Origin of the sequence: Streptomyces cyaneus (assembly GCF_004028635.1) — a bacterium.
Lineage (GTDB): Bacteria > Actinomycetota > Actinomycetes > Streptomycetales > Streptomycetaceae > Streptomyces > Streptomyces cyaneus.
Genome location: NZ_ML138679.1, coordinates 1 through 114,404 on the forward strand (window position 1 = coordinate 1; position 114,404 = coordinate 114,404).

At 70.6% G+C, this 114,404-nt stretch carries 99 protein-coding genes and 2 pseudogenes (1 of these 101 running past the window's edge); 43 read left to right on the plus strand and 58 right to left on the minus strand.

Going from position 1 to position 114,404, the window contains the following annotated elements:
- Positions 1 to 179 precede the first annotated feature (179 nt).
- The 5 genes from EHO50_RS07125 to EHO50_RS07145 form a co-directional block, all read right to left on the minus strand.
- The gene (locus tag EHO50_RS07125) at positions 180 to 1,019 is read right to left on the minus strand and encodes a carbohydrate ABC transporter permease (protein ID WP_128429018.1); all 840 of its coding nucleotides are present in this window, start codon (positions 1,017 to 1,019) and stop codon (positions 180 to 182) included.
- Entirely contained in the window at positions 1,016 to 2,380 is a 1,365-nt protein-coding gene (locus EHO50_RS07130; RefSeq protein WP_128429019.1) for an ABC transporter permease, read from the minus strand. Before EHO50_RS07130 ends, EHO50_RS07125 begins: the two co-directional genes overlap by 4 nt.
- Before the next feature lie 6 nt (positions 2,381 to 2,386).
- Entirely contained in the window at positions 2,387 to 3,718 is a 1,332-nt protein-coding gene (locus tag EHO50_RS07135) for an ABC transporter substrate-binding protein (RefSeq protein WP_128429020.1), read from the minus strand.
- Positions 3,719 to 3,777: 59 nt separating this feature from the next.
- Positions 3,778 to 5,436: a glycoside hydrolase family 13 protein gene (locus EHO50_RS07140; RefSeq protein WP_246101057.1), complete on the minus strand. Its 1,659-nt coding sequence runs from the start codon at positions 5,434 to 5,436 to the stop codon at positions 3,778 to 3,780.
- Between the two features lie 148 nt (positions 5,437 to 5,584).
- Positions 5,585 to 6,856, minus strand: a complete 1,272-nt coding sequence (locus EHO50_RS07145; RefSeq protein WP_128429021.1) for an ABC transporter substrate-binding protein — start codon at positions 6,854 to 6,856, stop codon at positions 5,585 to 5,587.
- 125 nt (positions 6,857 to 6,981) lie between these two features.
- Between EHO50_RS07145 and EHO50_RS07150 the strand changes: the two genes are divergently transcribed.
- The 3 genes from EHO50_RS07150 (at position 6,982) to EHO50_RS07160 (ending at position 11,479) form a co-directional block, all read left to right on the plus strand.
- Entirely contained in the window at positions 6,982 to 7,497 is a 516-nt protein-coding gene (locus tag EHO50_RS07150) for a PadR family transcriptional regulator (protein WP_128429022.1), read from the plus strand.
- Positions 7,494 to 8,288, plus strand: a complete 795-nt coding sequence (locus tag EHO50_RS07155; RefSeq protein WP_425472136.1) for an ABC transporter ATP-binding protein — start codon at positions 7,494 to 7,496, stop codon at positions 8,286 to 8,288. Before EHO50_RS07150 ends, EHO50_RS07155 begins: the two co-directional genes overlap by 4 nt.
- Before the next feature lie 908 nt (positions 8,289 to 9,196).
- Positions 9,197 to 11,479 (plus strand): ABC transporter permease, encoded by a 2,283-nt coding sequence (locus EHO50_RS07160; RefSeq protein WP_128429255.1) that lies wholly within the window; start codon positions 9,197 to 9,199, stop codon positions 11,477 to 11,479.
- Positions 11,480 to 11,509: 30 nt separating this feature from the next.
- On the opposite strand, the gene EHO50_RS07165 is transcribed toward EHO50_RS07160, so the two are convergent.
- The 14 genes from EHO50_RS07165 to EHO50_RS07235 form a co-directional block, all read right to left on the minus strand.
- Positions 11,510 to 12,454, minus strand: coding sequence for a hypothetical protein (locus EHO50_RS07165; RefSeq protein ID WP_246101058.1), 945 nt, complete (start codon positions 12,452 to 12,454; stop codon positions 11,510 to 11,512).
- A 107-nt stretch (positions 12,455 to 12,561) separates the two neighbouring features.
- The gene (pgi, locus tag EHO50_RS07170) at positions 12,562 to 14,241 is read right to left on the minus strand and encodes a glucose-6-phosphate isomerase (protein ID WP_128429023.1); all 1,680 of its coding nucleotides are present in this window, start codon (positions 14,239 to 14,241) and stop codon (positions 12,562 to 12,564) included.
- A gap of 52 nt (positions 14,242 to 14,293) precedes the next feature.
- Entirely contained in the window at positions 14,294 to 15,562 is a 1,269-nt protein-coding gene (locus EHO50_RS07175) for an MFS transporter (RefSeq protein ID WP_128429024.1), read from the minus strand.
- Positions 15,563 to 15,708: 146 nt separating this feature from the next.
- On the minus strand, positions 15,709 to 16,044 hold the full coding sequence (locus tag EHO50_RS07180; protein WP_003957010.1) for an RNA polymerase-binding protein RbpA: 336 nt from the start codon (positions 16,042 to 16,044) through the stop codon (positions 15,709 to 15,711).
- 201 nt (positions 16,045 to 16,245) lie between these two features.
- Positions 16,246 to 16,476, minus strand: coding sequence for a preprotein translocase subunit SecG (gene secG / locus EHO50_RS07185; protein WP_062713769.1), 231 nt, complete (start codon positions 16,474 to 16,476; stop codon positions 16,246 to 16,248).
- A 102-nt stretch (positions 16,477 to 16,578) separates the two neighbouring features.
- Entirely contained in the window at positions 16,579 to 17,355 is a 777-nt protein-coding gene (gene tpiA, locus EHO50_RS07190; RefSeq protein WP_128429025.1) for a triose-phosphate isomerase, read from the minus strand.
- 5 nt (positions 17,356 to 17,360) lie between these two features.
- Positions 17,361 to 18,572: a phosphoglycerate kinase gene (locus tag EHO50_RS07195; RefSeq protein WP_128429026.1), complete on the minus strand. Its 1,212-nt coding sequence runs from the start codon at positions 18,570 to 18,572 to the stop codon at positions 17,361 to 17,363.
- 153 nt (positions 18,573 to 18,725) lie between these two features.
- A complete protein-coding gene (gene gap, locus EHO50_RS07200) occupies positions 18,726 to 19,736 on the minus strand; it encodes a type I glyceraldehyde-3-phosphate dehydrogenase (RefSeq protein ID WP_128429027.1) in 1,011 nt (336 codons plus the stop codon).
- A 229-nt stretch (positions 19,737 to 19,965) separates the two neighbouring features.
- On the minus strand, positions 19,966 to 22,920 hold the full coding sequence (locus EHO50_RS07205) for a M14 family metallopeptidase (RefSeq protein ID WP_128429028.1): 2,955 nt from the start codon (positions 22,918 to 22,920) through the stop codon (positions 19,966 to 19,968).
- A gap of 151 nt (positions 22,921 to 23,071) precedes the next feature.
- Positions 23,072 to 24,061 carry a DNA-binding protein WhiA gene (gene whiA, locus EHO50_RS07210; protein ID WP_128429029.1) on the minus strand — a complete coding sequence of 330 codons (990 nt, stop codon included), beginning with the start codon at positions 24,059 to 24,061 and terminating at the stop codon, positions 23,072 to 23,074.
- Positions 24,052 to 25,119 (minus strand): gluconeogenesis factor YvcK family protein, encoded by a 1,068-nt coding sequence (locus tag EHO50_RS07215; RefSeq protein ID WP_128429030.1) that lies wholly within the window; start codon positions 25,117 to 25,119, stop codon positions 24,052 to 24,054. The genes whiA and EHO50_RS07215 overlap by 10 nt, the downstream gene beginning before the upstream one ends.
- Positions 25,116 to 26,132 (minus strand): RNase adapter RapZ, encoded by a 1,017-nt coding sequence (gene rapZ, locus EHO50_RS07220; protein ID WP_128429031.1) that lies wholly within the window; start codon positions 26,130 to 26,132, stop codon positions 25,116 to 25,118. The genes EHO50_RS07215 and rapZ overlap by 4 nt, the downstream gene beginning before the upstream one ends.
- Positions 26,129 to 28,255: an excinuclease ABC subunit UvrC gene (gene uvrC / locus EHO50_RS07225; protein ID WP_128429032.1), complete on the minus strand. Its 2,127-nt coding sequence runs from the start codon at positions 28,253 to 28,255 to the stop codon at positions 26,129 to 26,131. The genes rapZ and uvrC overlap by 4 nt, the downstream gene beginning before the upstream one ends.
- 240 nt (positions 28,256 to 28,495) lie before the next feature.
- Entirely contained in the window at positions 28,496 to 28,777 is a 282-nt protein-coding gene (locus EHO50_RS07235; protein WP_128429033.1) for a hypothetical protein, read from the minus strand.
- A gap of 740 nt (positions 28,778 to 29,517) precedes the next feature.
- On the opposite strand from EHO50_RS07235, the gene EHO50_RS07245 reads away from it, so the two are divergent.
- From EHO50_RS07245 to EHO50_RS07255, 3 genes are all read left to right on the plus strand, one after another.
- Positions 29,518 to 30,471 carry a hypothetical protein gene (locus tag EHO50_RS07245; RefSeq protein WP_128429034.1) on the plus strand — a complete coding sequence of 318 codons (954 nt, stop codon included), beginning with the start codon at positions 29,518 to 29,520 and terminating at the stop codon, positions 30,469 to 30,471.
- 386 nt (positions 30,472 to 30,857) lie between these two features.
- Entirely contained in the window at positions 30,858 to 32,024 is a 1,167-nt protein-coding gene (locus EHO50_RS07250; RefSeq protein WP_128429035.1) for a LacI family DNA-binding transcriptional regulator, read from the plus strand.
- Positions 32,021 to 32,932, plus strand: a complete 912-nt coding sequence (locus EHO50_RS07255) for a carbohydrate kinase family protein (protein ID WP_128429036.1) — start codon at positions 32,021 to 32,023, stop codon at positions 32,930 to 32,932. The genes EHO50_RS07250 and EHO50_RS07255 overlap by 4 nt, the downstream gene beginning before the upstream one ends.
- Positions 32,933 to 33,085: 153 nt before the next feature.
- On the opposite strand, the gene uvrA is transcribed toward EHO50_RS07255, so the two are convergent.
- The gene (uvrA, locus tag EHO50_RS07260; RefSeq protein ID WP_128429037.1) at positions 33,086 to 36,133 is read right to left on the minus strand and encodes an excinuclease ABC subunit UvrA; all 3,048 of its coding nucleotides are present in this window, start codon (positions 36,131 to 36,133) and stop codon (positions 33,086 to 33,088) included.
- Positions 36,134 to 36,356: 223 nt separating this feature from the next.
- On the opposite strand from uvrA, the gene EHO50_RS07265 reads away from it, so the two are divergent.
- The 5 genes from EHO50_RS07265 to EHO50_RS07285 all read left to right on the plus strand — a co-directional run bounded on the left by EHO50_RS07265 (position 36,357) and on the right by EHO50_RS07285 (position 40,578).
- Entirely contained in the window at positions 36,357 to 37,043 is a 687-nt protein-coding gene (locus EHO50_RS07265) for a maleylpyruvate isomerase family mycothiol-dependent enzyme (protein ID WP_128429038.1), read from the plus strand.
- Positions 37,044 to 37,088: 45 nt separating this feature from the next.
- The gene (locus tag EHO50_RS07270; RefSeq protein WP_128429039.1) at positions 37,089 to 37,745 is read left to right on the plus strand and encodes an MBL fold metallo-hydrolase; all 657 of its coding nucleotides are present in this window, start codon (positions 37,089 to 37,091) and stop codon (positions 37,743 to 37,745) included.
- Between the two features lie 282 nt (positions 37,746 to 38,027).
- The gene (locus EHO50_RS07275) at positions 38,028 to 38,912 is read left to right on the plus strand and encodes an ABC transporter substrate-binding protein (protein WP_128429040.1); all 885 of its coding nucleotides are present in this window, start codon (positions 38,028 to 38,030) and stop codon (positions 38,910 to 38,912) included.
- Positions 38,909 to 39,829: an amino acid ABC transporter permease gene (locus EHO50_RS07280; protein WP_128429041.1), complete on the plus strand. Its 921-nt coding sequence runs from the start codon at positions 38,909 to 38,911 to the stop codon at positions 39,827 to 39,829. Before EHO50_RS07275 ends, EHO50_RS07280 begins: the two co-directional genes overlap by 4 nt.
- A 20-nt stretch (positions 39,830 to 39,849) precedes the next feature.
- Complete coding sequence (locus tag EHO50_RS07285) at positions 39,850 to 40,578, plus strand: amino acid ABC transporter ATP-binding protein (RefSeq protein ID WP_128429257.1); 729 nt, start codon at positions 39,850 to 39,852, stop codon at positions 40,576 to 40,578.
- A gap of 94 nt (positions 40,579 to 40,672) precedes the next feature.
- On the opposite strand, the gene aroQ is transcribed toward EHO50_RS07285, so the two are convergent.
- Entirely contained in the window at positions 40,673 to 41,143 is a 471-nt protein-coding gene (aroQ, locus tag EHO50_RS07290; protein ID WP_128429042.1) for a type II 3-dehydroquinate dehydratase, read from the minus strand.
- A gap of 106 nt (positions 41,144 to 41,249) precedes the next feature.
- On the opposite strand from aroQ, the gene EHO50_RS07295 reads away from it, so the two are divergent.
- Together EHO50_RS07295 and EHO50_RS07300 are read left to right on the plus strand one after the other, a co-directional pair.
- Positions 41,250 to 42,296: a S66 family peptidase gene (locus EHO50_RS07295; RefSeq protein WP_128429043.1), complete on the plus strand. Its 1,047-nt coding sequence runs from the start codon at positions 41,250 to 41,252 to the stop codon at positions 42,294 to 42,296.
- A 62-nt stretch (positions 42,297 to 42,358) separates the two neighbouring features.
- Positions 42,359 to 43,663, plus strand: coding sequence for an MFS transporter (locus tag EHO50_RS07300; protein ID WP_246101059.1), 1,305 nt, complete (start codon positions 42,359 to 42,361; stop codon positions 43,661 to 43,663).
- 87 nt (positions 43,664 to 43,750) lie between these two features.
- On the opposite strand, the gene EHO50_RS07305 is transcribed toward EHO50_RS07300, so the two are convergent.
- The 7 genes from EHO50_RS07305 to EHO50_RS07335 form a co-directional block, all read right to left on the minus strand.
- Positions 43,751 to 44,851: a calcium:cation antiporter gene (locus tag EHO50_RS07305; RefSeq protein WP_128429044.1), complete on the minus strand. Its 1,101-nt coding sequence runs from the start codon at positions 44,849 to 44,851 to the stop codon at positions 43,751 to 43,753.
- A 103-nt stretch (positions 44,852 to 44,954) separates the two neighbouring features.
- Complete coding sequence (locus EHO50_RS07310) at positions 44,955 to 45,257, minus strand: hypothetical protein (RefSeq protein ID WP_128429259.1); 303 nt, start codon at positions 45,255 to 45,257, stop codon at positions 44,955 to 44,957.
- A gap of 139 nt (positions 45,258 to 45,396) precedes the next feature.
- Positions 45,397 to 46,398 carry a TerC/Alx family metal homeostasis membrane protein gene (locus EHO50_RS07315; RefSeq protein WP_128429045.1) on the minus strand — a complete coding sequence of 334 codons (1,002 nt, stop codon included), beginning with the start codon at positions 46,396 to 46,398 and terminating at the stop codon, positions 45,397 to 45,399.
- A gap of 224 nt (positions 46,399 to 46,622) precedes the next feature.
- Positions 46,623 to 48,701 (minus strand): TerD family protein, encoded by a 2,079-nt coding sequence (locus EHO50_RS07320; protein WP_128429046.1) that lies wholly within the window; start codon positions 48,699 to 48,701, stop codon positions 46,623 to 46,625.
- A 71-nt stretch (positions 48,702 to 48,772) separates the two neighbouring features.
- Complete coding sequence (locus EHO50_RS07325) at positions 48,773 to 49,351, minus strand: TerD family protein (protein WP_128429047.1); 579 nt, start codon at positions 49,349 to 49,351, stop codon at positions 48,773 to 48,775.
- Positions 49,352 to 49,548: 197 nt separating this feature from the next.
- Entirely contained in the window at positions 49,549 to 51,696 is a 2,148-nt protein-coding gene (uvrB, locus tag EHO50_RS07330; RefSeq protein ID WP_128429048.1) for an excinuclease ABC subunit UvrB, read from the minus strand.
- Positions 51,697 to 51,736: 40 nt separating this feature from the next.
- A complete protein-coding gene (locus tag EHO50_RS07335) occupies positions 51,737 to 52,603 on the minus strand; it encodes an MHYT domain-containing protein (RefSeq protein WP_128429049.1) in 867 nt (288 codons plus the stop codon).
- Between the two features lie 278 nt (positions 52,604 to 52,881).
- Here EHO50_RS07335 and EHO50_RS07340 point away from each other — a divergent pair, with 278 nt between their 5' ends.
- From EHO50_RS07340 to EHO50_RS45565, 4 genes are all read left to right on the plus strand, one after another.
- On the plus strand, positions 52,882 to 53,751 hold the full coding sequence (locus EHO50_RS07340) for a glycerophosphodiester phosphodiesterase (protein WP_128429050.1): 870 nt from the start codon (positions 52,882 to 52,884) through the stop codon (positions 53,749 to 53,751).
- Between the two features lie 99 nt (positions 53,752 to 53,850).
- Complete coding sequence (locus EHO50_RS07345) at positions 53,851 to 54,405, plus strand: methylated-DNA--[protein]-cysteine S-methyltransferase (RefSeq protein ID WP_128429051.1); 555 nt, start codon at positions 53,851 to 53,853, stop codon at positions 54,403 to 54,405.
- A gap of 202 nt (positions 54,406 to 54,607) precedes the next feature.
- Complete coding sequence (locus tag EHO50_RS07350) at positions 54,608 to 55,894, plus strand: MFS transporter (protein ID WP_128429052.1); 1,287 nt, start codon at positions 54,608 to 54,610, stop codon at positions 55,892 to 55,894.
- 47 nt (positions 55,895 to 55,941) lie between these two features.
- On the plus strand, positions 55,942 to 56,064 hold the full coding sequence (locus EHO50_RS45565; RefSeq protein ID WP_281288167.1) for a hypothetical protein: 123 nt from the start codon (positions 55,942 to 55,944) through the stop codon (positions 56,062 to 56,064).
- 48 nt (positions 56,065 to 56,112) lie between these two features.
- Here EHO50_RS45565 and EHO50_RS07355 read toward each other — a convergent pair whose 3' ends face one another.
- A complete protein-coding gene (locus tag EHO50_RS07355) occupies positions 56,113 to 56,541 on the minus strand; it encodes a VOC family protein (protein WP_128429053.1) in 429 nt (142 codons plus the stop codon).
- Between the two features lie 99 nt (positions 56,542 to 56,640).
- Between EHO50_RS07355 and EHO50_RS07360 the strand changes: the two genes are divergently transcribed.
- Positions 56,641 to 57,549, plus strand: coding sequence for a pseudouridine-5'-phosphate glycosidase (locus EHO50_RS07360; RefSeq protein ID WP_128429054.1), 909 nt, complete (start codon positions 56,641 to 56,643; stop codon positions 57,547 to 57,549).
- A gap of 74 nt (positions 57,550 to 57,623) precedes the next feature.
- On the plus strand, positions 57,624 to 58,514 hold the full coding sequence (locus EHO50_RS07365) for a carbohydrate kinase family protein (protein ID WP_246101066.1): 891 nt from the start codon (positions 57,624 to 57,626) through the stop codon (positions 58,512 to 58,514).
- An 82-nt stretch (positions 58,515 to 58,596) separates the two neighbouring features.
- Here EHO50_RS07365 and EHO50_RS07370 read toward each other — a convergent pair whose 3' ends face one another.
- Positions 58,597 to 59,391, minus strand: a complete 795-nt coding sequence (locus tag EHO50_RS07370; protein ID WP_128429056.1) for a methyltransferase — start codon at positions 59,389 to 59,391, stop codon at positions 58,597 to 58,599.
- Between the two features lie 389 nt (positions 59,392 to 59,780).
- Here EHO50_RS07370 and EHO50_RS07375 point away from each other — a divergent pair, with 389 nt between their 5' ends.
- The gene (locus EHO50_RS07375; RefSeq protein WP_128429057.1) at positions 59,781 to 60,908 is read left to right on the plus strand and encodes a magnesium and cobalt transport protein CorA; all 1,128 of its coding nucleotides are present in this window, start codon (positions 59,781 to 59,783) and stop codon (positions 60,906 to 60,908) included.
- 160 nt (positions 60,909 to 61,068) lie between these two features.
- Here the strand turns inward: EHO50_RS07375 and EHO50_RS07380 are convergent, their stop codons facing one another.
- From EHO50_RS07380 to EHO50_RS07390, 3 genes are all read right to left on the minus strand, one after another.
- Positions 61,069 to 61,506, minus strand: coding sequence for a CBS domain-containing protein (locus EHO50_RS07380; protein ID WP_181449571.1), 438 nt, complete (start codon positions 61,504 to 61,506; stop codon positions 61,069 to 61,071).
- Between the two features lie 134 nt (positions 61,507 to 61,640).
- Positions 61,641 to 61,976 (minus strand): PPOX class F420-dependent oxidoreductase, encoded by a 336-nt coding sequence (locus EHO50_RS07385; protein WP_425472137.1) that lies wholly within the window; start codon positions 61,974 to 61,976, stop codon positions 61,641 to 61,643.
- Between the two features lie 164 nt (positions 61,977 to 62,140).
- Positions 62,141 to 62,782: a nucleoside/nucleotide kinase family protein gene (locus EHO50_RS07390; protein ID WP_181449572.1), complete on the minus strand. Its 642-nt coding sequence runs from the start codon at positions 62,780 to 62,782 to the stop codon at positions 62,141 to 62,143.
- Positions 62,783 to 63,028: 246 nt separating this feature from the next.
- On the opposite strand from EHO50_RS07390, the gene EHO50_RS07395 reads away from it, so the two are divergent.
- From EHO50_RS07395 to EHO50_RS07405, 3 genes are all read left to right on the plus strand, one after another.
- On the plus strand, positions 63,029 to 63,724 hold the full coding sequence (locus tag EHO50_RS07395; protein ID WP_128429060.1) for a DUF2293 domain-containing protein: 696 nt from the start codon (positions 63,029 to 63,031) through the stop codon (positions 63,722 to 63,724).
- A gap of 272 nt (positions 63,725 to 63,996) precedes the next feature.
- Positions 63,997 to 64,476 carry an anthrone oxygenase family protein gene (locus EHO50_RS07400; RefSeq protein WP_128429061.1) on the plus strand — a complete coding sequence of 160 codons (480 nt, stop codon included), beginning with the start codon at positions 63,997 to 63,999 and terminating at the stop codon, positions 64,474 to 64,476.
- 209 nt (positions 64,477 to 64,685) lie between these two features.
- Entirely contained in the window at positions 64,686 to 66,173 is a 1,488-nt protein-coding gene (locus EHO50_RS07405; RefSeq protein ID WP_128429062.1) for a glutamate synthase subunit beta, read from the plus strand.
- 35 nt (positions 66,174 to 66,208) lie between these two features.
- On the opposite strand, the gene EHO50_RS07410 is transcribed toward EHO50_RS07405, so the two are convergent.
- A complete protein-coding gene (locus tag EHO50_RS07410; protein ID WP_425472138.1) occupies positions 66,209 to 66,742 on the minus strand; it encodes a carboxymuconolactone decarboxylase family protein in 534 nt (177 codons plus the stop codon).
- Positions 66,743 to 66,789: 47 nt separating this feature from the next.
- On the opposite strand from EHO50_RS07410, the gene pdxR reads away from it, so the two are divergent.
- The 4 genes from pdxR to EHO50_RS07430 all read left to right on the plus strand — a co-directional run bounded on the left by pdxR (position 66,790) and on the right by EHO50_RS07430 (position 72,753).
- Entirely contained in the window at positions 66,790 to 68,313 is a 1,524-nt protein-coding gene (pdxR, locus tag EHO50_RS07415; protein WP_128429063.1) for a MocR-like pyridoxine biosynthesis transcription factor PdxR, read from the plus strand.
- Between the two features lie 278 nt (positions 68,314 to 68,591).
- The gene (locus tag EHO50_RS07420; protein WP_128429064.1) at positions 68,592 to 71,024 is read left to right on the plus strand and encodes a PEP/pyruvate-binding domain-containing protein; all 2,433 of its coding nucleotides are present in this window, start codon (positions 68,592 to 68,594) and stop codon (positions 71,022 to 71,024) included.
- Positions 71,021 to 71,941 (plus strand): hypothetical protein, encoded by a 921-nt coding sequence (locus EHO50_RS07425; protein WP_128429065.1) that lies wholly within the window; start codon positions 71,021 to 71,023, stop codon positions 71,939 to 71,941. The genes EHO50_RS07420 and EHO50_RS07425 overlap by 4 nt, the downstream gene beginning before the upstream one ends.
- Before the next feature lie 107 nt (positions 71,942 to 72,048).
- Positions 72,049 to 72,753, plus strand: coding sequence for a protein-tyrosine phosphatase family protein (locus tag EHO50_RS07430; RefSeq protein WP_128429066.1), 705 nt, complete (start codon positions 72,049 to 72,051; stop codon positions 72,751 to 72,753).
- A 46-nt stretch (positions 72,754 to 72,799) separates the two neighbouring features.
- Here EHO50_RS07430 and EHO50_RS07435 read toward each other — a convergent pair whose 3' ends face one another.
- The 3 genes from EHO50_RS07435 to EHO50_RS07445 all read right to left on the minus strand — a co-directional run bounded on the left by EHO50_RS07435 (position 72,800) and on the right by EHO50_RS07445 (position 74,821).
- Positions 72,800 to 73,588 carry an SAM-dependent methyltransferase gene (locus EHO50_RS07435; RefSeq protein ID WP_128429067.1) on the minus strand — a complete coding sequence of 263 codons (789 nt, stop codon included), beginning with the start codon at positions 73,586 to 73,588 and terminating at the stop codon, positions 72,800 to 72,802.
- A 117-nt stretch (positions 73,589 to 73,705) separates the two neighbouring features.
- Positions 73,706 to 73,960, minus strand: coding sequence for a DUF397 domain-containing protein (locus EHO50_RS07440; protein WP_062703874.1), 255 nt, complete (start codon positions 73,958 to 73,960; stop codon positions 73,706 to 73,708).
- On the minus strand, positions 73,961 to 74,821 hold the full coding sequence (locus tag EHO50_RS07445; RefSeq protein ID WP_128429068.1) for a helix-turn-helix domain-containing protein: 861 nt from the start codon (positions 74,819 to 74,821) through the stop codon (positions 73,961 to 73,963).
- A gap of 289 nt (positions 74,822 to 75,110) precedes the next feature.
- Between EHO50_RS07445 and EHO50_RS07450 the strand changes: the two genes are divergently transcribed.
- The 3 genes from EHO50_RS07450 to EHO50_RS07460 all read left to right on the plus strand — a co-directional run bounded on the left by EHO50_RS07450 (position 75,111) and on the right by EHO50_RS07460 (position 78,556).
- Positions 75,111 to 75,782 (plus strand): ATP-binding protein, encoded by a 672-nt coding sequence (locus EHO50_RS07450; protein WP_128429069.1) that lies wholly within the window; start codon positions 75,111 to 75,113, stop codon positions 75,780 to 75,782.
- Positions 75,773 to 76,207: a hypothetical protein gene (locus tag EHO50_RS44825; protein ID WP_128429070.1), complete on the plus strand. Its 435-nt coding sequence runs from the start codon at positions 75,773 to 75,775 to the stop codon at positions 76,205 to 76,207. The genes EHO50_RS07450 and EHO50_RS44825 overlap by 10 nt, the downstream gene beginning before the upstream one ends.
- Before the next feature lie 405 nt (positions 76,208 to 76,612).
- Complete coding sequence (locus tag EHO50_RS07460; RefSeq protein WP_128429071.1) at positions 76,613 to 78,556, plus strand: ABC transporter ATP-binding protein; 1,944 nt, start codon at positions 76,613 to 76,615, stop codon at positions 78,554 to 78,556.
- A 99-nt stretch (positions 78,557 to 78,655) separates the two neighbouring features.
- On the opposite strand, the gene EHO50_RS07465 is transcribed toward EHO50_RS07460, so the two are convergent.
- The 6 genes and pseudogenes from EHO50_RS07465 to EHO50_RS07490 all read right to left on the minus strand — a co-directional run.
- Positions 78,656 to 78,841: a hypothetical protein gene (locus tag EHO50_RS07465; protein ID WP_181449573.1), complete on the minus strand. Its 186-nt coding sequence runs from the start codon at positions 78,839 to 78,841 to the stop codon at positions 78,656 to 78,658.
- A gap of 236 nt (positions 78,842 to 79,077) precedes the next feature.
- Positions 79,078 to 80,274, minus strand: coding sequence for a cytochrome P450 family protein (locus tag EHO50_RS07470; RefSeq protein WP_128429072.1), 1,197 nt, complete (start codon positions 80,272 to 80,274; stop codon positions 79,078 to 79,080).
- Positions 80,275 to 80,331: 57 nt separating this feature from the next.
- Positions 80,332 to 81,696 carry an amidohydrolase gene (locus EHO50_RS07475; RefSeq protein WP_128429073.1) on the minus strand — a complete coding sequence of 455 codons (1,365 nt, stop codon included), beginning with the start codon at positions 81,694 to 81,696 and terminating at the stop codon, positions 80,332 to 80,334.
- Positions 81,697 to 81,779: 83 nt separating this feature from the next.
- Positions 81,780 to 83,759: an FUSC family protein gene (locus EHO50_RS07480; protein WP_164904780.1), complete on the minus strand. Its 1,980-nt coding sequence runs from the start codon at positions 83,757 to 83,759 to the stop codon at positions 81,780 to 81,782.
- Positions 83,760 to 83,959: 200 nt separating this feature from the next.
- Positions 83,960 to 84,103, minus strand: a pseudogene (locus EHO50_RS44830) (DUF4333 domain-containing protein); the annotation flags it as partial.
- Between the two features lie 105 nt (positions 84,104 to 84,208).
- Positions 84,209 to 84,778 (minus strand): annotated as a pseudogene (locus tag EHO50_RS07490) (nucleotidyltransferase domain-containing protein); the annotation flags it as partial.
- On the opposite strand from EHO50_RS07490, the gene EHO50_RS07495 reads away from it, so the two are divergent.
- From EHO50_RS07495 to EHO50_RS07515, 5 genes are all read left to right on the plus strand, one after another.
- Positions 84,692 to 85,306 carry a hypothetical protein gene (locus tag EHO50_RS07495; protein WP_246101067.1) on the plus strand — a complete coding sequence of 205 codons (615 nt, stop codon included), beginning with the start codon at positions 84,692 to 84,694 and terminating at the stop codon, positions 85,304 to 85,306. The pseudogene EHO50_RS07490 and the gene EHO50_RS07495 overlap by 87 nt on opposite strands.
- A 143-nt stretch (positions 85,307 to 85,449) precedes the next feature.
- A complete protein-coding gene (locus EHO50_RS07500; protein WP_246101061.1) occupies positions 85,450 to 86,148 on the plus strand; it encodes a hypothetical protein in 699 nt (232 codons plus the stop codon).
- A gap of 65 nt (positions 86,149 to 86,213) precedes the next feature.
- Positions 86,214 to 87,149 carry a GNAT family N-acetyltransferase gene (locus EHO50_RS07505; protein ID WP_164904781.1) on the plus strand — a complete coding sequence of 312 codons (936 nt, stop codon included), beginning with the start codon at positions 86,214 to 86,216 and terminating at the stop codon, positions 87,147 to 87,149.
- Positions 87,150 to 87,267: 118 nt separating this feature from the next.
- Positions 87,268 to 87,684, plus strand: coding sequence for a RidA family protein (locus EHO50_RS07510; RefSeq protein WP_128429075.1), 417 nt, complete (start codon positions 87,268 to 87,270; stop codon positions 87,682 to 87,684).
- Positions 87,681 to 88,139 carry a GNAT family N-acetyltransferase gene (locus EHO50_RS07515; protein ID WP_128429076.1) on the plus strand — a complete coding sequence of 153 codons (459 nt, stop codon included), beginning with the start codon at positions 87,681 to 87,683 and terminating at the stop codon, positions 88,137 to 88,139. Before EHO50_RS07510 ends, EHO50_RS07515 begins: the two co-directional genes overlap by 4 nt.
- On the opposite strand, the gene EHO50_RS07520 is transcribed toward EHO50_RS07515, so the two are convergent.
- Together EHO50_RS07520 and EHO50_RS07525 are read right to left on the minus strand one after the other, a co-directional pair.
- Positions 88,140 to 88,859 carry an aspartate/glutamate racemase family protein gene (locus tag EHO50_RS07520; RefSeq protein ID WP_128429077.1) on the minus strand — a complete coding sequence of 240 codons (720 nt, stop codon included), beginning with the start codon at positions 88,857 to 88,859 and terminating at the stop codon, positions 88,140 to 88,142.
- A 5-nt stretch (positions 88,860 to 88,864) separates the two neighbouring features.
- The gene (locus EHO50_RS07525) at positions 88,865 to 90,373 is read right to left on the minus strand and encodes an NCS1 family nucleobase:cation symporter-1 (protein ID WP_128429078.1); all 1,509 of its coding nucleotides are present in this window, start codon (positions 90,371 to 90,373) and stop codon (positions 88,865 to 88,867) included.
- 167 nt (positions 90,374 to 90,540) lie between these two features.
- Between EHO50_RS07525 and EHO50_RS07530 the strand changes: the two genes are divergently transcribed.
- Positions 90,541 to 91,227, plus strand: a complete 687-nt coding sequence (locus tag EHO50_RS07530) for a GntR family transcriptional regulator (RefSeq protein WP_128429079.1) — start codon at positions 90,541 to 90,543, stop codon at positions 91,225 to 91,227.
- A 20-nt stretch (positions 91,228 to 91,247) separates the two neighbouring features.
- Here the strand turns inward: EHO50_RS07530 and EHO50_RS07540 are convergent, their stop codons facing one another.
- Positions 91,248 to 92,024, minus strand: a complete 777-nt coding sequence (locus EHO50_RS07540) for a uracil-DNA glycosylase (RefSeq protein WP_167517971.1) — start codon at positions 92,022 to 92,024, stop codon at positions 91,248 to 91,250.
- A 50-nt stretch (positions 92,025 to 92,074) separates the two neighbouring features.
- Here EHO50_RS07540 and EHO50_RS07545 point away from each other — a divergent pair, with 50 nt between their 5' ends.
- Positions 92,075 to 92,647, plus strand: a complete 573-nt coding sequence (locus EHO50_RS07545) for an RNA-binding S4 domain-containing protein (protein ID WP_128429080.1) — start codon at positions 92,075 to 92,077, stop codon at positions 92,645 to 92,647.
- Positions 92,648 to 92,728: 81 nt separating this feature from the next.
- Here EHO50_RS07545 and EHO50_RS07550 read toward each other — a convergent pair whose 3' ends face one another.
- Entirely contained in the window at positions 92,729 to 93,184 is a 456-nt protein-coding gene (locus tag EHO50_RS07550) for a DoxX family protein (protein WP_128429081.1), read from the minus strand.
- A 115-nt stretch (positions 93,185 to 93,299) separates the two neighbouring features.
- Positions 93,300 to 94,211 (minus strand): acyltransferase domain-containing protein, encoded by a 912-nt coding sequence (locus tag EHO50_RS07555; protein ID WP_128429082.1) that lies wholly within the window; start codon positions 94,209 to 94,211, stop codon positions 93,300 to 93,302.
- Positions 94,212 to 94,266: 55 nt separating this feature from the next.
- Here EHO50_RS07555 and EHO50_RS07560 point away from each other — a divergent pair, with 55 nt between their 5' ends.
- The gene (locus EHO50_RS07560; protein ID WP_181449574.1) at positions 94,267 to 94,563 is read left to right on the plus strand and encodes a DUF6343 family protein; all 297 of its coding nucleotides are present in this window, start codon (positions 94,267 to 94,269) and stop codon (positions 94,561 to 94,563) included.
- 34 nt (positions 94,564 to 94,597) lie between these two features.
- Here the strand turns inward: EHO50_RS07560 and EHO50_RS07565 are convergent, their stop codons facing one another.
- The 4 genes from EHO50_RS07565 to rpsA form a co-directional block, all read right to left on the minus strand.
- Entirely contained in the window at positions 94,598 to 94,978 is a 381-nt protein-coding gene (locus tag EHO50_RS07565) for a tetratricopeptide repeat protein (protein ID WP_128429084.1), read from the minus strand.
- 71 nt (positions 94,979 to 95,049) lie between these two features.
- On the minus strand, positions 95,050 to 95,664 hold the full coding sequence (gene coaE, locus EHO50_RS07570) for a dephospho-CoA kinase (protein ID WP_128429085.1): 615 nt from the start codon (positions 95,662 to 95,664) through the stop codon (positions 95,050 to 95,052).
- A gap of 57 nt (positions 95,665 to 95,721) precedes the next feature.
- Positions 95,722 to 96,660: a PAC2 family protein gene (locus EHO50_RS07575; RefSeq protein ID WP_128429086.1), complete on the minus strand. Its 939-nt coding sequence runs from the start codon at positions 96,658 to 96,660 to the stop codon at positions 95,722 to 95,724.
- A gap of 260 nt (positions 96,661 to 96,920) precedes the next feature.
- A complete protein-coding gene (gene rpsA, locus EHO50_RS07580) occupies positions 96,921 to 98,414 on the minus strand; it encodes a 30S ribosomal protein S1 (RefSeq protein WP_128429087.1) in 1,494 nt (497 codons plus the stop codon).
- 376 nt (positions 98,415 to 98,790) lie between these two features.
- On the opposite strand from rpsA, the gene EHO50_RS07585 reads away from it, so the two are divergent.
- Both EHO50_RS07585 and hrpB read left to right on the plus strand, forming a co-directional pair.
- The gene (locus EHO50_RS07585) at positions 98,791 to 99,639 is read left to right on the plus strand and encodes a class I SAM-dependent methyltransferase (RefSeq protein WP_128429088.1); all 849 of its coding nucleotides are present in this window, start codon (positions 98,791 to 98,793) and stop codon (positions 99,637 to 99,639) included.
- 4 nt (positions 99,640 to 99,643) lie between these two features.
- Positions 99,644 to 102,154 (plus strand): ATP-dependent helicase HrpB, encoded by a 2,511-nt coding sequence (hrpB, locus tag EHO50_RS07590; protein ID WP_128429089.1) that lies wholly within the window; start codon positions 99,644 to 99,646, stop codon positions 102,152 to 102,154.
- Here hrpB and pgfA read toward each other — a convergent pair.
- The 3 genes from pgfA to EHO50_RS07605 all read right to left on the minus strand — a co-directional run bounded on the left by pgfA (position 102,144) and on the right by EHO50_RS07605 (position 105,245).
- Entirely contained in the window at positions 102,144 to 103,136 is a 993-nt protein-coding gene (gene pgfA, locus EHO50_RS07595; protein ID WP_128429090.1) for a cell envelope lipid trafficking protein PgfA, read from the minus strand. The two genes, hrpB and pgfA, sit on opposite strands and share 11 nt — an antisense overlap.
- 37 nt (positions 103,137 to 103,173) lie before the next feature.
- Positions 103,174 to 103,308: an SPW_0924 family protein gene (locus EHO50_RS07600; RefSeq protein ID WP_128429264.1), complete on the minus strand. Its 135-nt coding sequence runs from the start codon at positions 103,306 to 103,308 to the stop codon at positions 103,174 to 103,176.
- A 176-nt stretch (positions 103,309 to 103,484) separates the two neighbouring features.
- Positions 103,485 to 105,245: a lytic transglycosylase domain-containing protein gene (locus tag EHO50_RS07605; protein WP_128429091.1), complete on the minus strand. Its 1,761-nt coding sequence runs from the start codon at positions 105,243 to 105,245 to the stop codon at positions 103,485 to 103,487.
- Between the two features lie 391 nt (positions 105,246 to 105,636).
- On the opposite strand from EHO50_RS07605, the gene EHO50_RS07610 reads away from it, so the two are divergent.
- Positions 105,637 to 106,497: a DUF4184 family protein gene (locus EHO50_RS07610; RefSeq protein ID WP_128429092.1), complete on the plus strand. Its 861-nt coding sequence runs from the start codon at positions 105,637 to 105,639 to the stop codon at positions 106,495 to 106,497.
- 490 nt (positions 106,498 to 106,987) lie between these two features.
- Here the strand turns inward: EHO50_RS07610 and polA are convergent, their stop codons facing one another.
- A complete protein-coding gene (gene polA, locus EHO50_RS07615; protein WP_128429093.1) occupies positions 106,988 to 109,714 on the minus strand; it encodes a DNA polymerase I in 2,727 nt (908 codons plus the stop codon).
- 391 nt (positions 109,715 to 110,105) lie between these two features.
- On the opposite strand from polA, the gene EHO50_RS07620 reads away from it, so the two are divergent.
- Together EHO50_RS07620 and EHO50_RS07625 are read left to right on the plus strand one after the other, a co-directional pair.
- A complete protein-coding gene (locus EHO50_RS07620; RefSeq protein WP_128429094.1) occupies positions 110,106 to 112,385 on the plus strand; it encodes an FdhF/YdeP family oxidoreductase in 2,280 nt (759 codons plus the stop codon).
- Positions 112,386 to 112,439: 54 nt separating this feature from the next.
- Positions 112,440 to 112,928: a hotdog fold thioesterase gene (locus EHO50_RS07625; RefSeq protein ID WP_128429095.1), complete on the plus strand. Its 489-nt coding sequence runs from the start codon at positions 112,440 to 112,442 to the stop codon at positions 112,926 to 112,928.
- 80 nt (positions 112,929 to 113,008) lie between these two features.
- Here the strand turns inward: EHO50_RS07625 and EHO50_RS07630 are convergent, their stop codons facing one another.
- Both EHO50_RS07630 and EHO50_RS07635 read right to left on the minus strand, forming a co-directional pair.
- Entirely contained in the window at positions 113,009 to 113,761 is a 753-nt protein-coding gene (locus EHO50_RS07630) for an ABC transporter ATP-binding protein (RefSeq protein WP_246101069.1), read from the minus strand.
- A gap of 14 nt (positions 113,762 to 113,775) precedes the next feature.
- On the minus strand, positions 113,776 to 114,404 hold the 3' portion of the coding sequence (locus EHO50_RS07635; RefSeq protein WP_128429097.1) for an ABC transporter ATP-binding protein. 286 nt of this gene lie beyond the right edge of the window; the window shows 629 of its 915 coding nt (coding positions 287-915); its start codon lies beyond the right edge, outside the window — the gene reads right to left on this strand; it ends in the stop codon at positions 113,776 to 113,778.

The window sequence follows — 114,404 nt, forward strand, 5'->3', positions numbered from 1 at the left end:
CCCCTTCAACCCCACCAGGGGGCTCCGCCCCCTGGACCCCCGCTCCTCAAACGCCGGAGGGGCTGATTTACCCAGCCCGTCCGGCGGTTGAGGACGAGGCCCCTTCAGGGCCGAAGCGGGGGTCTGGGGGCGGCAGCCCCCAGGGACGGGACGGGTAGGGGCGGCGGGGGCGAGGAACCCTACTTCACCGAACCCGCCATCACCCCCTGCACAAAGTGCCGCTGGAACGCGAAGAACACCACGACCGGCACCACCAGTGACACGAACGCCCCCGGCGCCAGCACATCGATGTTGCTGCCGAACTGCCGTATCTGTGACTGGAGTTCAACCGTCAGCGGCTGCGACGCACTGTCGGCGAAGAGCAAGGCCACCAGCATGTCGTTCCACACCCACAGGAACTGGAAGATGGCCAGTGACGCGATCGCCGGCCGCCCCACCGGAAGCACCAGCCGCGTGAAAATACGCCACTCACTCCCGCCGTCCATCCGCGCCGCCTCCAGCATCTCCTTCGGCATCTCGGCGAAGTAGTTCCGCAGCAGGAACACGGCGAAGGGCAGCCCGTACGCCACATGGAAGAGGACGACGCCGGGAATCGTGCCGAACAGCCCCAGCTGGCCGAAGAGTTTGGCGACCGGGAGCAGCCCGATCTGGACGGGGACGACGAGCAGCGCCACCACGACCAGGAAGATCGCCTCGCGGCCGGGGAAATCCAGCCACGCGAAGGCATACCCGGCGAGTGCCGCGAGGACGACCACCAGCACGGTCGCCGGCACCGAGATCAGCACGGTGTTCCAGAAGGCCTGGGTGATCCCGGCGTCCCCCAGCAGCGTCGAGTAGTTGTCGAAGGACAGCTGGCCGGGACTGCTGAACACGGTCCACCAGCCACCGCTCGCCGTGTCCTCGGCCGACCGCAGTGACGACAGGAACAACCCGGCCAGCGGCGTCATCCAAACCAGCCCGACGACCACGAGAAACGCCTGGACCAGACCGTTGCCCAGGCCGCGCCTGACCGCGTTCATCGCTGACTCCCTCGGAAACGACGGACGTTGAAGACCATGGCGGGGATCACGAGCAGCAGCAGAAGCACGCCCAGCGCGCTGCCCAGCCCCTGGTTGTTGCCGCCGCCGAACGACACCAGCCACATCTGCGTCGCGAGCACGGTCGCGTCCTCCTGCACCGGCCCGGGCGCGATGATGTAGACGAGGTCGAAGACCTTCATCACGTTGATCACGAGGGTCACGAAGACGACCGTGAGCACCGGTGCCAGCAGTGGCACCGTGATCCGCCGGAAGATCTGCCACTCGTTCGCGCCGTCCATCCGCGCCGCCTCCAGCGAGTCCCTGGGGAGGGCCGACAGACCCGCGCCGATCAGGACCATGGCGAAGCCCGTCCAGATCCACAGGTACGCCCCGATGATCGCCGGTGTGACGAGCGTCGGCCCGAGCCAGGAGATGCCCTCGTACGGCGGGGCGAAGTTGGACGCCGGCAGCTTCACCACGTACGAGCCCTCGTCCAGCCCTTCGAAGCGGAAGGAGCCGTCGGATGCCGTGGTCGTCGAGGCGACCGTCTTCCCGGCCTGCACCGCCTCGACCGTCATCTCGGGCAGCCCGTTCTCCCGCCGGTCGACCTTGCCCTGCTGCCCTCCCCCACCGGGCGTGAAGTCGAGGTACACGACGCCGCGCAGCTCACCGGGGCTCGCCTTGTGCCCCGCCGCCGCGTACGCCGGCTCGGTGCCGCCGGGCAGGTCGTCGGGGAGCACACCGACGAGGCCCAGCGTCACCGCCTCACCCGGGGAGACGCCGGCGCTCGTGCGGTACGAGCCGTCCGTGCCCTTCGTCAGTCCCTGCCCGTCACGCGCCCGGGCCGTCGGGTACGTCGACGTGCCCTGGAAGGCATCGTGCACGGAGACGGCGGCGGCGTTGAGCACGCCCTTGTCCGGATCCTCGTCGTAGGCGAGCCGGAAGATGATGCCGGCGGCGAGGAAGGACACGGCCATCGGCATGAACAGCAGCAGCTTGAACGCGGTCGCCCAGCGGACCTTCTCCACCAGCACGGCCAGGATCAGGCCGAGGCCGGTGAGCAGGGCCGGGGCCACGACGACCCAGATCGTGGTGTTGCGGATGGCCTTGAGGGTGGCCGGGTCTCGGAACATCTCGGCGTAGTTCTCGCCGCCCACGAAACGGGTGCCGGAGGCGTCGAAGAAGCTGCGTCCGACGGAGAAGAGGACGGGGTAGACGACCAGGGCGCCCAGCAGGAGCAGTGCGGGGAAGACGAAGAGCAGGGCGATGATCCGCCCGCGCCGCCGCGAGCGCCGGGCCCGTGCCCGGCCGGCGCCCGCGGCGGGCTTCGGACCCGCCTCATTCACGAGTGTGGCGGTCATGACCGGTCAGCCCTGGCCCTCGTACGCCTTGGCCGCCGCGGCCTCCAGCTTCGCCGCGGTCCCCTTCGGGTCCGACGGGTCGCGCAGGAAGTCCTGCAGGAGCTTCCACTCGCCCGCGCCCTTGGTGCCGCCGAAGGCCGCCGGCGCCTGGTCGGACATGTCGAAGCGGACCGAATCGCCCGCCGCGACAAGGGACTTGGCGGTCGCGCGGGTGACGTCGTCGCCGTACGAGGCGAGGTCGACGTTCTTGTTCGGGGACAGGAAGCCGCCCGCCTCCGCCCACACGGCCGCGGCCTCCGGCGTCGAAAGGTACTCCAGCAGCGCCATGCCGGCCTTCTGGTTCTTGCCGTCCTTCAGGACCACGGCCGCGTCACCGCCGCTGACCACCGGCGCCTTGCCGGCGCCGACCGCCGGGAACGGGAAGAAGTTCGCGTCCTCGCCGATCGACTTGCCGAACTGGTCCTTCGCGACACCCGCGACGAAGTCGCCCTCGTAGACCATGCCTGCCTCGGGCTTGGGCCCGAACACCTTCTCCACCGAGCCCGGGAAGTCGGTGTTGAGGGCCCCCTTCTGGCCGCCCGCGATCAGCTGCTTGTCCTTGAACAGCTTGCCGAGGGTGGTGAGCGCCTCGACCACCGACGCGTCGGTCCACTTCAGCTTGTGCGCGGCGAGGGCGTCGTACTTCTCGGGTCCGGCCTGGGAGAGGTAGACGTTCTCGAACCAGTCGGTCAGCGTCCAGCCGTCCTGCCCCGCGACCGAGAAGGCGGCGAGCCCGGAGTCGGAGACGGTGTGGCCGGCCTTCAGCAAATCGTCGTACGACTTCGGCGGCTCGACGCCCGCCTGGGCGAGGGCGTCGGGGCTGTACCAGACGGTCGACTTGTGGGCGGCCTTGAAGTAGAGGCCGTAGAGGGTGCCGTCGACGCTGCCGTAGTCCTTCCACACGGGTGCGAAGTTGGCGTCCACGGACTGCTGGGTGGTCTTGGACAGCGGCTTGAGCCAGTCGTTCTTCGCGAACTGCTTCAGCACGCCGACCTGCGGGACCATCACGACGTCGGGGGCGTTGCCGCCCTCGATCTTGCTGCCGACGACGGTGGAGACGTTGTCCCCGGTGGACGTGAACTGGGTCTTGGCGCCGGTCTTCTCGGTGAACGCGTCCAGCACCTTCTGGAAGTTCTTCTGCTCGGTGCCGGACCAGACACCGGCCACGGTGACCGTCTGGCCGCTGAGCGCCTTGTCACCGCCGCCCGCGGAGACCGGTCCGCCGCCGCATGCGGTCGCACCGAGTGCCAGGACGAGGGAGGTGCAGCCGGTGAGCAGGGTGGTACGTCGTCGCATCATCGTTGATGTCCCTTCGGGGGGTTGGGAGTTGACGGGAGCTCGGGGGCTCCTGGGGGGCTTCAGAGGTCGGCGCCGTCGCCGATCCACCAGGCGGCCGTCGAACCGGGGAGCACCCCGGCCGGGCAGGGGCCGCTGGACAGCAGGGGGGTGCCGGAGACCGGCGCCGGCGTGGGCGCCGTACCGAAGTTGACGGCGCAGACGAGGCCGTCGCCGCGGTCGAAGGCCAGGACGCCGGGCGGGGTGTCCAGCCAGCGCAGCGTGCCCTCGCCCAACTGGGGCAGTGCGGCGCGCAGTTGGAGGCCGTCGCGGTACAGGTGCCAGAAGGAGCGGGTGTCGGCGAGGGCGCGGTCGGTGGCGTACTCGGCGAAGTACTCCGGCTGCGGCAGCCACGGCTTGGCGCTCTCCGCGCCGGAGGTGAAGCCGAAGGGGGACGCCTGTCCCGACCAGGGCAGCGGCACCCGGCAGCCGTCGCGGATACGGGCGCGGCTCCCGGTGCGATGGAAGATGGGGTCGGTGAGCACGTCGTCCGGCAGGTCCACGACCTCGGGCAGGCCCAGCTCCTCGCCCTGGTAGATGTACGCGGCTCCGGGCAGCGCCAGCATCAGCAGTGCGGCGGCGCGGGCGCGGGCGGCGCCGAGGCCGCTGCCTTCGGTTGCGGGTTCGCCGTAGCGGGTGACGGTGCGGACCTGGTCATGGTTGTTGAGGACCCAGGTGACCGTCGAGCCCGTGCCGGCTATGTCCTGCATGGCCTCGGAGATGACCTTGCGGAAGGCGTCGGCCTCCCAGGGGGCGCTGAGCAGGTCGAAGAAGAAGGCCTGGTGGAGTTCGTCGGAGCGGACGTACTCGGCGTGTTCGCGCGCGGTCGGGACGGACACCTCGCCGACGAGCAGCCGCTCGCGGCCGTCCCGCGCGGTGTACTCCTCGCATATGGAACGCCACTGGCGCCACACGTCGTGCACCTCGGGCTGGTTCCAGGCGAGCGGGTTGACCGAGTCGCGGGTGCGGGCGTCGGCCTCGGGGTCGTCCGAGTCGGGCAGCTCGGGGTGCTTGTAGAGGCCGGCGGCGACGTCGATACGGAAGCCGTCGATGCCCCGGTCCAGCCAGAAGCGCAGGATGCGGTCGAACTCGGCGCCGATCTCGGGGTTGCGCCAGTTCCAGTCGGGCTGCTCGGGCGCGAACATGTGCAGGTACCACTGGCCGGGCCGCCCGTCCGCCTCGGTCACCCGGCTCCAGGCCGGGCCGCCGAACATGGAGTGCCAGTTGTTGGGCGGCTCTTCGCCGCCCGGGCCACGGCCGTCGGCGAAGTGGAAGCGGGCGCGGGCCGCGCTGCCGGGCTCGGCGGCCAGCGCCTCCTCGAACCACGGGTGCTCGCTGGAGCAGTGGTTGGGGACGATGTCGAGCAGCACCTTGACGCCGAGCCGCCGGGCCGCCGCGACCAGCAGGTCGAACTCGGCGAGGTCGCCGAAGAGCGGGTCGACGCCGCAGTAGTCGGCGACGTCGTAGCCGTGGTCGTGCTGCGGCGAGGGATAGAAGGGGCTCAGCCAGATCCCGTCCACCCCGAGCTTCTTCAGATACGGCAGCCCGGCCCGGACCCCGGCGAGATCGCCGACGCCGTCGCCGGTGCTGTCGAGGAAGCTGCGGACGTACACCTGGTAGATCACCGCGTCACGCCACCAGCGATGCCTGTTCAATCCATTGCCCTGTCTGTGCATGTGCATCGGGACTCGTTATGCATGCATGTTAAGTAGGCGTGTCGCGAAGGTGTCAACGAACAGGACGTAAGCTACCGATGGGTTGGCCGGTAAAATCCGGACTTATCAACCCGAAAGGAACCAAGAAGAGACCTTGGCGTTACTTAACAAGTAACTAGCGACGGGCGAGGGTGTCGAGCTCTCGCGCCAGCCGCCGCACCGCCGCCTCGGGCGTCTGGCGCCCGGTCATCGCGTCCCGCACGACGGCCTGCACCACCAGGCTCACCTGGTCGTAGCGCGGGCTCTTGGGGCGCGGCGCGGCCGTGCGCACGCTCTCGCGCAGGGTCGGCAGATACGGGAACTCCCGCACCAGCCCGGGATCTTCGTACAGGTCGGCCCGTACGGGCGGCAGCGCACCGCGCGTGAGGACCTGGCGCTGGACGCGCTCGCTGGTCAGGTACGCGATCAGGCGGGCGGCCGAGTCGGGGTACCGGGCGTGCGTGCTGACGGCGAGGTTGGAGCCGCCCAGGACGCTGGTCCCCGGTCCGTCCGGCCCCGGCAGCGGTACGGCACCGATCTTCCCGGCGACCGGCGAGCCCTTGGCCGAGGCGCCGACATAGGCGTACGGCCAATTACGGAGGAAGAGCAGGCGTCCGTCCTGGAAGGCCTGCTTGGACTCCTCCTCCTTGTACGTCAGCGCCCGCTTCGGGATCCAGCCCTCGCGTACGCCGCGGGCGAGGAAGCCGATGCCTTCGCGGGCACCCGTCGAGTTCACGGTGACGCGTTCGCCCTCGTCGCCGAGGATCGAGCCGCCCGCCGAGTAGACGGCCTCGGCGGCATTGACCGTGAGGCCCTCGTACGGCAGGAACTGGCCGGCGTAGCCGTCGAGGCCGTACTTCGGCGCGATGGTCTTCGCGGCCCGTTCCAGTTCGGTCCAGGTGCGCGGCGGGTCGGCGCCCTCCTTGGCGAGGATGTCCTTGCGGTAGAGGAGCAGGCCGGCGTTGGTGACGTACGGGACCGCGTACAACTGCCCGTCGTAGGTTGCCGTGTCCACGACCGGCGGCAGGAAGGTGTCCAGCGGGAAACGGTCGCGCGCCAGCGGGCGGATCCAGCCCTGCGCCGCGAACTCCGAGGTCCAGCTGACGTCGATGTTGAGGACGTCGAAGCGGCTGCGGTCGCCGCCGCGCAGGTCGGTGGCCATCTGCGCATGGGTCTCGTCGGCGGAGTCGGGCAGCTCGACGAGGGTGACCTTCTCGCCGGGGTGGGTGCGGTTCCAGCCGTCCAGGACCGAGCCGAGATAGCCCGTGAGGTCGCCAGCGGTGGCGACGGTCAGAGGTCCCCTGCCTCCCGCGTGGGGCTCGTCGGCGCGGGCACCTGCGGCGACGTAGCCGGTCAGGATCACAACAAGGACGAGAAGGCCCCTACCGGCGGCGTGGATCCACCGCATAGGTTCCTCCTTGCACACCGGCCCCAGGCACCTTCGCCCGGAGTCAGAGGCCATGTATACCTGTTAGGTATGCGCGATACTAGGCCTCGCGGCACATTACCCATCATGCGAGGAGGAGAGCACGAGTGCGGCTGCCCCTCCTGGCCCTGCTGGCGCGCGGCCCGGCGCACGGCTACGAGCTGAAGCAGGACCTTGAGCAGATGCTGGGCTCCGCGTACCCTCAGCCGAATGTCGGCCAGATCTATGTGACCCTCGGCCGCCTCGAGAAGTCGGGACTGATCGAGGGCGAGGACGTCGAGCAGTCGAGCCGACCCAACAAAAAGGTCTACCACCTCACCGACGCCGGGCGGGAGGCGCTGCGCGCCTGGTTCGAGGAGCCCGAGGACGAGCCTCGGGTACGGGACGAGTTCTTCATGAAGCTGGCTCTCGCCCCGCAGACCGGTCTCGCCGACCAGATCGCCCTCATCAACAAACAACGGCGCCAGTATCTGAACACCATGCGTCAACTGTCGAAACTGGCCGCCGCCGAAGACCGGGACAACCGCATAGCCCATCTGCTGATCGAGGGCGCGATGCTGCACCTGCAGGCCGACCTCGACTGGCTGGAGCGGTGCCAGGAAGAGCTGGAGGAGCTGGAGTGAGCGACGATTCCACTCCTGCGCTGGGCGCGGAGGGTTCTGTGCCGCGTGCCGAGAGTCCCCTGCTGCGCGCCGAGGGCCTGATCAAGACGCATCACGGCGAGGGCGCTCCGGCGCATGCCGTGCGGGGGGTCGATCTTGCCGTCCGGCAGGGTGAGTTCGTGGCCGTCACCGGTCCGTCCGGGGCCGGCAAGTCGACTTTGCTGCATCTGCTCGGCGGACTGCAGCGACCCGACAGCGGCAGCATCTGGCTGGACGGCGAGTGCACCGACGCGTGGAGCGAGGCCCGCTGGGCGGTGGAGCGCAGGAAGCGCATCGGGATCGTGTTCCAGTTCTTCAACCTGGTCTCCGACCTGTCCGTCGCCGACAATGTCGAGCTGCCCGCGCTGCTGGCCGGCGTCCCGCCGAAGCGGGCCCGCGCCGAGCGGGCGGAGCTGCTGGGCGAGCTGGGCCTCGCGGGCAAGGAGCGGAGCATGCCGGGCGAGCTGTCCGGCGGCGAACAGCAGCGCGTCGCACTGGCCCGCGCTCTGGTCAACCGTCCCCCGCTGCTGCTGGCCGACGAACCCGCCGGCAGCCTGGACAGCAAGGGCACCCGCGAGGTGATGCGGCTGCTGTCCCGCTTCCACCAGCGTGGCCAGACGATCGTGCTGGTCACGCATGACGCCCGGCTGGCGAGCGCCGCGGACCGGGTGATCAGCTTCTTCGACGGCCGCATCGCCGACGACGCCGAACTGGACGGCGGCCCACCGCCGCGCCGGACGGGGATATCGGGTGTGCTGGAGCTCAAGGACTGACATGCGGCTGCACGACCACCGACCACCGAGCCACTTGAACCCACGCGAGCCCTGGAACGGGACCGGGGCACGGCAGCCCTGGCCGACGGGAGTCGAACTCCGGCGGCCAACTGGCGCACGGCAGCCCCTGCCGACGGCAGCCGAACTCCGGCGGCCGACCGACGATCGGGCGCTCTTCCCCACGGCAGCCGAGCAACGGGGGCGAGCCGAGGCGCGGCAACCCCTGCCCACGGGAGCCGGCCTTCGGCGGCCGACCGGCGATCGGGCGCTCTTGCCCACGGCAGCCGAGCAACGAGGGCGGGCCGAGGCGCGGCAACCGCTGCCCACGGGAATCGAGCTCCAGCAGCCAACCAGGCCACAGGCGATCATTCCCACGGCATGCCAGCGGCGATGCCGGGCCGGAGCGCGGCAACCCCTGCCCACGAGAGCCGGCCTTCGGCGACCGACCGGGGCGCGGGCGCTCATGCCCACGGCAGCCCAGCAACGCGGGCAGGCCGGAGCGCGGCAACCCCTGCCCACGAGAGCCGGCCTTCGGCGGCCGACCGGGGCGGGCGCGCTCTTGCCGAGGACAGCCGAGCTTCAGCGGCCTGCCGGGGCACAAGCACTCATGCCCCCAGTAGCCGAGCCACAGTGGCGAGCCGGCGCGCGGAAGGTCTCGCTCACGCCAGTAGGTCTCCGGCGTCCAGCTGAGGTGCAGAAGCTCCTGTCCACCACGTCCGAGCCACAGCCGCTGGGCGAGACGCGCAAGCCCTCGACCACGACAACCGGACTCAGGCCTCCCACCAAGGCTCAGAAGATCGTCTCCACCTCGTCCGCGCCCCAGCCGCGAGGCGAGGCGCGGGTGCTCGGGTCCGCCGTGTGCGAGGCGCGTCGCCCCGGAGCCCCGCGTGAGCGGAGAGGGTGACGTCGTGCGAGCCACCCTGCGCTGGGCGCACTCCGATCTGCGAACGCACCGCGGCGAGGCGCTGTTCCTCGTGTTGGCCACGGCCGGGATCGTCGTCTCGTTGTTGCTGGCCACGGCGCTGTTCGGCTACGCCACCAACCCCTGGCAGCGCGTCTTCACCCAGGCGCACGGCGCTCACGTCTGGCTACACACCGGCGCCTCGGCCGACACCGGGAAACTGGCCGAGCTCGACGGCGTCGACTCCGTCGCGGGCCCCTACCCCACCGCCTCCACCACCCTGGCCTCCCGCGGCACCCGCGCCTCCGTCGAGTTGCGCGGCACGTCCGACCGCCCCGCCGTCGACCGGCCGCTCCTCACCTCCGGCCACTGGCTGGACCCCGCGAACCCCGACGGCGTCGTCCTGGAGAGTCGCCTGGCCCGCGCCCTCCTGGCCGCCCCGGGCGACACGCTCACTCTGCCCGGCACGCACCGAACCCTGACCGTCCTCGGCATCGCCGACAGCGCCGAGCCGCGCTACCGGCCGGGCGAGCAGCCGGGGCTGGTCTGGGCGCCGCCGGCCGCCGTACGCGATCCGGGCGGCCAGGTGATCGGGCTGCGCCTGACGGACCCCGACGACACGGACTACGCCGTCCAGCGCGCCGTGACCGTGCTGGGCGCCGGCGCGGTCAGCGAGGTCTCCACCTGGAAGCAGGCGCGCGCCGAGGCACAGGGCGACAACCGGCTGCTCGGACAGGTGCTGGGCCTGTTCGGGCTGGGCGCCCTGGTCGCCGCCGGGCTCGCCGTGCACGGGGCGATCGGCACCCGCATCCGCGGCCATCTGCGCGACATCTCGGTCCTGAAGGCGATCGGCTTCACCCCGGGTCAGGTGGTCCGCGTCTTCCTCCTCCAGCACCTCGCCTACGCACTGCTGGGTGCCGTGGCCGCGGCTGCCCTCATCCAGGCCGTGGGCAGCCGTATCCCGGGTCGGCTCGGGGACGCGGTCGGGGTGTGGCAAGGGTTGCCCGGGCACAGCGTGGCGCTGTTCGTGGTGCCCGTGGGCGCGGTGCTGTTCATCGGCGCGACCACGGGACTCGCCGCGTGGCGGGCGGGACGTGTGCCCCCGGTGCCGGTACCGCGGCCCGCGGCTCCGCTCGGCGGGCGGCTTTCCGCCGTGGCCCGACAGGCGCTCGGGCTGCGGCTGCCGCCCGCGCTGGTGCTGGGCTGGCACCGGGCGTTCACGCGCCGCCTGCGGTCCCTGGCCACGGTCGCCCGGCTCACGCTGCCGCTGCTGCTGATCGTCGTCGCGATGAGCGCGTGGACCACCATCGACCGCTTCGACAGCAAGCCCGACCAGATCGGCCTGCCGACCGCCCTCACCGTCCACACCGACTCCGGCCTGCCCGACCCCGACGCCCGCGCGCTGCTGGAACACGACCCGCAGGTCGCCGCCGCCTACCCGGGCGTCGAAGTGGCCGCCCTGGTCCCGGGCCAGACGGCCACGATCGCCCTGCGCGGCCTCGGCACCCACCAGGACCCCTACCCGTACGCCCTGGCCGAGGGCCGCCCCGCGCAGGGCCGCGACGAGGCCGTGGCCGGACAGGGCCTGCTCGACCTGCTGGACGTGAAGGTCGGCGACTGGGTCCGGATGACCGTCGGCGACCAGCCGCAGATCCTGCACATCGTGGGCCGCAGCATCGAGCCCGAGAACGCCGGCCGGGTCATCTCCACCTCCCTCGACACCCTCCGCGAGAACGACCCGGGCCTCGGCCCCACCCTCTACGAGCTGCGGCTCCGACCGGGCGCGCAACCGTACGAGGTCGCCGACCGCCTGGCCACCGCCGGGCAGGGACGCCTGGACGTACACGCCGTACCGAACCCCGCCGACGGCCTCTCCCCCCTGCGTGGAGTCGTCGTGGGCCTGATCGCCGTCCTGGCCCTGATCGGGCTCATCGAACTGCTGACCGCGATCGGCGGCACCGTCCGCGAGAGCGAGCGTGACCTGCTGGCCCTGAAGGCCATCGGCCTGTCCCCCCGGCAGATCACCGCGATCACCGTCACGTCCACCGCCTGTACCGCACTGGCCGCGGTCGTTCTCGGTACGGCTCTGGGTACTCCCCTCGCGCACTGGCTGATCGACGCCCAGGGCAGATCGAGCGGCATCGGCGCCGGGATCGCCCAGGGCCCGTCCGCCGCGCTCCTGCTGCTGTTCTGCGCGGCGGCGGTCACGGGGGCGGCCGCCCTCGCCGCCGTCCCGGCCTCCCGCGCGGCCCACCGCCGACTCGCGGACACGCTGAGCGCGGTCGCCTGACCGCCCGAGGAACGGCCCGCGACCGAACGGTCAGCCGCCGTAGGGACCGGGGCCGTGGGGCCGCTGTGGGTTGTACGGAGGCGGCGGGTTGTACGGCGGCCGCGGGCCCGGTGCGTACGGGTTGCCCTGCCGACCCGGACCGTAGGGGTTTCCGGGCGGCGCGTAAGGGTTGCCCTGCGGCGGTACGAAGCCGTTCGGTGCGTACGGCGGTGGCGGCGGGGTCGGCGTCGGCAGCGTGGCCGGGTGGGCCGCCAGCCGGATGCCGTACCGGCTCCTGAGCCGGCCCATCTCCAGCAGGGCGATGCCCGTGACCGTCACGGGGGCGCCCAGGATGAAGACGGCGCCCATCGCGAGGCCGAGGCCGTGCAGGTCGCCCGTGACGAGATCGGGGATGGCCATGAGCCAGGTCGTCACCGTGGCGAGCAGCGGCGGCAGACAGCGGTGTACCGCAGCCGTGCCGAAGAAGTTCCCCGAGATCCGGTAGGCACCGGCGATCACGAAGAACCCCATCCAGAGCCCGACGAGGCTGAACGCCATGCTCCCGAGGACCCCGAGGGAGCCCCCCAGCTGGAAGATCGTCACCGTCCCGAGCGCCGAGCCGATGAACAGCAGCAGCAACTTAAGCGACCTGACCAGCGGCTCCCGCAGCTGCCCCACCGTGCCGGCGCCGGAACGCCGCCAGATGTGGAGCATCACACCGACCGTGAGCGGCGTGATGAACAGCAGGACTACACAGGCGGTCGCCGCGTTGTCCAGCATCTCGTCGAAGGCGAACCCGCCCTCGACGAAGGTGTAGACCCCGAACGCCGCGACCGCGCCCGCGATGACACGCACCTTCTTGAGCGCGTCCACTGACGGATCCAGTGAGTCCGGGATCCAGGTCGGGTGGAACACCGCCCGCGCCACATGATGGGGCTTCAGAAACGAACGTGCGGTCAGTGTGCCGCCGGTCCAACTCCCGTGTGGATACGTCAACTTGCACTCCCCCGAGTGATCGCGCCCGTGATCACCGAGGGAGTCTACGGGAAGCGGACGACCACGCGCCGCCCGCTTTCCGTATCAGCCGTCACCGGCATCCGCGGTCACTGCCGACCGCGCAGCTCCCGGTACTTGGCGACGAGCGCCTGCGTCGACGCGTCCAGGCCTGGAACCGAGCCCGCCGCGGCAGCGGCTGATGCAAACGTCTCGGTCAGCGCGGGCTCGACCCGCTTGGCGAGGACCTTGCCCAGCTCGACGCCCCACTGGTCGAAGGAGTCGATGTTCCACACCGCGCCCTGCACGAACACCTTGTGCTCGTACAGCGCGATCAGCTGGCCGAGCACGGACGGGGTCAGCTCGCGGGCGAGGATCGTGGTCGTCGGGTGGTTGCCCTTGAACGTCTTGTGGGTCACCAGCTCCTCGGGCACCCCCTCGGCACGCACCTCGTCCGGCGTCTTGCCGAACGCCAGCGCCTGCGTCTGCGCGAAGAAGTTCGCCATCAACAGGTCGTGCTGCGCCTTGAGTTCGTCGCTCAGCTCGCCGACCGGCTCGGCGAAGCCGATGAAGTCCGCCGGGATCAGCTTGGTGCCCTGGTGGATCAGCTGGTAGTACGCGTGCTGCCCGTTGGTGCCCGGCGTGCCCCACACGACCGGCCCGGTCTGCCAGTCGACCTCCCGCCCGTCCCGGCCGACGTACTTGCCGTTGGACTCCATGTCCAGCTGCTGCAGATACGCCGTGAACTTCGACAGGTAGTGGCTGTACGGCAGCACGGCGTGCGACTGGGCGTCGTGGAAGTTGCCGTACCAGATGCCCAACAGGCCCAGCAGCAGCGGCACGTTGGACTCGGCGGGCGCGGTACGGAAGTGCTCGTCGACGATCCGGAATCCGTCGAGCATCTCGCGGAAGCGGTCCGGCCCGATGGCCACCATGAGCGAGAGTCCGATGGCCGAGTCGTACGAGTACCGCCCGCCGACCCAGTCCCAGAACTCGAACATGTTGGCCGTGTCGATGCCGAAGTCGGCGACCTTCTCGGCGTTCGTCGACAGCGCGACGAAGTGCTTTGCGACGGCCTCCGGGCCCGCCTTCAGCTCACCCAGCAGCCAGTTGCGGGCCGAGGTGGCGTTGGTGATCGTCTCGATCGTGGTGAACGTCTTGGACGCGATGATGAACAGCGTCTCGGCCGCGTCCAGGTCGCGGATCGCCTCGTGCAGGTCGGCGCCGTCGACGTTCGACACGAAACGGACCGTGAGGCCGCGGTCGGTGTAGCTGCGCAGCACCTCGTACGCCATCGCCGGCCCGAGGTCGGAGCCGCCGATGCCGATGTTGACGACGTTCTTGATGCGCTTGCCGGAGTGGCCGGTCCAGGCGCCGGAGCGGACCCGCTCGGCGAAGTCGGCCATCTTGTCCAGAACGGCGTGCACCGCCGGGACGACGTTCTCCCCGTCGACCTCGGTCACCGCGTCGCGCGGCGCGCGCAGCGCGGTGTGCAGGACGGCGCGGTCCTCGGTGGTGTTGATCTTCTCACCGCGGAACATGGCGTCCCGCAGCCCGAACACGTCCGTAGCGACGGCCAGCTCGCGCAGCAGCCGCAGCGTCTCGTCGGTGACGAGGTGCTTGGAGTAGTCGATGTACAGGTCACCGACCTGCAGGGTGTACCCCGCACCGCGCCCCGGCTCGGCGGCGAACAGCTCCCGCAGCTGCACCTCGCCGAGCTCTTCGCGGTGCTTGGCCAGCGCGGTCCACTCGGGCGTCTGGTTGAGCCTGGTACGGCCGTCTGCGTTCATGTCCGACTTCAGCCTTCTTTCGTGCCTGTCCCAGCTGTTCCAACCTAATTGATCAGCGCACGGCGTGAGCCGTCGTGGCGTCGTCGTCCGGCGCAACAACAGGTACGTCCGCCTTGCGCGCCGGTATCAACGAGGTGACGGCGAGGGTGAAGAGTACGGCGGCCAGCAAGGCCGGTCCGTTCAGTCCGAACGCCCCCGCCACGGCTCCGCCGAGCAGGGCCCCGACCGGTGCGCCGGACGTCGAGGCCGTACGGAAGGCCGAGGCGATACGGCCCACCATGGACTCTGGGCTGCGCTGCTGCATCAGCGTCACCTGGTTGACGTTCCACACCATGCCCATGGCGCCGAGCAACGCCATGGCCGCCAGGAAGGCCGCCAGGTGGCGCACGGTTCCCGCGAGCAGCAGCGACGCCGTCTGGACGGTCCCGGCCAGCAGCAGTGCCCGCACTCTCCCGGTCCTGCGCGCGATCCGCTGGGCCACGAAACCGCCGGCCAGGCTGCCGGCCGTGTACGCGGTCATCGCCGCCGCGTACGCCGTCTGGCCGCCGTGCAGCCAGCGCGTCACGTGCAGCACCAGCGTGGCGATCAGGGCACCCATACCGATGTTGCACAGCAGCGTGGCCACGCAGACCGCCCGTAGCGCCGGATCGCGCCGGAGTGTGCGCAGCCCTTCGCCGATCTCGGCCCGCAGCGTGCTGCCCGCCGGGCGCGGCTCGGGCTCGGGCGGTCGTATGCGCAGGGTCGCGACCAGGGCGGCTGCCAGCAGATAGGTACTCGCGTCGGCCACGAACGGCATCGCCGCCCCGGCCGTCAGCAGCAACGGCACGAAAGGCCCCGCCAGCAGGCCACCCGCGAGTTGTTGGCCTGTCATCAGCCGGGCATTGGCACTGCCCAGGGCCTCGCGGTCCACCAGGGACGGCAGCAGGGCCGTGGACGCGTTGTCGAACAGCGTCTGGAGTGTCGTCAGTGAGAAGGCGAGCACCAGCAGCAACGGGATCGAGGCGTGTCCGAGTCCGACGGCGAGCGCGAAGCCGGCGACGAGCAACCCTCGTACGAGATCGACCGCCCACATCGCGCGCCGCTGGTCCACCCGGTCCGCCACGGCCCCGCCGAGCAGCCCGAAGAGCAGCCAGGGGACATAGCCGCAGGCGGTGACCGAGGCGATGACCAGGGGATCGTCCGTGAGCTGCACGGCGAGCAGCGGCAGCGCGGTCGTACGCAGCGCGTCTCCGAACCGCGAGACCACGGCAGCGGTCCACAACCGCCCGAACCCGCCACGCCACGCGGGCGCACGCCCACCCGCCGTCTCAGCCGTCGCCACAACTCCCCCTCGCGGTCCACCGATGCACAAGATCGATGTACAAACCGTAGAGGGCACCACTGACAATCGGTCCGCGAGCGGCTCAGCGCCCGTGCGTCAAAGAGGTCCGGCCAGGCACCCACAGGTACCCGGCCGGTCCTCAACTCCTAGATCTCGCCCCGCAGTTTGGCGAGCGCCTCGGCGAGGATCGCCTCGCCGTCCGCGTCACTGCGCCGTTCCCGTACATACGCCAGGTGCGTCTTGTAGGGCTCGGTGCGCGGCGGGTCCGGCGGGTTGTCCCGGTCCTGTCCGGCGGGAAAGCCGCAGCGCGGGCAGTCCCAGGTGTCGGGAACCTGCGCGTCGCTGGCGAAGCTGGGCTGCGTCTCATGCCCGTTGGAGCACCAGAAGGAGATGCGCAGCCGGGGCGCGGACTCGCCCCGCTCGGCCTCGCCCATCGGCCCCGCCCCGACCCGGCTTCCTCGGATCGCGTTGCCACTTGCCACGGTCGTAACTCCCTGCGTGATGGTGCCGCAAAGCGAGTCGGCGTTTCGCTTCGCTGCGAGCGCCTCAGTCTACGTAAGGCCCAACGCGCGTCCAGTGATTGGAGTTACATAGCCCCTACACCAAGACGCAAGCCCCATGATAGGCCGCGCTCAGCTGCGCGTACCGAACATGGGGCCTTACGTGCGGAATGTGCGTGCCGGTCAGTTGTTCACCTTCATCAGGATGCCGAGCACGACAATGCACGCGAACCACAGCAGACCGACCACGATGGTGATCCGGTCGAGGTTGCGCTCGGCGACCGAGGAGCCGCCGACGGACGACTGCATGCCGCCACCGAACATGTCGGAGAGACCGCCGCCCTTGCCCTTGTGCATCAGCACCAGCAGCATCATCAGCAGGCTGAAGACGATCAGGGCGATCGAGAACCCCATAACCACGGCTGGACCAACTTCCTCGGATCTGGATAGACGACGGGGGCATAGCGGTACCGCTATGCCCCCGCAAGGGTACGACGGATCCCTGCTACCGCATACTCACTGGTCGCGGAACCGCACGATCTTGACGAACTCGTCGGCGTCCAGCGAGGCGCCGCCGACCAGGGCGCCGTCGATGTCGGCCTGGGCCATGATCTCGGCGACGTTGCCGGACTTCACGGAGCCGCCGTACTGGATGCGGATCTTGTCGGCGACGTCCTGCGAGTACAGCTCGGCGAGCTTGCCGCGGATGGCGGCGCAGACTTCCTGGGCGTCCTCGGCGCCGCAGACCTTGCCGGTGCCGATGGCCCAGACGGGCTCGTAGGCGATGACGATGGTCTCGGCCTGCTCGGCCGGGAGGTCCTTGAGACCGCCCTCGACCTGGGCGAGCGTGTGCGGGACGGCGTTGCCGGCCTCGCGGACGTCCAGCTCCTCGCCGACGCACATGATCGGCGTGAGGCCGTGCTTGTAGGCGGCCTTGACCTTGGCGTTGACGATCTCGTCGGTCTCGGCGTGGTACTGGCGGCGCTCGGAGTGGCCGATCGCCACGTACGTGCACTTCAGCTTGGCCAGCATCGGGCCGGAGATCTCGCCGGTGTAGGCGCCGGAGTCCTGGGCCGAGATGTCCTGGGCGCCGTACTTGATCTTCAGCTTGTCGCCGTCGACCAGGGTCTGTACGGAGCGCAGGTCGGTGAAGGGCGGCAGGACGGCGACCTCGACGGCCTCGTAGTCCTTGTCGGCCAGGGCGAAGGCGAGCTTCTGGACGTGGGCGATGGCCTCGAGGTGGTTGAGGTTCATCTTCCAGTTGCCCGCCATCAGCGGCGTGCGCGTGCTCATCGGGGTCAGTCCTCCAGTGCGGCGAGGCCGGGGAGCGTCTTGCCCTCGAGGTATTCGAGGGAGGCGCCGCCACCGGTCGAGATGTGGCCGAATGCGTTCTCGTCGAAGCCCAGGGTGCGGACGGCCGCGGCGGAGTCGCCGCCGCCGACCACGGTGAAGCCCTTGGAGTCGACGAGGGCCTGGGCGACCGCCTTGGTGCCCTCGGCGTAGTCGGGGTGCTCGAAGACGCCCATGGGGCCGTTCCAGAAGACGGTGGCGGCGTCGGCGAGCTTCGAGGCGTACAGCTTGCGGGTCTCCGGACCGATGTCCAGGCCCTCCTGGTCGGCGGGGATGGCGTCCGCGGCGACGGTCGTGGGGTTGGCCGGGGCCTTGGTCTTCAGGTCCGGGAACTCGGTGGCGACCAGGACGTCGACCGGCAGGACGATCTCGACGCCGTTCTTCTCGGCGCGCTCCATGTACTCGGTGACGGTCGGGATCTGGTCCGCCTGGAGAAGGGAGATGCCGACCTCGTAGCCCTTGGCCTTGAGGAAGGTGTACGCCATGCCGCCGCCGATGAGCAGCCGGTCGGCCTTGCCGAGCAGTTGGTCGATGACGGCGAGCTTGTCGGAGACCTTGGCGCCGCCGAGCGCGACGACGTACGGCCGCTTGACGTCCTCGGTGAGCTTCTTCAGCACGCCGACCTCGGTGGCGATGAGGTGGCCGGCGTAGTGCGGCAGGCGAGCCGGAAGGTCGTACACCGAGGCGTGCTTGCGGTGCACGGCGCCGAAGCCGTCACTGACGTAGACGTCGGCGAGCGCGGCGAGCTGGTCGGCGAAGGCGCCGCGCTCGGCGTCGTCCTTGCTGGTCTCGCCGGCGTTGAAGCGGAGGTTCTCGACGACCGCGACCTGGCCGTCGGCGAGGCCCGCGACCGTGGCCTGGGCGGAGGCGCCGACCGTGTCGGTCGCGAACGCGACGTCCGCGCCGAGGAGTTCGCCGAGGCGCGCGGCGGCCGGGGCGAGGGAGAAGGCGGGGTCCGGGGCGCCCTTGGGGCGGCCCAGGTGCGAGGCGACGACCACGCGGGCGCCCGCCTCGGCCAGCGCCTTGACGGTGGGCAGGACGGCGCGGATACGGCCGTCGTCGGTGATCGTGGTGCCGTCCAGCGGCACGTTCAGGTCGGCGCGGACGAAGACCCGCTTGCCTGCGACGCCTTCGGAGAGAAGTTCGTCGATCGTCTTCATGAAGGGGACTCCTGAGGAGGGCTCGTGATCGCTCTTGATCGCTCGAAAGCGCTCGTGATCCAACAGGTCGGTTCTGCACGCGCGTCAGGGCTCGGGCGGCGCGTCCCTGCGCCGCCCGAGCCCTGACTCACATCAATGCGCCTGCTCTGGATATCAGAGCTGGTTGCCGACGAAGACCGTGAGGTCGACGAGGCGGTTGGAGTAGCCCCACTCGTTGTCGTACCAGCCGAGGATCTTCACCGAGTTGCCCTCCTGGACCATGGTCAGGGAGGAGTCGAAGGTGCAGGAGGCCGGGTCGCTGACGATGTCCGAGGAGACGATCGGGTCCTCGGTGTACGCCAGGTAGCCCGCCAGGTCGCCGTCCTCGGACGCCTTCTTGAACGCGGCGTTGACCTCGTCCTTGGTGACCTCGCGCTGCAGCTGCACCACCAGGTCGGTGGCCGAGCCGGTCGGGACCGGGACGCGCATGGCGATGCCGTCCAGCTTGCCCTTGAGCTGCGGCAGGACCAGGGCGGTCGCCTTGGCGGCGCCGGTGGTGGTCGGGATGATGTTCTCGGCGGCGGCGCGGGCGCGACGCAGGTCCGAGTGCGGGAAGTCCAGGATGCGCTGGTCGTTGGTGTACGCGTGGACCGTCGTCATCAGGCCCTTGACGATGCCGAAGTTCTCGTCGAGAACCTTGGCCATCGGCGCCACACAGTTGGTGGTGCAGGAGGCGTTCGAGATGACGTGGTGGTTCGCCGGGTCGTACTTGTCCTGGTTGACGCCCATCACGATGGTGATGTCCTCGTCCTTGGCCGGAGCCGAGATGAGGACCTTCTTGGCGCCGCCGGCGAGGTGCTTCGCGGCGTCGGCCTTCTTCGTGAAGATGCCCGTCGACTCGATGACGATGTCGACGCCCAGCTCGCCCCACGGGATGTCGGCGGGGTTGCGCTCGGACAGCACCTTGATGGTGTGGCCGTCGACCGTGATCGTGTCGGCGGTGTGGGTGACCTCCTGCTTGAGGCGGCCCAGAATCGTGTCGTACTTCAGCAGGTGGGCGGTGGTCGCGGTGTCACCCAGGTCGTTGACAGCCACGATCTCGATGTCAGCACCCTGCTCCAGCAGCGCGCGGAAGTAGTTGCGACCGATACGACCGAAGCCGTTGATGCCTACGCGGATCGTCACGAACCGATCTCCTCGTTGGTACGCCGGCTATGCGGTGCCGGCGAGCTCTATTTGGGATGTCCCCGACCGCCTACGACCCTACCTCTCTGAAGCCGCCGTGGTGACATCCAGATGTCCCATACACGGCACGGCGGTCCGTACCCGCCAGTAGGGGTACGGACCGCCCCGGCCTGAAGCCCGGATCACTCGATTTGGTCACTGTGCGTTGCGCACAGTTGACCTCGGCGTGTCACTCGTCAAGTGAGTCGAGGGCCTTTCCGATGAGCGCCGTACGGTCGGCGGCCGCGGTGATGTGTTCCAGGCCGAAGCCCAGCAGCACCGTGTCGTCCGTGGTGACCGCTCCATAGGTCTGGAACAGCGCTCCGGTGCGCGCCCAGTCCTTGAGTACGGCCGGGCTGCCCGCGGGCGGTCCGGTCACGCTCCAGGCGCCGAGCGACGTCTCGAAGCCCTCGGTCTGGGTCGCCGCACCGCCGACGACGAGCGAGGCTTCGTCGGCGAGGACGCCGTGACCGCCGAAGGACGGGTCGCTGACGTAGGCGATCGAGAGCTCGACCGACTTGCCGGCGTACGCGCTGAGGTCGAACTCGACCTGCTTCCAGCCCTCGGAGGCGCCGGTGAGCGCGTTCCACCGACCGCTGCTGCCGCTCGCGGTGCAGCCGCTCGTGGCCACCGTGAGGTAGTGGGCCAGCCAGGGGTGCTCGCCCACGTAGAACCCGGCCTCGCAGTCCGCCGGCACGGTGGTGCTGGTGGCACCGCCCGTGTCGGGGAGCGTCGTCCAGTCCTCGGCCCCCGTGGTGTGGGCCTCGACCAGGACGTTGTCGTAGCCGGGCTCGACGTCCCACAGCAACTGGGTGCGCAGGGTCGGCTTCTGTGCCGCAGTCACTCCGGTGAGGTCGACGGTCCTGGTCAGCCGCTTGTAGGCGTCGTCGGTGTGCACGGCGGCCGCCATGGAGGAACCCGCGTACGGCCCGTACGGGTTGACGGTCCCGGCGAACTGGCCGGCGCCCGCGCTGGCGAACTGCGGGTGCGTGGCGGCAGGGAGCTCGTCCGAGGTGACGCTGTAGGTCCCGGCCTTGTCGAGCGGGTTGCCGGTGGCGTCGCCGAGCGCTCCGCTGAAGCCGCCGAGCTTGCCGGAGCCGGCGAAGCCGGTGGCCCCGGGGAGCGACGTACGGGAGTAGGCGCCCAGGTAGTACTGGCTGAAGTCGTCCGACAGGGTGCCGCCGCCGAGGTCGACGTTGCCGCCGGCCTGCTCGCCCGCCTCCATCAGCTTGCCGCCCTCATTGAGGTAGGCGCGCAGCTGGAGCTGGGTGGCCTTGCCCGGGGCGTTCGCGCCGGTGTAGTGGACGACGGTGTCGAAGTGGCTCAGCACGCCGAGCGCGTCGGGCGCGCCCTGAGCGGCGACGTCCCAGACGACCGCCCGGTGACCGTTGGCCTTGAGCGCGTCGACGTACTTCTGCGCGTGCGTGGCGGTGGCGCCTTCCTCGGCGACCACGAGGACGTCCGCGCGCGGCCGTTCGGCGACCGTGTACGTGAAGTGCTCGCTGGAGGTGGGCTTTCCGCTCTTCGTCTCGCCGGTGAACCACACCTCGACCTTGTCGCCCGGGTCGCCGTCCGCGACCTTGGCCCGGTACTCGTCGAAGTAGAGGTTGTCGTCACCGCCGTAGGTCTCGCCGCCCTTCCATGGCCGGAGCGCCATGTCCTCCGTACGGCCGCCGTTGACGCGGTACTTGAGCTCCTTGTCGCGCACGGACTTGCGTGCGACGACGGAGACCTCCTGGTCGGCGCCGCGGGAGTACGACGTGGTGAACGGCGCCGGCGTGAAGTCGGCGGCCTTCAGCCCGACCGAGGAGGCCGGCTGGTCGGGGCGCGCGGCGGACTCGGCGACGGAGAGCGCGAACGGGACGTTCTTGGCGAACTCCTGCTGGATCAGCTTCTCGTCGTCCGGGAAGTTGAAGACCGACTGGCAGTCCCGCGCGTTCCACTGGTCGTTCGGGTCGATGTTCGACGCCGTCTGGCAGGTCGACATCTCGGGCGTGAACATCGCTATGCCGTTGACGTTCGAGGCGTGGCCGTCGGCCTCGCCGTTCGTCGTGTACAGCTCCGAGGAGACCTGCGGGTGGTAGCCGGGGACCGCGGGGTTGTCCGGCGTGCCGGCGAGCGACTTGTAGAGGACGTCGTCCGGGGTGTCGGTGGCGACCTGCCAGCCGACGCCGTAGAGGATGAGCTCGGCCGCGGAGTGGTAATTGATGCCGTAGTCGAAGCCGATACGGCGCTCGAAGGCGTCCAGCGCCTTGGTCTCGGGCTCCGAGGCCGGGGACGCGCCGCGGTAGGTCTCGCTGGTGGGGTTCGGGGACGAACCCTCGTCGTCGTAGCCCCACTTGTAGGTGAAGTTGCGGTTGAGGTCGACGCCGTCGCCGGTGCTGATGGCACCGTCGCCGTTGATGTCACGCAGGTTCTTGCGCCACAGGCGGGTGCTGGTGCCCTTGAAGGTGTGGTCGTAGCCGTCGGGGTTGGCCGAGAGGACGAACCACAGCTCCGTCGAGTCGACGATCTTCTTGACGCGCTTGTCCGTCTTGTAGTTGTCCAGGTAGTAGTGCATCAGACGCCGGGTCATCTCCGGCGTGATCCACTCGCGCGCGTGCTGGTTGGAGACGTAGAGGGTGGAGGGCTTGGAGCCGTCCTTCGTCTTCTTGGCGTTCTTGGTGAGCTTGACCGCCAGGATGTCCTGTCCGTTGATCGTCTTGCCGATGGAGACGACCTTGGTGAGGCCGGGGTTCTCCTGCCCGGTCCGGACGATCTCCTCCTTGAGTCCCCCGCTTCCGCTGTACGGGCGGTACACGCCCTCGGCGGCCTTCTCGACGCGGGACTCGGCCTTGGCGGTGAGGTCGTGCTCGGTCAGCTCGACGCCCTGCTTCTGAAGCTTCTTGGCCTGGTCGTCCGTGAGGTAGACCTCGACGGTGGCCGTGCCCTTCTCGGGCGCTTGCTCGCTGAGTTCGTGGCCGTCCTGACCGGCCGCCAGCAGCAGGGGTATCTGCTTCTTGGTGACCTCGGCGCGGAAGACCTTGACCTCGTTCGGGTCGGTTTCTGGTGAACTTCCCGGTTGTGCCTGGGCAATGGGTGCGATGCTCGCTCCGCCTATCAGGAGCGCACCGGCAGCGAGGATCGATCTCGCTCTGGGTCTCATGAACCCCCCTAGCAGTGTTTCGCCACAGCGACGAATAGCTGCCAGGCTCATGCCACTTCACGGTCCAGTCAAGAGTGCCGCAAAGACAGACAAATACCGGTGCCGATGTCCCAAGTGAACATCGGCACCGATATGTTGACGATCTTTTACCTCATCCCACGAGGTTGTCCGCCAGCTCCTCGGAGAGGTTGGCCTCCGTGCCCGGGATGCCGAGATCCTGGGCCCGCTTGTCGGCCATGGCCAGCAGTCGGCGGATACGGCCGGCGACGGCGTCCTTGGTCAGCGGCGGGTCGGCGAGTGCGCCCAGCTCTTCGAGCGAGGCTTGCTTGTGCTCCATGCGCAGGCGTCCGGCGGCGGCGAGATGCTCGGGGACCTCGTCGCCGAGGATCTCCAGGGCGCGCTGGACCCGTGCGCCGGCGGCTACGGCCGCGCGCGCCGAGCGGCGGAGGTTGGCGTCGTCGAAGTTGGCCAGGCGGTTCGCCGTGGCACGCACCTCGCGGCGCATCCGGCGCTCCTCCCAGGCCAGCACGGACTCGTGCGCGCCGAGCCGGGTCAGCAGGGCGCCGATCGCGTCACCGTCCCGGACGACCACGCGGTCCACGCCGCGCACCTCGCGGGCCTTGGCGGCGATCGACAGCCGACGGGCCGCGCCGACCAGCGCGAGCGCGGCCTCGGGGCCCGGGCAGGTCACCTCCAGGGAGGACGAGCGGCCGGGCTCGGTGAGCGAACCGTGCGCCAGGAACGCGCCGCGCCAGGCGGCCTCGGCGTCACAGGTGGCCCCGGAGACCACCTGCGGGGGCAGGCCGCGGATCGGGCGGCCACGCCCGTCGACCAGGCCGGTCTGGCGGGCCAGCTGGTCGCCGCCCGCGACCACGCGCACGACGTAGCGCGAACCGCGGCGCAGCCCGCCCGGCGCCATCACGATCAGCTCGGAGCTGTGGCCGAAGATCTCAAGAATGTCCCGCTTGAGCCGACGCGCCGCCATCGCGGTGTCCAGCTCCGCCTCGATCACGATGCGCCCGCTGACCAGGTGGAGGCCGCCGGCGAACCGCAGAATGGCGGAGACCTCCGCCTTCCTGCAGCAGGTCCGGGTGACGGGGAGCCGGGAGATCTCATCCTTCACCGCTGCCGTCATCGCCATGGGCCGATCCTTCCATGCATCCGAAAAATACGGTCGTACGCGGCGGCGAGGAGCTCCGGGTCGTGCCGGGGCGTCCCGTCCGTCCGGGCCACCGGGGCCAGCTCGACCGCAGCACCGAGCCGCTTGGCGGCCTCGGTGAGCACATCCCGGTCGGGCACGGCGGCCTCGTCGGCCAGCACCACGTCCAGGGCGAGTTTAGGGGCGTGTCGTCCCAAAACCTCCAAATGACGCTGCGGTGAGAAGCCTTCGGTTTCTCCCGGCTGCGGGGCGAGGTTCAGGGAGAGTACCCGGCGCGCCTTCGTCTCGATGAGGGCGTCCAGGAGTTCGGGCACGAGCAGATGCGGGATGACCGAGGAAAACCAGGAGCCCGGGCCGAGCACCACCCAGTCCGCGTCCCGGACGGCGGCGACGGCCTCCGGGACGGCGGGCGGGTCGTGCGGTACGAGGTGCACCGACTGCACCTCGCCGGGGGTGAGGGCGACGTTGGCCTGGCCACGGACGGTGTCGACGGCCTCGGGCAGGTCCGGGGCGTGCCCCTTGACCAGGGCCTGCAGCTCCAGCGGCACGGCGGACATGGGCAGCACACGCCCGTGCGCGCCGAGCAGCTTGCCGACCAGGTCCAGGGCCTGGACGTGGTCTCCGAGCTGCTCCCACAGGGCGACGATCAGCAGATTGCCGACCGCGTGGTCGTGCAGGTCGCCCTTGGAGTGGAAGCGGTGCTGGATCACGCGGGCCCAGGTCTGGCCCCAGTCGTCGTCGCCGCACAGCGCGGCCAGCGCCTTGCGCAGGTCACCGGGCGGCAGCACGCCCAGCTCGTCGCGCAGGCGCCCGCTGGAGCCGCCGTCGTCGGCCACGGTGACGACCGCGGTGAGGTCGCCGGTGATCCGGCGCAGCGCGGCGAGCGAGGCGGACAGCCCCATGCCGCCGCCGAGGGCGACGACCTTGGGCTGGGTGCCGCGGCGGCGCGGCCTGGCACCGCGGGCCTCGGCGGGCCGGCCTGCCCGCGACTCGGGCACCGCCCGGCGCAACCTGCTCAGCCGCGGAGTACGTCCCGTCATTCCCGTCCCATGTCCCGGTGTACGACCACCGTCTCCACGCCCTGGGAGGCAAGGCGCGCTGCGAGCTTCTCGGATGTGGCGACCGAGCGGTGCTTGCCGCCGGTGCAGCCGACCGCGATCGTCACGTACCGCTTGCCCTCGCGGCGGTAGCCGGCCGCGATGAGCTGGAGCAGCTCGGAGTAGCGGTCGATGAACTCCTTCGCGCCGGGCTGGTTGAAGACGTACGCCGACACCTCCTCGTTGAGGCCGGTGAAGGGGCGCAGCTCCGGGACCCAGTGCGGGTTGGGCAGGAAGCGCATGTCCACGACCAGGTCGGCGTCGACCGGGAGGCCGTACTTGAAACCGAAGGACATGACCGTCGCCCGCAGCTCGGGCTCCTCCTCGCCGGCGAACTGGGCGTCCATCTTGGCCCGCAGCTCGTGCACGTTCAGGCTGGAGGTGTCGATCACCAGGTCGGCGTCGCCGCGCAGCTCGCGCAGCAGCTGACGCTCGGCGGCGATGCCGTCGACGATGCGGCCGTCGCCCTGGAGGGGGTGCGGGCGGCGCACCGACTCGAAGCGGCGCACCAGGGCGTCGTCGGAGGACTCCAGGAAGACGATCCGGCGGGTGACGCCCCGGGTGTCGAGTTCGGCGAGGGACTCGCGGAGGTTGTCGAAGAAGCGCCGGCCGCGGACGTCGACGACCACCGCGATCCGCGCCACGTTGCCCTGGGAGCGGGCGCCGAGCTCCACCATGGTGGGGATCAGCGCGGGCGGGAGGTTGTCGACGACGAACCAGCCGAGGTCCTCCAGACACTTGGCGGCCGTCGAGCGGCCGGCCCCGGACATGCCGGAGATGATCACCAGCTCGGGGATGGCCGCTTCGGGGACTCCGGCCGTCTCGATGCCCGTACTCACCTGTGCTCCGTCTTCCTGGCGTGCGTCCTGCTGGGTGAGATCCTCGCCGGTCTTCTTGTGGGTTTCCTGAGCTTCTTGATCTCGCTCGCCTGTGGGTTGTGTGTCGTGCTCGCTCATCTCTCCTGCCCCCGTCGTTCGTCCGGGGCGCCCGCGGACACGGGCTCCCCCGAGGTCTCCGCCGTCGTATCGGATTCGGATTCCTCGTCTTCCATGATCTCTCCAGTCGCCGTGTTCACGGCGGGTGCGGCCGGGGCCGCCTGGGCGAGGGCCGCGGCGATCGTCTCAGCCGTCTTGCGGCCTATGCCCGGCACCTCGCAGATCTGCTCGATTGTGGCGGATCGCAGCTTCTTCACCGAACCGAAGTGCTTGATCAGCGTCTGCTTGCGAGTCTCACCGAGGCCGGGGACGTCGTCCAGCGGGCTCGACCGGAAGCGCTTGGCGCGCTTGGTGCGCTGGTAGGTGATCGCGAAGCGGTGGGCCTCGTCCCGGACCCGCTGGAGCAGATAGAGACCCTCGCTGGTGCGGGGCAGTACGACCGGGTCGTCCTCGCCGGGCAGCCAGACCTCCTCCAGGCGCTTGGCGAGGCCGCAGACGGCGATGTCGTCGATGCCGAGGTCGTCCAGGGCTCGCTGGGCGGCCGCGACCTGCGGCTGCCCGCCGTCGACGACGACGAGCTGCGGCGGATAGGCGAAGCGCTTGGGGCGGCCGTCGTCGTCCTTGAGGCCATTGCTGAGGGGAACGGAGGAGGTGTCGGTGAGCGGGTCGGACGAAGCGTCGGTGAGGGGATCGGACGAGGCGTCGCTGAGGGTGTTCTCGCCGTCGGCCCACTCGCCCGTCTTCTCCTTCTCGGCGAGGTAGCGCTTGAAGCGGCGGGTGATCACCTCGTGCATGGAGCGGACGTCGTCCTGGCCCTCGAAGCCCTTGATCTGGAAGCGGCGGTACTCGCTCTTGCGCTGCAGCCCGTCCTCGAAGACGACCATGGAGGCCACGACGTCGTCGCCCTGGAGGTGCGAGATGTCGTAGCACTCGATCCTGAGCGGGGCGCTGTCCAGGTCGAGGGCGTCGGCGATCTCCTCCAGCGCCCGCGAGCGCGTGGTCAGGTCGGAGGCGCGCTTGGTCTTGTGCAGGACGAGCGCCTGCTGGGCGTTGCGCTCGACGGTCTCCATGAGGGCGCGCTTGTCGCCGCGCTGGGGGATGCGCAGTGAGACGTTGGCGCCGCGTCGCCCCGACAGCCACTCCTGCACGGGCTCCACGGGGTCGGGCAGCGCCGGGACCAGGACCTCCTTGGGCACCGCGTCCCCGGTCTCCTCGCCGTAGAGCTGCTGGAGGGCGTGCTCGACGAGGGCGCCGGTGGTGATCTCCTCGACCTTGTCGGTGACCCAGCCGCGCTGGCCGCGCACCCGGCCGCCGCGGACGTGGAAGATCTGCACGGCCGCCTCCAGCTCGTCCTCCGCGACCGCGATGAGGTCGGCGTCGGTCGCGTCGGCGAGCACGACCGCGTTCTTCTCCATGGCCTTCTTCAGGGCCTCGATGTCGTCGCGCAGGCGGGCGGCCCGCTCGTACTCCATCTCGTCGGCCGCCTCCACCATCTGCTTCTCGAGGCGGCGCAGATAGGTGCCCGTGCGGCCGGTCATGAAGTCGCAGAACTCATCGGCCAGTTCGCGGTGCTCCTCGGCGGAGACACGGTCCACGCAGGGGGCGGAGCACTTGCCGATGTAGCCGAGCAGGCAGGGGCGGCCGGTGCGGCGGGCGTTCTTGAAGACGCCGGCCGAGCAGGTGCGCACGGGGAAGACGCGCAGGAGGAGGTCGACGGTGTCACGGATCGCCCACGCGTGCGCGTACGGCCCGAAATACCTGACGCCCTTCTTCTTGTGACCGCGCATCACCTGTACACGCGGATACTCCTCGTTCATCGTCACCGCGAGGTACGGATAGCTCTTGTCGTCGCGGTACTTGACGTTGAACCGGGGGTCGTACTCCTTGATCCAGGAGTACTCCAGCTGCAGGGCCTCGACCTCCGTGGACACGACGGTCCACTCCACGGACGCGGCCGTGGTGACCATCGTGCGAGTGCGCGGGTGCAGGCCCGCCAGGTCCTGGAAGTAGTTCGCCAGGCGCTGGCGCAGGCTCTTCGCCTTTCCGACGTAGATCACCCGGCGGTGCTCGTCACGGAACCTGTACACCCCGGGAGAGTCCGGGATCTGTCCCGGCTTGGGGCGGTAGCTGGAGGGATCGGCCATGTCTCACACCCTACTGGCGAGCGCTGACAGTCCGGCGGGGCTGTGGACAACGCCGGAGCGTGTGGGCTCAGCGGCCCACGACCCACGCCACGTCGGACGGCGGCGTCCCGGCTTCCGGCACGTGGCGGACGGTCCACAGCACCTCTGCGGGCGGCACCGTGCCGTGCCCGGGTACTCGTCACGCTGCCGGTTCCGCGCCCAGGTGCCCATCACACCGCCCGTTCCGCGCCCGGGTACCCATCACACTGCCCGTTCGTGAGCACGTGGCGCCCGCGGTGCCCCCCTCGGCCCCGGGATCGGCGGCGTGCGCGCCGGGTCGTCCTCGTCGGCCGACGGCATCACCACCATCACGCACTCGGCGTTGCTCACCACCGCCGGCACCACCACCGCCAGACGACGCCCCGAAGAACTGGTCAGCCACGCTTCGAGCCGGCCACCGGAGATCCGGTCCCGCAGCAAACGGGCCGCCTCGTCGGCCGTCACGGTCCCGGCCGCGTCGCCGTACCGCCAGCCCTCCCCCATGGGCGCGACCCCGCCCCGTCAAAACCACAGCCACGCCCTGCCGGGGCCGCAGTCCCGGTGCTGGAACGTAGGAACGGACCAGGACACGGCGGTGGTCGTCGCTGTCCTCGGGGAGTCGGAGTTTGCCAGGCGGCTGCGGCCGGCAGCACGAGGATCCCTGTGGCGGGGCGGCGCTCGCGGATCGTGCGGGCCGCCTTGAGGCCCTCGGTGGAGCGGGCGGGCGGGCGGCGGTCTGATGTCGACGATCTCTTGGCCTGGTCGCGCGCCCCGACCCACGACCAGTTCCAGCAGCCCGGCCGCGTCGCCGGCCTGCCCCCGACACCTCGTACCCGACGCACTTGCACACCTGGCGGTGGAGCTGGCCCACAGCGCCACCTGCTTGATCATCCTGATCTCCGCCCCCCCTCCCCGGAGGACGTCCAGGAGCCCGTCGCCACCAGTCCGGCCTGCGGCTTCCTGCCCAGAACCGCTCTGCCCGCGTGGCTATCAGCGAGGCGCTCGACAACAGCGTTATGAGCGGGGCGACTTGAAGTGACCGCATCGTGACTCGGCCAGGATTGCCCACTGTCGGGCATCGGGTGTTGTCGGGACTTGGTCAACACGCTTCAATGCGGGGGAACTCGGGGCCGTGAACGACGGCGTACGGATGTGAAGACCCCTGCCGCGCCGACGGGGTGGCCCCGAGCAGCCGCGCGAACGGCCTGACCACCCGTTGTGAACAACCACAGAAAGGCCCCTGCATGCTGCACGCCACACAGCACGCGGACATCCCCGCCGACACCGCGGAACTGGACACGGCCCTGCGAGGCGGCCCGTTCCACGTCGCCCTGCGCGCCGCGATAGCCGCCCGGGGACTGCCGCTGCAGCGCGTGCAGCATCATCTGTCCCGTCGCGGTGTGAAGGTCGGCGTCACCAGCCTGAGCTACTGGCAGCAGGGCGCCCGCCGGCCGCAGCGCCCCGAGTCACTGCGTGCGGTACGGGCGCTGGAGGAGATCCTCCAACTGCCGGAGGAGTCCCTGATCCGGCTGCTCGCCGAAGCCGACCACCACTCCGCCCTCCAACGCCCCGCGGCCCGCTCCTACCGCTCCCTGGTGGAGGCCTCTGGCGTCCTGGAACAGCTGCTGGCCGAGCTGGACTGTCCTGTCGACGGCGGCCTGCACACCCTCGCCCACCACGAGCGGGTGCGGATCGGGCCGCGCCGTGAGCTGGCGGGGCGCGAGTCGCACCACATCGTGCGCGCCCACAGGGACGGCGTGGACCGCTTCGTCGCCGTCCACCACGGCGACCCGGGGTGCGTGCCGGAGCGCATCACGGTGCATGCGCTGGAGAACTGCCGCACGGGACGGGTCCGTTGGCACCATGACACCGGTGTCCTCGTGGCCGAGCTGCTCTTCGGCACCCGTCTGCGGGCCGGCGACACCTACCTCTTCCGCTACGGCGTCGAGGACGGCACGGCCGACGTGTCCCGCGAGTACGCCCGCGGTTTCCCTCTCGCGGGCGGCCAGTACGCCCTCCAGGTCCGCTTCGCCGAGAACGCCCTCCCGGTCCGCTGCCACCGGTTCGCCCAGCACTCGGCGGCAGCTCCCCGCAGTGGCCGTCAGGGACTGGCCCTCAGTGGGCTGCACCGTTCCGTCCACCTTGTCGAGCCACGGGTGCGGACGGGGATCGTGGGCATCGGGTGGGAGTGGGACTGAGCCGCCGCTCCGATCTGCCCCAGGCTCGGCAGACCGCCAGGTCCTGACAGCGGCCGGGCAAACCACCACGCCGTGATCCCGGCAGAGCAGACCTCCACGTTGTGCCCCCGGCCGGGCAGACCACCACGTTCCTCATCCTGGGCAGGCTGACCACCACGTTTCTCGTCCCTGCCAGGCTGGCCACCTCGTTTCTCATCCCGGTACGGATGACCACCAGGTTCTGCTCCCGGGACCGCCGACGTTCCCCTCGGCAGGGTCAGGCTGGGGACGTAAACGATTGCGCAAACGTTTACGTCCGGCCTCGAATGGGATACCTTCCCGGCCAGAAGACCCGCGGCGCCCGGGGAGGGCGGGCGCGGCACAGGCAGAACCGGGAGGGGATCGCGATGGCGACCATGGCCGACGTGGCGCGGAGCGCCGGCGTGTCCGTGGCGACCGTCTCGCATGTACTGAACGGCACCCGGCCGGTGCTGCCCCACACCCGCCAGGCGGTGCTGGACGCCATGGACGAGCTCGGCTACACGCCCAACACCCTCGCCCGTTCCCTGGTGACCTCCCGCACCCGGTCCATAGGGCTCGCGGTGTCGGCGATCAGCAATCCGTACTTCACGGAGATACTCCAGGGCGTCGAGGCCGCTGCCCTGGAACACGGCTACAGCCTGCTCATCGCCGACCCGCACGACGATCCGGAGCATGAGCGCAAGGTCGTCCAGCTCCTGCACGAACGCCGCGTGGACGGCATGATCATCGCGGCCTCCGCGGACCCGCGCGAGCTCATCGCCTACCTCGGGCGTCACAAGGTGCCGACCGTCCTCCTCGACCGCGTGGTCGACACCACGGCCGACGGCTCGCCGCACTTCGACCAGGTCTGCGCCGACAGCGCCGAACCCGTGGCCCGGCTCGTCACTCATCTCGCCGACCTCGGCCACCGGCGGATCGCCCTGGTCGCCGGCCTGCCCGGACTCAGCACCACCGGAGAGCGGCTCGCCGGATACCGGGACGGCCTGGCCTCCGCCGGGCTCGCCTTCGACGAACACCTCCTCGTGCACGGCGACTCCGAGTCGGCGGGCGCCGAACAGGCCACCGCCGCACTGCTGTCGCTCGCCTCGCCGCCCACCGCACTTGTCACCGCCAACAACGCGATGACGATCGGTGCCCTGCGTGCCCTGCGCGACCGCGGCCTGTCCGTGCCCGACGACATCGCGCTCTGCTGCTTCGACGACTTCGCCTGGGCCGACCTCTTCTCACCCCGGCTCACGGCGATAGCCCAGCCCAGCAGGGAGATGGGTGCCCACGCGGTCCGTGTGCTGCTCGATCGCCTCGCCTCGCCGGACCGGGCCGCCCGGACGGTGCGTCTTCCCTGCACCTTCATGCATCGCACCTCGTGCGGCTGCCCTGAACAGCCGCGGGGTGCCGGGACATCCGCGAAACCCGAGATTCCCGAGGTGCGCGAAATAGCTGCCAGGCCCGAGAAACCCGACGGCACCGCCGAGCCCCTGCCATCCGACAGCCCCGAACAGCCCCTGACGTCCGTGAAAGGAACCGTCTCGTGATCGTCGTCGCCGGTGAGGCCCTGATCGACCTGGTACCGCAGGGCACGGGCGCCCTGGCGGGCCTCAAGCCGGCGCTCGGCGGCGGTCCCTACAACACCGCCGTGGCCCTCGGCCGCCTCGGCTCCCCCACCGCCTTCTGCTCCCGGACCTCCTACGACGCCTTCGGGGACGCCCTGCTCGACGGGCTGCGGGAGGCCGGGGTCGACGTATCGGCCGTGCAGCGCGGTGTGGAGCCGACCACCCTCGCGGTGGCCACCATCGACGCGAAGGGCTCGGCCGCCTACTCCTTCTACGTCGAGGGCACCGCCGACCGGCTCTTCACGGCACCCCCGGAGCTGCCCGCGCAGACCCGCGCGGTCTCCTTCGGTACCTGCTCGCTCGTCCTGGAACCGGGGGCGAGCGCCTATGAGGAGCTGATGCGGAGCGCGGCCGCGCAAGGGGTGTTCACCGCGCTCGACCCGAACATCCGGGCCGGACTGATCCCGGACCCGGACGGTTACCGGGCACGATTCAAGAGCTGGCTGCCGTCGGTGTCGCTGCTCAAGCTCTCCGAGGAGGACGCGCTGTGGCTGGGCGGCACCCCGCGCGAGTGGCTGACCGCGGGACCGGCGGCCGTCGTGATCACTCAGGGCGGTGACGGGCTGACCGCCTTCACGCGGGACGGCGCGGTGCACGCCGTAGCGGGCGAGAAGGTCGACGTCGTGGACACGATCGGTGCGGGCGACACCGTGAACGCGGCTCTCTTGCACGGCCTGGCCACTCAGGATGCCCTGTCCGCCGAGGCGCTCCTGGGACTGGGCGCCGACGGCTGGACACGGCTGTTGCGGTTCGCGGCGCGGGCTGCCGCGATCACCTGCTCCCGGGCCGGCGCCGAGCCGCCGTTCGCCTCCGAACTGGGGGACTTCTAGGAGGCGTTCCGTGCCATTCCACTCTTGAGGAGTCAAGGTTCGTCACAGCCGCGGGGATCGGGCGGCTGATCATTCAACGCACGGCGCCCCGCAGGGAGTTCCCGCGGGGCGCCGCACTTTTCGGGTTGGGTTCGGGCTCGCTGCCCGCGAGCCTCAGGCCTTGCGGGCCCGCGTCGTCTTCTTCGCGGGTGCCGCCTTCTTCGTGGCGCCGGCCGCCTTCTTGGTGGCGGTGTTGTTGGCGGCCTTGGTCGTCTTCGTGGTCCTGGCCGTCGCCGTCTTCTTCGCCGTCGAGTCCGCTGCGACCGTCTTCTTGGCCGCCGCCTTGCGCGGGGCCTTCACCGAGGCCGCGTCGCTGATGCGGTCGGCGCCGAGGATCTCGCGCAGGAACTTGCCGGTGTGGCTGGCGGGGACCGCGGCGACCTCCTCGGGCGTGCCCTCGGCGATGACGAGGCCACCGCCGGCGCCGCCCTCGGGGCCCATGTCCACGAGCCAGTCAGCGGTCTTGATCACGTCGAGGTTGTGCTCGATGACGATGACCGTGTTGCCCTTGTCGACCAGACCGGAGAGGACCTTCAGCAGCTTGCTGATGTCCTCGAAGTGCAGGCCGGTGGTCGGCTCGTCGAGGACATAGACCGTGCGCCCGGTGGAGCGCTTCTGGAGCTCGCTGGCGAGCTTGACGCGCTGGGCCTCGCCGCCGGACAGGGTGGTGGCGGACTGGCCGAGCCGGACGTAGCCGAGACCGACGTCGTTGAGCGTCTTGAGGTGACGGTTGATCGCCGGGACGGCCTCGAAGAAGTCCATGGCCTCTTCGATCGGCATGTTCAGGACCTCGGAGATGGACTTGCCCTTGTAGTGGACCTCCAGGGTCTCCCGGTTGTACCGGGCGCCGTGGCAGACCTCGCACGGGACGTAGACGTCCGGGAGGAAGTTCATCTCGATCTTGATGGTGCCGTCGCCCGCGCAGTTCTCGCAACGGCCGCCCTTGACGTTGAAGGAGAAGCGGCCCGGCATGTAGCCGCGGACCTTCGCCTCGGTCGTCTCGGCGAACAGCTTGCGAATGTGGTCGAAGACGCCGGTGTACGTCGCCGGGTTCGAGCGCGGGGTGCGGCCGATGGGCGACTGGTCGACGTGCACCACCTTGTCGACGAGGTCGTCGCCGTCCACGCGCGTGTGCCGCCCGGGGACGTTACGCGCGCCGTTGAGCTCGCGGGCCAGGTGCGTGTACAGGATGTCGTTGACCAGCGTCGACTTGCCGGAGCCGGAGACGCCGGTGACCGCGGTGAACACGCCCAGCGGGAAGGAGACGTCGATGTCCTGGAGGTTGTTCTCGCGGGCGCCGTGCACCGTGAGCCGGCGGGACGGGTCCTGCGGGCGGCGGATGTCGGGCAGCGGGATGGCCTTCTTGCCGGCCAGGTACTGCCCGGTCTGCGACTCGGTGTTGGCGAGCAGTTCCTTCAGAGAGCCGCTGTGCACGACCTTGCCGCCGTGCTCACCGGCGCCGGGGCCGATGTCGACGACCCAGTCGGCGGTCTTGATGGTGTCCTCGTCGTGCTCGACGACGATGAGCGTGTTGCCCATGTCGCGCAGCCGGACGAGGGTCTCGATGAGCCGGTGGTTGTCGCGCTGGTGCAGGCCGATGGACGGCTCGTCGAGGACGTACAGGACGCCGACGAGTCCGGAACCGATCTGCGTGGCCAGGCGGATGCGCTGGGCCTCGCCGCCGGAGAGGGTGCCCGCCGCGCGGTTGAGCGAGAGGTAGTCCAGGCCGACGTCGACCAGGAACCGCAGTCGCTCGTTGACCTCCTTCAGCACGCGCTCGGCGATCTTCTTGTCGCGGGCGTTGAGCTTCAGCTCGCCCAGGAACTCCGCGCAGTCGCTGATGGACATCGCGGAGACCTCGGCGATCGACCTCTCCATGATCGTGACCGCGAGGACGATCGGCTTCAGACGCGTGCCCTCACAGGTGGGGCAGGGCACCTCGCGCATGTAGCCCTCGAAGCGCTCGCGGCTGGCGTCGCTCTCGGCCTCGCCGTGCCGGCGCTTCACGAAGGGGACAGCGCCCTCGAAGGGCGTGGTGTACACGCGCTCGCGGCCGTACCGGTTGCGGTAGCGGACCTCGATCTGGGTCTTGTGGCCGTAGAGCAGGGCCTTCTTGGCGCGCTGCGGCAGGCCCGCGAAGGGGATGTCCGTCCGGAAGCCGAGCGCGTCGGCGAGCGCGCCGATCAGGCGGCCGAAGTAGTCCTTGGTGTGCCCGTGCGACCAGGGGTGGATGGCGCCCTCGTCGAGGGACTTGTCCTCGTCCGGGACGATCAGCTCGGGGTCGACCTCCATGCGCGTACCGATACCGGTGCACTCGGGGCAGGCGCCGAAGGGCGAGTTGAAGGAGAAGGAGCGCGGCTCCAGCTCCTCGAAGGACAGGTCGTCGTACGGGCAGTACAGGTGCTCCGAGTACATGCGCTCGCGCTCGGGGTCGCCCTCGGGGAGGTCGACGAAGTCGAGCACGACCATGCCGCCGGAGAGGCCGAGGGCGGTCTCCACGGAGTCGGTGAGGCGGCGCTTGGCGGAGTCCTTCACCGTGAGGCGGTCGACGACCACCTCGATGGTGTGCTTCTCCTGCTTCTTCAGCGTCGGCGGGTTGGAGAGCTGGATCGTCTCACCGTCCACACGCGCGCGGGAGTAGCCCTTGGTCTGGAGATCGGCGAAGAGGTCGACGAACTCGCCCTTGCGCTCGCGCACCAGCGGCGACAGCACCTGGAAGCGGCTCCCCTCCGGCAGCTCCAGAACCCTGTCGACGATGGCCTGCGGCGACTGGCGCGAGATCGGGCGGCTGCACTGGGGGCAGTGCGGCTTACCGATGCGCGCGAAGAGCAGACGCAGGTAGTCGTAGACCTCGGTGATGGTGCCGACAGTCGAGCGCGGGTTGCGCGAGGTCGACTTCTGGTCGATGGAGACGGCCGGGGACAGACCCTCGATGAAGTCGACGTCCGGCTTGTCCATCTGGCCGAGGAACTGCCGGGCGTACGACGACAGCGACTCCACGTAGCGCCGCTGCCCCTCGGCGAAGATGGTGTCGAAGGCCAGCGAGGACTTGCCCGACCCCGACAGGCCCGTGAAGACGATGAGCGAGTCGCGCGGCAGGTCGAGCGAGACATTCTTCAGGTTGTGCTCGCGCGCGCCACGGACGATGAGACGGTCGGCCACGCCGGTCCGCACCTTTCTTGAGAGAAGTGACAGGGGCGAGGCCCCCGTGCTTTTCAGACTAGGGGGAGCCACTGACAACGCCGGTCGGATTCCCGAATGGGACAACAATCCCGGACCATCCAGCATGCCCGACGCCAAGACCGACCCTATAGCACGTGCATTCGATTTACGGCACTCGTTCACCACCTTCACCCAAAGGTGTGGCGGGGCTAGTGTCAGCACCATGATTGATCACGCTCGTGACCTGGTGTCTGTACGTGAAGCGACGGAACGGCTGCTCACCGCAGCGGCCAAGCTGGACAACGCGTCGGTGGCCGAGCCGTCACGGCTCCCCGGCTGGAGCCGCGGCCATGTCCTCGCGCACCTCGCGCGCAACGCCGACGCCCTCGTGAACGTCCTCGAAGGGCGCCCCATGTACGTCTCGGCGACGACTCGGGACGCCGACATCGAACGGGACGCCCCTCGCCCCCTCGACGTACAGCTCACGGACGTACGTGAGAGTGCGGCCCGTTTCCAGGAGGCAGCAGCTGCTCCCGCGGACTGGTCGCGCACGGTCCGGCTGCGCAACGGGGTCACCGACGCGGCGGCCCGGGTGCCGTTCCGGCGCTGGGTCGAGGTGGAGCTGCATCACGTGGATCTCGGGATCGGGTACGAGCTGGAGGATCTGCCGACGGAGTTCGTGGAGCGGGAGATCGACTTCCTCGCGGAGCGGTTCACCGGGCACCCCGACGTGCCGCCGACCCGCCTCACGGACGGCACGCGCGCGTGGGGCACGGGCCGGGAGGCGGGCACGCCAGAGATCACCGTCACGGGCCCGGCGCCCGCCCTGCTCGGCTGGCTCGCCGGGCGCCGCGACGGTGCCGGGCTGACCGTGCAGGGCGGCACACTGCCGTCGCTCCCCGCGCTGTAACTCCTGAACCGTCCCTGGGCCGCTCTCCCGCTATAGGCTGCCGCCATGACGTACAGCGGACAGGTGACGGTCGGTGGCCCCGCCGACGTGCACGAGCTCAAGGACCTGATGATCACCAAGATCGCGGTCGGCCCGATGGACAACAACGCCTATCTGCTGCGCTGCCGGGCCACGGACGAGCAACTGCTGATCGACGCCGCCAACGACGCGGACGCACTGCTCGGCATGATCGGTGACGACGGCATCGCGTCCGTCGTCACCACGCACCAGCACGGCGATCACTGGCAGGCGCTCGCCGCGGTCGTCGAGGCCACCGGCGCGCGCACATACGCCGGCCGGGACGACGCCGACGGCATCCCGGTGCCGACCGATGTCCTGGTCGACGACGGCGACACCATCCGGGTGGGGCGCGTGGAGCTCACCGCGCGCCACCTGGTCGGGCACACGCCGGGTTCGATCGCCCTCGTCTACGACGACCCGCACGGACATCCCCATGTGTTCACCGGGGACTGCCTGTTCCCGGGCGGCGTGGGCAACACCCGTAAGGATCAGAAGGCGTTCGCCAGTCTGATCCACGACGTCGAGACGAAGATCTTCGACGTACTGCCGGACGAGACCTGGGTCTACCCGGGGCACGGCAACGACACGACGCTGGGCGCGGAACGGCCGCAGTTGCCGGAGTGGCACGCGCGGGGTTGGTGAGCGCGCGCCCCGCGCACGCACCCCGTGTGAATCGTTCACACGCGCCGGTGCCACGCGCGCGCTCCCGGCGGACGTTGTTGCGCAGTCAACTGGAAGCAGCCCCGCACAGGATGACGGCTCCTGAGCGGTAAGGGCCGCCGGTCTCTCAATCCCCGCCCTCGACCGGCGGCCCCGGCAGCTGCCGAGGGACCTGTTCACAGGAACGCAACACCCGTTCCCACTATGCGGACAGTTACCGTCGTGACCTCGACAAACACGACCATGTACTGTCAATCTCCCGCCATGCATCTTGCCCCTCGCGCGCTGCGCCGCGCCGTCGCCGTCGCAACGACAGCCCTGCTCGCCACCGCTCTCGGCTGTGCTCCGCAGCCGGACGACAAAGCCGCCGACGCACCCTCGGGGTCGGCCGGGAATACCTGCGCCAAGGGCAAGTTGGCCACTCAGACCTCCGGCAAGCTGACGATCGCCACCGACGAGCCGGCGTACGAGCCCTGGTTCAAGGACGACAAGCCCGCCAACGGTGAAGGATTCGAGTCGGCGGTCGCGTACGCCGTGGCGAAGCAGCTCGGCTACGACAAGAGCGCCGTCGTCTGGCAGAGCGTGCCGTTCAACAAGGCCTTCGCGCCCGGCGAGAAGACCTTCGACTTCGACATCAACCAGGTGTCGATCAGCGACGAGCGCAAGAAGGCCGTGGACTTCTCCTCCGGCTACTACGACGTCCGCCAGGCCGTCATCGCGCTGAAGGGCACCGAGGCCGCCAAGGCGAAGAGCATCGCGGACCTCAAGGGTTTCAAGCTGGGCGCACAGGTCGGCACCACCAGCCTCGATTACATCGACGACGTGGTGAAGCCGACGCAGGAGGCCGCCGCGTACGCCAAGAACGACCAGGCCAAGTCCGCGCTGAAGAACGGTCAGGTCGACGCCATCGTCGTCGACCTGCCGACCGCCTTCTACATCACCGCGGCCGAGGTGACGGACGCGACGATCGTCGGGCAGTTCGAGAACCAGGGCGGTACGCCGGAGCAGTTCGGGCTGGTGCTCGACAAGGGCAGCGCGCTCACCACGTGCGTGACCGACGCCGTGGACACGCTGCGCAAGGACGGCACCCTGGCCAAGCTCGAGCAGCAGTGGCTGTCGGACGCCGTCGACGCTCCGGTGCTCAAGTGACGGTCACGAAGGCTGAGTCCGGCCACGGAGGCTCGGACGACAACGGTGACATGCCCGGAGCGAGCGGCGACGGGTACGTCCCCTCGCAGCGGCGTCTCGACCGCGAGCGCTACAAGCGCGCCCGCGCCCGCCGCGCCACGGCGATCGCCGCCCTCTCCACCCTGGTCACCGCCGTCGTCCTCTACCTGGTCGTGGTCAACGCGCCGGGCTGGCCGCGCACCAAGGAGACGTTCTTCGACTGGCAGTACGCGCGCGAGGCGTTCCCCAAGGTCCTCGAAGGGCTCTGGCTCAACGTCCGCCTGCTGCTGATCTGCGGTGTGGCCGTGCTGGTCCTCGGGATGCTCATCGCCGTCGCGCGTACGCTGCGCGGCCCGGTGTTCTTCCCGCTACGGGCGCTGGCGGCGGCGTACACGGACTTCTTCCGCGGGCTTCCGCTCATCATTAACCTCATGATCGTCGTCCTCGGAGTCCCCGCGCTGCGGCTGCAGGGCGTGACCGTCGATCCGGTGCTGCTGGGCGGTACCGCGCTGACGCTGACGTATTCGGCGTACGTCGCTGAGGTGTTCCGCGCGGGCATCGAGTCCGTCCACCCCTCGCAGCGCGCCGCGGCCCGCTCGCTCGGCCTCACCAACCGGCAGGCGCTGCGGCACGTCGTCCTGCCCCAGGCCGTACGCCGTCAGGTGCCGCCCCTGCTGAACGACCTGGTGTCGCTGCAGAAGGACACCGGTCTGGTGTCGATCGGCGGTGCGGTGGACGCCGTACGGGCCGCGGACATCATCGTGGGCCGCAGCCTCAACTACACGCCGTACATAGTCGCGGGCCTGGTCTTCGTGGCCTTGACCATCCCCATGACCCGCCTCACGGACTGGGTGACGGCCCGGATGGACCGTCGGCGCGCCCAAGGAGGAGCCCTGTGAGCGACGCACCTGTGCTGCGGATGGAGTCCGTCCGCAAGACCTTCGGCGGCTCGGTCGTGCTGCGGGACGTCGACCTGGAGGTCGCCCCGCACACAGTGACCGCCTTGATCGGCGCCTCCGGCTCCGGCAAGTCCACGCTGCTGCGGTGCGCGAACCTGCTGGAGGACATCGACGACGGTGCGATCTGGCTGGACGGCGAGGAGATCACCGATCCCCGCGTCGACCAGGACGGCGTACGGCGCCGTATCGGCGTGGTGTTCCAGGCGTACAACCTCTTCCCGCACATGACGGTCCTGGAGAACATCACCCTCGCCCCACGCCGGGTGCACGGTGTCTCCCGCACGGAGGCCGAGGCACGCGCACGTGAGCTGCTGGAGCGGCTCGGGCTGGCCGACAAGGCGGGCGAGTACCCGGACCGGCTGAGCGGCGGCCAACAGCAGCGCGTCGCGATCGTCCGCGCCTTGGCCGTACGTCCGCGGCTGCTGCTGCTCGACGAGATCACCGCCGCCCTCGACCCCGAGCTTGTCGGCGAAGTCCTCACCGTCGTCCGCGATTTGAAGGAGGACGGGATGACTATGGTGCTGGCCACCCACGAGATGGGGTTCGCGCGCGACGTCGCCGACCAGGTTTGCTTTCTGGACGGCGGCGTGGTGCTGGAGCACGGCACGGCCGAGCAGATCTTCGGGGATCCGCAGCAGGAGCGCACTCAGCAATTCCTGCGGCGGATCGTGGAGGCGGGGCGGTTGTAAGGACCGCTCGCCATGGTCGGCGGGACTTACACCTCCACCGGACTCACACCTCCACCGGACTCACACGTCCACCGGGCTTACGCGTCCGCGGAGTTCATAGTTGCCCGGACGTACCCGCCAGCGCCGCGACCCGCTCGACCCCGAACACGTACCCCTGCACACCGCATCCCGCGATGACGCCGTCGGCGCGCAGGGAGACGTACGAGTGGTGCCGGAACGACTCGCGCTTGTGGATGTTGGAGATGTGGACCTCCAACACGGGTAGTCCGTCACAGGTGTTGAGTGCGTCCAGAATCGCAACCGACGTGTGCGAGTAGGCGCCGGGGTTGATCACGATCCCGCTGTGGTTCAGCCGTGCCTCGTGGATCCAGTCGACCAACTCACCCTCGTGGTTGGACTGCCGGAAGTCGATCGTGCCGCCGTGCGCGGCCGCCGCCTTGGCACACAGGGCCTCGACATCGGCCAAGGTCTCGGAGCCGTAGATCTCCGGCTGGCGCTGGCCGAGCAGGTTCAGATTGGGGCCGTTGAGGATCATGATCGGGGCGTTGGCCAGGGTGCGGGGCACGGTTCCTCCGGTCCGTTCAGGGGTGGGGCGCTCTGTGGGCGACCGCTGCTCAGACCCCGGTTTATCACGATGCGTGGGCCGGGCCTCGGCTCCTATTCTCAGGGTCATGACCATGATCTCGTATCCGCCCAAGCCCTCGCCCGGCGACCGCATAGCCGTCATCTCGCCCGGCGCCGGCCTGCCCGGCCTCTTCCCGCGCCCCTATGAGCTGGGACTGGAGCGACTGCGCAAGGACTACGAGCTCGAACCGGTCGAGTACCCGGCCACCCGCAAGATGGGCTCGACACCGCAGGAGCGGGCCGACGACATCCACGCCGCGTTCGCCGACCCGGACATCAAGGCGGTCATCGCGTCGATCGGCGGCGACGACCAGATCACCGTGCTGCCGTTTCTGGACCGGGAGTTGATCAGGGCGAACCCGAAGCCGTTCTTCGGGATGAGCGACAACACGAACCTGCTCATGTTCCTGCGCAACACCGGCATCGTCGGCTACCACGGCGCGACCGTCATGACCGCGCTGGGCCGCCCTGTCGCCATGGACGAGTTGACCGCCGAGTCGCTGCGGGCGGCGCTGTTCACCCCGGGCGAGTACGAACTCAAGCCGGCCGAGCGCTGGAACGACGTCAACCGCGACTGGGCCGACCCGGCGACCTTCGACGCGGAGCCGGAGATGCGCCCCGCCGACGGATGGATCTGGAAGAACGCCGACCGGGTGGTGGAGGGCCGCAGTTGGGGCGGTTGCCTGGAGATCCTCGGCTGGCTGCTGATGGCCGACCGGGAGATCGCGCGCGATCTCTCGGAGTACGACGGCGGCGTACTGCTCCTGGAGACCTCGGAGGAGATGCCGAGCGGCGAGGAGGTCTTCCGCACCATGCGGAACATGGGCGAGCGCGGGCTCCTCCAGCGCTTCTCCGCACTCCTGATGGGCCGGGCGAAGACCTGGTCCTTCGAGCGCCCCAACAGCCCGGAGGAGGCCGCTCGTTACGCGGCCGAGCAGCGCGAGGCCGTCCTGCGCGCCATGCGGGCCTACGCTCCCGACACCACGATCGTCTTCGACGTGGACTACGGCCACACCGACCCACAACTCGTGATCCCCTACGGCGGCATCGTCCGCGTCGACGGCCCCGCCCGGCGCATCACCGTCACGTACTGACGAAGCCCCGGCGCGCCCGCACGCCCCCGTAACCCGCGATCACCGTGGGTAGTTGACGCAGCATGCACGATGTACGCACCGTAAGGGCGCCCTCCATGCTGCGGCTCGCGGCCGCCTCGCTCGCCGGGACAGCCATCGAGTTCTACGACTTCTTCGTCTACGGGACCGCGGCGGCGCTGGTCCTGGGGCCGCTGTTCTTCCCGACCTTCTCGCCGGTGGCGGGGACACTGGCCGCCTTCGCCACGTTCGGCGTGGGTTTTGTGGCGCGGCCGCTGGGGTCGGTGCTGTTCGGGCACATCGGGGACCGGCACGGACGCCGCCCGGTCCTCGTCGCCTCGCTGCTGCTGACCGGCGCCTCCACGGTCGCGGTCGGCTGCGTCCCGACGTACGACACGATCGGTGTCACCGCTCCCCTGCTGCTGCTCGTGCTGCGTTTTCTGCAGGGGCTCGGCATCGGCGGTGAGTGGGGCGGGGCCGTCCTGCTGACGGTGGAGCACGCGCCGGCCGAGCGGCGCGGTCTGTGGTCGAGCTTCCCGCAGGTCGGGCCGGCGCTGGGCTTCCTGCTCGCCAACGGTGTGGTGCTGGGGCTGTCGGCGACGTTGTCCGACGCGCAGTTCGCCGCGTGGGGATGGCGTGTGCCGTTCTGGGCGGCGGGGGTGCTGGCGCTGGTCGGGTTGTGGCTGCGGTCGTCGCTCACCGAGAGCCCCCGGTTCCTCGAAATCGACGACCACGCGCGCGTGCCGCTCGCGGAGGTCGTACGCGACCACTGGCGGCTCGTCCTGCTGACCGCGGGGGCGCTCGCCATCGGATACGCGATCTTCTACGCCGTGACGACCTGGTCCCTCGCGTACGCCACCGAGCGGCTCGGTGTGAGCCGCGGCGTCATGCTGACCTGCATCATGGCCGCGGTCCTGGTGAAGGGGTCGCTCACACCGGTGGCTGCGCTGCTCGGTGATCGTTTCGGGCGGAGGCCCCTGACCCTGATCGGGTGCGCTGCCGCCGCCTTGTGGATGTTCCCGATGGTCGCGCTCCTCGCGACGGGTGCGCCGCTGCTGATGTTCCTGGGGTTCCTCGGGGCGATGCTCGCGTTCATCACGATGTTCGCCGTGATTGCCGCGTATCTGCCGGAGTTGTACGAGCCCCGGGTGCGCTGCACGGGCGCCGCGGTGGGCTACAACCTCGGCGGCGTGGTCGGGGGCGCGCTCACGCCGATCGTGGCGACGGCGCTCGCCGAGCAGGGCGGTCGGGTGCCCTGGGGTGTGGGGGCGTATCTCACGGGTATCGCGCTGCTCAGCCTGGGGTGCTTCGCGCTGCTGCCCGAGACGCGTCCGGTGCCTGCAGTAGCGGCGGAGCCCGCCACCGGGTGACGGGCTCCGGACACCGCGACTACGCCGGACCCCGCCGCTACGCAGCACGATCGGTTGCGAAGCACGATCGGCAGCGGGACACGGCGGCTACGGATTGATCGCGAGCTCGAGATACGCCGCGAACAGCACCAGGTGGACGCCTCCCTGAAGCGGTGTCGCCCGCCCGGGCACCACCGTCAGCGAGCTCACCACGACTGTCAGGGCGAGCAGCACCATGTGGGTGGGGCCGAGGCCGAGGACGAGCGGGCCCGAGAGCCAGATGGAGGCCAGGGCGACAGCGGGGATGGTCAGGCCGATGCTGGCCATCGCCGAGCCGAGCGCGAGGTTCAGGCTGGTCTGCACCCGGTCACGGCGGGCGGAGCGCAGCGCGGCGATCGTCTCGGGGAGCAGCACCAGCAGGGCGATGATCACGCCGACGACGGCATGCGGCAGGTCGGCGGCCGCCACTCCGGACTCGATGGTGGGCGACACGCCCTTGGCCAGGCCGACCACACCGATCAGGGCCAGGCCCAGCAGCCCGAGGCTGATCATCGCGGTGCGGGCGGAGGGCGCGTGGGCGTGGTCGTCCGCGGTGATCACCTCGCCCTGCCGGGTGATGGGGAGGAAGTAGTCGCGGTGCCGCACGGTCTGCGTCGCCACGAACAGGCCGTACAGGATCAGCGAGGAGAGCGCGGCGAACGTCAGCTGCACGCTGGAGAACTCCGGACCGGGCTTGCTCGTGGTGAACGTCGGCAGCACCAGGCTGAGCGTGGCCAGGGTGGCGACGGTGGCGAGGGCGGCGCCCGTGCCCTCGGGGTTGAACACCGCCGTACGGTGCCGCAGCGAAGCGACCAGCAGGCAGAGGCCGACGATGCCGTTGCAGGTGATCATCACGGCCGCGAAGACCGTGTCCCTGGCGAGGGTGGAGCTCTTGTCGCCGCCGTCGACCATCAGCGTCACGATCAGGGCGACCTCGATGATCGTGACGGCCACGGCTAGGACCAGGGAGCCGAAGGGCTCGCCGACCCGGTGGGCGACCACTTCAGCGTGGTGCACTGCGGCCAGTACGGCCCCCGCGAGGACCAGTGTCACCAGCGCGACGACCGCGCCTGCCAGGTCCCGTCCCCAGGTGAAGGCCAGCAGGACGACCGCGAGCACCGGCACGACGTACGTCCACTGGGTCGTGAGCGGCCTGAGCCGAGCGATCATGGAGCGATCGTCGCAGAGGCGTTGGGGGTTCGCATTCCGGTCCGGATCGTTGTCAGGCGGCCCCGCGCCCTCGGGATGCGGGGCCCCTGTCGGTCGTGTGTCGCTACGCGAAATCGGTCATCTCCTGTACGTCGCAGTCCGTGAAGGACGGCGGCCTGGTGCACAGTGCGGCCATCTGCTCCGCGAACTTGGTCGTCTCGGGGTCGTCGCTGTTGCGCATGGCGTCCTCGTGGGAGTCGAACTCGATCACTACGAGGTAGCGGTTGTCCTGGCCCCTGTCCTTGAGGACGAGACGGCGCGTGGGGCCGCCGCTGCGACCCGCCAGGCGCTGTTCCGTCTCACTGGCCAGCTCCCGCATCTCGTCGATGCGCTCGGTCTCGAAGTCGATGATCTGCACGAACTTCATGGGTGCGTCCACTGGTGCCTCCACCCGGCCGTGGTGTCCCCGGCCGGGGACACCCAGCACCCAACGAAGCACCGGGAGCGGTGCTCGGCAATTCGCTGGGCACCACTCCCGGTGTTGGTTCTTCCTACGTCCGACGTGGTCAGACGTCGATGCTGTCCTTCGGAGCGCCTTCGCTCCGCTCCTGCGCCGCCTCGGCCGCCGCCTGCTTCTTGGAGGCCCTCAGGCTGGTGATCGTGGTGACGATCAGGACCGCGCAGATCACGCCGAGCGAGACCGGGATGCTGATCTCGGGGACATGGACGCCGGACTCGTGCAGCGCGTGCAGCACCAGCTTGACGCCGATGAAGCCCAGGATGATCGACAGGCCGTAGCTCAGGTGGACCAGCTTCTTCAGCAGGCCGCCGATGAGGAAGTACAGCTGCCTCAGCCCCATCAGGGCGAAGGCGTTCGCGGTGAACACGATGTACGGGTCCTGCGTCAGGCCGAAGATCGCCGGGATGGAGTCCAGGGCGAAGAGCACGTCGGTGGTGCCGATCGCGAGCATCACGACCAGCATCGGGGTCATGACCCGCTTGCCGTTCTCCTGGATCCACAGCTTGGTGCCGTGGTAGCGGTCGGCGACACCGAACCTGCGCTCGGCGGCCTTGAGCAGCTTGTTCTCCTCGAACTCCTCGTCCTCCTCGTCGGCCCGGGCCTCCTGGATGAGCTTCCAGGCGGTCCAGATCAGGAAGGCGCCGAAGAGGTAGAACACCCACGAGAAGCTGGCGAGGATCGCAGCGCCGGCCGCGATGAATATGGCCCGCAGCACGAGGGCTATGAGGACACCGACGAGCAGCACTCGCTGCTGGTACTGGGTCGGCACCGCGAACTTCGCCATGATCAGGACGAAGACGAAGAGGTTGTCGACGCTCAGCGACTTCTCGGTGATGAAGCCCGCGAAGAACTCGCCGCCGGCCTGTCCGCCGCCGAAGATGAGCAGGCCGAGTCCGAAGAGGCCGGCCAGGACGATCCAGACGACCGTCCAGATCCCGGCTTCCTTGATCGATACGTCATGCGGCTTGCGGCCGATGAAGAAATCGACCGCGATCAGGGCGGCAAGGCCCACGATGGTCAGGACCCATAGGGTCGTCGAAACTTCCACTGCGCCTCCGGCAGTCGTAACGGCAAATGTCAGCGTCGTCGCGCGCCGGAGGTCTCTTCCACCCACGATGGGCCGACGCCCCGGGATCTGGCCGGATCCGTATTGACGGGTACGTCGCAGCAGACAGGGAGTACTCCCCTCCGTGGGATGAACAGTACCCCAATCACCAAGGAAAGGTAAAGTGGTTGGCAAAAGAAATGCCAAGTGTGCTGGTCAGAGGCGCTTTACCTGTACTTGGCCCGGGCTGCCGCGACCTGCGCGAGCACCTGCTGGAGCACCTGACTGCCGGGCGGCACGAGCGGGGGCTCGTACGTCCAGGCATGCCCCACCCACGGGTCGGCGAGGTGATCGTCCGGCACCGGGGTAAGTCGCATCAGCGAACGCCACAGCGGGTCGAGCAGCGGGCCGTAGGCGGCTGCCTCCTCGCGGTCCGCGACCATCATCAGGTGGACGCCGACGGCGGGTCCCTCGTCCGCCAGGTAGCGCAGCTGGTTCACCGCCCGGTCGTCGAAGCCGTGCGGGAAGTCATTGACGATCAGCAGCTGCTCGGAGGTGTCGAAACCGGGCGGCAGGGAGTCGGGCGCTCCACCGCGCACCGCCATCTGCACCAGGTCGACACGCTGAGTGAGCCGCGCGAGGACGTCCGCGACACCCGCCGCTCCCACGGCGGGCGGGGCCGCGAGCACGCCGGTCTGCACCAGCGGTACGAGTGCCTGCGCACCCGAGCCGGCCGGGTCGACGACGTGCACGGTGAACTCGCCCGCCGGATAGACGGCGAGCAGCCGAGCCGCGTGCGCCACCGCCGTGTCCATCGCGAGGCGCCGCAGGTCATGGGAGTCGGTGAAGGATCCGTCGAGCGATCCGCCGCGTCCGCTGTCGATCCACAGGCCGCGCTCCAGCGGCAGCCGGACCAGCATCGGTATGCGCAACTGGGCGCTCTCCGGCAGGTGAAGGTCGCCCAGACGCAGGGCCATGGGGATCTCCATCGGTACCCGGTAGCCGTGCCAGACGGGGTTGTCCCAGCGGGCGTACGCGGCCGGCAGCGCGGGTTCGACGACCTCGGACTCCGCGGTGAGCTGGGTCAGGTCCCGGTCGAGCGCCGCTCTGGCTTGGTTGACCAGCTCGGTGTGCTTGGCCTGGGCCGCCTCGCGTGCGGCGTCGCCCTGTCCACCGATCCGGCTGCGCGGGTCCGACAGGACCTGGTCGAGCTCCTTCTCCATGCGGGACTCGGCGAAGTCGACCGCGCTGCGGTAGGCGGAGGTCGTGCGGGCCAGGTCCTCGAACATGCCCCAGACCTGGTTGTAGAGCCGCTCGTCCATGGACCAGCCGGTGGCGTCGCCCGCGACCGGCTGCGCGGGCTGCCCGGGCTGAGCCGGGGGCGCGGTCGGCGGGGGCGGCGGCGGAGCCGCGTTCTGACGGCGCGGGTGGCTGTAGTTGATCGGGCCGCCGGACGTGGGCGCGGACGGCTGGGCGGGGTCGGCCGCGCCGGTTCCGCTCTGATACGACGGCTGCTGCGCGGGCTGGCCCGGTACCCCGGGCGGCTGTGCACCGTACGGGGCGTTCGGCTGCGGTGGGGTCTGCCCTGGCACACCGGGCGGCTGGGTGCCGTAGGGCGACGCCGGCTGCGGCGGTACGGAGCCGGCGGCGCCCTGCGGTGCGGGGCCGCCCTGGTCCGGGCCGAGCGCCGGTGCGGCCGCCTGCCGGGAGCGGTCGCCGTCCTGCCGGGGCGGGGGTGCCGGCACGCTGCGGGCCATGCCCTGCGCCACCGCGTCGTTGATGCCGCCGGCGAGTTGGTGGGCCTGGGGCAGGCCCTGGTCGGTGAAAAGGTCGGCGAGGCCGCCTGCGTAGCCCTGGCCGATGGCGCGTACCTTCCAGGCGTCCTGGCGGCGGTAGAGCTCCAAGGCGACGACAGCCGATTCAGCCTCCAGGCCGGTGATGGTGTAGGAGGCGACCTCGGTGCCGTCGAGGCCGGTGACCGCGACGAAGGGGGTGGCGACGGCGCCGAACCGGGTCGGGCCGGCGACCCCGGTGGGCAGGGCGAGCAGCACACTGACGCGGTGGACGGCTTCCGGCATGGCGTCCAGGTCCACCGCGAGGCGATGGTCGGCGGCCGCCTGCCGGGAGACCTCGAGGCCGGGCAGGGTGGGGGCGCCGGGGTGGGCCACCCATTCGACCCCGTGGATCCTGCCCTGCTCGTCGCCGAGTGTGGCTCCGGCCACGATCGGCGTGCCGGCCGAGACCCGGATCTCCAGACGGGCCTGGGAGAGCGGGTGGTTCTGCCCCCGCACCAGCTCGGCCGTCATGCCTTCGTCCCCCTGTGTCGCTTGTCGTGTTGTGTGCCGCTCGCCGGCCCGCCCTACCGGTCCTTCAGGTCCTACAGGTGCGGCAGGATCGACGGCATCAGGTCCTGGAAGGTGCGGCCGTTGGCCGGCGTGCCGAGGGCCGTCATCGTCCAACCCGGGCCCGAGCGGTGCACCTTCGCCATGATCTGGGCCGTGTAGGCGCCACCGCCCGCGAGCGTGTAGCGGGCCATCTCCTGGCCGTTGGTCTCGTCGACCAGGCGGCAGAACGCGTTCTGCACCTCCTGGAAGGTCTGGCCCGTGAAGGAGTTCACGGTGAAGACGATCTGGTCGATGTGGACGGGGAGGCGCGCGAGGTCGACGAGGATCGCCTCGTCGTCGCCGCCCTGGCCGACACCGCCGACGAGGTTGTCACCGGTGTGGCGGACCGAGCCGTCGTCGCTCACCAGGTGGCGGAAGAAGACGACATCGACCGGCTGCTTGTCCGCGAACAGGACAGCGGAGGCGTCGAGGTCGACCTCCCGCGTGCGCGAGCCGAACAGGCCGCGCCGGGGAGCCGCCTGCCAGCCGAGACCCATGCGCACCGCGGTCAGGCTGCCGCCGTCGTTCTTCTGCAGACTGATGGCCTGACCCTTGGTCATGTTGACGGTCACGTGCTGATTCCCCTCTCGAGCTGTCCCCTGTTGGCCGCGGACTCCGCGGATGACCAGAACCCTACGCAGGGGCACTGACAGTGCCGTACCCCGGTCCGCACTTTGTGTCGGTCTTGCAACACAGCGCGTGCGCGGCATGCCCTCGGAGGCCGTTCGCGGGCGCCGGTCCCAGGCGTGGACCGGCACCCGTGGCCCCGTCAGGCCAGGCCCGCCTCCTTCATCTGGCGCAGTTCCTTCTTCATCTCGGACACCTCGTCACGCAGCCGGGCCGCGATCTCGAACTGCAGATCCGCGGCGGCGGCGCGCATACGCTCCGTCAACTCCTCGATCTGCTCTGCGAGATCGGCCGCCGGACGGTCGGTCGGCACCGTCTCCTTGGCCTTGCCCTTCGCGGACCTGGCCGCCTTCGCGCCCTTGGCCGCCTTGTCTCCGAGAGAGGGCACGGGGGCCTTGGTGCCGCGGCCGTCCTTCTTCGCGCGGTAGCCCGTGCCGAGCAGCTGCTCGGTGTCGACGTCCTCGCGGGCGATCTGCGCGACGATGTCGTTGATCTTCTTGCGCAGCGGCTGGGGGTCGATGCCGTTCGCCTTGTTGTACGCGACCTGCTTCTCCCGACGGCGGTTGGTCTCGTCGATGGCCTTCTCCATCGCCGGGGTGATCTTGTCGGCGTACATATGGACCTGGCCGGAGACATTGCGCGCCGCGCGGCCGATGGTCTGGATGAGGGAGGTGCCGGAGCGCAGGAAGCCCTCCTTGTCGGCGTCGAGGATCGCCACCAGGGACACCTCGGGAAGGTCGAGGCCCTCCCGGAGAAGGTTGATGCCGACGAGGACGTCGAATTCGCCGGCGCGCAGCTCGCGCAGCAACTCGACGCGGCGCAGCGTGTCGACGTCGCTGTGCAGGTAGCGCACCTGGATGCCGAGTTCCAGGAAATAGTCGGTGAGGTCCTCGGCCATCTTCTTGGTGAGGGTGGTGACCAGGACGCGCTCGTCCTTCTCGACGCGCCCCCGGATCTCGTGGACCAGGTCGTCGATCTGCCCCTCGGTGGGCTTGACGACGACCTCCGGGTCGATGAGGCCGGTGGGGCGGATGATCTGCTCGACCTGACCGTCCGAGCGGGAGAGCTCGTAGTTGCCCGGGGTCGCCGACAGATAGACGGTCTGCCCGATGCGCTTTTGGAACTCCTCCCACTTCAAGGGCCGGTTGTCGAGGGCGGAGGGCAGGCGGAAGCCGTGGTCGACGAGTGTGCGCTTGCGGGATGCGTCGCCCTCGTACATGGCGCCGATCTGCGGCACGGTGACGTGCGACTCGTCGATGACGAGCAGGAAGTCGTCCGGGAAGTAGTCCAGCAGCGTGTTCGGCGGGGAGCCGGGCTCGCGGCCGTCGAAGTGCATCGAGTAGTTCTCGACGCCGGAGCAGCTGCCGATCTGGCGGAGCATCTCCAGGTCGTACGTCGTACGCATGCGCAGGCGCTGGGCCTCCAGGAGCTTGCCCTGCTTCTCCAGCTCGGCGAGGCGCTCGCCCAGCTCCTTCTCGATGTCGTTGACGGCCCGCTCCATGCGCTCGGGGCCCGCGACGTAGTGGGAGGCCGGGAACACGTACAGCTGCTCGTCGTCGCTGATGATCTCGCCGGTGAGCGGGTGCAGTGTGGACAGGGCCTCGATCTCGTCGCCGAACATCTCGATGCGGACGGCGAGCTCTTCGTAGACCGGGAAGATCTCGATGGTGTCGCCGCGCACCCGGAAGGTGCCGCGGCTGAAGGCCATGTCGTTGCGCGTGTACTGGATGTCCACGAATCGGCGCAGCAGTTGGTCCCGGTCGATCTCCTCGCCGACCTTGAGGGGGACCATGCGGTCCACGTACTCCTGCGGGGTGCCGAGGCCGTAGATGCAGGAGACCGAGGCGACCACGACGACGTCGCGGCGGGTGAGCAGCGAGTTGGTCGCGGAGTGGCGCAGGCGCTCGACCTCCTCGTTGATCGAGGAGTCCTTCTCGATGTAGGTGTCCGACTGCGGGACGTAGGCCTCGGGCTGGTAGTAGTCGTAGTACGAGACGAAGTACTCGACGGCGTTGTTCGGCAGCAGCTCGCGGAACTCGTTCGCCAGCTGAGCGGCCAGCGTCTTGTTCGGCGCCATCACCAGGGTGGGGCGCTGGAGCTTCTCGATCATCCACGCGGTGGTGGCGGACTTGCCTGTGCCGGTCGCGCCGAGCAGGACGACGTCCTTCTCGCCGGCTTCGATGCGCCGGGCGAGCTCGGTGATGGCCTGCGGCTGGTCGCCGCTGGGCTGGTAGGGGCTGACGACCTCGAAGGGCGCCACCGTGCGTTCGATGCTGGAAACGGGCCGCATGGAATCAACCGTACGACCCGCCACTGACAACGCGGCCCGATCAGTGGTTTTGCGGGGTGCGGGGGCCCCGCTGCCCGAGGGCGCGGCGGGGCCGCAGCGGCGGGCGCCGGGTGGGGTGCGGGACGGTGGCGTGGGCCGGGACGCCGGGCTTGTGCTCGACGGGGACGCCGGCCGGCTTTCCCATGACCATCTTCGGGTCGAACAGCATGACGGCGCCCGCGAGGAGCAGGAAGGCGAGCGGGCCGATCAGCATGGGCGCGAGCAGGGCGGCGGGTGAGTCGCCCGTGGAGGGGGCCTCCGTGCCGTGGAGATGGACGCTGAGGGCGGCCATGCCGGTGTAGTGCATGCCGCTGACGGCGAGGCCCATGACGAGGCTCGCGCCCACGCTCCACATCAGCCCTCTGACCTGTCCGGCGGCCCACAGGGCGGCGGTGGCCGCCACCATGGCTATGGCGACGGAGACGGCGACGGTGAACGTGTTGTACTCCAGCTTGCCGTCGAGCCGCATGCCGGCCATGCCCAGGTAGTGCATCGAGGCTATGCCCAGACCGGTGATGGTGCCGCCGGTGAACAGGGCCGCTCCGCTGGCGCCCTTGTAGCCGACGATGAAGATCCCGATGCCCACCATGACGATGGCGACGGCCAGGCTCGCGAACGTCATCAGCTTGTCGTAGTGGATCGGCGTCTCCTCGACCGTGAACCCCATCATCGCGACGAAGTGCATGGTCCATATGCCGGAGCCGATGGCCGCCGATCCCAGGGCGAGCCAGCCCGGGCGCCAGGACTGCGAGACGAGCATCGATCTGGTGGTGCAGCGCAGACCGAGGGCACCACCGAGGCAGGCCATCAGGTAGGCCACCAGCGGTGTGACGAGTCCGTAGCTGAATCCGTCGATCGTGCCCTGCATACGCAGCTGCCCTTCCCGCCCTCTAACGTCCCGGAACTCTGTGAAATGCGCCCCCTCCCACGACCGACCGAGCGGTCAGGGTTGAGGCAGAGAGTAACCCCCACCGGAATGGTCGAACGATTCTCCGGCAAAGAAACACGGCCTTGCCCCAGTTGTGCTGCACGAGTGAGCGGGCGCGGGCAACTCCATTCATTCTGTGGCCATTCTGTACTCCTCCACCGTTGACTCTCTGCTGTCACAGTTGAGCTGTCCGTGATCGCTCGACGCGAGGAGTACGCATGCACGCGCGCGCTGTAGCCGCCACGACGACCGCGCTCCTGGGAGCCGCCGCTCTTCTGCTCCCCGCCCCCGCCGCCCTGGCCGGCGCCGAGCGGCCCACGATCATCGCCCACCGGGGTGCCTCCGCCTACGCCCCCGAGAACACGCTGGCCGCCGTCGACGAGGCCGCCGAGTTGGGCATCAGCTGGGTCGAGAACGACGTTCAGCGCACCAAGGACGGCGAACTGGTCGTCCTCCACGACGACAATCTCAAGCGCACGACCGATGTGGAGGAGGTCTTCCCCGACCGGGCGCCGTGGAAGGTGAAGGACTTCACCGCCGCCGAGATCGCCCACCTGGACGCGGGCAGTTGGTTCGGCCCCGGGTACGCGGGCGAGCGCGTACCGACGCTGGAGCAGTTCATGGACCGCGTGGAACTGCACCATCAGAAGCTGCTCCTGGAGATCAAGAACCCCGATCTGTACCCGGGCATCGAGCGGCAGACCCTCAAGGTCCTGGGCAATGAGGGCTGGCTCGACCCGGACCACCTCGCGAGGCGGCTGATCGTGCAGAGCTTCAGCGCCGACAGCATCCGCACCGTCCACGAGCTGAAGCCGGCCGTGAAGATCGGCTTCCTGGGGACGCCGCCCGTGGCGGACCTGTCCTGGTACGCGACCTTCGCCGACCAGATCAACCCGTCGTACTCCTCCATCTCCACGGACTACGTCGCCTCCGTCCATGAGTTCGAGGGACCGCACGGCGGGCCGCTGGAGGTCTTCACCTGGACCGTGAACGACGCGGACACCGCCCGGCTGGTCGGCGGGTACGGAGTCGACGGCATCATCACCAACAATCCCGACGTGGTGCGGGACGCGTTCCCCAAGGGCTGAGGCCCGACGGGCCCGGCACTTCCGCCCGGCAGCCGGGCCCGCCCGGGGCGCAGTGCCCGCTCCCGGGGCGTTGTCAGTGGTGGGTCGTACGGTGGGCGCATGGACAGCCATGGGCAGTACGAGCAGCAGGTCGTGTGGGCCGTCGTCGGTACCGACATCGGTCCGCTGATGCTGGCCGCGACCCGCGACGGCCTGGTCAGCGTCGTGTTCCACGCCACGGAGGGGGTGCGCGACACGGCGCTCGACCGACTGGCGTCCCGACTGGGCACCGAGCCGGTCGAGGCACCCGGTTCTCCGCTGCTGGCCGAGGCGATACGTCAGGTGGAGGAGTACTTCGCGGGTGCCCGCCGCGACTTCGAGCTGCCGCTGGACTGGTCACTCATCTCCGGCTTCAACCGGCAGGTGCTGCGCGAGCTGGCGTCCGGTGTCCCGTACGGCACGGTCGTCGGGTACGGCGATCTGGCCGGACGCGTGGGGCAGCCGGGCGCGGCCCAGGCGGTGGGGACGGCCATGGGCGCCAATCCGCTGCCGGTCGTCGTGCCCTGCCACCGGGTCGTGGAGAGCGACGGCGGCATCGGCGGCTTCGGGGGCGGCCTGGAGACCAAGCGGAAGCTGCTCGCCCTGGAGGGGGTGCTGCCGGAGCCGCTGTTCTGAGGGCTTCCGTACTTTCGCAGAGTTGGACGAGCGAGAGAGACAGGCAAGAAGACAGGCGGGAGAAGAGGGGGGAGACTGCGCCTGTGACGACACTTTTCACCCACCTGTACGCGGCCGGTCCGGTGTGCTGTCCCGTGCCGGCAGGTCCGGTGTACCGCTCCATGTCGGTCGCCCGGGCGCGCCGTACAACCGGGTGTGCATCGTGACGGCGGTCGAGCGAGGGGCCGTCGCGTCCGTCACGCCCGACCGGTTGCCGGCCCTGCGGCGCCGTATCTCAGCCGTACTGATCACTACGCAGATCCTGGGCGGGCTGGGCGTGGCCACCGGCATCGCGCTCGCGGCCGTCCTGGCGACGGAGGTCAGCGGCACCGAGTCGCTGTCCGGGCTCGCGCCCACCGCGACCGTCACCGGTACGGCGGTGCTGTCGATGCCCCTGGCGGCGCTGATGACCGCGCGGGGGCGGCGTCCCGGGCTCGTCCTGGGCTATCTCATCGGAGCCGTAGGCGCCGTCGTCACGGTGGTCGCGGCCGGCATCGGCAGCTTTCCGCTGCTGCTCTGCGGAATGGCCGCGTTCGGCGCTGCCTCGTCGGCGAACCTCCAGGCGCGGTTCGCGGCCGCCGATCTGGCCGAGCCGGAGCGCCGGGCCCGTGCCATCTCCCTCGTCGTATGGGCCACCACCATCGGTGCGGTCCTCGGCCCGAACATCGCCTCCCCCGCCGGTCGGAGCGTCACGGGCCTCGGGATACCCGCGGCCGCGGGGCCGTTCCTGTGGGCGGCCGGGATCTTCCTGATATCCGCCGTCGTGGTGGCCGTACTGCTGCGGCCGGACCCGCTGCTGACCGCGCGTGCGCTCGCGCCGGCCGAGGAGCAGTCGCCCGCGGCCCGTTCACTGCGTGCCGGGATGGCAGCCGTGGCCGCCTCGCCGCGGGCGCGGCTCGCGGTGGTGACCGTTGCCGTGGCGCACACGGCGATGGTGTCGGTGATGGCGATGACCCCGGTCGACCTCGCGCACCACGGCGCGGGCATCGATCTGATCGGGCTGGTCATCAGCGGGCACATCGCCGGCATGTACGCGTTCGCGCCGCTCATGGGGCGGTTGTCGGACCAGCTGGGGCGGCTGTCCGGGATCGGGCTCGCCGTGGGGCTGCTGGCCTGCGCGGTGTTCCTCGCCGGTACGGCGGGCGGCAGTCACGGGCAGACGGCCGCCGGGCTCTTCGTGCTGGGCCTCGGCTGGTCGGCGGGGCTCGTCTCCGGTTCCGCGTTGCTCACGGACTCCGTGCCGCAGTCCACGCGGGCCGCCGCTCAGGGGCTGTCGGACCTCGTCATGAACGCCTCCGCAGGCGTCGGTGGCGCGGCCGCCGGGCTCGTGGTCGCCCAGGCGAGCTACGGCTGGCTGAACTTCACCGCAGCCTGCCTGCTGCTCCCGCTGGCGGCGCTGGCGCTGTTCACGCGGGGCAGACGGGCGGCCGGCGTTCCGGCGGGCGACTGACGTCAGGCGTGGCTCGCCCCAGCACGCCCAGGGGCGGAGGAGGCCAGGTGGTGCCGGTCGCCGTTTTCTCTCAGTTCCGCCGGCCCCTGATGATGGCGATCCTGCGCGAGGCCGGCCGCAAGTACGTGCTGAATCCGCGTGGGGCACTGGACGGCGTGCGGCCGGTCTGACGTCACCGCAAGGGGAGCCACGCACGCGTGGCCCCCCTTCTCGGCGCTCTAGTCGTAGTGCCGGGCCTCGAAGACGTTGCCGTCGGGGTCGCGGAAGTAGAAGCTGCGCCTGGCCTTGCCGCGGGCGCCGAAGGAGTCGTACGAGTAGTCCGACACGGGTACGTCGTGCTCCTCCAGGTGGGTGCGCAGCCCGTGGAAGTCGTCCTCCGGCAAGGACAGGCAGACGTGATTGACCGGGTGTCCCGCGCTCCGGGCGGCATCGGGGAGCATCTTCATGCGCTCCACCATGGCCATCGGCATGAGGTCGAGGATGGTCTCCTCGTTGACGCGCACCGAGGGGAACGGCGCCTCGCCCGCGGTGAACTCGCTGAGCCTGATGGGCGCCAGGCCGAGTGTCTTCTCGTAGAACTCGGCCGAGGCGGCCGGGTCGCTCACCCAGAGGACTACGTGGTCGAGACGTGTTGTGTTGTCGGTCATGCGTCCAAGGCTGGTGTCGTCTCCCACATGCCGCAAGGGTTTGACCGGGCGTGGCGCCCGCCAGAGATGAGGGAAGACCGAACGACAGGAGGCAGGCGCGTGGTGCTGGTGGTGTCCGAAGAAGTGCGGGAGGCGATCGACGCGCGTCGACCCGTGGTGGCCCTGGAGTCCACGATCATCGCGCACGGGCTGCCCCGCCCGCGCAATCTGCAGGTGGCGCTGGAGCTGGAGGACGTAGTACGGCGGGAGGGCGCCGTTCCCGCGACGATCGCCGTGCTGGACGGGCGGCCCCATGTCGGGCTGGACAAGGAGCAGTTGGAGCGGATCGCGAACGAGGACGGGATCCGCAAGCTGGGGCACCGCGATCTGCCTCTCGCGGTGGCCTCCGGGGCGAGCGGGGCGACCACGGTGTCGGCGACGGCGCTGCTGGCGGCCCTCGCGGGCGTACGGGTGTTCGCGACGGGCGGGCTCGGCGGCGTGCACCGGGAGTGGACGGTGACGCAGGACGAGTCGGCCGACCTGGGGCTGCTGGCGCGCAAGCGGATCACGGTGGTGTGCGCCGGCGTGAAGTCGATCCTGGATGTCCCGGCGACCCTGCAGCGGCTGGAGACCCTCGGCGTCGCAGTCGCCGGCTATCGCACGGAGCGCTTCCCCGGCTTCTATCTGTCCGACTCGGGGCATCCGGTGGACTGGACGCTTCAGTCGCCTCAGGAGGTGGCCGAGGTGATGCGTGCTCAGGACGCGCTCGACGGGCCCGAGTCGGCGCTGATCGTCGCCAATCCCGTACCGGAGGCCGAGCAGTTGGATCCCGAGCTGCACGCGCGCGTGCTCGCCGACGCGCTGCACGCGTGCGAGGAGGAGGGCATCACCGGTCAGGCGGTCACACCGTTCCTGCTGAACTACCTGGTACGGCAGACCGACGGTGCCTCGCTGAGCGCCAATCTCGCGGCGGTACGCGGCAACGTACGGCTGGCGGGGCGGATCGCGGCGGCCTGGGCCGGGGCGTGAGCGAGCCGGGGAACGCGACGGGGCGCAGCCGTGCGGGTGATGCGCCTGCCCCTGCCGATGAGCGCGACGGCGCGCTGCTCGTCATCGGGGACGTGGTGACGGACGTCATCGCCCGGCACCGGGGGCCGCTCGCCTCGAGTACGGACACGGCCGCGGCCATCCGGACGGTGCCGGGCGGCGCGGGCGCCAATGTGGCCTGCTGGGCCGCACATTGGGGCGCTGCGGACGTGCGGCTCCTGGGGCGGGTCGGCGCGGACGCCGCCGCGTGGCACGAGCGGGAGCTGACCGCGAGCGGGGTGAAACCCCGGCTCGTCGTGGATCCGCAGGCGCCGACCGGGACGGTGATCTGCCTGGTCGACACGGGCGCCGCCGCCGAGCGGACGTTCCTCACCGACAGCGGGGCGTCCCTGCGGCTCGACCCCGGCGACTGGTCGGACGCGCTGCTCGACGGTGTCGCCCGGCTGCACCTCTCGGGCTATCTGCTGTTCTCCGAGGCGAGCCGGGCGCTGGTGACGGTGGCTGTGGCGTCGGCACGCGCGCGTGGGGTGCCGGTGAGCCTGGATCCGGCGTCGGCCGGTTTCCTCGTGGAGCTGGGCGTCGACCGTTTCCTGGCGCTGGTGGAAGGGGTGGACGTCCTGCTGCCCAGCCGTGACGAGGCGTGCCTGCTCACCGGGTTGCCCGACGCGGAGGACGCGGCGGCCAAGCTGAGCCGTCATGTGCCATTGGTGGTGGCCAAGCAGGGCTCGGACGGTGCGCTGGTGGCCCGGTCCGGCGCCGTGTACGCCCACGTCCCCGCCGCACCGGCGGCGCCGAGGGACACCACGGGGGCGGGCGACGCCTTCACGGGCGCCTTCCTCGCGGCCCTGCTCACGGGCGCCGCGCCCGAGGATGCGGCGCGGGAGGGGTGCCGGGCCGGTGCGCTGGCGGTGAACCGGGTGGGTGGAAGGCCGCCCACCGCAAGGTGACGGCAACCGACCTCTGCCTACTCTGCTGAATTCACGTCAGCTCTCGCTCTCCGCCCAATCCACGTCAGCCCTCACTCCCCGCCTACGCCTTGCGGCCCCAGGCCGAGATCATCGGGGCGGTGGCCAGATCCATGCCACCGGTGGCGACGTTGGCGAGGTGGCGGTCGATGTCCACGTCGGTGGCGAGGCCCTCGGCGACGAGCTGGTCGCGGATCTGGCGGATGGTGGCGGACTCCAGGGCCGCGCAGGCGGGAGAGGCGACCGGGAAGTACGCGTCGGCCTCCACCCGGCGCAGACCTGCCTCCCGGAGCAGACGCGGGAGCCTGCGGCCGTAGGAGAGGTCGGCGCCACGGTCGGCCAGCAGTTTGCGGAAGCCGTTGCGGAGGCGGTTCGCGAGCTGCTGTTCGGGGCCGTACTCGTCGGGGCAGAGCAGGGGCTGCAGTGCGGGGTCGGCGTCCTCGAGCAGGAGCCGGCCGCCGGGGCGCAGGGCACTGATCATCGAGCGCAACGCCCGTTCGCGGTCCGGCACATGCACGAGCACGAGCCGGGCGTGCACCAGGTCGAACCCCTCCCCCGGCGGCTCGTCCGCACCCACGTCGTGGACGCGGACCTCGACGGGCGGACGGGCGGCCGGGGTGAGCCGTGAGGTGTCGATGTCGGTCGCGACGACCCGTCCGGTCGGGCCGACCTTCTTGGCCAGCCAGGACACCACGGAGGTGCCGCCGGCGCCCACCTCCCAGCAGAGCCAGCCGGGTCCGACGCCGAGCCGTTCGAGGTGTCGGAACGTCGTTGGGTCGAAGAGGGTGGCAAAGGCGTCGAAGCGCTCGCCCGCCTCGTCCTGCCGATTGTCGAGGAGATACCCGTGGGTTCGCGTCATGATGCGATCATCCCAGTTGCCCGGCTTGTCCGGAGGGGGCGACGCTCGGCAGGACGGCCCCGAATTCGGCAGGACGGCTGAAATCGACAGGGCGACCCCGAGTCCCGCACGACCTCCCCTTCCGAGCGGCGATACCGGCGCGGAATCTTCCTGCACAGCGGGATTCTTCATCCACGGCCGCGATCTCCATCCACACCCGCGATCTTCATCCACAGCCGGGAACAAAGCGGAACCTCCTGCTCCCACAGGCTTACCCATGTCTCACACCCACCTGGCAAACTGGCGGGCCACGGCGCAGAGATGCGGCGCACCGCGAGCGAACCGAAGGGGCCGGAGCGTCCCGGAGGCGAGTCGCGCACCAATGGGGAGATCCACGCAAGGAGATCCAGATGTCCATGGCAGGGAATCTGCGGAAGGTCACGGGCCTCAGCAAGGTCGGCGGCCTCCGCAAGGTGGCACGGCTGGCTCGACGGCGCCCACGCGTCGACCTCAGCCATCCCGCCAGGTCCCCCCTGGGCTCCTCGGTGGTGAACTGTGTGACGTACCGGGACGGCGTGCAGGTCCCGGAGAGCGGTGATCTGGTCGACATCGTGCAGAAGGTACGCAAACGCGGCGCCGGCTTCGTCTGGCTCGGCCTCCATGAGCCGACGGACCAGGAGTTCGCGGGCATCGCCGAGTTGTTCGCCCTGCATCCGCTCGCCGTCGAGGACGCGATCGAGGCGCATCAGCGGCCGAAGCTCGAGCGCTACGACGAAACGCTGTTCGCGGTCTTCAAGACGGTCTGCTACGTCGAGCACGAGGAACTCACGGCGACGAGCGAGGTCGTGAACACCGGCGAGATCATGGTGTTCGTCGGCCGGGACTTCGTGATCACGGTGCGGCACGGGCGGCACGGCTCGCTGGGCCCGTTGCGCGAGGAGCTGGAGTCGAACCCCGAGCAGCTCGCCAAGGGTCCCGCCGCGGTGCTGCACGCGATCGCGGACCATGTGGTCGACGACTTTCTGAACGTCACCGACCAGGTGCAGGAGGACATCGACCAGGTCGAGACGGACGTGTTCGCGGAGAACGGCGCGCGGGCCGACCCGGGCCGGATCTACCAACTCAAGCGGGAACTCCTCGAGTTGAAGCGGGCCGTGGTTCCGCTGAGCCGCCCGCTCGAGGAACTGGCCACGCGGCCCATCCGGGTGGTCGAGCCGGAGATACAGGCCTACTTCCGTGACGTCTCCGACCATCTGCTGCGGGCCAAGGAGCAGATAGCCGCCTTCGACGAACTGCTGAACTCGATCCTGCAGGCGCACCTGGCGCAGGTCACGGTCGCGCAGAACGAGGACATGCGGAAGATCACGGCATGGGCCGCGATCGTCGCCATACCGACGATGGTGTGCGGGCTGTACGGGATGAACTTCGACTACATGCCGGAGCTTCGCTGGACGTACGGCTATCCGCTGGTCATAGGCGTGATATCCGTCGTGTGCGTGACGCTGTACCGCGGCTTCCGGCGCAACGGATGGCTCTGAACCTCGGCCCCCCACTGCCGCTTCCTCCCGGCCGGCCTCCGGCCGACCGCGGCACGCCTCCGACCGATCGCGTCCGACCTCCGGCCGACTGCGGCGCGTCCCCGTCCGGCACGGTCGGCCGGACGGGGACGGCACAGGAGGTGAGGGGACGTTCGCCGGGTCAGTGCGTCGTCGGCCCCGTGGTCCTGGCGTAGACGCTCTCGGCCCAGTGGGCGACCTCGTCCTCCGGCAGGTTCCGGGCCAGATCGGCCTCGCTGATCATGCCGACCAGGCGCTTGTTCTCGATGACCGGGAGCCGGCGGATCTGGTGCTCCTTCATCTCCCGGAGCACGTCGCTGATGTCGGCGTTGGCATCGATCCAGCGCGGGGTGCCGTGGGCCATCTCGCCGGCGGTGACCTTGCTCGGGTCGCGGCCCATGGCCACGCAGCCGATGACGATGTCGCGGTCGGTGAGGATGCCGCAGAGCCGTTCGTTCTCGTCGCTGATGGGCAGGGCTCCGACACCCAGCTCGCGCATCAGCTGGGCGGCGCGGTCCAGGGTCTCGTGGGCCGGGATCCACTGGGCACCACGGTGCATGATGTCTCCGGCAGTGGTCATGGAGTACCTCCCGATGCCGGACGGCCGGCGCGGCGCCGGACGCACCGCTAGTCCCGGCGTCCTTCATTCTTGCCGTGCCACCCGGCACACGCACCTGGAACCGAGCGGCAACGGTCTCCGGCAGCGGGCGGCGGTCAGGCCGAGAAGCGCACGATCTTCCTCGGGACGATGCGGATGATCACGCGGGCCTCGTCGTCCTTCTCCGCGGGCGGATCGATGCCGAGGTACTTGTGTGAGAGCTCGAACGGGAGCCGCTTGGTCTCGTCCGGGACTATCTCGGCGGTGCCGCGGATCTCGACCGAGGTATAGGGGTTGGCGAGGTCGTAGACCGAGACGCTGATACGGGGGTCGCGGCGGAGGTTGCGCACCTTCTGGCGGGCGTCGACAGAGGAGAAGAGCACGGTGTCGCCCTCGCGCTTGATCCAGACCACCGAGTTCTGCGGGGCGCCGTCGGGGCCAAGGGTGGCCACGCTGGCGAAGTCCTGCCGTCGAGAAGGGAGCGGACGGAGTCGTCGAAGGAGATCGGATCATTCGTGGAGGTCGCCATGGGGGACAGAGTAATTAAATGCACGTGCATGTAGAAGTGCTTTTGCCGACCTCGGCTCAAGCGCTCAAGCGCTCAACTACTCAAGGATCAACCGCTCCACGCCGGGTGCCGCGGATCGTCGGCACGCACCAGGACGTCCGCCGTGCCGACGGGGTCGGTCTCCTGGACGTAGCGCTCGAAGGCGGGGAGGGTCCAGTGCTCGGCCTCGGGGGTACGGCGGCGCAGGGCACCGGGTGAGAGGAGGACATGGACGGTCAAGTCGAAGGGGAACCAGTGACGCAGCAGGAGGGGGCCGTGCAGCAACAGGAAGCCGCCGGGCGGGAGTTGGACGTAGGAGCTGCGGGTGGCTCGGTCGGCGACCGGGTCCCACAGGTTCGGCAGGACGCGACCGTCGCCGCCGGGTTCGAGGGGGCCGAAGACCTCTCGCCACAGGGCACCCGTGTCGAACCAGCCGTCGTAGTAGGCGTCCACGTCCTGGTGGCCGTACTCCAGGCGGACCGAGGCGGGGCGCAGGAAACCCTCCGCGCCGACGGCGAGCGAGGGGCGACCGCGTATGCGCAGCGCCTCAGCGACGCGCTCGGCGAGATCTCCCGGGCGGGCCGCGGGGGCACCGTCGAACGCGATGCGCGGCCAGGCACTGCCATCGGCCGGCTTCAGGTCGAGCAGCCGCTCAGCCAGCAGGTCGCCGAGCCGGTCCCAGGTGATCGCTTCGAGTCGCACATGGCCCATGATGCGACAGGGCGGGGCCGGGGTGCGGCGCGCCCCGCGACCCCGACCCCGCCACCGTCGCCCTCGCCCTCGCCCTCGCCCTCGCCCTCGCCCTCGCCCTCGCCCTCGCCCTCGCCCTCGCCCTCGCCCTCGCCAACGATCAGTCCGTCCCCCGAATCCGTTCAGGCCACCCCGGGCCTGATCAGACGGCTCCTCTTCCCCGGTCAGGGAGTTCCCCAGGCCCGCCCCGCGGGGAATGAACTCCGTATGGCACCGCTCGCAACTCCCCCGCCCCGTACCGGACTTCTCGTGATCCAGCCCCTCAAGCGGCGGCACTGTGCGGAGTGTCAGGCGGGGCCGTTGCAGATGCTGGTGCTGGAGGAGGGGGCGCCGCGGTGTCTCGACTGTGCCGACCTCGGGCATCTGGTGTTTCTGCCGCGCGGCGACACAGCGTTGACGCGTCGGTCGCGGGAGGAGAGTGCGCTGTCGGCGGTGGTCGTGCGGTTCAACCGGCGCAGGAGCCGTTATGAGCGACAGGGCGTCCTCGTCGAGGAGGCGGGGCTCGCCCGGGCCGAGGAGCGATGCCTCGCGGATGCGGAGGCCCGGCGGCGGCGTCGGGTGCGGGACGCTCAGCGGCGGGCGCGGGAGGACGTGCGGTTCGCGGAGGCGTTCGCGGGGGAGATACGGCGACTGTTCCCGGGGTGTCCGGCGGACCGGGCACGGGACGTCGCCGCGCATGCGTCGGTGCGGGGCAGCGGACGCGTGGGGCGGAGTGCGGCGGGGCGGGCGTTGTCCGAGGGGGCGGTGACGTCGGCGGTCGTGGCATCCGTGCGGCATCTGGACACGCCGTACGACCAGCTGCTGATGAGCGGGGTGCCGCGGCACGAGGCTCGGCGCCGGATCGCGGCGGTGGTGGAGACGACGTTGCGGGGGTGGCGAGCTGAGGTGTCGGGGGTCGGTTGAAGGTGGCCCCGTGGAGACGGGACCGGAGGAGGGCGGGACGGGCAGAAGGCGGTCTCAGGGGGGCGTTCGGCGCTGCCGGGCAGCACCCTCGCACTGGGCGCCGCCGTGGCCGATCATCTGCGGCCAGGAACGGCGCCCGCCCTTCGCCCCGCTGGACGCTCGCGTATGTAGCAGCGCCGCTCGACCATGGTCACTGATCTCGTACAGGATTTCACTGGTGGTGATGGAGGGAGCCGGGCAGGATCCCGGCGGGACGCGGGAGTTGACGTTGCATGATTGATGGACCGTACTTCGTACTGATCGTGATCGGTGTGGTCGGGACCGGTCTCGTGGCCGGGGTCTTCTGCGCCTTCTCGACCTTCGTGATGCGTGGGCTCGCCGCGCTGCCGCCGGCGCAGGGCGTGGCCGCGATGAAGGCGATCAACGTGACGGCGTTGATGCCGGCGTTCATGTTGGTGTTCATCGGGTCGGCAGTGCTGTGCGCGGTGATCGCCGTGGTGACGTTCGTGCTCTGGCCGGACGAGGGGACGGTGGAACTGCTGCTGGGCAGTGCGCTGTATCTGTTCGGCTCGTTCGGGGTGACCATGGTGGCGAACGTGCCGCGCAACGAAGCGCTGCTCAAGCTGGACGCGGGCACTGCGGAGGCGGCCGCCTACTGGCCGACGTACGTGCGCGAGTGGACGGCGTGGAACCACGTCCGCATGGTCGCCTCGGCCGCCGCGACCGTGTGCTACGTGCTGGCCCTCAGCTGAACCACTGAACCCTGGCCCCCGGCCCTGACCCCTGAACCCTGAACCCTGAACCCTGAACCATTGTCACCGGACTCCCCGTGGCGATCGCCGGAGAAAGCGCTGTCCCCCCACTCTGCGCACGTGGCCCGTGGGACGTATCGTTGCCGGAAGAGTGCCGCCCGATGACGCACGGCTCGAACACGTCACACGCGCACGCAAGGAAGACGGCCATGGCCGATCCCAAGGGTTTCATGACCACCCCCCGCCAGGACTGGCCGCGCCGGCCCGTCGAGGAGCGGGTCAAGGACTGGGACGAGGTGTACGTCCCCGGGGCGTTGCTGCCCATCATCAGCAAGCAGGCCGACCGCTGTATGGACTGCGGCATACCCTTCTGCCACGACGCCTGTCCGCTGGGCAATCTGATCCCCGAGTGGAACGACCTGGTGTCGCGGGAGGACTGGCGGGCGGCCGCCGACCGGCTGCACGCGACGAACAACTTCCCGGAGTTCACGGGGCGGTTGTGTCCGGCGCCGTGCGAGGCGGGGTGCGTGCTGGCGATCAATCAGCCGGCCGTCACCATCAAGAACGTCGAGTGCGCCATCGCCGACCGGGCCTGGGAGGACGGCTTCGCGCCGCCTCGGCCGCCGGACCGGCTGTCCGGACGGACGGTCGCCGTGATCGGCTCTGGGCCCACCGGGCTCGCGGCGGCACAGCAGCTCACGCGGGCGGGGCACACGGTCGCCGTGTACGAGAAGGACGACCGGATCGGGGGACTGATGCGGTACGGCATCCCCGAGTTCAAGATGGAGAAGCACCATCTGGAGCGCCGGATCGAGCAGATGCGGGCCGAGGGGACGAAGTTCCGTACGTCGACGGCGGTCGGGCGGGACATCGGGGCCGCAGAGCTGCGGTCGCGCTACGACGCCGTGGTGATCGCCACAGGAGCCACGGCCTGGCGTGAGCTGCCCCTTCCTGGGCGGGAGTTGAGCGGCATCCATCAGGCGATGGAGTATCTGCCGCTGGCCAACCGGGTGTGCGAGGGGGAGCTGGAGACGTCCCCCATGTCCGCCGCCGGGAAGCATGTCGTGATCGTCGGCGGTGGTGACACGGGGGCCGACTGCCTCGGCACCGCCGTCCGGGAGGGCGCCGCGTCCGTGACCCAGCTGGACATCTACGCCCAGCCGGGCGCCGAGCGGGACGAGGACGCCGAGCCCTGGCCGACGTACCCGAAGATCTACCGTCTGTCGGCCGCGCACGAGGAGGCGCGCGATCTGCAGACGGCGCCCGCGGCGGACGCGGATGCGCGACTGTTCGCGGCGTCCACGCTCCACTTCACGGGCGACGCCGACGGGCACGTACGGTCACTGCACCTGACCGAGGTGGACGCACAGCGCAGTCCGATGCCGGGCACCGAGCGGACGCTGCCGGCCGACCTCGTACTGCTCGCCCTCGGCTTCTCCGGGCCCGACCGGGAAGACGGGCTGATCGACCAGTTGGGGCTGGAGATGGAACCTCGCGGCACGATCACCCGGGATGCCGGGTTCGCCACGAACGCCCCCGGCGTGTTCGCCGCGGGGGATGCCGCCCGAGGGCAGTCGCTCATCGTGTGGGCGATCGCCGAGGGACGTGCGGTGGCGGCGGCCGTCGACCGTTATCTGACGGGGAGTTCGCGGCTGCCGGCGCCGATCTCGCCGTACGACCGCCCCATGACCGTTTGACGGGCCAGTGATCGCGGACGCGAGAAACGGGCCCGTCAACGCCGCTCGTCCGTCCCCGCCACCTTCCCCGTCGCCAGCGCCACCCTGTTCCACGTGTTGATCGTGAGGATCAGGGCCAGTACGTGCGCCAGTTCCCCTTCGTCGAAGTGTGCTGCGGCCTGGGCGTAGACCTCGTCGGGAACCCCGCCGTCGGCCACCAGGGTCACCGCTTCCGTCAGGGCGAGGGCCGCCTGCTCCTTCTCGGTGAAGAAGTGGCGGGCCTCGCGCCAGACGGCGACCATGTGCAGCCGGTCCTCGCTCTCGCCTGCCTTGCGGGCGTCGCCCGTGTGCATGTGGAGGCAGTAGGCGCAGTGGTTGAGGTGCGAGGCGCGGATCTGGATCAGTTCGACGAGCGCCGGGTCCAGGCCCTCACGGGCGGCGGCGTCGAAGCCGACGATGGCGCGGAAGACCTTCGGGGCGGACTTCGCGAAGTCGAGGCGGGTGCGGGCGGCCTCGGCCTCGCTGATGGACCCAGCGATGGACTCGGCAATGGGCTCGGTGGGCTTGGTGTCAGTCGTGTTCGTCGTCATGTGGACCAACTTACGGGCCGAAAAGACCGGCTGTAGGGTGCATTTCCATGCCGGAATCATGGGTCAATTTCGCGGAGCGGATCGGTGCCGACCTGCATCTGGATCTACCCGAACCCTCCGATCCCTCCAGGTCGCCCGGGTCGTCCGGGTCGTCCGGGTCGGGCGGGCGACGGGCCGCGCTGATCCGTGCGCTGCGCGAGGCTGTGCGCAGCGGGCGGCTCGCGCCCGGCACCCGGCTGCCGCCGTACCGTTCGCTCGCCGCCGACCTGGGGGTCGCCCGCAACACCGTGGCCGACGCGTACGCGGAGCTGGTGGCCGAGGGCTGGCTCACCGCCCGCCAGGGCTCGGGGACGAGGGTGGCCGAGCGCGCCCAGCCCCTGCGACGCGCCGAGCGGGTGCCCCGTAAGGCGCCTCCACGCGCGCGTGGGCCTCGGCACGACCTGCGGCAGGGCACGCCGGATGCGTCGGCGTTCCCGCGTGCGGCATGGCTGGCCTCCTATCGGCGGGCCCTCCAGCAGGCGCCGAACGAGGTGTTCGGGCCCGGCGATCCCGCCGGACGCGTGGAACTGCGGGAGGCGCTCACCGAGTACCTGGCACGCGCGCGTGGCGTGCGTACCGAGCCGGGCCGGATCGTGATCTGCTCCGGCTTCGCGCACGCGCTGCGGCTGCTGTTCGGCCAGGACAGGAGCCAGGACAAGGGCGGCAACAAGGGCGGAGGCGGGGGCGGCAGTGTGCTGCGCGGGCCGCTGGCCGTGGAGGCGTACGGCTTGGGGTTCCACCGGGAACTGCTCGCCGCCGCCGGCGTACGGACCGTACCCCTCCCCCTCGACGAGGACGGTGCACGCGTCGACCGGCTGGGGCGCGAGCGGGCCGTGCTGCTCACGCCCGCGCACCAGTTCCCGACCGGCGGCCCGCTGCACCCGGAGCGCCGTGCCGCCGTGATCGACTGGGCACGCGCGCGTGGGGGCGTCGTCCTGGAGGACGACTACGACGGGAAGTTCCGCTACGACCGCAAACCCGTCGGCGCCGTCCAGGGCCTCGATCCCGAGCGGGTGATCTTCATCGGCTCGGTCAGCAAGAGCCTGTCGCCGGCGGTGCGGCTCGGGTGGATGGTGCTGCCGGAGCGGTACGTCGACGACGTGCTCGCAGCCAAGGGCGAGCGCGAGGCGTGGGCGAGCGTCCTCGACCAGCTGAGCCTGGCCGACTTCATCGTCTCCGGGGCGTACGACCGTCATGTACGGCGCATGCGGCAGCGATACCGGAGCCGCCGCGACCGCCTCGTCACGGCGCTCGCCACGCACGCGCCGCACATCGAGGTCACCGGTGTCGCGGCCGGACTGCACGCGGTGCTGCGGCTGCCGCCCGGCACCGAACGGTCCACGGTCAAGGCGGCCACCTGGCAGGGCATCGCCCTGGACGGCCTCGCCGAGTTCCGGCACCCGGACGCGGTGGAGACGGCCATTCCGGTGCGTGACGGCATCGTCGTCGGATATGCGACACCCTCGGAGCACGCGTACGGGGCGGCGCTGGAGGCACTGTGCGGGGCGCTGCCGCCGGGCGAGGACCACTGAGGCCGCACAAAAGACCCTTTCCCACCCTTTCAAACCCTTTCCCGGCATACCGCAGCATTCAGATTTGTTCTCCCATCTATCCGACATGTGTCCGAAAAGTGCCTTCCGGACTACATGTATCCGAACAGGAGTGGGATCATCGGAGCAGGAGGCGTGCTGTCGTCGTACCCGGGCGCGGGACGGCAGCGGCTCGCCCCCATCCTTCGTTCCGTCGTCAGGCGCAGGGCCACCCCAGCGCGTCCCCCCTGTTGGCGGTCGGTCCTGGAGGGTGGTGTTCGATGACGACGCTCGATGAACGTCACGAAGAAGGTGCGCGCGACGGCGATGAACTCCGCGGCGACGTCACACTGGGCAAGGTCGAGACACATGGCCCGGCCATCGTCCCGCTGGACCAACCCGGCACCGCGCTCCCCCGACTGATGGGGTCCAAGGCCGCGAACCTCGCCCGCGCGGCCCGCGCCGGACTGCCCGTGCTGCCCGGTTTCGTTATGCCGCACCAGGCAATGCGCGACACGGTCGCTCTGCGGCGCGCCTGGGACGAGCTCTCCGACGGCGGCGCCCGCCCGCTCGTCGTGCGGTCCTCCTCTCCGCAGGAGGACACCGAGGAGTCGTCCTTGGCGGGCCAGTTCGCCTCGGTGCTCGATGTGCGTGGCTGGCGGGAGTTTCGTACGGCCGTGCAGACCGTGCTCGCCTCGGCGCACCGGTCCGACGGGTCCACGGCGCCGATGGCGGTACTGGTGCAGCCCATGCTCATGGCACGGGTCGGCGGGGTGATGTTCGGTGCCGATCCGGTCGCGGGGCGGGCCGACCGGCTGCTGGTCAGCGCCGTGCGCGGCGGGCCGGACAGCCTGGTCGGCGGCGCACAGGCCGGCACCGACTACTGGCTGAGCGGGCGCGGACGGCTCCTGCGGACGGAGGCACCGGAGGGCCCGGCAGAGCCTTCGCAAGGCCCGACAGAGTCCTCGGGGAGTTCGCGAGCCGAGTCTTCGAAGCGCCTGCGTGCCGCCTCCGACGAGGTCGGCTCGCTGCTCACGCGCGTCGAGCTGTTCCGGCTGGCGCGGCTGGCACGGCAGGTCCGTCGGGTCTTCGGCGGACCGCAGGACGTCGAGTTCGGGTTCGACGCGGACGGGCGGCTGTGGCTGTTCCAGAGCCGGCCGATCACCGCGATGGCGGCACGGCCTGCACGCCGGGCGCGACTGCTCGGGCCCGGTCCGGTGGCGGAGACGCTGCCGGACCAGTTGGCGCCACTGGAGGAGGACCTGTGGGTGGCGCCGATGGCCCGAGGGCTCGCCACCGCGCTCGACATCGGGGGCACCGCCCCGCGCCGGCTGCTGCACTCGGTGCCGGTGGTCACGACGGTCGCCGGGCGGGCCGCCGCCGATCTGCGGCTCCTCGGCGCCGTCCCGCCGCGGCACCGGTGGCTCGCGCTGCTCAACCCGGCACCCGGAGCGCGCCGGCTCACCGCGGCCTGGCGGGTGGGGCGCCTCGCGTCCGCCCTTCCCGGGCTGGCGACCGACCTCACCGCGGACGTCGACCGCCGCCTCGCCGAGATCCCGTCGCCCACCGGGCTCTCCGGCTCGGCCCTGGCCGCGGAGCTCCGCTGGGCCCGCCGGGTCCTGGTCTCCCTGCACGCCCAGGAGGCCCTTGCGGGAGCCCTCCTCGACGAACCGCCCAAGAGCCGCACCGCCGCCGGCGCGGCCCTCGCCGCCCTGGCCGAGGCCCGCACCCTGGGCATCCCCGACGACCAGGTGGTCGCCACGGACCCGGTGATCCTGTCCCTCACCGCCCCGAGCCTGCGCGGACGGGGGCAACTGCCGGGCACTACGACGCCGCCGACGCCACCGGCACCGGACGCAACCACACCTCACCAGAACGAACCAACCCTCGTCCTCAAAGCGAACGGCACCCCCCGCCCCGAGCCGGCCCCGACCCGGCCCCCACGCACCGCACCCACGAGCGCAGCCTTCGCCATCTACGCAGCCCCACACACAGGCAACACCTGGACCACCTGGCGCGCAGAGGCCTCTCACTCCACAGCACCCACAGCACCCACAGCACCCACAGAGACCATCCACCCCACCGCACCCACCAGTCCCACAAACCCCACAAACCTCCACTCCCCCACCCTCACCGCCCTCCCACCCCGCGAAGCCCTCCGCCTCCGTATCCGCTGGGTGCAGGAACTGCAGGTGCGGCTCGTGCGGGAGGTGGCGGGGCGGCTGGGCGTCGACATGCAGCGTGTCGGGCTGTTGCGGTGGGCGGAGCTGGCCGCCGTGCTGGACGGCGGCGCCCTGCCCGGCGACCTCCACGCGCGCGTGCCGCAGCCCGAGTCGCCGCCGCTGCCGGACGCCTTCCGGATCGCGGACGGTCAGGTAGTCGTCGCCGAGCGGGGAGGCGGCCGGGGCGACGGCGTACGGGGCGTGTCCGCGGGGCGCGTCGTCGGAACCGTATGGGACGGGACCGGACCCCGGCCGACGGACGCCGTCCTGGTCGTGCGCACCCTGGATCCCGCGCTCGCCCCGCTGCTGCCCGGCCTCACCGGCCTGGTCGCCCAGACCGGCAGTCCGTTGTCCCATCTGGCCGTCCTGGCAAGGGAGTTCGGGCTCCCCGCGGTCGTCGGTGCCACCGACGCCGTACGCCGTTTCCCGCCCGGCTCCCGGCTCACCGTCGACGGAACGGCAGGTGACGTACGAGTGGGGGACGCGCCATGAGGAAGATCGCGTACGTCTTCGGAGTGCTGGTCGCCGCCGGCGCGGGCACCTACCTCGTCATCTATCTGTACCGCTGGCAGTGGCAGCGGGCGATGATCTGCGGGGTGTTGCTGCTGGTCGTCGAGGTGATGTTGTTCGGCCTGGTGACGCTGGGGCGGCTGAGCCGGATCGAGGAGCGGCTGCGCGACACCGACCGGCGGCAGCGGGAGCTGGACGCCCGCCAGGAGGACGTACTGACGCGGCTGCGTGAGCCGGCCGCGGCCCAGGAGGAGACGCGGTTCCGGTGGCTGGAGGACCCGGCGGACCGGACGTACGTCTTCGTGCCGGTCCTCCTGGTCGCCGGCGTACTGCTGTCCGGGCTCGCCTGGGTGGTGCAGAAGGTCGCGTCGGCCACGGCGAGACCGGCCGAGCACCGCCTGGCCGGGCGGCTGGCCGTGCTCGCCGCGCCCGACCCGGCGACGCACCCCGACGACCTGGAGGACCTGCCACCGCTGGGCGGCGGGCCCTCCCGGGGCCGTACCGCACGTCTCACCACCGTCACCCTGGTCGGCACCACCCTGCTCGCCGCGCTGATCGTGGGGCTCGCCGACCTCACCCAGACCCGGAGGGAAGAGGCCAACGAGAACGCGGCGACCTCCGTGGTCGTCCAGATCGAGCTGCGGGGCACGGACGTGTCGTCCGACGGGAAGGCGCTGGCCGCGCAGCAGATCTGGGAGAGCTGCCGACACTCCACGGCCGCACCGCTGCACCACGCCACCCTGGGCGACCTGGGGGACGGCACGTTCGCCGGGGTCGTACGGCCCGCGCTCACCGAGCACGACCTCATGCGGCTGCGCGGCTGCCTGGAGGACGCGACCCTGGATCGCGCCCATCTCACGGTGCTCGGTGTCGGCGACGCGGAGGTGGACGAGGGCTGAGCATGACAAGTGAGACCAATCGCACAGTATTGGGCATATCGGACAGTTGATCACATACCTCGGTTACGATTCGAACGACCCTCGTCCCCTAGTCCTCCGGGTCGTCCATGGCTGTCCTCACCGCAACCCTGCCCGCCTCTGCTCTCCGCAAGCGCCCGCTGTCCCGGCGCGCCCTGCGGATCCTCCTCGGCATCGTCATCGGCTACATCGCTCTGTGGGTAGCCGGCGCCGGCAGCATCCTGGGCCTGTCGTACCTCGCCCGCGAGGAGACCCCGGCACCCGCCGGAACGCGCAGCGTCCAGGGCGTCAACCACTTCCAGCCCGTGGACCCCGACGGTCGGCTGTGGCGCGGCTCCGCCCCCTCGCCCGCCGGTTACCGGGCCCTGGCGAGCATGGGCATCACCACCGTGGTCGACCTGCGCGCCGAGAACCTGAGCGCGGCCGAACTGGCCGAACCGGGCGAGGCCGGGCTGAAGGCCCTACGCCTGCCGATCCGTGACGGGCAGACGCCGTCGCCCCAGCAGGTGCAGCGCTTCCTCGACGCCGTCTCGTCGGCTTCCGGCCCGGTGTTCGTGCACTGCGGCGCGGGTGTCGGCCGTACGGGCGCGATGGTCGCGGCGTATCTCGTGAAGACCGGTGAGGAGTCGCCGTCGCAGGCGGTCCGACGCAACCTCGCGGTCGGCCCGCCGTCGATCGAGCAGATCTACTACGGGCTGAACCTCAGCCCGGCCAAGGTGGAGCAGCCCCCGCTGCCGGTGGTGGTCCTCAGCCGCCTGGTGGACGCTCCGCGGCGCATGATGTCGTACCTGTAGCCCAGCCGGGGCGGCCCTGCGGATACGGCTTTGCGCCCCCGTACGGCTACGGCTTGCGCCCCACCGCCCCGTACCCGGGGATGACCCCGTCGTCCTGCCCGGGTACGGGCTCACCCAGTTCGGGGTGCCAGTGGTGCGGCACCTCGACGCCGGGTTCGACGAGTTCGAGGCCGGCGAAGAAGCGGGTGAACTCCTCGCGGGAACGCAGGGCCAGTGTGACGCCGGCCGCCTTGAGCTTCTCGGTCGCCGCCCGCGACTCCTCGGGAGTGAAGTCGGCGGTGGCGTGGGTCACCACCAGGTAGCTGCCGGAGGGGAGTTCGGACAGCAGTCGGCTCACCAGTTCGTGCGCGCCGTCCTCGTCGGAGACGAAGTGCAGCAGCGCGATCAAGGAAAGGGCCACCGGGCGGCTGAAGTCCAGGACCTTCTTCGCGCCCTCGACGATCGCGGCGGGGCTGCGCACATCGGCCTGCAGGTACTCGGTCGTACCCTCGTCCGTACCGCGCAGCAATGCCGCGGCGTGGGCCAGGACGATGGGGTCGTTGTCGCAGTAGACGACGCGCGCGTCGGGGGCGATTTGCTGGGCGATCTGATGGAGGTTCGGCTCGGTCGGGATTCCGGTGCCGATGTCCAGGAACTGGCGTACGCCACTCTTGGCGAGCCAGCGGGTGGCACGGTGCATGAACGCGCGGTTGACCTGCGCCATCACCGGGACGCGCGGGTCGAGGGCGAGCATCTGCTTCCCCATGGCCTCGTCGACGGGGTAATTGTCCTTGCCGCCGAGATACCAGTCGTACATCCGCGCGGGATGCGGCTTGCTGGTGTCGATCTCGATCATAAGGCACTCCGTAAGACGCAATGGATTATCAACTAAGCACCAAGTAAAGGGAGTTGTGTGAGAGACGGGCAACTGACTCAAGGGGCCAAGTAGCTCAGACAGCTCAGACAGCGCGGCTCAGGAAAGGAGGAAGTCCGCCTCCCCCGCCTTCGCGCCCTCGATGAACGCCGTCATCTCGTCCGTGGTGTAGATCAGCGCCGGCCCGTCCGGGTCGGTCGACTGACGGACGGCGATCCGGCCGTCGGCGAGCTTCATCGCCTCCAGGCAGTTGCCGCCGTTGCCGCCGCTCCACGGCTTGTGCCAGCCCTCGCTGCCCAAGTCCCGCGCGGGCATGCCGTTGTAGACGTGTATGCGCGGCTTGATGCGATCCATTCACAGCTCCTTGCGGAGATCCCGGAGGATCCCCTTCGTGCGATGTGCCGTAGCGGCCTGCGCCGCCATGCGGTCCATGACCTCGAGGTGGGTCGCCACCTCGGTGCGCGCGTCGAGGTAGACGGCGCCGGTCAGGTACTCGCTGTAGACCATGTCCGGCAGTTCGGGCATGGCAAATCGGAACAGCACGAAGGGCCCGTACGTGCCGGGGTGCGGCCCGTTTGCGAACGGGGCCACCTGCAGCGTCACGTTGGGCAGCTTCGTGGCCTCGAGCAGCCGGTCGATCTGGGCACGCATCACCTCCGGGCCGCCGACCTGGCGGCGCAGCGCGGTCTCGTCCATCACGACCCACAGCCGGGGCGCGTCCTCACGGGTGAGCAGTTGCTGGCGTTGCATGCGCAAGGCGACATGGCGCTCGATGTCGTCGGGGCTGGTCTGGCCGACGGCGCCCGACCTCATCACTGCGCGCGTGTAGTCCTCGGTCTGCAACAGGCCGGGCACGAAGTGGGGTTCGTACGACCGGATGAGGCTGGCGGCGCCCTCCAGGCTGACGTACATCGAGAACCAGCCGGGCAGGATGTCGTGGAACCGCTGCCACCAACCGGGTTTGTTGGCTTCCTCGGCCAGTTGCACAAAGCCGTCGGCTTCGTCGTCGGGGACGCCGTAGGCCTTCAGGAGCAGTTGGAGGTACGGGATCTTGAGCGCTACCTCGGCCATTTCCATACGGCGGACCGTGGCGGGGGCGACGCGGAGGATGCGGGCGGCCTCCTCACGCTTGAGCCCGGCGCGTTCCCGCAGGTCCAGCAGGCGCCGACCGAGGACGACCTGACCGACCGTCGGCGCGGACCGCGGCTCGCTCACGCTCCACCTCCACGAATGAGTCCCGACAGGCCGACTTGATCCCGGCGGGGCCGACTTGCCCCGACAGGCCGACTTGCCCCCGACGGGCCGACAGCTGAATCCCGACAGGCCGACGGCGCCATTCGAAGATCTATTCGAAGACCCCGGTAGAGCCGGGGGATCCTCGGCGATCCCAACTGGCGCCGCTCGACATGCTGTTGCGAGCAGTGTGCCACGGCCTTCCACCGCGTCACACAGCACTCTGCAATTTTCAGAGTGACACTTGCCAAGTGTTCACGGCGGGGAGATAGTGGCAAGCGTGATTCCGTCCCCACCCTTAGGAACAGACGCTGCGGCCCCCCACGGCCTCGGCGCCGCCACGGGAGTCGGCCCCCAGCGGGGCGCCGCCGCCCAGCGCCGGTTCCGCTTCGAACTGGCCGCGCATCCGGGTTCTCCCGCGCAGGCCAGACGCCTGACCCGGGCTCGGCTGAATGGCTGGGCGGTGTGCGAGGACACCTGCGACACGGCGGCTCTGGTCGTGTCCGAGCTGGTCACCAACGCGATCGTGCACACCGCGAGCGAGCACATCGTCTGTGAGCTGCACGACGGTGCCGAGCTCGTGCGGATAGCCGTGCGCGACGAAGGGTGCGCGCCCGGTGAACCCCATCCGTTGTCGGCGCGGCCCGAGGAGGAGCACGGGAGGGGACTGCTCCTCATAGACGCCCTCTGCCATGCGTGGGGGACGCAGGAGCACGGCGCCGGGCTGGTCGTCTGGGCGGATCTGCCGCGCGCGGCCGGGTTCCGGGAGGCCTTCCAGGTCGACGTCCATGTCGACAGCGGGGCTGGGGCGTACACCGGGGCGTACAACGACCTCGGGTGGGGGGCGCGGCCCAAGCCGGGTCCGGCCGGGGGGTCGGGCGACGAGGACGAGGCGCAGTCGCAGGCGCGGCACGGTGGGGGAACGGGGGCTGCATGGCTGTGAGCGGCGCGTCCGGCGGGGGTCAGGTGCTGAGCCTGGACTCGCTGGTCCGGCTCCGCCGCGGTATGCGTTCCGCTGCGGTTCCTCGGCGGTTGCCCGTTCCCGACGGCATGACGGTGCCGCTGGGCTGCGATGCGGTGGCTGTTCCCGCCCGGTTCGGGCCGCTGGTTCTGCCTCGGCTGCCTCGTGTGGGGTGCGTGTACGCCGACGACGTGCACTGGTGGTGGATCGTGCCGTCCGACTCCGACTATGCGCTGGAGTGGCCGGCGGCTGTGCGGTACGTGACGGGGGCGGTGGTGCTGGACACGCCTCGGCTGATTCATCGGCCGGACGGGGCGGTGCCTTATACGCCGCCGATTCCGTTGTATTTGGCGTTGTGCCGGGTCATGGGGACTACGCCTACGTGGTCCAGGCAGATGAGTGCGTGAGGCTACGGCTGGTTCTCGCCCCCGCCGCCCCTACCCTTCCCGTCCTTGAAGGGGCTCCGCCCCTTCCACCCCGCCAAGGGGCTCCGCCCCCTGGACCCCCATCGGCCTGAACGGCCTCGTCCTCAAACGCCGGACGGGCTGAAAAGCACGGGCCGGCACCAGGAAGTGACCACCGACGCCGCGCGGCGGAGCCCCCTGCGGGTGGGTGGGGGATCGGGATGGCAGAACTCGTCCTCAAACTCCCCCAGAGGGGGCACCCCCAGACGGGCTGCATGATGCGGGCCGGCGTCGAAGAGCGTGGCGTACGCCCGCGCGTGTCCTTCGCTCCCATTCGCGCCCTCCCCCTGACGCGGCCGCCCCGCCATAGTGGCCCTCCGTCACGAGGCGGTCGGGGGAGGGGCAGGCGTGGGGAAGAAGCGCGGTGCTGGTGAGGGCGGGGTTTCCGAGTCGGAGCGGCTGCTCTTCGGGGGTCCCCTGCGGTACGACATGGGGTGGAATCAGCATCGGGACGCCTTCATGGAGCTGAGCTTCCGGGCCATGGTGACTCGGTTGCCGTCGCTGTTGGCGTCGAGTTTCCGGCTCGCCTGGCAGGCCGATCGGCGGGCCGCGCGGACCGTGCTGGTGGCCGAAGTGGGGAGGGGGCTCGGACAGGCGGTCGGGCTGCTCGCCATGAACAGTGTGCTGGGGCGGCTGATCGGGGGCGGGGCGCTGGAGGAGCGGTTACGGGGTGCCGTGCCCGCGCTTGTGGCCATGGCCGCCGTGATGGTCGTATCGACGTTGCTGCGGGCCGCTTCGACGTACGCCACCGGGCGACTCGAGCCCAAGGTGGAGCGGGTGGCGACCGAGCTGTATCTGGAGCGGGCGGCGGCCGTGGAGTTGGCCGCGATCGAGGACCACGCCTTCCACAAGTTGCTGGACACCGCGCAGTACGGCGCAGGGGCTGCCCGCCGCATGATCGCGTACAGCACCCGCGTCGTGAACGCGGCCATCTCGCTGATCGCCGCGGCCGGTGTGCTCACCGTGCTGCATCCCGCCCTGCTCCCTCTCCTCGCCACCATGACGCTGCCCAGCGCCTGGAGCGCCCTGACCAACGCACGGCGGCGCTATGAGTCCTTCCACACCTGGGTGCAGCACTCCCGCGCCGGCCATCTGATCAGCGGACTGCTCACCGAGCCCGCCGCCGCGCCCGAGATCCGCGTCCATGGCGTCGGGCCTTTCCTGCTGCGCCACTACCGGGCCATGTCGGAGACGGCGGAGGCCGAGCAGGCGCGGCTGGCCCGGCTGGCGGCGCGTACGGGGCTCATCGCGGCCGGGTGGACGGGGCTCGCGACCGTCGCGACGTACGCCACGCTGGGCGGGCTGCTGCTCGCCGGTGCGATGGCGCTCTCCGTGGCGGGTACTGCCGTTATCGCCATCCGCACGGGCTCGTCGAGCCTGGACAGCCTCGTCCTTGAGGTCAACGCCCTCCACGAGGAGGCGCTCTTCGTGGGCGATCTGCAGCGGCTGTACGTCGAGGCGGCCGAACGGGCGATTCCGGTCGGTGGGGCCGCTCTGCCCGAGGAGCCGCAGGAGGTCCGCTTCGAGAACGTCAGCTTCTCCTACCCCGGCGAATCCGCCCGCCCCGCCCTCGACGACGTCACGCTCACCCTCCCCCTCGGCCGGATCGTCGCGCTGGTCGGCGAGAACGGCTCCGGCAAGACGACCCTGGTGAAGCTGCTGGCGGGCCTGTACACCCCGGACCGGGGCCGCATCCTGTGGGACGACGTCGACGCGGCGGGCGCCGACCGGCACCAACTCGCCGAGCGCATCGCGATGGTGGCCCAGGACTTCAAGCGCTGGCCGTTCACCGCCCGGGTCAATGTGGCCGTGGGCCGTTCCTCCGCGCCCCTCACCGAGGAACGGCTGGCCGCCTCGCTCGCCGAGGCCGGGGCCGAGGACGTGATCGCCGATCTGCCGCGCGGCCTGGACACCCTGCTGGCCCGTCAGTTCAGCGGCGGGCACGAGCTGTCCGGCGGGCAGTGGCAGCGGCTCGGGATCGCCCGGGCCGCCTACCGGCGCGGCCACATCCTCATCGTGGACGAGCCGACCGCGGCCCTGGACGCACGGGCCGAGCTGGAGGTCTTCGAGAAGATCCGCGCCCTGGCCTCCGCCGGGCAGACGGTCGTCCTCATCACGCACCGGCTGGCGTCCGTACGCCATGCCGATCTGGTGCATGTCCTCGACCAGGGGCGGCTGGTGGAGTCCGGCACACCCGACGAACTGCTGGCCACCGGCGGTGTCTACGCCGAGCTGTACTCGCTCCAGGCGGAGCAGTTCACGACGCGGGTGCCCGCCCCGAAGGCGGGCTGAGCGTCACGAGGCCGTGGCGGGAAGCGCACCGACCCTCACGAGGGCCGGCGGCGGAGCGCACAGGCCCTCGCCTCACTCGTGTCTCTCGCGTCCCTCGTCTCACGCGGCGGCGTCGACCGCGACGTCACCGCGGACGATCACCAGGAAGGCGTCCGTCGCAAGGTCCATGACGACCTCGGCGGGCAGACCCTCCATCCGCCGCGCATGCGCGAACTCCTCCGCCGGCCACGATCCTCGCGGCCCGCCCGCGGGAAAGCGTTCGAGCACTGTTCGCCCGTTCACCATCCTGCACCTCCAGAAAGCGTCGTACTTGTAGGAGTTAACGCCTGCCGGGGGTGAAACGCCTCGCCCGGTGACGGGACTGAGACGTAGTTGACACTCGTTCACCGCGGTGTGTGAGCGTCCGCTCACTCTCGATGATCAACTGCTACGCCCCGTACCACTCGTCACACTCACCGTGATGGCGGATGGGTTCACTGCCCGCAGGCTCCCCAAGAGCCGACGCGCGCCCCTCGGGCTCCTCACACCCCGTACGTCACCGGGAGCGCGAGCAGGCCACGCGCGCGCAGGGAGCGGCGCCACCGGAGGGCCTTGTCCGCGAGGCCAAGGTCAAGGTCGAGGTCAAGGTCGAGGTCGGGGAAGCGTTCCAGCAGCGCGACTAGGGCGATCTCGGTCTCGGCACGGGCCAGCGGGGCGCCGAGGCAGTAGTGGATGCCGTGTCCGAGTGCGAGGTGGCCGGAGGCGTCGCGGGCGAGGTCGAGGTGGTCGGGGTCGGGGAAGCGGGCGGGGTCGCGGTTGGCGGCGGAGAGGGAGAGCAGGACGGTGTCGCCGGCGGGGACGGTGACGCCGCCGATGGTCACGTCCTCGGTCGGGAAGCGGCGGATGGCGAGCAGGGCGGGGCCGTCGTAGCGGGCGAATTCCTCGACCGCGGCGGGGACTTGGGACAGGTCCTCACGCAGGGCGGCGAGTTGCGCCGGATGGCTGAGCAGCGCGAGCACGGCGTTGCCGATGAGCTGCACGGTGTTCTCGTACCCGGCGAAGAGGATGAGGAAGGCGAGGGACATCAGCTCGTCCTCGCTCAGCCGGTCGCCCTCGTCACGGACCGCGATCAGGTCGGAGAGCAGGTCGTCGGCGGGTTCCTCGCGCTTGTCCGCGAGGAGCCGGGTGAAGAAGCCGAGCATCGCCACCACCGCCTCCTTCGCGGCCTGCGGTCGCGCGGGGTCGGGGGCGACCAGGGCGTCGGTCCACTCCCGGAAGTCCCGTCGGTGTTCGTCCGGGACGCCGAGGAGGTCGCAGATGACGGTGATGGGGAGGGGCGCGGCGTAGGAGGCGATCAGGTCGGTGGTGCCGTGCGGGCCGAGGGCGTCGAGGAGACGGTCGGCGGTCTGTCGTATGGGCGCCCGGAGTTGAGCGATGCGGCTCGGCGTGAAGGCGCGGCCGACCAGGCGGCGGATGCGGGTGTGGTCGGGCGGGTCCATGTTGAGGAGGTTGGCGTCCAGGGCGGGAGGAAGGGCGAGGCCCCGGTAACTGCCGGGCGTCGCATGCCTCTTGTCCAGGGAGAGGCGGGGATCGGCGAGGGCCTCGCGGACGTCGTCGTACCGGGTGACGAGCCAGGCGGGACTGCCGTCGGGACCCGCGATGCGGTGCACCGGCGCGGTGTCGCGCAGGCGCCGGTACACGTCGTACGGGTGGTCGATGAGGCCGTCGGCAAGATCCATGGGCCTCAGACTAGATTCGGGCCGGACATCGGCGCCCGCCGGCAGTGCGCTCTCGGACTATGCGTCGTATTCCTGGATGCGCTTGCCGTGACTTCGGTCCAGGAGCGCGGGCATCCGCTCCCCCAACTCCCCCACCACCGCGGGTACATCGATGGTCAGCAGCTCCCGGTCACGCATGAGGACCCGCCCGTCGACGATGGTCGTGCGGACGTCGGAGGAGCGGGCGCTGTGCACGAGCGTCGCGGCGAGGTCGTGGACGGGCTGGGTGTGCGGGCCGGTGAGGTCGACCAGGATGATGTCGGCCCGCCGACCGGGTGCGATGCTGCCGACCACGTCACCGAGTCCGACCGCACGGGCGCTCTGCAGTGTGGCGTGGTGCAGGGCTTGACGGGACGTCAGCCAGCGCGGATCGCCGGTGGTCGACTTCTGGATGAGGGCGGTGAGGGCCATCGACTCCCATACGTCGAGGGAGTTGTTGGAGGCGGCGCCGTCCGTGGCGAGGCCGACGGGGATGCCGATGTCGTGCAGGGCGCGTACGGGTGTGGTGGTGGACCACGCGAACTTGAGGTAGCCGCGGGGGGCGGTGGCGACGGCCGTATGTCCGGAGGCGGCCCGCAGGACCGGCAGATCACGGTCGAGGATGCCCGTGCCGTGTGCGATGAGGACGTCGACGTCGAGGATTCCGGTGCGCTTCAGGACCTCGATGGGGGTCACGCCGTGGCGGGCGAGGCTGGTCTCGGCCTGGTCGCGGTTCTCGGAGGCGTGGAGGTGGACGGGGAGGCCGTGCTCGCGGGCGAGTTCGGCGGTGGCGGCCAGGTCGGCGTCGTCGACCGTGTAGGGGGCGTGCGGGGCGAGGGCGGTGGTGATACGGCCGTCGGCGCCGCCGCGCTGCCGCAGCGCGAACTCCAGTGATTTCTCCCGGCCTTGTGGACCCTGGGAGGAAAAGTAGGCCTCCCCCAGGTGGGCGCGGATGCCGCATTCGTCGACCACGGCGGCGACGGCGTCCATCGAGAAGTAGTGGTCGGCGAAGCAGGTGACCCCGCCGCGGATCATCTCGGCGCAGGCGAGCCGCGCCCCCAACTCCACGTCCTTCTCGGTGAGGTTGGACTCGACGGGCCAGACGACGTCGTTGAACCACTCCTCGGTGGGCAGATCCTCGGCGACACCGCGCAGGGCGACCATGGGGGCGTGGGTGTGGCAGTTGACGAGGCCGGGGAGGGCGACCTGGCCGACTGCGTCGAGGCGCTCGACGGCGGGCCGGTCGCGCACGGCGTCGGCGGTCGTGACAGCCTCGACGACCCCGCCCCGTACGACAATCGCGGCATTGTCCTCGAACCCGATCCGCTCTTGGTCGTCGTGCACGAGGACGGTGCATCCGGTGATGACGAGGTCGGCGGGAGCTTCTGCGGGAGAAGGCGTCATCACGCCAACGTACGTCGCGGTCGGCGGGGCGCGTGAGGTGAACCGCGCATCCGGTCCCGGGACTGCGGGCCACCGCGCCGACGTCAGCCCGTGAGCGGCACGTCGGGGGCCTCGGGGCCGCGTAGTCCGACCTGGTCGCGCTCCCAGGCGAGCTCGTGCAGCAACTCGGTGAGGTGGGCTGTGTGCCAGGCGGTGAGCCGGCCCGCGTCGTCGAGGTGCACGGCGCACGCGGTGGTCGTGTCGACGAGCTGTTCGAGGGTGGCGACGACGTCGTCCGCGCCTGCCGTGTGCCGGGCGAGGGCGGGGAGTTCCGCGGCTGCGAGCGCGATGGCGGTCCGGGCCTCGGCGAGCGTGCGGTAGGCCTCGCGGCGAAGCGTCCATCGCAGCGCACGGTCGCCGGAACGGCCGGGGCCACGGCCGTCGGACGGGAGCGGGGTACGGCCGTCGGACGGGAGCGGAGTACGGCCGTCGGACTGGCTCAGCGCCTGGGAGTCGGCCTCGCGCAACACATGCGTGAGGTACGCGTGTGCGGCCCGGTTGGCCGCGGCGAGTCGTGATCGCACAGCCCCGCCCCGCTGCCCCGGCATCGGCAGATGCCCTACGACCAGCACGATCGCGCAGGCCAGCAGCGTCTCCCCGATGCGGCTCGCGGAGGCCTGCGGCTCGCCGCCGACCATCACCAGGGCGAGCACGAGGACGGTCACGACGGCGGTCTGCGCGGCGAAGTGCCGAGTGGCGACGGGGATGAGGGCACCACTGAGGGCCACCAGTGCGATGAGCCCTTCCGGCCGGGGCAGCACGGCCGCGAAGCCCGCGAAGAGAAGGGCTCCCAGCACCGTGCCGGCAGCCCGGCACAGCACCCGGGACACGAGCGGCCCGAGGTCGGGCTTGACGAGGAAGACGGCGGTTGCGGGCAGCCAGTACCAGTGCTCGTGCTGCCCGTACCACTGGGCGTGGTGCAGGGCCTGGGCGATGGCGGCGCTGGCCCCGAAGCACAGCGCGACGCGCAGGCCGTACTCCCGCCCGCCGGCCCCGAACACGGAACGGACCAGGTCCCTGGCCGTACGGCGCCGGGTGTGCAGGTCGCTGTCGCCCCGACCCCGGTCGAAGGCCTCGGCGGCATGCAGCAGGGCGTCGTCGAGGGCGCGCAGGGCGGGCGCGGACCGGGAGGGTGCGGGGAGGGGGCCGGTGTGGGTGTTGCCGCGTACGGCGGCGGCGAGGCGCCGGGGGCCTTCGGCGGCCCGGGCCGGCACCGGTTCCCCGGCCCAGGCGAGCGCGGTGGCGGCCTCGGCAAGGGGAAGGGCAGCCGCGTACTGCGCGTGCAGCCGCCGCTCGGCGGACGAGGAGGCGTAGCGTCGCAGCCGGGGCCCGGTCAGGGCGTCCTGCGCATGATCGAGGGCGGCGGTGAGCGCGGCGCGCCTGGCGGTGGCCTGCTCGCTGCCCGCGGCGTCGAGAAGCTCGCCGACGGCGTCGTACACGGCGGCGACGGCGTCCCGCTCCCCGTCGAACCGGAAGTCGCCGGCGAGGGAACCGGGCGTGGGAAGCACGAGCCGCACCGCGAGCAGCCATACGGCACCGGCGAGATAGGCGAGCGCCCGCTGCCACCCGGCCTCGGGCAAGGGCATCCCGGCCCCGATGGCGGAGGCGACGAGCAACTGCGTACCGGCGCCGGACGCGACGGGTCCGACGGCACTGATGCCGCCGGCGAAGAGCCCGAGGCCGGTGAGGAGGAGCGTCAGCGGGACGGCACCGACGTGCTCCCCGGCGTACGTCCCGACGAACAGCCCTGCCGCTCCGGCCAGCGCAGGCACCCCGAGCCGCTTGACGGAGGCACGGCGACTGCCGGGGCGGTCGTTGATGCCGGCGAGCATGGCGGCGATGGCGGCTACGACGCCGAGGGAGACGCGGCCGGCGAGGACCGCGGCGAGCAGCAGGGGCCCGGCGGCCAACGCCCCTCGCACGACCGCACTCCAGGGAACGGGGCCGCGCTGGGTACGCAGGGCGTGGGCGAGCCAGGGCGGAAGGGTGAGGGACGGCACTGCACGGCGGGCGGGGCGGGACACGGGGCTCCTGTCGGGGCGAGGGCGGGGGTGTGCCTTCGGGCGACGGTGGCCGGGCTTCGGGCTGTGGTGTCCACGGTAGGGCGGGCTCTTGGAGGGGATGGGACGCTGACGTTTCGGGGATGTGACGATGCGTGGAAACGCCACGTTCTTTATGAACGCAACTGCGGAAGCTGGCGATGCGGGGAGAAAGGGCCGCGAGGTCAGTTAGGGGCCGGAGAAGCCGTTTCGTCGGCCTTGATGTCGAAGTTGATCTGGTCTCCCTCGACCGAGGACACCGTCACCGTCACGCCCAAGGTGCTGCCGTCGCCCGCAGTGAGCGTGCACCGGGTTGTCGTACTGACCTTGTAGCTGCCGAAGTGGCCGCGGACAACCGGGCGTTGGCCATGAGGGGGGCTCCGGCCTCAATGATCAAGACAAGAGGACGGGGGGGGGAAGCATACGCGTTGCCCTCAGCCCATCGCCCGCTCGAACAGCACCTCCGCGTCCGCGACCGCCTCGCACAACTGGTCAGGACGCACACCCAGCGACCCTATGACGCCGTCAACGCCCCGCAGACCCGCCCGCTCCAGCAACCGCTTCTCGTTCGTCACCCACTCCCCCCGCCCCGCCAACACCGCATGCCCGGTCTGCACGGCAGCCGTGGCAATCGCCCCCGCGACTTCGGTGAGCCGGCCCGCCGGAGCATGGTTGGCCTTCGCGTACGCCAACGTGGCCCGGGCCGTGCCGTACCAGCGCTCGCTCGCCGTGCGCCGCAGCTTCTCCGGATAGCCGGCCGGTCGCGGCAGCGCGCCCCGCAGCACCTGGTTGATCGCCAGCTCCGCGACGACCAAGTAGCTGGGAATCCCCGCGAGATGGAACAGCAACGGCTCCACCCGGAACCGCCCCTCCTCCGCCTCGGCCAACTCCCGTTCCACGACGTCGAGATCGCGGTAATGAACGTCGACGCGCCGCCCGTCGATCGTGAGCCACGCGCCCCCGTTGAAGACACCGCCGCCCCAGCCGCCGACCTCCGACACCTCGGCACCTGGGAGCCGGCCGACGCGGAGCGCAGCGCGGCCTGGGAGCTGTACCTGGAGCTGGTCACGCGCGTGCCGGTCGAGGAGCTCGACCCCGACGAGGGCTTCCTGCGCCAGGCGCTCTCCTCCCTCTACACCTGCTTCAACACCACCCGCGAGATCCTCCGCCGCTACGGCCCCGACGTCGCGCCTCCCCTCGCCCCGGGCCACGTCAGCTTCGGCGTCCTCGCCGTGACCGTCCTCAACCGCGTACTGCGTCCACTCCTCGCCCAGTGGCCCCGCCTCACCGCCTACGAGTCCCAGCGGCCGACGGGACGCGATCCCGTCGTGTACGAGCGGGAGTGGGAGCACGCCGAGGCCCTGCGTCGCGAGATCGCTGCCGTACGTCAGACGCTGGTGTCGCTGGCGCGGACCTTGCAGGAGGTGGCGAACGTCAGCGACCTGATCGACTTCCGGCGCCGCGTGCGCCACGTGCACCGGGAGCCCAGGCGGATTGGGGCACCCCACCCCGGCAGTTCAGAGGGGTCCTGACGTCCGGAGTGACTGAATCGCGCCGACGGTTCGTACGGGCTGCGTGAGCCGCCCGGCGGTCGGGCGCCTTCGCCGGTGATTGTCAGTGGTGCGCGTTATCAATGGAGTCGTCACTCAGTGTAATGACGACGGGGGAGGCATTGATGACGACGCACGAGAAGATCCCAGAGAACCAGAACCAGAACCAGAGCCAGGAGCAGCCGCAGCCGCAGCCGCCCCGCAGCCACCTCTCCGCCGCCGGCCTACGAGCTCGTGGATGGACACCCGGCATGGTGCGTCAACTGCTCGGCGAACCCGATCTGCTGCGGGTCAACCCGCACTTCCACTCTGCCCCGCAGACCCGCCTCTACAGCGTCGAGCGCGTAGAAGCCACTGAGCGGAGCGAGGAGTTCCGGGCCGCTTCCGCGGTCGCCGCGCGGCGATCCGCCGCGGCACGCGCTGCCGCGCTGCGCATGCGGCGAGAGGTGCTGGCGCGGATTGCCGCGGAGCCCATCGACGTCCCTCTGCTCGCCCCGGACAGGCTGGCGGCACTGGCGGTCGAGCACCGCAATCGGCTGGACGGGGAGCGGGCCCTGTGGCGCTGGAGGCATGTGGCGACTCCCACCACGGTCGACAGTGCGGAGCCCTGCGCGCTCGACCGCTGGAAGGTCGACTACCTGCGCCATCGGCTGACTCGCTACGACGAGATTCTCGACGAGCTGTACGGACGCACCGGACGCGCGGCAGCCGAGGAACTGCTGCAACGTCGGGTCTACGCGGCCATCTCCAAGGCGTACCCGCACCTTGCACAGGAGTGCGAACGTCAGTTGCGTGAACGGGAGTGTGGTCAGTCGCCGGAATGACATCCCGCGGTGGAGTTCTCGAGTCGGCGAGTCGACGCGCGGTCGCGTCCCTACGCTCCGGGCACATGAAGGATGATCAAGTCGCCCGGGTGCACGAACGCCTCGCGGCCCGCCCCGAGTTGTGCCCCGTCGCCTTCGGGGAGGGCCGCCGCTTCGGGCTCTGGGACCTCGCTTCCCTCACCGAGGGCGCCCTCGGTGAGTGCGTCGACCCTGTTTCGCTCACCGTGTCCAGCGAGAAGCGGTGGCGGGTCCGACTGGGCTCGGACGGGCGTGAGCACCGGCGCGACGGCGACTTTCGCAGGCGGTACTGGATTCGCTCCCCCGGAAGCCGTAACGGGAGCGGGCCCGTGGGGACCATCGCCGTCGACACCTGGCCCGTGGGCGTGGGCGCGGTGCGTGTCACGTCGCTCTACGTCCATCCCGTCGCCCGTCGGCAAGGAGTCGCCTCCGCCGCACTGGACATGGTGTACGACGCCTGCCGTGCCGAAGGGCTGCGTGGCTTCCGCCTGGACACGCACTGGACCTGGCAGCCGACGGTGCGCTACTACCTCGGGCGCAGACTGTGGGTCACGTCGTGGAAGCACGCGCTGGGGTTCGCCCAGCTGTCGGATCTGCCTGCGTATGCGGTCCGGGAAGGCGAAGGCGGTGAGGTGACGTTCCTGGTGGCCTGCGCCGACGGGGAGTCGATCCCGCTTCTCGTCGCCGGGAACGACGGCGGGCGGTTGCGGCTTCGGGAGACCGAGCAGTACCGGCGTATGAGGGACGAGCGTGATGCCGTACGGGTGTACGCGCGCGCGACTCTGGCGTTGCATCTGGCCGTGCGCGGGCGGCCGTTGGTGCGTGGAGAGGAGGAATGGACCAAGGCCCACTGGTCATGCGACATCGGGGAGCCGGAGGGGCTGGCGTACAAGATCGGAGTCTTCGAGCGGGTGGCACGGGACAGTGGCTGGCGGGTGGAGAGTCCGTACACGGTCATGTCCATGCGCCAGGACGGGGTTTGACAGGGAAAGGGAAATTGGGATGCGGGTGTGGGCCCTGGCCCCGGATGATCGGCAGCCGAGGAACTGCTGCGATTCGCCGTACGACGCACGAACTGGCAGGAAAGCCCCAGGAGGCCCCATGATCCGTCGCGTCACGTCCCCCACCCTCTTCCCACCCCCCACCTACTCCCACGCCTCCGTCGTCGAGGCCGGCACAAAGCTCGCCTTCCTCGCCGGCTCCGTGCCGCTCGACGCCGACGGGAACCTCGTCGGCGAGGGGGACCCCGTACGGCAGGCCGCGCAGGTGATCGCCAACCTTGAGGAGCAACTGCGGGCGATCGGCAGCGACTTGGCGCATGTCCTGTCGACCGACGTATACGTCGTGAGCAGCGAGACGGCGGTGCTGTCCGCCGTCTGGGAGGTCGTCGAGGCGTCGGGGCTGAGCGCCGGTCCTCACTCGTCGACGCTGCTCGGGGTGGCCTGCCTCGGATACCCGGGGCAGTTGGTGGAGATCACGGCCACGGCCGTCGTTCCGGAGGAGGGGGTACAGGGATGAGCTCTGTCGCCCTGCGCCGCGCCACCGCGACCGACGCCGGTGCCGCCGCCGACGTCTGGCTGCGGTCCTTCGCCGCCGCCCTGCCCACCGTCGTCCGGCCTCGCTCCGACGACGACGTACGGACGTACTTCCGGGAGGTGGTGGTGCTGCTGCGGGAGACCTGGGTCGCCGAGGCAGCCGACCGCGTCGTCGGTCTCATGGTGCTCGACGGCGACCAGCTCTCCCAGCTCTATCTCGACCCCGACTGGCGCGGCCTCGGCATCGGCGACCGCTTCGTCGACCTCGCCAAACAACGCAGCCCGGGCGGGCTGAGCCTGTGGACCTTCCAGGTCAACAAGCCCGCCCACCGCTTCTACGAGCGCCATGGCTTCGTCGCCGTGGAGCACACGGACGGCAGCGGGAACGAGGAACAGGAGCCGGACGTGCGGTACGTCTGGCGTCCCGGCCAGGGGTGATCACTCCCGCGGCCGCCCCCACACCCGCCGCTTCGGCAACGGCTTCGCATAGCTCCCCGCCCGGCTCGTCGTCAGCCCCAACTGCACCAGCGACTCGGCGAGTTTGACGGCGGCTCCCACGCCGTCGACCACCGGAACCCCCAGCTTCTCCCCCACGGTCCGCTGCAGGCCCGTCATCCCGGCACACCCCAGCACCAGGACCTCGGCGCCCGCGTCCCGCGCACGTTCGGCAGCCGCCAGGAAGGCGGACTCCGTGCGCTCACCGTCCTCCAGCTCCAGCACCCCGAGCCCCGTACCGATCACGGCGACGCAGTTGCGGCCCACCCCGGCCGTCTCGAGGCTGTCCTCGATCTGCCCGCACGACCGCTCCAGCGTGGTCACGACCCCGTACCGCCGGCCCAGCAGGCACGCCAGGTGGGCCGCCGCCTCCGTGATGTCGACGACCGGTACGTCCACCAGCTCCCGGACGCCCTCCCGCCCGTGCTCCCCGAAGCCGGCCATGACGACCGCGTCGTACGCGGGGCCCTCGTACGTCCGCAGCGCGTCCATGACGGCCGCCGCCGAGAGGTAGCTGTCGAGCCAGCCCTCCGCGGACTCGGGCCCCCACGCGGGGGTCAGCCCGAGCACGGTGGTGCCCGGGCCTGCAGCGGCCCGGGCACCTCGTACGATCTCCTCGGTCATCTCCTGCGTGGTGTTGCAGTTGGTGACGACGATCCGCACGTCCTTCAGACCTCCCGCGTCACGGACTCGTCGACGGACCCGGTGACGGACGCGGTGACGGACCCGCTGGCCGACTCGGCGCGCTCACCGCGGCACAGCACCAGGTACAGCCCCGCCGCCATCGCCGTCCCGATGAACCACGAGTACGGCGCCACATCGCTGAACGTCTTCACCAGCGCCAGCACCGCCGCGACCCCCGCCGCCGGCAGGAACGCCCACAGCGCCTTGGGGTTGACGCCCTTGCGGTAGTAGTAGCGCGAGCCGGGCTCGGCGGAGAAGAGCTCGTTCACGTCCACGCGGCCGCGCTTGACCAGGAAGTAGTCGACCATGATCACGCCGAACAGCGGGCCGAGGAAGGCGCCCAGGCCGCCCAGGAAGTAGTTCACGACCGTCGGGTTCGAGAAGAGGTTCCAGGGGGTCACGACGAGCGCCGCGACCGTGCTGATCATGCCGCCGACCTTGAAGGTGATCTTCTGCGGCCAGACGTTGGCCAGGTCGTACGCCGGTGAGACGAAGTTGGCGACGATGTTGACGCCCATGGTGGCGATGGCGAACGTCAGGGCGGCCAGGACCAGGATCCAGGTGTTGCCCACCTTGGCCACGAGCTCCGCCGGGTCCGTGATGGCCTCGCCGAACACCTCCAGCGAACCGGCCGTGACGATCACCGAAACGACCACGAACGCCGTCGAGTTGATGGGCAGACCCCAGAAGTTGCCGCGCTTGACGGTTCGGTAGTCCGGCGCGAAACGCGAGAAGTCACAGAAGTTGAGCATCAGCGTGCCGTACGTGGCGAGAATCAGGCCGATCGCGCCGAACCACTGCCGCCACTGCTCGCCGACGGAGACCGGGTGCGGGGTGCTCGTGAGCGAGATCGTCCAGCCGGCCTTGGCCAGGATCCAGACCGCCAGCGCGATCATCACCACCCAGATCGCCGGACCACAGAAGTCCTGGAACTTGCGCACCGACTCCATGCCCTGGCTGATGATCAACGCCTGGATGAGCCAGAGGGAGAGGAAGGAGACCCAGCCGAGCGCGTGCAGGCCCAGGAAGGAGCTGTGCGTCCAGGACTCCAGGCCGGGCCAGGCGGCCAGCAGCATCACGTTCACCGCGACCGAGGCCAGATACGTCTGGATGCCGTACCACATGATGGCGATCACGGCCCTGATCAGCGCCGGGATGTTGGCACCCCAGACGCCGAAGCTGATGCGGCTGACCACGGGGAACGGGACGCCGTGGCGCTGGCCGATCTTCCCCATCCAGTTCATGCCGATGTAGATGATCACGAAGCCGACGAGCAGGGAGGTGAAGACCTGCCACACGTTCATGCCGAGGACGAGCAGACCGGCCGCGAACGTGTAGTTGCCGAGGTTGTGGACGTCGGACATCCACAGGGCGAAGAGGTCGAAGACCTTCCAGTTGCGCTTGCCCGCGGGCGCGAGATCTTCGTTGGTGAGCCTGGGATCGGGGACGAACGCTGGTGTGCCGGTGACTTCGGCACGGTCGGCGAGGGACACGGGGCCTCCAGGAGCCGGGGGACGGAGGACTGCTTGTGGAGGGGATTGCTCATGGGGGGTGTTTGGTATACCAAACTGCGGACATAGTCCTCCCGTCAACAGTTCTGACCGATGTCGCTCTTGTTAACGCTCCGTAAAACACACCCCGGGTCGGCCAAAATGGCCCCATGAGCTCCACGACGAAGATCGAACCCATCGGCGCGGTACGGGAACGCGTCCTGGCGACCCTGCGGCAGGACATCATCGTGGGCCGCCTCCGGCCCGGTGACCGGCTCGTCGAGCGGGAGCTGGCCGAGCGCCTCGGGGTTTCGCGGGTGCCCGTCCGCGAGGCGATCCGGGCCCTGGTCACCGAGGGCTTCGTCCACTTCGAGTCGGCGCGCCGCACGGTCGTGCGCCGGCTGACCCCGGCCGACGTCAAGGAGCTCTTCGAGCTGCGCGAGGCCCTGGAGGTGTACGCGGCGGGACTGGCCGCGTCCCGTGCGACACCGGAGGACCTGGCCGAGGTCGAGCGGCTCCTCGACCGGGCGGCCACCGCGACCGAGGCGGGCGACGCGGAGACCATCACCGACATCAACAGCCGGCTGCACGACCGCATCGTGGCCATGGCGGGCAACAAACTGCTGATCGAGGCCCTGGAGCCGGTCGCCGGCCGCCTGCGCTGGATGACCCGGCGGAACGAGGAATGGCCCCAACTCCTCGTGGAGCACCGGGAGTTGTACGAGGCGATCGCCTCCGGAGACCCGAACCGCGCCCGCGCCCACGCACTCACCCACGTGCAGACCAACTACCGCTCGACGGTACGGCAGCTGTTCGGGGACGAAGCCGGTCAGCCTCCCGCCACCGGGCGACCGTAGCCGTCGTACGGCACGCCTTCCTACGGCATCCCCGGCACCCCCGGTGTCTCCGGCATCCCCGGCATCCCCGGCACCCCCGGTGTCTCCGGCATCCCCGGCAGCCCTGCCGCCTTCGCCGCCGTACGCAGCACCTCCCGCAGCATCGCGGGCGTCAGCCTGCCGGTGAAGGTGTTGCGCTGACTGACATGGAAGCACCCGAAGAGTTCGAGCCCGCAGAGCCCGTCGTGCCCGCCGAGCGCTACCCGTGCCCCGTGCGCGAAGGCGGGCCGCGGCCGGGGCACGCTCCACCCCGTCTCCGCCAGCGCGGGAAGCGTCGCCTGCCAGCCGAAGGCGCCCAGCGCGACGATCGCTCGTACCGTCGGCCGCAGCAGCCTCAGCTCCTGCACGAGCCAGGTCCGGCAGGTCTCCCGCTCGCTGGGGGTGGGTTTGTTCGCGGGTGGGGCGCAGTGCACGGGGGCGGTGACGCGTACGCCGTACAGCTCCAGGCCGTCGTCGACGGCGACCGACGTGGGCTGCGAGGCGAGGCCCACGTCGTACAGCGCCTGGTACAGCACGTCCCCTGAGCGGTCCCCGGTGAACATCCGGCCGGTGCGGTTGCCGCCGTGCGCCGCCGGGGCGAGCCCGACGATGAGCAGCCGGGCGTCCGGCGGGCCGAAGCCGGGCACCGGGCGGCCCCAGTACGTCTGGTCGGCGAAGGCGGCGCGCTTGGTGCGGGCCACCTCCTCACGCCAGTCCACCAGCCGCGGACAGGCCCGGCAGCCCGCGATACGCCGGTCCAGATCAGCGAGGGCATCCACAGCTCCACCGTAAAGCCGTCTGCGCCGCTCACGGGGACTAAGGTCGAGGCATGGCTTCCGAGGACGACGAGGAGAAGAGCGGCTACACGGCCGACGCACAGCCGGACCCGACGCAGGCACAGCCGGACCCGACGAGCGCGGACGCGACGCACGCGGAGCCGACCGTCCCGGCCGTCGACCCGAAGATCGCCGCCGCCGTGGCAGCCGCCGAAGCCGCCGGCCCGCAGAGCGGCGAGCCCGTGCGGATCGACAGCTGGATCTGGGCCGTACGTCTGGTCAAGACCCGCTCCCTGGGCGCCGCCGCCTGCAAGGGCGGGCACGTGCGCGTGAACGGCCACAACGTGAAGCCCGCCCACTCGCTGCGCATCGGCGACGAGGTGCGCGTGCGGCAGGAGAACCGGGAGCGGATCGTCATCGTCAAGCGGCTCATCCGCAAGCGGGTCGGCGCACCGGTGGCGGTCCAGTGCTACGTCGACAACTCGCCCCCGCCCCCGCCCCGCGAGGCCGTCGCCCCGGCCGGCATCCGCGACCGCGGCACGGGCCGGCCGACCAAGCGGGACCGGCGCGAGATGGAGCGGCTGCGCGGGCTCATGGGCGGGCCGAAGCATCCGGACGGCCGGTGACGTACGGCGTCGGCATACGGCGGTGGCGTCCGGTCCGGGCTGCTTCGCCCGCCGGACGCCACCGTTGCCGTATACGGCACGTCAGTCCCGTCGTCGCAGCAGCCGCAGGAGCTCCGTGTTGGAGTCGCGCCGCGCCCAGGCGATCAGGGCGAACGGCACGATCAGGATGAGCGGTGTCGCGGCGTACTGTGCGTCGAAGGCGGCGATCTGGACGACGAACGCGCCCACCATCAGTGCGATGAACGCCATGGCCGCCACCGACTGAAGCACCGGGATCAACAACGCGATCGCCCCGGCGAGTTCGAGGGCACCGATGGTGTACATGCCCGCGCTGCCCCAGCCGAGCTCGTCGAACATGTCCGCCGCGGAGGAGTGCGCGATCAGCTTGGGCACGGCGCTGGCGATGCCCATGAAGAGCGCGAGCAGCACCTGCAGGCCGCGCAGCGCGATACGGGCCCGGCGCCCGCGGGCGGTAGTGGACTCGGCGACGAGGGTGCCGGTGGAGGCGGACGTGACGGGGACGGAGCTCTCGGACATGGGGGTCTCCTGTGTGAAGCGGTGGTCCGTGGTGCTGTCACAGAGGTAGACCGGGGCTCGCCGCGGAACTCATCGCCGTACGGACGGAATTATCGAAGGAATGACCGACGGAATTTCACCCGCGTCCGTCGAACGGCAGCCACCCGTGCCCGATGTACCAGTGCCCACCCGCCCGCAGATGGTCCCCGACGGCCCGCTCCACGGCCGTGCGGCGCGGCAGGCTCTCGACCGGCAACTCCGGGTCTCCGAAGACGAATTGGACCGGCTCGGTGTCGGCCGGTTCGGCGTCCTCGCGGGCGACGCTGAAACGCTCCTGAAACCGGACGATGTTGGAGTCCTCGGGTAGGTATTTCCTGAGCTGTGGGTCCAGCAGCCAGGAGTGGCAGGTCAGCGTCCGGTACCGCTCCTCGGGGAAGTGGAGGGCGAAGAACTCCCTGGCGAGGGCCAGGGACCGGTCGACGGCGGCCGGGGACAGCGGCCCGTGGAAGTCGGGGATGTGCAGGTTGAGGCAGCGCGAGTGCGGGCCCACGTCGAGCCCGGCCGCCGCGAGCCGCGTCCCGGTCCGCTGCCCGAGCCGCGCCCGCTCGAACTGCAACCGCCCCAGCTGGTACAGCTCGCCGCGGAAGTGATGGGTGAGCCACCAAGGAGCCTGCACGCCCACCCGGCCGTACCGTCTGCGGTACACGGCCATGTTCCGCCCGAGATCGACGAGGGTGCGCCGGGAGACGTCGGCCGGGATGCCGCGCTCGCGGTGGTACGCGCGCGTGTACGGCAGTGCGGCGACGAACACGTACACGGGGAAGCAGCGCTGCAGGGCGCCCGAGGCCCAGTCGAGGTCGGGCAGGTCGACGGGGTGGCCGACCTCCCCCATCCCCTGGACGAGCTCGTCGACGGACCGCTCGAGGATCTGCCGCAGCTCTGGGTCGTCCGTCGCCCGTCGGCCCATCCGTACGAGGTCATTGATGTCCTCGTGGGGTACGCCGAGGTCGAGCAGTACTTCGGCCAGTTCATCGGTGTCCGGCAGCACGAGGCCCCCTGTGAGGAGTACGAGGAGTACGTTTCAAGGAGGAGTGGTGATCCCGATGCGTACGGGCAGTGAGCCGACGACGGCACGCAGTGCACTGCGGGCCCGCTTCTGGCTGTGCGTGTGGGGCCTGGTCTGGGCGATCTTCGGTACTGCCGCGTTCGCGCTCGCGGGCCGTCCCGGCTGGGCGGTGGCCTGCGGGGTGCTGTGGCTGGTGATCACGATCGACATGGCCATGGTGCTCAGGCACATCCGCCAGGGCCCGCACTACCAGCCGGGCCGCGACATCCCGCCGTATCGCCCGCCCGAGAGCCGCCCCTACCGGCCGCCACCGCCGAAGGATCGCCACCCCTAGTCGCACCGGCAGATCCGCCGCCCCCTCTCGCCGCTCACGCGTCGAACCGTGCTGCCTTGAGGTAGTCCGGGTTCGGGTCGAGCGCGGCCGCCAGCCGGAAGTGGCGCTTGGCCTGCTCGGGCCGGCCCTGGCGCTCGTAGGTGCGACCCAGCGCGAAGTGCGCGAACGCGTTGTCCGGCTCGCGCTCCAGAACGATGGTGAACTCCAGCTCGGCGGGCCGCAGTTGCGCGGCGGCGAAGAAGGCACGCGCCCGCAGCAGCCGGGCGGCGGTGTTCTCCGGGTGCACGGCGATGACCCCGTCGAGCAGCTTCACCGCGCCCCGCGGGTCCCGCGCGGCGAGCAGATGCTCGGCGGCGCGGAAGTCGATGACATGCGTCTCCGGGGTACGTCCGGTCGAACCGCTGGTCTCGGGCACGGCAAAGTCCTTCCCTCACTGCAGGAGTTCAACGCGCGAACGCCGTGCCCCTATTCCTGCGACGACCGGGGCTACCGGCTCCCCTGTGCCCCGTGGGCCCGCCGCACGAGCTCGTCCCACACGTCCTTCACACGCCGCTGAAGCTCTTCCAGTGGTACGTCGTTGTCGATGACGATGTCCGCGATCTCCCGGCGCTTCTCACGGGTCGCCTGCGCGGCCATACGCGCGCGTGCGTCCTCCTCGGTCATGCCGCGCAGCCTGACGAGCCGGTCGAGCTGGGTCTCGGGGGCGGCGTCGACGACGACCACGACGTCGTACAGCGGCGCCAGGCCGTTCTCCGTGAGGAGGGGGACGTCATGGATGACGACGGCGTCCTCGGCGGCCGCCTCTTCGAGTTCGCGGGAGCGGGCGCCGACGAGGGGGTGAACGATCGAGTTCAGTACGGCGAGTCTGTCGGGGTCCGCGAAGACGATCGAGCCCAGCTTGGGCCGGTCCAGACTGCCGTCCTCGGCGAGCACCTCCTCGCCGAACGCCTCGACGACGGCGGCGAGGCCGGGTGTGCCGGGCGCGACGACCTCGCGCGCGATGCGGTCCGCGTCGATCAGCACGGCTCCGCACTCGACGAGCAGCCGCGACACCTCGCTCTTACCGGCTCCGATGCCCCCGGTCAGGCCCACCTTCAGCATGACGGGAAGCTTAGGCCCTGCCACCGACAACGCACCCGGCAGGACCAGCCCCCTCCGTCAGCTGTCGCCCTCCCGCTCCGCCAGGAACCGCTCGAACTCCTGCCCGATCTCGTCGGCGGACGGGATGTCCACGGGCTCGGCGAGCATGTTGCCGCGGATCTCGGCGCCGGCGATCGCGTCGTACTGGTGCTCAAGGCCCTCGACGAGGTTGGTGAGCTCCTCGTCGCCCTCGCGGATCTGGCGGTCGATCTCGTTCTGCGTGCGGTGGGCCTCCGTACGCAGGGAGTGCGCGATGCCCGGCAGGACCAGTCCGGTCGCCGCCGTGACGGCCTCCAGCACGGTCAGGGCCGCGTCCGGGTATGCGGAGCGGGCGATGTAGTGCGGGACGTGCGCGGCGACGCCCAGGACCTCGTGCCCGGCCTCCATGAGCCGGTATTCGATCAGGGACTCGGCGCTGCCGGGCACCTGCGCCTCGTCGAAGGGGCTGCGGTGGCCCGGGACGAGGTCGGTGCGGTTGCCGTGCGGGGTGACGCCGACCGGGCGGGTGTGCGGGACGCCCATGGGGATGCCGTGGAAGTTCACCGACAGGCGTACCCCGAGCCGCTCCACGATCTGCTGTACGGCGGCAGCGAAGCGTTCCCACTCCACGTCCGGCTCGGGCCCGGACAGCAGCAGGAAGGGCGCCCCGGTGGCGTCCTGCACGAGCCGCACCTCGATGGCGGGCACCTCGTACTCGGTCCAGCGGTCGCGCTTGAACGTCAGCAGCGGGCGGCGGGCGCGGTAGTCCACCAGCCGGTCGTGGTCGAAGCGGGCGACGAGCTGGTGGGGCAGCGACTCCAGGAGCCCCTCGACGATCTGGTCGCCGGTCTCACCCGCGTCGATGTATCCGTCGAAGTGGTAGAGCATGACAAGGCCGGCCGACTCCTGGGCGAGCGCCATGTCGACGACAGCCAGGCCCTTCGGCTCCCATGCGTACAAACCCTGCGGATCAAGCACTGTGACCGCTCCTCCTCGTGTCCGTACGTCACAACACCCTTACGGGCGCGGGCATTCCCGGAGGAGAAGGCCATGATCTTGAGGACGGCACGGGCAACGCCGCCAAGGAGCGCGAGGCTGTATCGATTTGCGGCTCCGCCGCGTGGGCGCGACAAGCCCCCACCGGCCCGCAGCCGAAACACGACCCAAAAACGCCTGAGGGACCGCACCCCGAAAGGTACGGTCCCTCAGTCAGCTGCTAAGCCTCAGCGAGCCAGCGTTCAGCTCTGGCCACCCGCGAGCTTCTCGCGGAGCGCGGCCAGCGCCTCGTCCGAGGCCAGCGCGCCGGAGTTGTCCGGGCCCTCGGAGGAGTACGAACCGCCACCGGACGCGGCCGGAGCCGCAGCCTCGCCGCCCTCGGCCGCAGCAGCGGCGTCGGCCTCGCGGGACTTGATGACCTGCTGCTGGTGCTGCTCGAAGCGCTGCTGCGCCTCGGCGTACTGGTGCTCCCACGCCTCGCGCTGGGTCTCGTAGCCCTCGAGCCAGTCGTTGGTCTCGGGGTCGAAGCCCTCGGGGTAGATGTAGTTGCCCTGGTCGTCGTAGGACGCGGCCATGCCGTACAGGGTCGGGTCGAACTCGACCGTCGCCGGGTCGGCGCCGAAGGCCTCGTTGGCCTGCTTCAGCGAGAGGCTGATGCGACGGCGCTCGAGGTCGATGTCGATGACCTTGACGAAGATCTCGTCGTTGACCTGGACGACCTGCTCCGGGATCTCCACGTGGCGCTCGGCCAGCTCGGAGATGTGGACCAGACCCTCGATGCCCTCGTCCACGCGGACGAACGCACCGAACGGAACCAGCTTCGTGACCTTGCCGGGCACGACCTGGCCGATCTGGTGGGTGCGGGCGAACTGCTGCCACGGGTCTTCCTGCGTCGCCTTCAGCGACAGGGAGACACGCTCGCGGTCCATGTCGACGTCGAGGACCTCGACGGTGACTTCCTGGCCGACCTCGACAACCTCGGAGGGGTGGTCGATGTGCTTCCAGGAGAGCTCGGAGACGTGGACCAGACCGTCGACGCCACCCAGGTCCACGAAGGCACCGAAGTTGACGATCGAGGAGACGACGCCGGAACGGACCTGACCCTTCTGGAGGGTCGTGAGGAACGTCTGGCGGACCTCGGACTGGGTCTGCTCCAGCCAGGCACGGCGGGACAGGACCACGTTGTTGCGGTTCTTGTCCAGCTCGATGATCTTGGCCTCGAGCTCCTTGCCCACGTAGGGCTGGAGGTCGCGAACGCGGCGCATCTCGACCAGGGAGGCCGGGAGGAAGCCACGGAGGCCGATGTCGAGGATGAGACCACCCTTGACGACCTCGATGACGGTACCGGTGACGATCCCGTCCTCTTCCTTGATCTTCTCGATGGTGCCCCAGGCGCGCTCGTACTGGGCGCGCTTCTTCGAGAGGATCAGGCGGCCTTCCTTGTCCTCCTTCTGGAGAACAAGGGCTTCGATCTCGTCACCGACGGCGACGACCTCGTTCGGGTCGACGTCGTGCTTGATCGAGAGCTCTCGGCTCGGGATAACGCCTTCGGTCTTGTAACCGATGTCGAGCAGGACCTCGTCCCGGTCGACCTTCACGATGACGCCGTCGACGATGTCGCCGTCGTTGAAGTACTTGATCGTCTCGTCGATCGCGGCGAGGAAGGCTTCCTCGTTACCGATGTCGTTGACCGCTACCTGCGGGGTGGTTGCGGTGGTCTCGGTGCTGCTCGTCATGTGGGAAAGGGCTCCGGTACGGACATTGAAGTCGTAGGTACTGCTACGCCGGGAGCCCGTATCGCTCTGAAGAAGCCGGACAGCCAAGGAAGCGCCTCACCAACGCTGGTGATGCGCCTCGAAAACCGAGGGGACATACAACAGATGCGAGCGCAGCCTGCTACGTCTGAGGTGCGCAGGCCCGCAGCGCAACTTGTAGCATACGGGGGCAGCCGGGCAGGGTCAATGCGCGAAGGCGCACACCCGGGGCGGATCGCCGCATACCCGGCACAAAACCTGTCTCCTGAGGCCACGCAGGCCTTGGAACGCCTCTTGCGTGACACCACCGGGAGGGGCCGCGCCATTCAGGTGACGGAAGAGTACGACGAGGGAGCCCATCATCCAAGAGCCCGTATCGCCCGAGATCGCGTCCGACGCGTCCTCCGACGACGACCTCGAAGCGGAGGCCACCCGGCGCGACGCCGGCGTCGCGGAGAGTTCCCGAGCCAACCGGGGCTGGTGGGACCGCAACGCCGACGAGTACCAGATCGAGCACGGCACGTTCCTCGGCGACGACCGCTTCGTGTGGGGCCCCGAGGGCCTGGACGAGGTGGAGGCCGAGCTGCTCGGCCCGCCGGAGGACCTCAAGGGCAAGGACGTCCTGGAGATCGGCGCCGGAGCGGCCCAGTGCTCGCGCTGGCTGTCCGCGCAGGGGGCCCGCCCGGTCGCCCTGGACATCTCCCACCGCCAGTTGCAGCACGCCCTGCGCATCGGCGGCGCGTTCCCCCTGGTCTGCGCCGACGCGGGCGCCCTTCCCTTCGCCGACGCCTCGTTCGACCTGGCCTGCTCGGCGTACGGGGCGCTGCCGTTCGTCGCCGACCCGGTGCTGGTGCTGCGGGAGGTGCGGCGGGTGCTGCGCCCCGGGGGCCGTTTCGTGTTCTCCGTGACCCACCCCATCCGCTGGGCCTTCCCCGACGAGCCGGGCCCCGAGGGTTTGTCCGTCTCCGCGTCGTACTTCGACCGCACGCCGTACGTGGAGCAGGACGACGAGGGCCGAGCGGTGTACGTCGAGCATCACCGCACGGTCGGCGACCGGGTGCGGGACGTCGTGGCAGCGGGGTTCCGGCTGGTCGACCTGGTGGAGCCGCAGTGGCCCGCCTGGAACACCTCGGAGTGGGGCGGCTGGTCGCCGCTGCGCGGGAACCTGATCCCGGGAACGGCGATCTTCGTCTGCGTACGAGACTGAGAGCGTGATCCGCTACGACGCCCTGGACTCGCTGCCCGTACGCGGCGCCCTGCCCGGTCTGACCGACGCCCTGGACTCGCAGGGCAGCGCGGTGCTCGTCGCGCCGCCCGGCACCGGCAAGACCACCCTGGTGCCGCTGGCGCTGGCCGGGCTGCTCGGCGGGGGACCGGCCAGGCGGGTCGTCGTGGCCGAGCCGCGGCGGATCGCCGCACGGGCCGCGGCACGGCGGATGGCGTGGCTGCTGGGCGAGAAGGTCGGCGAGAGCGTCGGCTACACCGTGCGCGGGGAGCGGGTCGTCGGGCGCCGCGCGCGCGTGGAGGTCGTCACGACCGGTGTGCTGCTCCAGCGGTTGCAGCGCGACCAGGAGCTGGCGGGCGTGGATGTGGTGGTGCTCGACGAGTGCCATGAGCGGCATCTGGACGCGGACACGGTGGCGGCGTTCCTGTGGGACGTACGTCAGACCCTGCGGCCGGAGCTGCGGCTGGTGGCCGCGTCGGCGACGACGGACGCGCAGGGGTGGGCGCGGCTGCTGGGCGACGCGCCGGTGGTCGAGGCGGAGGGCGTGTCGCATCCCGTGGAGGTGGTGTGGGCGCCGCCGACGCGCCCCGTACGGCCGCCGCACGGCATGCGGGTCGACCCGGCGCTGCTGACGCACGTGGCGTCGGTGGTGCGGCGGGCGCTGGCCGAGCGGGCGGGGGATGTGCTGTGTTTCCTGCCGGGGGTGGGCGAGATCGCGCGGGTGGCCGGGCAGCTGGGGGGCCTTGGGGACATCGAGGTGCTCCAGGTGCACGGGCGGGCGCCGGCGGCGGTGCAGGACGCGGTGCTGGCGGGCGGGGAGCGGCGCCGGGTGGTGCTGGCGACGTCCGTGGCGGAGTCGTCGCTGACGGTTCCCGGTGTGCGGGTCGTCGTCGACTCGGGGCTGGCCCGGGAGCCTCGCGTCGACCACGCGCGCGGGCTGAGCGCCCTGACGACGGTGCGGGCCTCGCAGGCGGCCGGGCGGCAGCGGGCGGGGCGGGCCGGGCGTGAGGCGCCGGGGGCCGTGTACCGGTGCTGGGCGGAGGCCGAGGACGCGCGTCTGCCTCGTTTCCCGTCGCCGGAGATCAAGCTGGCCGACCTGACCGCCTTCGCGTTGCAGGCGGCGTGCTGGGGCGATCCCGAGGCCACCGGGTTGGCTCTGCTGGATCCGCCGCCGGGTGGGGCCATGGCAGCGGCGCGGGCCGCTCTCGCGGGAGTGGGCGCGGTGGACTCCGTGGGCAGGGCCACGGAGCGGGGTGTGCGGCTGGCTCGGCTGGGGCTGCATCCCCGGCTGGGGCGGGCGCTGCTGGACGCGGGTGCCTCGGACCGGGTCGCGGAGGTCGTGGCGCTGCTCAGTGAGGAGGCGCCGCGGGCGTACGGGGACGATCTCGCCGCTGCGTTGCGCGCGGCCCGGAGCGGGGGCGACGCCTATGCGACGCGGTGGCGCGCGGAGGTGCGACGGCTGCGAGCCATGGCCACGGAGGCCGCCGACCCGCCCGCCGGTGGCTCTCCTGCCGCACAGCCCGGGGAGCACGGCCTTGTCGGGCTCGTTGCCGCCCTCGCCTTCCCTGAGCGCGTCGCCAAGGCCGACGGCGGCTCCTACCTCATGGCCTCCGGCACTCGCGCCGAACTCTCCGACGGCTCCGCCCTGTGCGGCGCCCCCTGGATCGCCGTCGCCGTCGCTGACCGGCCCGTCGGCAAGGGGCACGCGCGTGTGCAGCTCGCCGCCGCGATCGACGAGGACATGGCCCGGTCGGCGGCGCCGTCGCTGCTCTCCGAGGCCCAGGAGGTCCACTGGGCCGACGGGGATGTCGTCGCACGGCGCGTGGAGCGGCTGGGGGCGATCGAGCTCGCGGTGCGGCCGTTGCGCGACGCCGACCCCGTCCTCGTACGGAACGCGCTGCTCGAAGGTCTACGGCAGGAAGGGCTCGGCCTGTTGCGCTGGTCCCCCGACGCCGGCGTACTGCGGCAGCGGCTCGCCTTTCTGTATCGGCAGCTCGGTGCGCCCTGGCCCGACGTCGCCGACGACGCGCTCCACGCGCGCGTGGACGAGTGGCTGGAGCCCGAGCTGAGCCGGGCCCGGCGGCGGGCCGATCTCGCGCGGATCGACGCCGGGGAGGCGCTCGCCCGGCTGCTGCCGTGGGCTTCCGGGGAGGCCGGGCGGCTCGACGAGCTGGCGCCGGAGCGGATCACCGTACCCAGTGGGTCCAGAATTCGGATCGACTACGGCAACCCCGAACAGCCCGTCCTCGCCGTGAAGTTGCAGGAGATGTTCGGGCTGCAGGAGTCGCCCTCCCTCGCCGGGGTGCCGCTTCTCGTCCATCTGCTCTCCCCCGCCGGGCGGCCCGCCGCCGTCACCGCCGACCTCGCCTCCTTCTGGAAGGACGGCTACAAGGGCGTACGGGCGGAGCTGCGCGGCCGCTATCCCAAGCATCCGTGGCCCGAGGACCCGGCCGGCGCCGAGCCGACCCGGCACACCAACGCCCGGCTCAGGCGGTGATCGGTTCGGGCTCGGTGTCCTTCGTGGGTTCCGGGTCGCCGGGGCGGCGGCCGCGTGCCTCCAGGTAGAGGGAGAGCGCCAGGAGCAGCAGTCCCAGGGTCAAAAAGCCCCACGGGAGATACGACGTCATCAGCAGGACCAGCGTGCGGTTGGACTTGACCAGGTCCACCGTGTGGTCGATGTAGTCCTCGCGCATCTTCACGTGGCCCGCGAACGCCGTCACCTTCTCGCGGCCACCGAGCAGGGTTCCGCCGCGCAGCTCCTCTTTGTGGATCTCCTCGCCGTAGACGGGCGCGCCGGTGAGGGGTTCGACCCAGAACTTGCGGACCGTGGTGTACCAGCGGGTCGTGCCGGTCTTGGCCACCGACTCCGGGGTGATGCCCTCGACCGGCATGGTCTTGGGGAACCTCACCTTGGTCCACGGGATGGTCTGCTCGAAGTAGTAGACGTCGACGCCTCGGAAGTTCTGGGTGCCCTTGTAGTGGATGGGGGCGGTGATGCGTGCCTGGGCGTCGAAGTACTCGTAGTCCCGTTTCTCCGTCAGGAAGGGCCACTTGAACTCGATGCCCTGCCGCTTCACCGGGTCTCCGTCGACCATCTCTCCGGTGGCGTGGACGGGTTCCTGGGTGTGGGCGTCGAAGATGTAGCGCTCGGGGATCTTGGAGACCATCTTGCCGTCGGGGCCGACGACGTACGACAGGCCGTCCCAGACCACGACGTCCCTCCCGGCCGTCTTCTCGATCTTCTCCGACGCCTCCACATTGCCCTTCAGGGTCTGCACGATGGTGACCTTCGGGACCTTGCGGGCCTTCATCGTGCCGTAGTCGAGAAGGGTCGCGTCCTTCGCCTCCAGGACCATGTCCTGGTACTGGTCGGCCGGGATCTTGGCCAGACGCGGGAAGGCGTACCAGCGCACCAGCGGGGACAGCGCCGCGAAGAACACGGCGAGAGCGAGCAGGATCAGGCCGGCCTTGCGGCGCATCTCGGCCTCCCTCCCGGACGATTTCGTGGACGGGCGGTCACGGGTGTGCGGGCACCGTCGTCAGCAGCGGCTTGGGCGACGTCTTGCCGGTCGGTGCGCCCATGGCCGTGAGGGCGAGGACCAGGGCGAGCGCGACGGCGAGACCGGTCGCGGCGGCGATCAGGGCGCGCATACGGGCCTCCCGGAACCCCCGGAACTGATTCATCTGATACATCGTCAGTTTGGGCACCGTAGCAACGGGCGGGTGAGATGAGAACACGTTGCACAGCGAACGAGTTGCGCGGACGCCACGAAGGGCGCCCTGTCCGCCGTAGCGGAAGGACGCCCTTCGTCGGGGTCGTGCGGTGCCTAGGCGCTCGGACTCGGCGACGCCGACGGCGATGCGGACGCCGACTCCGACTCCGAGGGGGTCGGGGTGGGTGACGTCTCGGCGGCCGCCACCTTCAGCTCGACGGTCAGGGTCGCGCCGCCCGCGGTATTGATGCGGAGCAGGAACGTGCCCGTGGTGTCGTCGGCGTACAGCTTCGGCAGCTTGAGCAGGCCGTTCGCGTCCGTGGTCAGGCCGGTCAGGGTGCGTACGGCCTTGCCGTCGGCGTCCTTGAAGTAGGGGCCCTTGTCGTTCTCGGTCGGGTCGTCCGCCGACTTGATGAGCGTGGCGGTGGCCGCGACCTTGTCCGCCACGGCGCCCTTGTAGGTGGCCTTCACCTCGACCTGGTCGGCGAACTCGCCGCCCGGAGTGCAGGTCAGCGCGGTGTCGCTGGTGCGGGTCAGGGTGTCGGCGGCGCGCTCGGTGACGGTGGCCGTGTAGTCGAGGCCGGGGATCGACCGGCCGACGAGGGTGGCGCGGACGACGAACTCGCCCGTGTCGTCGCCCGCCTGCAGCGCCGGCGCGACCGCCTCACCGGCACTGTTGGTCACGGTGGCCGCGTACTTCTCGCCGCCGGTGAAGGTGGCGTCGGTCCGGCCGACGATCGTGAAGCGGACCCTGACCTTGGCGACGCCCTTGCCGGCCTCGGTCTCGGCGCGGGCGCTGATCTTCTCGGTGAAGGTGTCGCCCGCCATCGCGGTGAGCTTCGCGGTGCCCGCGTCCTCCAGGTGGTCCACCGTGTCGGTGGGGGTGGGAGGCGTCGTGCCGGGCGGGGTCGTGCCCGGCGGGGTCGTGCCCGGCGGGGTCGGCTTCGGGCTGGTGGAGCCGTCGTTGCCGCCGGGCTTGGAGGGGGTGCTGGGCGTTGTCGGCGTCCTGGGCGGTGTGGGCGACGGCGAGGGACTGGCTCCGGCGTTGTCGTCGCTGCGGTCGGACGGGAGGGTGCCGGTGCCGTCCGGGATCTCGTGGGTGCCCTTGCGGTAGTACTCCAGCCACCTCAGGACCAGGTTCAGATAGTCCTGCGAGTTGTTGTAGCTGAGGATCGCGCTGCTGAGGTCGCCCTGGGTGGACAGGTCCCAGCCGAAGCGGCACAGGTAGTGGCCGGCGGCGAGCGCGGCGTCGTAGACGTTGTTGGGGTCCCTCTTGCCGTCGCCGTTGCCGTCGCGGCCGGCCCACTCCCAGGTGGAGGGGATGAACTGCATGGGGCCGACGGCACGGTCGTACGCGCTGTCCCCGTCGTAGGCGCCGTTGTCGGTGTCGCTGATGCTCGCGAAGCCGTTGCCGTTGAGCTGCGGGCCGAGGATCGGGGTGAGCGTGGTGCCGTTGGCGTCGACGCGGCCGCCGCGGGCCTGGCCGGACTCGACCTTGCCGATGGCGGCGAGCAGTTGCCATTCCAGGTTGCAGCCGGGCTTGGCCTCCTGGAGCGCGGTCGCGGCCTTCTTGTACGCGTCGAGGACGGTCGCGGGGATGCCCGCCTCGGAGGCGCCCGGGGTGACGGGGGTGCTGGGCGAGGGTGAGGGGTTGGGGCTGTTGAGCGGCGGCAGGTCCGTGTAGTACGGCGAGTTGCCGGTCGCGCTGTCCTCGGCGGGCGTGTCCACGGAGGGCTGGGTTCCGGTGGTGACTCTTCTGCCGGCGTCGTCGGTCGTCACTCCCGGAGCCTGGGACGCGGCGAGCGCCGCGACCACGACCGCGGCCACCGTGGTGTTCACCGCCCCCTTGCGCAGCCTGCCGAATTCCGCCGCCATAGAGTGAACCCCTCCCGTGGACGCCCGAGCGCCCGTCTCCGTCTGCCGGGCTCGCCATGCGGAGCCCGCCCCTGTTGTGACGATCGACTCGCCGCGACAGTTGCCCTCGCGGCAGGATTTCATGCGCTGTTCGCGTGTTCGACCGCGCGGCCCGGCGCGGTGACCCAGGCGACCCTACGACAACTTCCTTTGCACGGGCACCCGTTGGCGCCCGTTTTTTACCAGTTGGGCGTGTGCGGTCTACGCTCGGACATCCCGCGTACGGCCCGTCGAACATCCCGCGTACCGTCCGTCGGACGTCCCGCATACTGGCCGTCGGACGCCCCTGACTCCGGCTTCGCCGACGACCGGGGCCGACCGGTCCCGTCAACCTCCCGCGCAAGGAGCCCCGTTGCCGTTCACGCTGAGCCATGCGGCGGCCGTACTGCCCGCCGTACGCACCGACGGGACCGGCCGCGGCCCGCTCGTACCGGCCGTGTTGGTGGCGGGCTCCTTCGCGCCCGACATGACCTACTACGCGGCGAGTGTCCTGTCGGGGGCGATGGAGTTCGGCGATGTCACGCACTCGTTCGCGGGCGTGTTCACCGTCGACGTGGTGATCGCCTGGGCGCTGGTGGGCCTGTGGCTGCTGCTGCGCGAACCGCTGGTGGCGCTGCTGCCGGTGCGGCGACAGGCGCGGGTGGCCACGCTGTTGCGCTGCGGGGCGCCACGCGCGCGTGTACGGCCGTCGCTGGCCGTGCGCTGGTACGTCTCGGCCGTGCTCGGTGCGCTGACGCATGTCGTGTGGGACGCGTTCACGCATCTCGACCGCTGGGGGATGCGGCTGTTTCCCGTCCTGGGCGAGGAGATCGCGGGCTCGCCGCTGTACTGGTATCTGCAGTACGGCGGTTCGGCTCTCGCCGCTGTCGTCATCGCCGCGTTCGTGTTCGTGGCGCTACGGCGGACACCCGCGGCCGCGCCGGTCGGGGTTGCGGCGCTTTCGGTACGGGACCGGTGGTTGGCCGGGGTGGTGATCGGTGGGATCGCCGCGGTGGCGGCGGTGCAGCGGGCGTCGCGCTGGTGGGCCTATTGGGGTTCGACGGCGAAGTACTGGGAGCTGATTCCGACCCTGTGCTTCGGCGCGGGCGCGGGGCTCGTCCTGGGGCTGCTGCTGTACGCCGTGGGCGTCAGGGTGTGGCGTCCGGTCCCGGGGCCTGGCAGTGCGGGTTCGGATGGGGCCGGGAGGGAGCCGAGCCGTTCGGCGGTTCGGTGACGGGCCCTGCGGGGTGGGGCCGTGGGGGCGGCGTGAGGGCGAGGGCCAGGTAGCTGCGGAGGGTTGTTGCCCTGTGCCGCAGCGGTTCCATCAGGTCTGCGGGGATGCGGGCGCTGCTTGCGCCGGGGGCTGAGGGCGGGACCGAGGGCGGTGCCGTGGAGGGGGTGCCTTCGCTGTTCACGTTCGCCGGTGCCGGGGCCGTCCGGCGGTGGAGCGTGCGTATACCCATGCCCGCATCCTTACGGGCGCCGGTCGGTGGGGGCGCTTTTGCGGGGGCCACGCGAGTGACGGGTCCCTCCGGGGGTGGGACCAGATCCCCTGCGTTTGCCGGGTTGCGGTGATTCTCGGGTCTGCGGGTTCATTGTGGCTGGTCGCGCAGTTCCCCGCGCCCCTTTCAGGGGCGTGCAGTCCCGCCCGCTCAAAGGCCCATGGGATGCCGGGCCGGTAGGAAAACCGGCCCGGCATCCAGACGTGGCCGTACCGCCGGAGGCTAGTGGGCTGCCGACTCCCAGTCGGGGCCCACGCCCACCGAGACGCCCAGGGGGACGTTGAGGTGGACGGCGTTGGACATTTCCCGGCGGACCAGTTCTTCCGCGGCCTCGCGTTCGCCGGGGGCGATTTCCAGGACGATTTCGTCGTGGACCTGGAGGAGCATGCGGGAGGTGAGGTTCGCCTCGCGCAGGGCCCGGTCGACGTTGAGCATGGCGATCTTGACGATGTCCGCCGCCGTGCCCTGGATGGGGGCGTTGAGAGCCATGCGCTCGGCCGCCTCGCGACGCTGGCGGTTGTCGCTGTTGAGGTCGGGGAGGTAGCGGCGGCGGCCGAAGAGGGTCGCCGTGTAGCCCGTCGCCCTTGCCTCGTCGACCGCGCGGCGCAGGTAGTCCCGTACGCCGCCGAAGCGCTCGAAGTAGGCGTCCATCAGGGCACGGGCCTCGCCCGCGTCGATGTTCAGCTGCTGCGAGAGGCCGAAGGCAGACAGGCCGTACGCCAGGCCGTACGACATGGCCTTGATCTTGCGGCGCATCTCCGCGTCCACCGCGGCAGGCTCCACGGCGAACACCTGCGAGGCGGCCGTGGTGTGCAGGTCCTCGCCCGAGGTGAACGCCTCGATCAGGCCCTCGTCCTCGGACAGGTGGGCCATCACGCGCAGCTCGATCTGGCTGTAGTCCGCGGTCATCAGGGACTCGAAGCCCTCGCCGACCACGAAGCCCCGGCGGATCGCCCGGCCCTCGTCCGTGCGGACCGGGATGTTCTGCAGGTTCGGGTCCGTGGAGGAGAGGCGGCCGGTCGCCGCGACCGTCTGGTTGAACGTCGTGTGGATACGGCCGTCCGTCGCGATCGTCTTGATCAGGCCCTCGACGGTGACGCGCAACTTCGCCTGCTCGCGGTGGCGGAGCATGATGACCGGCAGCTCGTTGTCGGTCTGGGTGGCGAGCCAGGCCAGGGCGTCGGCGTCCGTCGTGTAGCCCGTCTTCGTCTTCTTCGTCTTGGGCAGGGCGAGCTCGCCGAAGAGGACTTCCTGGAGCTGCTTGGGCGAGCCCAGGTTGAACTCGTGCCCGGCCGCCGCGTGCGCTTCCTTCACGGCCTGCTGCACGGCGCCCGCGAACATCTGCTCCATGGCCTCCAGGTGCGCCCGGTCGGCCGCGATGCCGTGCCGCTCCATGCGGGCGAGCAGGGCGGAGGTCGGCAGCTCCATGTCACGCAGGAGTTCCGCGGCGCCGACCTCCTCCAGGCGGCTGTCGAAGGCCTCGCCCAGGTCGAGGACCGCGCGGGCCTGGATCATCAGGGCCTCGGCCTCGGCGCCGTCGTCGGTGCCGAAGGCCAGCTGGCCGTCGGCCGCGGCGGCGGGGGCCAGCTCGCGGTGGAGGTACTCCAGGGACAGTGCGTCCAGGTCGAAGGAGCGACGGCCCGGCTTGACCAGGTAGGCGGCGAGCGCGGTGTCCATGCGCACGCCCTCGATGCTCCAGCCGTGCTCGGCGAAGACCCGCATCGCGCCCTTGGCGTTGTGGAAGACCTTCGGCTTGTCGGCGTCGGCCAGCCAGTCCGCGAACGCCTTCTCGTCGGCCTCGTCCAGCTGCGACGGATCGAACCAGCCGGCCGTGCCGTCGCCTGCCGCGAGCGCGACCTCGGCGACCGAGCCGGTGCCCAGCGCCCAGGTGTCGACGGTGGCCACGCCGAGCAGCTCGCTGCCGTGCTCGGCCAGCCAGGGGGCCAGCTCGCCGGTGCCGAGCACCGAGCCGTCGAGCTGCACGCCGTCGGTCGTGATCGGCGTGGTCTCGGCCTCCTCGGCTCCGGGGTCGACGCCGTAGAGCCGCTCGCGCAGGGAGGGGTTACGGATCTCCAGGGTGTCCAGAATCATCGCGACGGCCTTGCGGTCGTACGGCACGCGCGCGAGGTCGGTGACGGTCTTGGGCAGCTCGACGCGCCGCTCGAGCTCGGTCAGCCGGCGGTTGAGCTTGACCGCCTCCAGGTGGTCGCGGAGGTTCTGCCCGGCCTTGCCCTTGACCTCCTCGACGCGCTCGACCAGCTCGGCGAACGACCCGAACTGGTTGATCCACTTCGCGGCCGTCTTCTCGCCGACGCCGGGGATGCCCGGCAGGTTGTCGGACGGGTCGCCGCGCAGGGCCGCGAAGTCGGGGTACTGGGCGGGCGTCAAGCCGTACTTCTCGAAGACCTTCTCCGGCGTGAAGCGGGTCAGCTCGGAGACGCCCTTCGTCGGGTACAGCACCGTGGTGTGCTCGCTGACCAGCTGGAAGGAGTCCCGGTCGCCGGTGACGATCAGCACCTCGAAGCCGTCGGCCTCGGCCTGGGTGGCGAGTGTGGCGATCACGTCGTCGGCCTCGAAGCCGTCGACCGCGAACCGCGAGACGTGCATCGCGTCGAGCAGCTCGCCGATCAGCTCGACCTGGCCCTTGAACTCGTCCGGGGTCTTGGAGCGGTTCGCCTTGTACTCCGTGAACTCCGCGGAGCGCCAGGTCTTGCGGGACACGTCGAAGGCCACCGCGAAGTGGGTGGGTGCCTCGTCGCGCAGGGTGTTGGCCAGCATCGACGCGAAGCCGTAGATCGCGTTCGTCGGCTGGCCCGTCGCGGTCGTGAAGTTCTCCGCGGGCAGCGCGAAGAACGCTCGGTAGGCCAGCGAGTGCCCGTCCATGAGCATCAGGCGGGGCCGGCTGCCGCCGGGGTTGGTCTCGGTCTGCTTCGATGCTGTCTCTGCCACGCCCCCGATCCTGCCACGCCCCACTGACAGTCGGTCCCCATCGGGGGGACCGGCCATCCGACAGACCGGCCCGGCCGGGCAGCGGCAGGGACGACCGGAGGTGGGCGTCACCTCCTCCGCACGCCCACCCCACTCCCCTTCTGTTCCCGCCTCCGCTCACCCACCCCGCCGCCACCGATGCCGTCCCTCCAGCCACGCACCCTCCCCCGCCTCCCGCCTCCCACCCCGCCCCAAGCCCGCCCCCCGAGTTGTCCCTCCCGCGTGCGAGGATCGGAGATGTACCTCACACGTGTACACGGCCGGTGAACCGCAGGAGCGCCGGTGTCGAGGACGCGGGCGCGGCGCCGGGCGGCGTTCCCGCGGTGGACGATGAAGACAGGGAGAGTGCGCGATGGCCACCAAGCCGCCCAAGGGTGATCCGGTTCAGGACGCGCCGCAGGTCGCCGAGCCGAAGCACGCGGCGGCCGGGCTGCCGGCCATCGGGCACACCTTGCGCATCGCGCAGCAGCAGATGGGCGTGAAGCGCACCGCGCTGACGTTGCTGCGGGTCAACCAGAAGGACGGGTTCGACTGCCCTGGCTGTGCGTGGCCGGAGCCGGATCACCGGCACAAGGCGGAGTTCTGTGAGAACGGTGCGAAGGCGGTGGCCGAGGAGGCGACCCTGCGCCGGGTCACCCCGGAGTTCTTCGCCGCGCACTCCGTCGCCGATCTCGCGACGAGAAGCGGTTACTGGCTGGGGCAGCAAGGGCGGCTGACGCATCCCATGTTCCTCCCCGAAGAGGGCACGCACTACGAGCCGGTGACCTGGGAGCGCGCCTTCGACATCATCGGCGATGAGATCACCGCCCTCGGCTCCCCCGACGAGGCCGTCTTCTACACCTCCGGGCGCACCAGCAACGAGGCCGCGTTCCTCTACCAGCTCTTCGCGCGCGAACTCGGCACGAACAACCTGCCGGACTGCTCCAACATGTGCCACGAGTCGTCCGGGTCGGCCCTCTCCGAGACCATCGGCATCGGCAAGGGCAGCGTCCTGCTCGAGGACCTCTACAAGGCCGACCTGATCATCGTCGCCGGGCAGAATCCGGGCACGAACCACCCGCGCATGCTCTCCGCCCTGGAGAAGGCCAAGGAGAACGGCGCGAAGATCGTCAGCGTCAATCCGCTGCCCGAGGCCGGTCTGGAGCGGTTCAAGAACCCGCAGACCCCCCAGGGCATGCTCAGGGGTGCCGCCCTCACCGACCTGTTCCTGCAGATCCGCATCGGCGGCGACCAGGCCCTCTTCCGCCTCCTCAACAAGCTGATCCTGGAGACTCAGGGCGCCGTCGACGAGGAGTTCGTCCGCGAACACACCCACGGCTACGAGGAGTTCGCCGCGGCCGCCCGCGCCGCCGACTGGGACGAGACGCTGACGGCGACCGGCCTCACCCGCGCGGACATCGACCAGGTCATGGACATGGTTCTTGCCTCACAGCGCACCATCGTCTGCTGGGCCATGGGCCTCACCCAGCACAAGCACTCCGTGCCGACCATCCGCGAAGTGGTCAACTTCCTTCTGCTGCGCGGCAACATCGGCCGCCCCGGCGCGGGCGTGTGCCCGGTGCGCGGTCACTCGAACGTGCAGGGCGACCGCACGATGGGCATCTTCGAGCGGCCCGCCCCGGCCTTCCTGGACGCCCTGGAGAAGGAGTTCGGCTTCGCCCCACCGCGCGAGCACGGCTACGACGTCGTACGCGCCATCCGCGCGCTGCGTGACGGCGAGGCGAAGGTCTTCTTCGCCATGGGCGGCAACTTCGTGGCAGCGACGCCGGACACCGACGTCACCGAGGCCGCCATGCGGCGCGCCCGGCTGACCGTGCACGTGTCGACGAAGCTCAACCGAAGCCACGCCGTCACCGGCGCCCGCGCGCTGATCCTGCCCACCCTCGGCCGCACCGAGCGCGACCTCCAGGGCAGCGGCGAGCAGTTCGTGACGGTCGAGGACTCCATGGGCATGGTGCACGCCTCCCGCGGCCGTCTGGAGCCCGCGAGCGCGCATCTGCTGTCCGAGCCGGCCATCGTCAGCCGCTTGGCACGCCGCGTGCTGGGCGAGGGCAGCTCCACCCCCTGGGAGGAGTTCGAGAAGGACTACGCGACGATCCGGGACCGTATCGCCCGCGTGATCCCCGGCTTCGAGGACTTCAACGCGCGCGTGGCCCGCCCCGGCGGCTTCACGCTGCCCCACGCCCCGCGCGACGAGCGCCGCTTCCCGACGGCCACGGGCAAGGCCAACTTCACGGCGGCACCCGTCGAGTACCCGAAGGTGCCCGAGGGACGGCTGCTGCTGCAGACCCTGCGCTCGCACGACCAGTACAACACCACGATCTACGGCCTCGACGACCGTTACCGCGGCATCAAGAACGGCCGCCGGGTCGTCATGATCAACCCCGAGGACGCCCAGCTGCTGAACATCGCCGACGGCTCGTACGTCGACCTCGTCGGCGAGTGGAAGGACGGGGTCGAGCGGCGGGCGCCCGGTTTCCGGGTGGTGCACTACCCGACGGCCCGGGGCTGCGCGGCCGCCTACTACCCGGAGACCAACGTCCTCGTGCCGCTGGACGCCACCGCGGACACCAGCAACACCCCGGCCAGCAAGTCCGTCGTCGTACGTCTGGAACAATCGGCCACCGACTGAGCGTTTGCTCAGTCGACCCTTTATCGACTGAGCACGACGAACGGAGCCGGACCCATGGGCGAGCAGCAGCACGTGACGTTCCCGCAGGAGGTCATAGACGAGTACGCCGCGCTCGGCGTCGACCTGCCCGCCCTGTTCTCCGCCGGACACCTCGGGACGCGCATGGGCGTCGAGATCCTGGAGGCCTCCGCCGAGCGGGTCGTCGGGACCATGCCGGTGGAGGGGAACACCCAGCCGTACGGCCTGCTGCACGGCGGCGCCTCCGCAGTGCTCGCCGAGACGCTCGGGTCGGTCGGGTCGATGCTGCACGCCGGCAGCTCCAAGATCGCGGTCGGCGTCGACCTCAACTGCACCCACCACCGCGGCGTCCGCTCCGGCCTCGTCACCGGCGTGGCCACACCCCTGCACCGGGGCCGCTCGACAGCGACGTACGAGATCGTCATCAGCGACGAGGCGGGCCGGCGCGTGTGCAGCGCCCGGCTGACCTGCCTGCTGCGGGACGCCGCCCCCTCACAGCTCCCCGAGCCGGGCACCAACGGCTGACGGGTGCCGCAAACACGACGCGGGGGCCGGGAGGAACTCGTCCTCCCGGCCCCCGCAACGCATACAGCCGAGCGTCAGGCTCAGGCCGCGCCCTCACCGAGGTACGCCGCCCGAATACGCGGGTCGGCCAGCAGATCCTGCGCATCGCCCGACATGGCCACCGAGCCGGTCTCGAGGACATAACCCCGATTCGCCAGCCCCAGCGCCTGGGTCGCGTTCTGCTCCACCAGCAGCACGGTCGTGCCCTGCTGGTTGATCTCATGGATGATCTCGAAGATCTGCTGCACGATCAGCGGTGCGAGACCCATCGACGGCTCGTCCAGCAGCAGCAGCTCCGGCCGGCCCATCAGAGCGCGCCCGATCGCGAGCATCTGCTGCTCACCACCGGACAGCGTGCCCGCGTACTGCGAACGCCGCTCCGCAAGCCTCGGGAACAGGGTGAACACGCGATCAATGTCGGCGGAGTCCACCGACTTGAAGCGATAGGCACCCATCTCCAGGTTCTCGCGCACCGACATCGTCGCGAACACCCGCCGGCCCTCGGGCACATGCCCGATACCGAACTGCACCAGCTCGTGCGACTTGATGCCGTCGATACGCTCCCCACGCAGGCAGACCTCGCCCTCGCGGGGCTGGAGCATGCCGGAGACAGTACGCAGCGTCGTGGTCTTGCCGGCGCCGTTGCCGCCGAGCAGGGCCACGATCTCGCCCTCGCCGACCGTCAGGTCGATGCCCTTGAGCGCCTCGATGGCGCCGTAGAACACCCGCAGGCCCTTCAGCTCCAGCAGCGGGCTGCCCGTACCGCCGGAGTCTCCGCCCGGGTCCTTCTTCAGCTCCGTGGTCGTACTCACTGGCCGTCCTCCGTGTCCGACGCCGACTCGTGCTCGTGCTCGGCGATGACCTCCTGGACCGCCGCCGCGTCCTCCGCGGAGGAGCCGAGGTAGGCCTCGATCACGGCGGGGTGCTGCTGCACCTCGCTCGGCGTGCCCTCGGCGATCTTCTTGCCGAAGTTGAGCACCATCACCCGGTCCGCCACCGACATCACCAGACGCATGTCGTGCTCGATCAGCAGCACGCTCACGCCCAGCTCGGTGTTGATACGGCGGATCAGCTGCTCCAGCTCCAGCTTCTCCGTCGGGTTCGTACCCGCCGCGGGCTCGTCCAGCAGCAGCACCTGCGGATCCGTGGCCAGCGCCCGCGCGATCTCCAGGCTGCGCTGGTCACCGTAGGACAGGCTGCCCGCGATCTCGTTGAGCTTGTCCTCCAGGCCCACGAACTTCAGCAGCCGGTGCGCCCGCTCGTCGCTGAGCCGCTCCGCCTTCCGAGCGTTCGGCAGCCCCAGCATGATCGAGACCGGGCCGGCCTTCAGCCGGGTCTCCGCCGCGATCTTCACGTTCTCCAGCGCGGTGAGCGCCGAGAACAGCCGGATGTTCTGGAACGTACGTGCCAGACCCAGCCGGTTGACGATATGCGGCT

Bases quoted from the DNA above. Each gene is read 5' to 3' on its own strand.
- EHO50_RS07195 (WP_128429026.1), bottom strand. From the start codon at position 18,572: ATGAAGACGATCGACGAACTTCTCTCCGAAGGCGTCGCAGGCAAGCGG.
- EHO50_RS07620 (WP_128429094.1), top strand. From the start codon at position 110,106: ATGGCCACCAAGCCGCCCAAGGGTGATCCGGTTCAGGACGCGCCGCAG.
- pdxR (WP_128429063.1), top strand. From the start codon at position 66,790: ATGCCGGAATCATGGGTCAATTTCGCGGAGCGGATCGGTGCCGACCTG.
- EHO50_RS07235 (WP_128429033.1), bottom strand. From the start codon at position 28,777: ATGGGGGAGGGCTGGCGGTACGGCGACGCGGCCGGGACCGTGACGGCC.
- EHO50_RS07345 (WP_128429051.1), top strand. From the start codon at position 53,851: ATGGACAGCCATGGGCAGTACGAGCAGCAGGTCGTGTGGGCCGTCGTC.
- whiA (WP_128429029.1), bottom strand. From the start codon at position 24,061: ATGGCGATGACGGCAGCGGTGAAGGATGAGATCTCCCGGCTCCCCGTC.
- EHO50_RS07420 (WP_128429064.1), top strand. From the start codon at position 68,592: ATGACGACGCTCGATGAACGTCACGAAGAAGGTGCGCGCGACGGCGAT.
- EHO50_RS07310 (WP_128429259.1), bottom strand. From the start codon at position 45,257: ATGAAGTTCGTGCAGATCATCGACTTCGAGACCGAGCGCATCGACGAG.
- pgfA (WP_128429090.1), bottom strand. From the start codon at position 103,136: ATGCGCCGCAAGGCCGGCCTGATCCTGCTCGCTCTCGCCGTGTTCTTC.
- EHO50_RS07500 (WP_246101061.1), top strand. From the start codon at position 85,450: ATGACGACGCACGAGAAGATCCCAGAGAACCAGAACCAGAACCAGAGC.
- EHO50_RS07505 (WP_164904781.1), top strand. From the start codon at position 86,214: ATGAAGGATGATCAAGTCGCCCGGGTGCACGAACGCCTCGCGGCCCGC.
- EHO50_RS07370 (WP_128429056.1), bottom strand. From the start codon at position 59,391: ATGACGCGAACCCACGGGTATCTCCTCGACAATCGGCAGGACGAGGCG.
- EHO50_RS07245 (WP_128429034.1), top strand. From the start codon at position 29,518: ATGCTGCACGCCACACAGCACGCGGACATCCCCGCCGACACCGCGGAA.
- EHO50_RS07205 (WP_128429028.1), bottom strand. From the start codon at position 22,920: ATGAGACCCAGAGCGAGATCGATCCTCGCTGCCGGTGCGCTCCTGATA.
- EHO50_RS07625 (WP_128429095.1), top strand. From the start codon at position 112,440: ATGGGCGAGCAGCAGCACGTGACGTTCCCGCAGGAGGTCATAGACGAG.
- rapZ (WP_128429031.1), bottom strand. From the start codon at position 26,132: ATGAGCGAGCACGACACACAACCCACAGGCGAGCGAGATCAAGAAGCT.
- EHO50_RS07275 (WP_128429040.1), top strand. From the start codon at position 38,028: ATGCATCTTGCCCCTCGCGCGCTGCGCCGCGCCGTCGCCGTCGCAACG.
- uvrB (WP_128429048.1), bottom strand. From the start codon at position 51,696: ATGCGGCCCGTTTCCAGCATCGAACGCACGGTGGCGCCCTTCGAGGTC.
- EHO50_RS07470 (WP_128429072.1), bottom strand. From the start codon at position 80,274: ATGGATCTTGCCGACGGCCTCATCGACCACCCGTACGACGTGTACCGG.
- secG (WP_062713769.1), bottom strand. From the start codon at position 16,476: ATGGGGTTCTCGATCGCCCTGATCGTCTTCAGCCTGCTGATGATGCTG.
- EHO50_RS07400 (WP_128429061.1), top strand. From the start codon at position 63,997: ATGATTGATGGACCGTACTTCGTACTGATCGTGATCGGTGTGGTCGGG.
- EHO50_RS07145 (WP_128429021.1), bottom strand. From the start codon at position 6,856: ATGCGGTGGATCCACGCCGCCGGTAGGGGCCTTCTCGTCCTTGTTGTG.
- EHO50_RS07135 (WP_128429020.1), bottom strand. From the start codon at position 3,718: ATGATGCGACGACGTACCACCCTGCTCACCGGCTGCACCTCCCTCGTC.
- pgi (WP_128429023.1), bottom strand. From the start codon at position 14,241: ATGAACGCAGACGGCCGTACCAGGCTCAACCAGACGCCCGAGTGGACC.
- EHO50_RS07425 (WP_128429065.1), top strand. From the start codon at position 71,021: ATGAGGAAGATCGCGTACGTCTTCGGAGTGCTGGTCGCCGCCGGCGCG.
- EHO50_RS07440 (WP_062703874.1), bottom strand. From the start codon at position 73,960: ATGGATCGCATCAAGCCGCGCATACACGTCTACAACGGCATGCCCGCG.
- EHO50_RS44825 (WP_128429070.1), top strand. From the start codon at position 75,773: ATGGCTGTGAGCGGCGCGTCCGGCGGGGGTCAGGTGCTGAGCCTGGAC.
- EHO50_RS07560 (WP_181449574.1), top strand. From the start codon at position 94,267: ATGCGTACGGGCAGTGAGCCGACGACGGCACGCAGTGCACTGCGGGCC.
- EHO50_RS07335 (WP_128429049.1), bottom strand. From the start codon at position 52,603: ATGCAGGGCACGATCGACGGATTCAGCTACGGACTCGTCACACCGCTG.
- EHO50_RS07355 (WP_128429053.1), bottom strand. From the start codon at position 56,541: ATGACCGACAACACAACACGTCTCGACCACGTAGTCCTCTGGGTGAGC.
- EHO50_RS07510 (WP_128429075.1), top strand. From the start codon at position 87,268: ATGATCCGTCGCGTCACGTCCCCCACCCTCTTCCCACCCCCCACCTAC.
- EHO50_RS07600 (WP_128429264.1), bottom strand. From the start codon at position 103,308: ATGCGCGCCCTGATCGCCGCCGCGACCGGTCTCGCCGTCGCGCTCGCC.
- EHO50_RS07395 (WP_128429060.1), top strand. From the start codon at position 63,029: ATGGCACCGCTCGCAACTCCCCCGCCCCGTACCGGACTTCTCGTGATC.
- EHO50_RS07495 (WP_246101067.1), top strand. From the start codon at position 84,692: ATGAACGTCGACGCGCCGCCCGTCGATCGTGAGCCACGCGCCCCCGTT.
- rpsA (WP_128429087.1), bottom strand. From the start codon at position 98,414: ATGACGAGCAGCACCGAGACCACCGCAACCACCCCGCAGGTAGCGGTC.
- EHO50_RS07545 (WP_128429080.1), top strand. From the start codon at position 92,075: ATGGCTTCCGAGGACGACGAGGAGAAGAGCGGCTACACGGCCGACGCA.
- EHO50_RS07530 (WP_128429079.1), top strand. From the start codon at position 90,541: ATGAGCTCCACGACGAAGATCGAACCCATCGGCGCGGTACGGGAACGC.
- EHO50_RS07390 (WP_181449572.1), bottom strand. From the start codon at position 62,782: ATGGGCCATGTGCGACTCGAAGCGATCACCTGGGACCGGCTCGGCGAC.
- EHO50_RS07125 (WP_128429018.1), bottom strand. From the start codon at position 1,019: ATGAACGCGGTCAGGCGCGGCCTGGGCAACGGTCTGGTCCAGGCGTTT.
- EHO50_RS07265 (WP_128429038.1), top strand. From the start codon at position 36,357: ATGATTGATCACGCTCGTGACCTGGTGTCTGTACGTGAAGCGACGGAA.
- EHO50_RS07250 (WP_128429035.1), top strand. From the start codon at position 30,858: ATGGCGACCATGGCCGACGTGGCGCGGAGCGCCGGCGTGTCCGTGGCG.
- tpiA (WP_128429025.1), bottom strand. From the start codon at position 17,355: ATGAGCACGCGCACGCCGCTGATGGCGGGCAACTGGAAGATGAACCTC.
- EHO50_RS07130 (WP_128429019.1), bottom strand. From the start codon at position 2,380: ATGACCGCCACACTCGTGAATGAGGCGGGTCCGAAGCCCGCCGCGGGC.
- EHO50_RS07435 (WP_128429067.1), bottom strand. From the start codon at position 73,588: ATGATCGAGATCGACACCAGCAAGCCGCATCCCGCGCGGATGTACGAC.
- EHO50_RS07340 (WP_128429050.1), top strand. From the start codon at position 52,882: ATGCACGCGCGCGCTGTAGCCGCCACGACGACCGCGCTCCTGGGAGCC.
- EHO50_RS07380 (WP_181449571.1), bottom strand. From the start codon at position 61,506: ATGACCACTGCCGGAGACATCATGCACCGTGGTGCCCAGTGGATCCCG.
- EHO50_RS07270 (WP_128429039.1), top strand. From the start codon at position 37,089: ATGACGTACAGCGGACAGGTGACGGTCGGTGGCCCCGCCGACGTGCAC.
- EHO50_RS07465 (WP_181449573.1), bottom strand. From the start codon at position 78,841: ATGGTGAACGGGCGAACAGTGCTCGAACGCTTTCCCGCGGGCGGGCCG.
- EHO50_RS07305 (WP_128429044.1), bottom strand. From the start codon at position 44,851: ATGATCGCTCGGCTCAGGCCGCTCACGACCCAGTGGACGTACGTCGTG.
- EHO50_RS07515 (WP_128429076.1), top strand. From the start codon at position 87,681: ATGAGCTCTGTCGCCCTGCGCCGCGCCACCGCGACCGACGCCGGTGCC.
- EHO50_RS07140 (WP_246101057.1), bottom strand. From the start codon at position 5,436: ATGCACATGCACAGACAGGGCAATGGATTGAACAGGCATCGCTGGTGG.
- EHO50_RS07215 (WP_128429030.1), bottom strand. From the start codon at position 25,119: ATGACGGGACGTACTCCGCGGCTGAGCAGGTTGCGCCGGGCGGTGCCC.
- EHO50_RS07300 (WP_246101059.1), top strand. From the start codon at position 42,359: ATGCACGATGTACGCACCGTAAGGGCGCCCTCCATGCTGCGGCTCGCG.
- EHO50_RS07410 (WP_425472138.1), bottom strand. From the start codon at position 66,742: ATGACGACGAACACGACTGACACCAAGCCCACCGAGCCCATTGCCGAG.
- uvrC (WP_128429032.1), bottom strand. From the start codon at position 28,255: ATGGCCGATCCCTCCAGCTACCGCCCCAAGCCGGGACAGATCCCGGAC.
- EHO50_RS07405 (WP_128429062.1), top strand. From the start codon at position 64,686: ATGGCCGATCCCAAGGGTTTCATGACCACCCCCCGCCAGGACTGGCCG.
- EHO50_RS07550 (WP_128429081.1), bottom strand. From the start codon at position 93,184: ATGTCCGAGAGCTCCGTCCCCGTCACGTCCGCCTCCACCGGCACCCTC.
- coaE (WP_128429085.1), bottom strand. From the start codon at position 95,664: ATGCTGAAGGTGGGCCTGACCGGGGGCATCGGAGCCGGTAAGAGCGAG.
- EHO50_RS07295 (WP_128429043.1), top strand. From the start codon at position 41,250: ATGACCATGATCTCGTATCCGCCCAAGCCCTCGCCCGGCGACCGCATA.
- EHO50_RS07320 (WP_128429046.1), bottom strand. From the start codon at position 48,701: ATGACGGCCGAGCTGGTGCGGGGGCAGAACCACCCGCTCTCCCAGGCC.
- EHO50_RS07605 (WP_128429091.1), bottom strand. From the start codon at position 105,245: ATGGCGGCGGAATTCGGCAGGCTGCGCAAGGGGGCGGTGAACACCACG.
- EHO50_RS07285 (WP_128429257.1), top strand. From the start codon at position 39,850: ATGGAGTCCGTCCGCAAGACCTTCGGCGGCTCGGTCGTGCTGCGGGAC.
- EHO50_RS07375 (WP_128429057.1), top strand. From the start codon at position 59,781: ATGTCCATGGCAGGGAATCTGCGGAAGGTCACGGGCCTCAGCAAGGTC.
- EHO50_RS07430 (WP_128429066.1), top strand. From the start codon at position 72,049: ATGGCTGTCCTCACCGCAACCCTGCCCGCCTCTGCTCTCCGCAAGCGC.
- EHO50_RS07475 (WP_128429073.1), bottom strand. From the start codon at position 81,696: ATGACGCCTTCTCCCGCAGAAGCTCCCGCCGACCTCGTCATCACCGGA.